Annotated in this window: 106 protein-coding genes; 64 read left to right on the forward strand and 42 right to left on the reverse strand. The window is 42.6% G+C overall.

The genetic code is table 11. The features are described 5' to 3' along the window. Positions 1–270: 270 nt before the first annotated feature. Together CH373_RS03875 and CH373_RS03880 are read right to left on the reverse strand one after the other, a co-directional pair. Entirely contained in the window at positions 271–1,782 is a 1,512-nt protein-coding gene (locus tag CH373_RS03875) for an MASE3 domain-containing protein (protein WP_243393244.1), read from the reverse strand. A 100-nt stretch (positions 1,783–1,882) separates the two neighbouring features. Then, positions 1,883–2,944, reverse strand: coding sequence for an AraC family transcriptional regulator (locus CH373_RS03880; RefSeq protein ID WP_165778774.1), 1,062 nt, complete (start codon positions 2,942–2,944; stop codon positions 1,883–1,885). Between the two features lie 120 nt (positions 2,945–3,064). On the opposite strand from CH373_RS03880, the gene CH373_RS03885 reads away from it, so the two are divergent. Continuing rightward, positions 3,065–4,261, forward strand: a complete 1,197-nt coding sequence (locus CH373_RS03885) for a DJ-1/PfpI family protein (RefSeq protein ID WP_100714558.1) — start codon at positions 3,065–3,067, stop codon at positions 4,259–4,261. Positions 4,262–4,422: 161 nt separating this feature from the next. Then, on the forward strand, positions 4,423–4,782 hold the full coding sequence (gene lfb1, locus CH373_RS03890; protein ID WP_100714557.1) for an LIC10280 family protein: 360 nt from the start codon (positions 4,423–4,425) through the stop codon (positions 4,780–4,782). Between the two features lie 122 nt (positions 4,783–4,904). Here lfb1 and CH373_RS03895 read toward each other — a convergent pair whose 3' ends face one another. After that, complete coding sequence (locus CH373_RS03895) at positions 4,905–5,123, reverse strand: hypothetical protein (RefSeq protein WP_100714556.1); 219 nt, start codon at positions 5,121–5,123, stop codon at positions 4,905–4,907. A 68-nt stretch (positions 5,124–5,191) separates the two neighbouring features. Then, positions 5,192–5,767 carry a TetR/AcrR family transcriptional regulator gene (locus CH373_RS03900; protein ID WP_100714555.1) on the reverse strand — a complete coding sequence of 192 codons (576 nt, stop codon included), beginning with the start codon at positions 5,765–5,767 and terminating at the stop codon, positions 5,192–5,194. 140 nt (positions 5,768–5,907) lie between these two features. Between CH373_RS03900 and CH373_RS03905 the strand changes: the two genes are divergently transcribed. Together CH373_RS03905 and CH373_RS03910 are read left to right on the forward strand one after the other, a co-directional pair. Beyond that, entirely contained in the window at positions 5,908–6,381 is a 474-nt protein-coding gene (locus tag CH373_RS03905) for a hypothetical protein (RefSeq protein WP_100714554.1), read from the forward strand. Between the two features lie 60 nt (positions 6,382–6,441). Continuing rightward, entirely contained in the window at positions 6,442–6,888 is a 447-nt protein-coding gene (locus tag CH373_RS03910) for a hotdog fold thioesterase (RefSeq protein ID WP_243393246.1), read from the forward strand. A gap of 49 nt (positions 6,889–6,937) precedes the next feature. On the opposite strand, the gene CH373_RS03915 is transcribed toward CH373_RS03910, so the two are convergent. The 3 genes from CH373_RS03915 to CH373_RS03925 all read right to left on the reverse strand — a co-directional run bounded on the left by CH373_RS03915 (position 6,938) and on the right by CH373_RS03925 (position 11,804). Beyond that, positions 6,938–7,453 carry a TIGR04452 family lipoprotein gene (locus CH373_RS03915; protein WP_100714553.1) on the reverse strand — a complete coding sequence of 172 codons (516 nt, stop codon included), beginning with the start codon at positions 7,451–7,453 and terminating at the stop codon, positions 6,938–6,940. 122 nt (positions 7,454–7,575) lie between these two features. Continuing rightward, the gene (locus tag CH373_RS03920) at positions 7,576–10,950 is read right to left on the reverse strand and encodes a methylmalonyl-CoA mutase family protein (protein ID WP_423789794.1); all 3,375 of its coding nucleotides are present in this window, start codon (positions 10,948–10,950) and stop codon (positions 7,576–7,578) included. 38 nt (positions 10,951–10,988) lie between these two features. Next, positions 10,989–11,804 (reverse strand): lysophospholipid acyltransferase family protein, encoded by an 816-nt coding sequence (locus tag CH373_RS03925; RefSeq protein WP_100714552.1) that lies wholly within the window; start codon positions 11,802–11,804, stop codon positions 10,989–10,991. A 300-nt stretch (positions 11,805–12,104) separates the two neighbouring features. On the opposite strand from CH373_RS03925, the gene CH373_RS03930 reads away from it, so the two are divergent. The 3 genes from CH373_RS03930 to CH373_RS03940 all read left to right on the forward strand — a co-directional run bounded on the left by CH373_RS03930 (position 12,105) and on the right by CH373_RS03940 (position 15,841). After that, positions 12,105–13,082 carry a phosphatase PAP2 family protein gene (locus CH373_RS03930; RefSeq protein WP_100714551.1) on the forward strand — a complete coding sequence of 326 codons (978 nt, stop codon included), beginning with the start codon at positions 12,105–12,107 and terminating at the stop codon, positions 13,080–13,082. 3 nt (positions 13,083–13,085) lie between these two features. Beyond that, complete coding sequence (locus CH373_RS03935; RefSeq protein WP_100714550.1) at positions 13,086–14,381, forward strand: oligosaccharide flippase family protein; 1,296 nt, start codon at positions 13,086–13,088, stop codon at positions 14,379–14,381. 98 nt (positions 14,382–14,479) lie between these two features. Continuing rightward, positions 14,480–15,841, forward strand: coding sequence for a hypothetical protein (locus CH373_RS03940; RefSeq protein ID WP_243393247.1), 1,362 nt, complete (start codon positions 14,480–14,482; stop codon positions 15,839–15,841). 28 nt (positions 15,842–15,869) lie between these two features. Here CH373_RS03940 and CH373_RS03945 read toward each other — a convergent pair whose 3' ends face one another. From CH373_RS03945 to CH373_RS03960, 4 genes are read right to left on the reverse strand one after another with little or no spacing between them, the layout of a single operon-like run. Beyond that, complete coding sequence (locus tag CH373_RS03945) at positions 15,870–16,754, reverse strand: ATP-binding response regulator (protein WP_100714549.1); 885 nt, start codon at positions 16,752–16,754, stop codon at positions 15,870–15,872. Between the two features lie 54 nt (positions 16,755–16,808). Further along, complete coding sequence (locus CH373_RS03950) at positions 16,809–18,254, reverse strand: PDZ domain-containing protein (protein WP_165778775.1); 1,446 nt, start codon at positions 18,252–18,254, stop codon at positions 16,809–16,811. Beyond that, the gene (locus CH373_RS03955; protein ID WP_100714548.1) at positions 18,251–19,741 is read right to left on the reverse strand and encodes a S1C family serine protease; all 1,491 of its coding nucleotides are present in this window, start codon (positions 19,739–19,741) and stop codon (positions 18,251–18,253) included. The genes CH373_RS03950 and CH373_RS03955 overlap by 4 nt, the downstream gene beginning before the upstream one ends. Then, positions 19,734–20,684: an LIC11113 family protein gene (locus CH373_RS03960; RefSeq protein ID WP_100714547.1), complete on the reverse strand. Its 951-nt coding sequence runs from the start codon at positions 20,682–20,684 to the stop codon at positions 19,734–19,736. Before CH373_RS03960 ends, CH373_RS03955 begins: the two co-directional genes overlap by 8 nt. Positions 20,685–20,877: 193 nt before the next feature. Between CH373_RS03960 and CH373_RS03965 the strand changes: the two genes are divergently transcribed. The 5 genes from CH373_RS03965 to rsmI all read left to right on the forward strand — a co-directional run bounded on the left by CH373_RS03965 (position 20,878) and on the right by rsmI (position 24,978). Continuing rightward, positions 20,878–21,723: a sulfurtransferase gene (locus tag CH373_RS03965; RefSeq protein ID WP_100714546.1), complete on the forward strand. Its 846-nt coding sequence runs from the start codon at positions 20,878–20,880 to the stop codon at positions 21,721–21,723. Between the two features lie 46 nt (positions 21,724–21,769). Next, positions 21,770–22,228, forward strand: coding sequence for a thiol-disulfide oxidoreductase DCC family protein (locus CH373_RS03970; RefSeq protein WP_100714545.1), 459 nt, complete (start codon positions 21,770–21,772; stop codon positions 22,226–22,228). A gap of 338 nt (positions 22,229–22,566) precedes the next feature. After that, positions 22,567–23,358 (forward strand): M23 family metallopeptidase, encoded by a 792-nt coding sequence (locus CH373_RS03975; protein WP_100714544.1) that lies wholly within the window; start codon positions 22,567–22,569, stop codon positions 23,356–23,358. Positions 23,359–23,363: 5 nt separating this feature from the next. Next, positions 23,364–24,179 carry an HAD family hydrolase gene (locus CH373_RS03980; RefSeq protein WP_100714543.1) on the forward strand — a complete coding sequence of 272 codons (816 nt, stop codon included), beginning with the start codon at positions 23,364–23,366 and terminating at the stop codon, positions 24,177–24,179. Between the two features lie 16 nt (positions 24,180–24,195). Beyond that, the gene (gene rsmI, locus CH373_RS03985; protein WP_100714542.1) at positions 24,196–24,978 is read left to right on the forward strand and encodes a 16S rRNA (cytidine(1402)-2'-O)-methyltransferase; all 783 of its coding nucleotides are present in this window, start codon (positions 24,196–24,198) and stop codon (positions 24,976–24,978) included. Here the strand turns inward: rsmI and CH373_RS03990 are convergent. Continuing rightward, entirely contained in the window at positions 24,899–25,744 is an 846-nt protein-coding gene (locus CH373_RS03990) for a hypothetical protein (protein ID WP_100714541.1), read from the reverse strand. The two genes, rsmI and CH373_RS03990, sit on opposite strands and share 80 nt — an antisense overlap. 59 nt (positions 25,745–25,803) lie before the next feature. Next, on the reverse strand, positions 25,804–26,475 hold the full coding sequence (locus tag CH373_RS03995; RefSeq protein ID WP_100714540.1) for an RluA family pseudouridine synthase: 672 nt from the start codon (positions 26,473–26,475) through the stop codon (positions 25,804–25,806). Positions 26,476–26,618: 143 nt separating this feature from the next. Between CH373_RS03995 and CH373_RS04000 the strand changes: the two genes are divergently transcribed. Both CH373_RS04000 and CH373_RS04005 read left to right on the forward strand, forming a co-directional pair. After that, on the forward strand, positions 26,619–27,233 hold the full coding sequence (locus tag CH373_RS04000; RefSeq protein ID WP_100714539.1) for a helix-turn-helix domain-containing protein: 615 nt from the start codon (positions 26,619–26,621) through the stop codon (positions 27,231–27,233). A 13-nt stretch (positions 27,234–27,246) separates the two neighbouring features. Then, complete coding sequence (locus tag CH373_RS04005; protein ID WP_243393248.1) at positions 27,247–28,305, forward strand: hypothetical protein; 1,059 nt, start codon at positions 27,247–27,249, stop codon at positions 28,303–28,305. Positions 28,306–28,331: 26 nt separating this feature from the next. Here the strand turns inward: CH373_RS04005 and CH373_RS04010 are convergent, their stop codons facing one another. Then, positions 28,332–29,834, reverse strand: a complete 1,503-nt coding sequence (locus CH373_RS04010; RefSeq protein ID WP_100714538.1) for a sodium:proton antiporter — start codon at positions 29,832–29,834, stop codon at positions 28,332–28,334. Between the two features lie 228 nt (positions 29,835–30,062). Here CH373_RS04010 and perRB point away from each other — a divergent pair, with 228 nt between their 5' ends. Then, a complete protein-coding gene (gene perRB / locus CH373_RS04015; protein WP_100714537.1) occupies positions 30,063–30,497 on the forward strand; it encodes a peroxide-responsive transcriptional repressor PerRB in 435 nt (144 codons plus the stop codon). A 29-nt stretch (positions 30,498–30,526) separates the two neighbouring features. Here the strand turns inward: perRB and lpdA are convergent, their stop codons facing one another. After that, a complete protein-coding gene (gene lpdA, locus CH373_RS04020) occupies positions 30,527–31,945 on the reverse strand; it encodes a dihydrolipoyl dehydrogenase (protein WP_100714536.1) in 1,419 nt (472 codons plus the stop codon). 23 nt (positions 31,946–31,968) lie between these two features. After that, a complete protein-coding gene (locus CH373_RS04025) occupies positions 31,969–32,712 on the reverse strand; it encodes a class I SAM-dependent DNA methyltransferase (protein WP_100714535.1) in 744 nt (247 codons plus the stop codon). Positions 32,713–32,779: 67 nt separating this feature from the next. Between CH373_RS04025 and CH373_RS04030 the strand changes: the two genes are divergently transcribed. From CH373_RS04030 to CH373_RS04045, 4 genes are all read left to right on the forward strand, one after another. Further along, positions 32,780–33,859: a hypothetical protein gene (locus tag CH373_RS04030; protein WP_125170017.1), complete on the forward strand. Its 1,080-nt coding sequence runs from the start codon at positions 32,780–32,782 to the stop codon at positions 33,857–33,859. Further along, a complete protein-coding gene (locus CH373_RS04035; protein WP_100714533.1) occupies positions 33,850–34,362 on the forward strand; it encodes a chemotaxis protein CheX in 513 nt (170 codons plus the stop codon). Before CH373_RS04030 ends, CH373_RS04035 begins: the two co-directional genes overlap by 10 nt. Before the next feature lie 63 nt (positions 34,363–34,425). Next, on the forward strand, positions 34,426–35,469 hold the full coding sequence (locus CH373_RS04040) for an alpha/beta hydrolase family protein (protein WP_100714532.1): 1,044 nt from the start codon (positions 34,426–34,428) through the stop codon (positions 35,467–35,469). 250 nt (positions 35,470–35,719) lie between these two features. Beyond that, positions 35,720–37,219, forward strand: coding sequence for a DUF342 domain-containing protein (locus CH373_RS04045; RefSeq protein ID WP_100714531.1), 1,500 nt, complete (start codon positions 35,720–35,722; stop codon positions 37,217–37,219). Between the two features lie 7 nt (positions 37,220–37,226). Here CH373_RS04045 and mtnA read toward each other — a convergent pair whose 3' ends face one another. Then, positions 37,227–38,333 carry an S-methyl-5-thioribose-1-phosphate isomerase gene (gene mtnA, locus CH373_RS04050; RefSeq protein WP_100714530.1) on the reverse strand — a complete coding sequence of 369 codons (1,107 nt, stop codon included), beginning with the start codon at positions 38,331–38,333 and terminating at the stop codon, positions 37,227–37,229. Positions 38,334–38,500: 167 nt separating this feature from the next. Between mtnA and CH373_RS04055 the strand changes: the two genes are divergently transcribed. Further along, positions 38,501–39,499, forward strand: a complete 999-nt coding sequence (locus CH373_RS04055; RefSeq protein ID WP_100714572.1) for a rhomboid family intramembrane serine protease — start codon at positions 38,501–38,503, stop codon at positions 39,497–39,499. A gap of 174 nt (positions 39,500–39,673) precedes the next feature. After that, entirely contained in the window at positions 39,674–40,129 is a 456-nt protein-coding gene (locus tag CH373_RS04060) for an LIC11177 family protein (RefSeq protein ID WP_100714529.1), read from the forward strand. Between the two features lie 101 nt (positions 40,130–40,230). On the opposite strand, the gene CH373_RS04065 is transcribed toward CH373_RS04060, so the two are convergent. Next, complete coding sequence (locus CH373_RS04065) at positions 40,231–41,223, reverse strand: HpcH/HpaI aldolase/citrate lyase family protein (RefSeq protein WP_100714528.1); 993 nt, start codon at positions 41,221–41,223, stop codon at positions 40,231–40,233. Positions 41,224–41,356: 133 nt separating this feature from the next. Next, complete coding sequence (locus tag CH373_RS04070; RefSeq protein WP_100714527.1) at positions 41,357–42,289, reverse strand: ornithine carbamoyltransferase; 933 nt, start codon at positions 42,287–42,289, stop codon at positions 41,357–41,359. A gap of 445 nt (positions 42,290–42,734) precedes the next feature. On the opposite strand from CH373_RS04070, the gene CH373_RS04075 reads away from it, so the two are divergent. From CH373_RS04075 to CH373_RS04110, 7 genes are all read left to right on the forward strand, one after another. After that, complete coding sequence (locus tag CH373_RS04075) at positions 42,735–44,363, forward strand: peptide chain release factor 3 (protein ID WP_100714526.1); 1,629 nt, start codon at positions 42,735–42,737, stop codon at positions 44,361–44,363. A gap of 631 nt (positions 44,364–44,994) precedes the next feature. Beyond that, positions 44,995–45,747, forward strand: coding sequence for a hypothetical protein (locus tag CH373_RS04085; RefSeq protein ID WP_100714524.1), 753 nt, complete (start codon positions 44,995–44,997; stop codon positions 45,745–45,747). A 175-nt stretch (positions 45,748–45,922) separates the two neighbouring features. Further along, on the forward strand, positions 45,923–46,681 hold the full coding sequence (locus CH373_RS04090) for a hypothetical protein (protein WP_100714523.1): 759 nt from the start codon (positions 45,923–45,925) through the stop codon (positions 46,679–46,681). A gap of 315 nt (positions 46,682–46,996) precedes the next feature. Beyond that, the gene (locus CH373_RS04095) at positions 46,997–47,824 is read left to right on the forward strand and encodes a hypothetical protein (protein ID WP_100734064.1); all 828 of its coding nucleotides are present in this window, start codon (positions 46,997–46,999) and stop codon (positions 47,822–47,824) included. A 316-nt stretch (positions 47,825–48,140) separates the two neighbouring features. Continuing rightward, positions 48,141–49,001, forward strand: coding sequence for a hypothetical protein (locus tag CH373_RS04100; protein WP_100734065.1), 861 nt, complete (start codon positions 48,141–48,143; stop codon positions 48,999–49,001). 129 nt (positions 49,002–49,130) lie between these two features. Next, positions 49,131–49,955 carry a hypothetical protein gene (locus tag CH373_RS04105; protein WP_100714520.1) on the forward strand — a complete coding sequence of 275 codons (825 nt, stop codon included), beginning with the start codon at positions 49,131–49,133 and terminating at the stop codon, positions 49,953–49,955. A 322-nt stretch (positions 49,956–50,277) separates the two neighbouring features. After that, a complete protein-coding gene (locus tag CH373_RS04110) occupies positions 50,278–51,105 on the forward strand; it encodes a hypothetical protein (RefSeq protein WP_100714519.1) in 828 nt (275 codons plus the stop codon). 241 nt (positions 51,106–51,346) lie between these two features. On the opposite strand, the gene CH373_RS04115 is transcribed toward CH373_RS04110, so the two are convergent. Next, entirely contained in the window at positions 51,347–53,428 is a 2,082-nt protein-coding gene (locus CH373_RS04115) for a heterodisulfide reductase-related iron-sulfur binding cluster (protein WP_100714518.1), read from the reverse strand. A 362-nt stretch (positions 53,429–53,790) separates the two neighbouring features. On the opposite strand from CH373_RS04115, the gene mqnC reads away from it, so the two are divergent. Both mqnC and CH373_RS04125 read left to right on the forward strand, forming a co-directional pair. Beyond that, positions 53,791–54,894: a cyclic dehypoxanthinyl futalosine synthase gene (gene mqnC, locus CH373_RS04120; RefSeq protein WP_100714517.1), complete on the forward strand. Its 1,104-nt coding sequence runs from the start codon at positions 53,791–53,793 to the stop codon at positions 54,892–54,894. A 195-nt stretch (positions 54,895–55,089) separates the two neighbouring features. Continuing rightward, positions 55,090–55,488, forward strand: a complete 399-nt coding sequence (locus CH373_RS04125; protein WP_243393249.1) for an LIC11299 family lipoprotein — start codon at positions 55,090–55,092, stop codon at positions 55,486–55,488. Here the strand turns inward: CH373_RS04125 and CH373_RS04130 are convergent. The 3 genes from CH373_RS04130 to CH373_RS04140 form a co-directional block, all read right to left on the reverse strand. After that, positions 55,451–56,698, reverse strand: a complete 1,248-nt coding sequence (locus CH373_RS04130; RefSeq protein ID WP_100714570.1) for a GGDEF domain-containing protein — start codon at positions 56,696–56,698, stop codon at positions 55,451–55,453. The two genes, CH373_RS04125 and CH373_RS04130, sit on opposite strands and share 38 nt — an antisense overlap. A gap of 174 nt (positions 56,699–56,872) precedes the next feature. Next, positions 56,873–57,733 (reverse strand): GerMN domain-containing protein, encoded by an 861-nt coding sequence (locus CH373_RS04135; RefSeq protein ID WP_100714516.1) that lies wholly within the window; start codon positions 57,731–57,733, stop codon positions 56,873–56,875. A gap of 72 nt (positions 57,734–57,805) precedes the next feature. Continuing rightward, entirely contained in the window at positions 57,806–58,477 is a 672-nt protein-coding gene (locus CH373_RS04140) for an HAD family hydrolase (protein ID WP_100714569.1), read from the reverse strand. Between the two features lie 304 nt (positions 58,478–58,781). On the opposite strand from CH373_RS04140, the gene CH373_RS04150 reads away from it, so the two are divergent. Genes CH373_RS04150 through CH373_RS04160 form a run of 3 tightly spaced genes read left to right on the forward strand, consistent with a single transcriptional unit; the run spans position 58,782 to position 61,875 of the window. Continuing rightward, positions 58,782–60,071, forward strand: a complete 1,290-nt coding sequence (locus CH373_RS04150; protein WP_100714514.1) for a KamA family radical SAM protein — start codon at positions 58,782–58,784, stop codon at positions 60,069–60,071. Further along, on the forward strand, positions 60,071–61,177 hold the full coding sequence (locus CH373_RS04155; protein WP_100714513.1) for a D-alanine--D-alanine ligase family protein: 1,107 nt from the start codon (positions 60,071–60,073) through the stop codon (positions 61,175–61,177). Before CH373_RS04150 ends, CH373_RS04155 begins: the two co-directional genes overlap by 1 nt. Beyond that, positions 61,174–61,875, forward strand: coding sequence for an iron-containing redox enzyme family protein (locus CH373_RS04160; protein WP_100714512.1), 702 nt, complete (start codon positions 61,174–61,176; stop codon positions 61,873–61,875). Before CH373_RS04155 ends, CH373_RS04160 begins: the two co-directional genes overlap by 4 nt. Here the strand turns inward: CH373_RS04160 and CH373_RS04165 are convergent. From CH373_RS04165 to bfr, 4 genes are read right to left on the reverse strand one after another with little or no spacing between them, the layout of a single operon-like run. After that, a complete protein-coding gene (locus CH373_RS04165; RefSeq protein WP_100714511.1) occupies positions 61,828–62,181 on the reverse strand; it encodes a DCC1-like thiol-disulfide oxidoreductase family protein in 354 nt (117 codons plus the stop codon). The two genes, CH373_RS04160 and CH373_RS04165, sit on opposite strands and share 48 nt — an antisense overlap. A gap of 9 nt (positions 62,182–62,190) precedes the next feature. Next, positions 62,191–63,396 carry an acetylglutamate kinase gene (locus CH373_RS04170; protein WP_100714510.1) on the reverse strand — a complete coding sequence of 402 codons (1,206 nt, stop codon included), beginning with the start codon at positions 63,394–63,396 and terminating at the stop codon, positions 62,191–62,193. A 19-nt stretch (positions 63,397–63,415) separates the two neighbouring features. Then, complete coding sequence (locus tag CH373_RS18775) at positions 63,416–65,401, reverse strand: THUMP domain-containing protein (protein WP_243393250.1); 1,986 nt, start codon at positions 65,399–65,401, stop codon at positions 63,416–63,418. Positions 65,402–65,404: 3 nt separating this feature from the next. Further along, positions 65,405–65,872, reverse strand: coding sequence for a bacterioferritin (bfr, locus tag CH373_RS04180; RefSeq protein WP_100714509.1), 468 nt, complete (start codon positions 65,870–65,872; stop codon positions 65,405–65,407). Between the two features lie 130 nt (positions 65,873–66,002). Between bfr and CH373_RS04185 the strand changes: the two genes are divergently transcribed. The 3 genes from CH373_RS04185 to CH373_RS04195 are packed head-to-tail and all read left to right on the forward strand — an operon-like array spanning position 66,003 to position 69,445. Continuing rightward, positions 66,003–67,124 (forward strand): thiolase family protein, encoded by a 1,122-nt coding sequence (locus CH373_RS04185; protein ID WP_100714508.1) that lies wholly within the window; start codon positions 66,003–66,005, stop codon positions 67,122–67,124. Further along, positions 67,121–68,149 (forward strand): glycosyltransferase family 9 protein, encoded by a 1,029-nt coding sequence (locus tag CH373_RS04190; RefSeq protein WP_100714507.1) that lies wholly within the window; start codon positions 67,121–67,123, stop codon positions 68,147–68,149. Before CH373_RS04185 ends, CH373_RS04190 begins: the two co-directional genes overlap by 4 nt. A 6-nt stretch (positions 68,150–68,155) precedes the next feature. Continuing rightward, positions 68,156–69,445, forward strand: coding sequence for an aminopeptidase P N-terminal domain-containing protein (locus tag CH373_RS04195; protein WP_100714506.1), 1,290 nt, complete (start codon positions 68,156–68,158; stop codon positions 69,443–69,445). A 592-nt stretch (positions 69,446–70,037) separates the two neighbouring features. Here CH373_RS04195 and CH373_RS04200 read toward each other — a convergent pair. Continuing rightward, positions 70,038–70,265 carry a hypothetical protein gene (locus CH373_RS04200; protein ID WP_100714505.1) on the reverse strand — a complete coding sequence of 76 codons (228 nt, stop codon included), beginning with the start codon at positions 70,263–70,265 and terminating at the stop codon, positions 70,038–70,040. 89 nt (positions 70,266–70,354) lie between these two features. Here CH373_RS04200 and vapB point away from each other — a divergent pair, with 89 nt between their 5' ends. Continuing rightward, positions 70,355–70,585, forward strand: a complete 231-nt coding sequence (vapB, locus tag CH373_RS04205; protein WP_100714504.1) for a type II toxin-antitoxin system antitoxin VapB — start codon at positions 70,355–70,357, stop codon at positions 70,583–70,585. Next, a complete protein-coding gene (vapC, locus tag CH373_RS04210; RefSeq protein ID WP_100714503.1) occupies positions 70,582–70,983 on the forward strand; it encodes a type II toxin-antitoxin system tRNA(fMet)-specific endonuclease VapC in 402 nt (133 codons plus the stop codon). Before vapB ends, vapC begins: the two co-directional genes overlap by 4 nt. A 68-nt stretch (positions 70,984–71,051) precedes the next feature. Here the strand turns inward: vapC and CH373_RS04215 are convergent, their stop codons facing one another. From CH373_RS04215 to CH373_RS04230, 4 genes are all read right to left on the reverse strand, one after another. Then, positions 71,052–72,110 (reverse strand): sulfate/molybdate ABC transporter ATP-binding protein, encoded by a 1,059-nt coding sequence (locus tag CH373_RS04215; RefSeq protein ID WP_100714502.1) that lies wholly within the window; start codon positions 72,108–72,110, stop codon positions 71,052–71,054. Positions 72,111–72,120: 10 nt separating this feature from the next. Then, positions 72,121–73,011, reverse strand: coding sequence for a sulfate ABC transporter permease subunit CysW (cysW, locus tag CH373_RS04220; protein ID WP_100714501.1), 891 nt, complete (start codon positions 73,009–73,011; stop codon positions 72,121–72,123). Next, positions 73,008–73,835: a sulfate ABC transporter permease subunit CysT gene (gene cysT / locus CH373_RS04225; RefSeq protein ID WP_100714567.1), complete on the reverse strand. Its 828-nt coding sequence runs from the start codon at positions 73,833–73,835 to the stop codon at positions 73,008–73,010. Before cysT ends, cysW begins: the two co-directional genes overlap by 4 nt. A gap of 121 nt (positions 73,836–73,956) precedes the next feature. Then, on the reverse strand, positions 73,957–75,015 hold the full coding sequence (locus CH373_RS04230) for a sulfate ABC transporter substrate-binding protein (protein WP_100714500.1): 1,059 nt from the start codon (positions 75,013–75,015) through the stop codon (positions 73,957–73,959). Between the two features lie 197 nt (positions 75,016–75,212). On the opposite strand from CH373_RS04230, the gene CH373_RS04235 reads away from it, so the two are divergent. The 6 genes from CH373_RS04235 (at position 75,213) to CH373_RS04260 (ending at position 81,933) form a co-directional block, all read left to right on the forward strand. Then, positions 75,213–77,345 carry a PP2C family protein-serine/threonine phosphatase gene (locus tag CH373_RS04235; protein WP_243393251.1) on the forward strand — a complete coding sequence of 711 codons (2,133 nt, stop codon included), beginning with the start codon at positions 75,213–75,215 and terminating at the stop codon, positions 77,343–77,345. 114 nt (positions 77,346–77,459) lie between these two features. Then, complete coding sequence (locus CH373_RS18865) at positions 77,460–77,594, forward strand: hypothetical protein (RefSeq protein ID WP_100714498.1); 135 nt, start codon at positions 77,460–77,462, stop codon at positions 77,592–77,594. 75 nt (positions 77,595–77,669) lie between these two features. After that, positions 77,670–80,048, forward strand: a complete 2,379-nt coding sequence (locus CH373_RS04245; RefSeq protein WP_100714497.1) for a hypothetical protein — start codon at positions 77,670–77,672, stop codon at positions 80,046–80,048. Then, positions 80,045–81,199, forward strand: a complete 1,155-nt coding sequence (locus CH373_RS04250) for a DUF445 family protein (RefSeq protein ID WP_243393252.1) — start codon at positions 80,045–80,047, stop codon at positions 81,197–81,199. The genes CH373_RS04245 and CH373_RS04250 overlap by 4 nt, the downstream gene beginning before the upstream one ends. A gap of 156 nt (positions 81,200–81,355) precedes the next feature. Next, positions 81,356–81,562 (forward strand): hypothetical protein, encoded by a 207-nt coding sequence (locus tag CH373_RS04255; RefSeq protein ID WP_243393253.1) that lies wholly within the window; start codon positions 81,356–81,358, stop codon positions 81,560–81,562. Then, positions 81,559–81,933, forward strand: coding sequence for a hypothetical protein (locus CH373_RS04260; protein ID WP_243393254.1), 375 nt, complete (start codon positions 81,559–81,561; stop codon positions 81,931–81,933). Before CH373_RS04255 ends, CH373_RS04260 begins: the two co-directional genes overlap by 4 nt. A gap of 25 nt (positions 81,934–81,958) precedes the next feature. On the opposite strand, the gene CH373_RS04265 is transcribed toward CH373_RS04260, so the two are convergent. Both CH373_RS04265 and CH373_RS04270 read right to left on the reverse strand, forming a co-directional pair. Further along, on the reverse strand, positions 81,959–82,984 hold the full coding sequence (locus CH373_RS04265) for a S1C family serine protease (protein ID WP_100714494.1): 1,026 nt from the start codon (positions 82,982–82,984) through the stop codon (positions 81,959–81,961). Between the two features lie 48 nt (positions 82,985–83,032). Beyond that, positions 83,033–83,347: a putative quinol monooxygenase gene (locus tag CH373_RS04270; RefSeq protein WP_207761483.1), complete on the reverse strand. Its 315-nt coding sequence runs from the start codon at positions 83,345–83,347 to the stop codon at positions 83,033–83,035. Positions 83,348–83,431: 84 nt separating this feature from the next. Here CH373_RS04270 and CH373_RS04275 point away from each other — a divergent pair, with 84 nt between their 5' ends. Continuing rightward, positions 83,432–84,349 carry an NAD(P)H-dependent flavin oxidoreductase gene (locus tag CH373_RS04275; RefSeq protein WP_100714493.1) on the forward strand — a complete coding sequence of 306 codons (918 nt, stop codon included), beginning with the start codon at positions 83,432–83,434 and terminating at the stop codon, positions 84,347–84,349. Between the two features lie 87 nt (positions 84,350–84,436). On the opposite strand, the gene CH373_RS04280 is transcribed toward CH373_RS04275, so the two are convergent. The 6 genes from CH373_RS04280 to CH373_RS04305 all read right to left on the reverse strand — a co-directional run bounded on the left by CH373_RS04280 (position 84,437) and on the right by CH373_RS04305 (position 90,498). Further along, a complete protein-coding gene (locus tag CH373_RS04280) occupies positions 84,437–84,706 on the reverse strand; it encodes a hypothetical protein (protein WP_100714564.1) in 270 nt (89 codons plus the stop codon). Between the two features lie 116 nt (positions 84,707–84,822). Continuing rightward, positions 84,823–85,425: an MXAN_6521/LA_1396 family lipoprotein gene (locus CH373_RS04285; protein WP_100714492.1), complete on the reverse strand. Its 603-nt coding sequence runs from the start codon at positions 85,423–85,425 to the stop codon at positions 84,823–84,825. Further along, positions 85,422–88,418, reverse strand: a complete 2,997-nt coding sequence (locus CH373_RS04290) for an efflux RND transporter permease subunit (RefSeq protein ID WP_100714491.1) — start codon at positions 88,416–88,418, stop codon at positions 85,422–85,424. Before CH373_RS04290 ends, CH373_RS04285 begins: the two co-directional genes overlap by 4 nt. Next, a complete protein-coding gene (locus CH373_RS04295) occupies positions 88,418–89,026 on the reverse strand; it encodes an ABC transporter substrate-binding protein (protein ID WP_100714490.1) in 609 nt (202 codons plus the stop codon). The genes CH373_RS04290 and CH373_RS04295 overlap by 1 nt, the downstream gene beginning before the upstream one ends. A 132-nt stretch (positions 89,027–89,158) precedes the next feature. Further along, a complete protein-coding gene (locus tag CH373_RS04300) occupies positions 89,159–89,908 on the reverse strand; it encodes a TIGR04283 family arsenosugar biosynthesis glycosyltransferase (protein ID WP_243393255.1) in 750 nt (249 codons plus the stop codon). Further along, positions 89,860–90,498 (reverse strand): TIGR04282 family arsenosugar biosynthesis glycosyltransferase, encoded by a 639-nt coding sequence (locus CH373_RS04305; RefSeq protein ID WP_100714489.1) that lies wholly within the window; start codon positions 90,496–90,498, stop codon positions 89,860–89,862. Before CH373_RS04305 ends, CH373_RS04300 begins: the two co-directional genes overlap by 49 nt. 393 nt (positions 90,499–90,891) lie before the next feature. On the opposite strand from CH373_RS04305, the gene CH373_RS04310 reads away from it, so the two are divergent. Next, entirely contained in the window at positions 90,892–91,080 is a 189-nt protein-coding gene (locus tag CH373_RS04310; protein WP_100714488.1) for an LIC12338 family lipoprotein, read from the forward strand. Between the two features lie 13 nt (positions 91,081–91,093). Beyond that, the gene (locus CH373_RS04315; protein WP_207761482.1) at positions 91,094–92,260 is read left to right on the forward strand and encodes an LIC_12337 family protein; all 1,167 of its coding nucleotides are present in this window, start codon (positions 91,094–91,096) and stop codon (positions 92,258–92,260) included. A 190-nt stretch (positions 92,261–92,450) separates the two neighbouring features. On the opposite strand, the gene CH373_RS04320 is transcribed toward CH373_RS04315, so the two are convergent. Continuing rightward, complete coding sequence (locus tag CH373_RS04320; protein WP_100714487.1) at positions 92,451–93,782, reverse strand: sterol desaturase family protein; 1,332 nt, start codon at positions 93,780–93,782, stop codon at positions 92,451–92,453. A 173-nt stretch (positions 93,783–93,955) separates the two neighbouring features. Here CH373_RS04320 and CH373_RS04325 point away from each other — a divergent pair, with 173 nt between their 5' ends. The 17 genes from CH373_RS04325 to CH373_RS04405 all read left to right on the forward strand — a co-directional run bounded on the left by CH373_RS04325 (position 93,956) and on the right by CH373_RS04405 (position 114,388). Beyond that, positions 93,956–95,011 (forward strand): saccharopine dehydrogenase family protein, encoded by a 1,056-nt coding sequence (locus CH373_RS04325; protein WP_100714486.1) that lies wholly within the window; start codon positions 93,956–93,958, stop codon positions 95,009–95,011. A gap of 63 nt (positions 95,012–95,074) precedes the next feature. Further along, positions 95,075–95,527, forward strand: coding sequence for an adhesin Lsa14 (gene lsa14, locus CH373_RS04330; RefSeq protein WP_100714485.1), 453 nt, complete (start codon positions 95,075–95,077; stop codon positions 95,525–95,527). 3 nt (positions 95,528–95,530) lie between these two features. Further along, positions 95,531–96,040 (forward strand): adhesin Lsa14, encoded by a 510-nt coding sequence (gene lsa14, locus CH373_RS04335; RefSeq protein ID WP_100714484.1) that lies wholly within the window; start codon positions 95,531–95,533, stop codon positions 96,038–96,040. Next, positions 96,021–96,371 carry a TRL-like family protein gene (locus tag CH373_RS04340; protein WP_243393256.1) on the forward strand — a complete coding sequence of 117 codons (351 nt, stop codon included), beginning with the start codon at positions 96,021–96,023 and terminating at the stop codon, positions 96,369–96,371. Before lsa14 (CH373_RS04335) ends, CH373_RS04340 begins: the two co-directional genes overlap by 20 nt. Next, positions 96,368–96,709, forward strand: coding sequence for a TRL domain-containing protein (locus CH373_RS04345; protein WP_100714483.1), 342 nt, complete (start codon positions 96,368–96,370; stop codon positions 96,707–96,709). The genes CH373_RS04340 and CH373_RS04345 overlap by 4 nt, the downstream gene beginning before the upstream one ends. Beyond that, positions 96,706–97,407, forward strand: coding sequence for a hypothetical protein (locus CH373_RS04350; protein ID WP_243393257.1), 702 nt, complete (start codon positions 96,706–96,708; stop codon positions 97,405–97,407). Before CH373_RS04345 ends, CH373_RS04350 begins: the two co-directional genes overlap by 4 nt. Next, a complete protein-coding gene (locus CH373_RS04355; protein ID WP_100714482.1) occupies positions 97,404–98,324 on the forward strand; it encodes a hypothetical protein in 921 nt (306 codons plus the stop codon). The genes CH373_RS04350 and CH373_RS04355 overlap by 4 nt, the downstream gene beginning before the upstream one ends. 116 nt (positions 98,325–98,440) lie before the next feature. Further along, positions 98,441–99,859: a circularly permuted type 2 ATP-grasp protein gene (locus tag CH373_RS04360; RefSeq protein ID WP_100714481.1), complete on the forward strand. Its 1,419-nt coding sequence runs from the start codon at positions 98,441–98,443 to the stop codon at positions 99,857–99,859. A gap of 136 nt (positions 99,860–99,995) precedes the next feature. Continuing rightward, entirely contained in the window at positions 99,996–100,940 is a 945-nt protein-coding gene (locus CH373_RS04365) for an alpha-E domain-containing protein (RefSeq protein ID WP_100714480.1), read from the forward strand. Positions 100,941–100,969: 29 nt separating this feature from the next. Next, on the forward strand, positions 100,970–104,251 hold the full coding sequence (locus tag CH373_RS04370) for a transglutaminase family protein (protein ID WP_100714479.1): 3,282 nt from the start codon (positions 100,970–100,972) through the stop codon (positions 104,249–104,251). Positions 104,252–104,912: 661 nt separating this feature from the next. Beyond that, a complete protein-coding gene (locus CH373_RS04375; RefSeq protein WP_100734066.1) occupies positions 104,913–105,995 on the forward strand; it encodes an SMP-30/gluconolactonase/LRE family protein in 1,083 nt (360 codons plus the stop codon). Positions 105,996–106,021: 26 nt separating this feature from the next. Beyond that, positions 106,022–107,167 (forward strand): imelysin family protein, encoded by a 1,146-nt coding sequence (locus CH373_RS04380; protein WP_165778776.1) that lies wholly within the window; start codon positions 106,022–106,024, stop codon positions 107,165–107,167. After that, on the forward strand, positions 107,167–109,620 hold the full coding sequence (locus CH373_RS04385; protein ID WP_100715324.1) for a TonB-dependent receptor family protein: 2,454 nt from the start codon (positions 107,167–107,169) through the stop codon (positions 109,618–109,620). Before CH373_RS04380 ends, CH373_RS04385 begins: the two co-directional genes overlap by 1 nt. Positions 109,621–109,674: 54 nt before the next feature. Continuing rightward, positions 109,675–112,176, forward strand: a complete 2,502-nt coding sequence (locus CH373_RS04390; protein ID WP_100715325.1) for a circularly permuted type 2 ATP-grasp protein — start codon at positions 109,675–109,677, stop codon at positions 112,174–112,176. Then, positions 112,169–113,047 (forward strand): transglutaminase family protein, encoded by an 879-nt coding sequence (locus CH373_RS04395; RefSeq protein ID WP_100715326.1) that lies wholly within the window; start codon positions 112,169–112,171, stop codon positions 113,045–113,047. The genes CH373_RS04390 and CH373_RS04395 overlap by 8 nt, the downstream gene beginning before the upstream one ends. Positions 113,048–113,110: 63 nt before the next feature. Further along, complete coding sequence (pyrE, locus tag CH373_RS04400) at positions 113,111–113,668, forward strand: orotate phosphoribosyltransferase (RefSeq protein ID WP_100715327.1); 558 nt, start codon at positions 113,111–113,113, stop codon at positions 113,666–113,668. 9 nt (positions 113,669–113,677) lie between these two features. Then, a complete protein-coding gene (locus CH373_RS04405) occupies positions 113,678–114,388 on the forward strand; it encodes a hypothetical protein (RefSeq protein WP_100715328.1) in 711 nt (236 codons plus the stop codon). Here CH373_RS04405 and CH373_RS04410 read toward each other — a convergent pair. Continuing rightward, complete coding sequence (locus CH373_RS04410; RefSeq protein WP_100715329.1) at positions 114,385–115,341, reverse strand: hypothetical protein; 957 nt, start codon at positions 115,339–115,341, stop codon at positions 114,385–114,387. The two genes, CH373_RS04405 and CH373_RS04410, sit on opposite strands and share 4 nt — an antisense overlap. Positions 115,342–115,343: the final 2 nt, after the last annotated feature.

A 115,343-nucleotide genomic window follows, 5' to 3' on the forward strand; every position in this document is an offset into this window, starting at 1 on the left:
TACCGAAAGGAAACACACCGGATGGTGTACCAAAATGGGTACAAAGGTCACGCTACTCTATACGTTTTCAAGAACTCTGAACAAATTGATTTAGTTGGATTCTGCTAAATCGGCTCCCTCCCGAAAATTCAATCTTCCAAATTCACCAGCAATATTACCGCTGAATTGATTTCCGCCGATTAATTTCGCTAAACGATCTAGTTTTAGATCTGCCTCTGCAATTCACAGTTCAAAGTGCGGCTTTAGGTCGACCGTACTGAGTTAATGTATCTAAACTCGCTTTCCATACATGTCCATGGGAAAATCGATTTCACAATGAAACTTTGGACCTTTTTGTAGCGAGATTTTGCCGGAGAGCTGAATCTCTGCAATGCCGTAAATTAACTGCATTCCAAGAGTGTTAGAATTTTCAAGAGCAAGGTTTTCTGGGATTCCTACTCCATCATCCGAATAAGATAAGCTGAGTCTTCCTTCTTGTCGTTCCGCAATCGAAATTGAAATAGTTCCGGAAGCTTTGTTTGGAAACGCATGTTTTACTGAATTGCTCAACAGTTCAGAAATAATCAATCCGATCGGTATGGCTAAATCTATTAGAATTTTGCGGTCTTCAATCTCGATCTTTGTTTCGATTTTGCAAGAATGTGTCCCGTTTCTTTGCAGAGCGTAATGAGTGAGATCACTAACGTATCTTTTCAAAGAAATGGAAGATAGATCCTGCTCAGAGAATAGTAGCCGATGGACCAAAGATATTGCTTGGATACGATCTTGTATTTTATACGCAAGAGTCTGAATTTCTTGGTTCTCGGGATAGATCTCTGATTGCAAAGAGATCAAGCTGCTGATCACCTGGAGCGTGTTATTCGAACGATGATAGATTTCACGGATCAAAGCTTCCTTTTCGGATAAAGATTTTGCTAAGTTTTTTCTCGCTCTTTCTCGTTCCGAAACTTCATCCTTTAATAATTCGTTTGTGTATAATAGTCGTTCATAAGGTCTGTTGATCGACGAAATAAAGACTCCTTTATAAATTAGACAAAACGCAATTACCTTGTAGATATGACCTATAACATTATAGATATCGAATACTGAAGTATAAACAGCGAAAACTACTTCACTGAATATACAAAATACAAAAGCGAAGAGGAAGTATTTTGTAGAGTCCCATCCGTACTTTTCAATTCGAAGCCAATAGGCGACAGAAGACAAAACTAAAAAGCAAATAATTACTATTTCAGCAATTCGTTTAAAGGGGGTCAAACCTGTGTCTGGAGAGAAGGTTGTTGGAACTAGATCCGGAAAAAAAATGATCAAAACAAATATCGAGATGGATACCAATAAAGGTAAAATTAAGAATTTCATTTTAGATGTGAGCAAATCACTTTCGTTTGGAAGAAAAGAGCTAGCTAGCAAGGAAATTGCGGCAAAGAAGCGAACCGCAATCCAGAACTGAGTAGATTTGTTCGGAGAGTTTTCCGTAAATAGATCGGGCATACCGGAATATGCGAGCATATGCATCATGTCCATCAACGCGATTGCCAGAAAAGTAGTACCTAAAAATAAAGCTTGTTTGTCTTTGCTCTGCGCATAAGTAAACCAGCCCACACCAAATATAGAGGCGGAAATAACAATGCTGAAAGATTCAGCTACATTATGGAAAACTAAAAAGGGAGCAATCTGGGAATCGAAATATAAAGAAGAATAAAAGAATTGAATGAGGAAAACAGGAAACGAAGCGAGAAAAACTACGAATCCTAAAGAAAGCAAATTGGATTTCGACTGCAAGATTTCATCCTCTTTGGAAAATTTGGATCGCGTTTAGAGATTTCACAATGAATCATCTTCCAAATTGAGGGATAAAATTTGGACCGCTTTTGTTAGATTGTCAAGAGATTCGTGTTGGTTTAGACTGAGATCGAAACTCAGTCGGATTACATCCGTATTTTTCCTGGAATAGTTTATGAAAAGCTGATTTAGAGTTGAATCCCGAAGAGTAGATGATTGATAAAACAGATCTTTCGGATTCTTCTTTGAGCAATCTTTCTGCTTCCCTTAACCTGAAATCTGCCACGTAATTTCGAAAATTCTTTCTCATTCGGGAGTTTAAAATTTCAGAAAGTTGGTGAGAGTTGATTTTCAGTTTTTTCGCGAGATTTCCAAGGGAAAGGTTTTCATCCAAGTAGACACGCTCCTCGGACATCAGTTCTTCCATTCTTTGCACCACTGAATCCACATCAATGCCAGAGATTCTACTCTCTGCGTAGCGCGCAGCCGATACTTGCCTTCGCAGGGAAATTCCAAGGTCTGCGTTCGCGGAATGGATTAGGAATACCGCGCAGAGTAAAGTCGTTACACCGCAAGCAGCAATCGAGAAAAGTTGCATAAAGAATATCTGGGCCACAACGAAAAGTAAAAGCAGTACTAGTGTGGTTGCATACAAGGTAAAAAAAGGAGTGAATACGATTCTCTTGTCGTGCGGTGTAAATCCCCGCCAGCGCCTCAGCTTCAGAAGCAATTGACTTGGATAAAAGAAATTCAAAACAGTTCCGCTGCCCAGCAGGGTAGGAATCATCCACATATAAATATCACCTGATTGCGGCTGTTCTAGAAATTCTACTTTAGCCGCATGACTTTTAAGATAAAAAGGAAGCATTATTAAAACGGAAAGTATTGAAGGGATAAAATGAATCCAGGGAAGAACGTCTATCTTGTTTCCGCTCAGATTCTGAAAGTATAGATAGGCCAAGGGCCCTATTAAAAATATTGCCGGAATATGCAGATCCATCAGCCAAGTTGCATTTGGTAGTTCGCCGGAAAGTTCTAGAAAGATATGAAATTGTACAATTGAGACTGCAAAAAATAAAAAGGCAGCAATTTTGTCTCGCCTCCAATTTGCCAGGCATAACAAAAATGCGAGTCCAGCTCCGAAAGCTAGGAAAGTATGCATGATCGAATTCGAGAAAAATTTCCGAAAACTGTCCAGATTATTTTCCTGGATTCTAAGGTTTTGATTCCATCCGTATCCGGACGGACGACAAAGCATTTCCAATATGTAAAAATTCGAAGCATGAATCTATATACGTCCGAAGACAAATCATTCGAAAGAACAAACTGGATAAAGAAGGGTTTTAGAAAGCATACGATATTGTGGTCGCTCGTCCTTCTCTGGATTTTCTTAAGCGATTGTACAAATCAAAGAGAAAGCTCTATCGATCTAGTCTCTGCGCAAGACAGCTCCGTTTCGAATCTACAGCAAGAAGGACTTCCTACTTACCAACCAAGGTTCGGGCGTAAAAAACCTGTAATCGCTGTGATCGCGGACAATTACACAACCGAGATTACAGATTTTGTAATTCCGTTTGCGATTCTATCGGATTCCAAAGCCGCCGAGGTTTTGGCATTAGGAATAGAAACGGGGGACGCGATCTTGTATCCGGCTTTGAAAATGAATCTACAGGAGAATATTCAGGATTTTGATAAAAGATATCCTCGGGGAGCGGATTATGTGATTGTTCCGGCGATCCATAGAAGCGAAGATCCGAAACTTTTATCCTGGATTCAATCTCAGGCAGGAAAAGGTGCCATTGTGATTGGAGTCTGCGACGGAGTTTGGGTGCTCGCAAATGCTGGTTTATTAAAAGGACATCGTGCCACAGGTCATTGGTATTCCTTTGCGGATTTGAAAAACAAATTTAAAGAAACAGAATGGGTTCAAGATCTGCGTTATGTATCCGATAGATCTGTGATTACTACGACTGGAATTACCGCATCGATTCCGATATCGTTAGCACTGGTAGAATCAATCTCGGGAAAAGCGAATGCTCTTCTATTGGCCAAAAAACTGGGAGTAGAACATTGGGGGCCGGCGCATAATAGCTCGGACTTTCAATTAAAATATGAAAATGTTTTTACAATAGCCCTAAATACGATTTCCTTTTGGTCCCACGAGGATCTGGGTTTGGAAATCAGTCCTGGTCTGGACGAAATTAAGCTCGCGTTCTTGGCAGATGCTTACTCAAGAACCTACCGATCTAAAGTTTTTTCCTTTTCTAAAAATCAGAATCCACTTTTCACCAAGAATCGCCTAAGATTGATTCCGGATCGGGTTGGAATTCCTACAGAGATTTCAGAAAAAAAACTGACGCTCGATGAAAAATTATCCGCGCTAGACACTTTGAAGCGCGCTCTATCTGAGATAGAACTTCAGTATGGGAAGAATACCGCGGATACTGTGAGGCTTATCATGGAATATCCTAGAAAATGAATTTTCAGGAAATTAGATCAACTCTTGGAGTGTATTCTTTAGCGGATAGGACCTCACGATATTCGCCTTTCCCTGGAAGAATTTCGAGTTTTCAGGCTGGAAATATCTTGTCCGGAATCGTGATTCTGATATAATCCGGCTTCGAATTTGGAGGGAATTTTATGCTTCACCCCGCACGCGCAAGGGTATTCGCGATAGTAACTGTGTTGCTCCTTGCGATTTCTTTTACCTACGTTCACGCACAAGGTCTGGATATTGGTGGTACTTACAAGGTATCTGGTACGAATCCGAACGGATCTAAGTATCGTGGAACGGTTACCATTTCCGAAAATCCGGATGGAAGTTATAGTTTTGATTGGTCAGTCGGATCTACTTTTTCCGGTACTGGAAACTTAGAAGGTAATGTGCTCACTGTAGAATGGGGTGATACTTACCCGGTAATTTATATCGTAAAAAATGGTGGAAAACTTTTAGAAGGCACTTGGGCAAACGGAGCTGCCACGGAGACTTTGACTAGGTAAGAAAGAAATTGGAAAGTGTCCCAAAAATTCACCAAACCTGACGCGGTTTATTCGCGTTAGTTCAGGCGAATGGGACACGAATTCTTTCACAGTTTGTTTTTGTAGATCTTCGAACCTTTTAATCAACCGACCGAAACATCTAAGAAACTATTATGATCTAGATGGTAAGTTCTATACTCCGATGTTGGATTTGGAGAGAGGTCGACGGAATAGGCATCTTTGTACAATTTGCGAGCTGGGTCATAAAATACATTCAATAATATTACATCTTTTGCATATATGGTGGCTGTAAAAATTCCTCCTACGAAAAGGAGTGCCCAGGGCAGTCGAATCTGTTTCATATTTTTAGAACTTCCGAATTTTCAGGTCCAATCTAAGAACCAGTGAATTCGGAAGCCTTCCGTTGCTTTTATAGAATTTTGAGTCTTTCGTTTAGAAGCTCTCGAATATGTTTCCCCATTTCCGGGTTTTTTAAGGAATGAACTGCCCAGTTATACCCCATGACCAAGGAGAGCAGCTGGTCTGCGAGTTCCTTTGCGCTCAGGTCTGATTTTCTAGAGCGGGAGTTCCTTCCTAATTCAGTTGAAACGAAATTCCGAAATGATTGAAATCTCTTTCGAATTTCCAGATTTACTGGTTCCGGAAGAGAATCTCCTTCCATGGAAACTCTGGCAAAAAAGCAACCTCCCGGAAAAACCTTTCGATCTACATAACTAATCCAAGCATTGAAAAAAGCCGAAATACGTTTTGCTCCGGATTCTAAATCCTTTGAAGGTAGAATGACTTCTTTGGTAAAAATTTCTGCGGCGAATTGGATTGTGCTAATTTGCAAGTCTGTCTTAGAACCGAAGGCTCCGTGCAATCCTGCCTTACTCATTCCGGTTGCTTGGGCGAGCTGTCCTATGGTCAGCTCATTTAATCCTCTTTCAGAGGCGTAATCTGCCGCTATACGAAGTACGGTTTTCTGTGTTTCGCTGAATTCCATTTTCGTAACCGAATATCAAATCAATCGAATCACCTGGATTCGTCAAGGTTCAAAGAATTTTCACTTTTTAGGGTCTTTTTATATTTGACGAACGAACGTTCGTAAGTTACTCTAATTACGATAATTCGGAGGAAATTTCCATGCATCCTAAATACTATCTTTTGTTTGCGTCTGTGATCGGCGCGACTACTGCAACTATCCTGATCAGGGATTTTTTGATTCCAAAGGCAAAAGGGGATTGGTTTAAGTTGCTGCAACTACTTGCGATTGTGCATTCTTTTCGTTTTGTAGGCTTGAGCATGTTTGTTCCGGGAATTTCTTCTCCGAATATGCCCGCACAGTTTTCGATTCCGGCGGCTTGGGGAGATTATTGTGCGGCGATCTTGGCTTTGACTACTTACACTTTGCTAAGAAGAAAGTCAAAGTTCGCCGTGGCATCCGCCTGGATTTTCAATATCTGGGGTTTCTTGGATTTGGTGTATGCAGCATACCAAGCCGCGATACTTGAAGTATCAAACTATATGGGGGTGATGTTTTATATATTTGCATTTTACGCGCCCGTGCTTGTAGTTTCGCATATTGTAATATTTAAGGCTTTAATTCGAAGAGGATAACTTCTACTTTTGTAGAAAATATACGAGAACAATTAATCAGGTTAGGAGAAAACTCAGTTCATGCCAACAGATTCTGAATGGGAAAAACACTATCGGTCGTTGGAGAATATGTACCACGGGGCACCGATCAATCGCTATTTTCAGCCCCGTTTGTCTATTCGAAAAGGTGAAACAACGATTCATATTCCGGTGAGAGAAGATTTTTTTCACGCTGCAAAAGCAGCTCACGGAGTTCTTTATTTTAAAGCCGCTGACGATGCGGCTTTCTTTGCGGCCAATTCTGTTGTGAAAGAAGGATTCGTTTTGACATCTAATTTAAATCTTACTTTGCTAAGACCGATCAAGTCCGGAATTCTCCGAGCAGAGGGTAGGGTGATCCAACATGCCACTCATTTGATCATTGCGGAAAGTACGCTTTACGACGAGCGCGACAGAGAGATCGGTAGAGCAATCGGTAATTTCGCAAAAAGTAATATAGTTTTGACGGAAGAAATAGGCTACAAGTAAGGAGTGAATGGGGCCCAAATCAGGGTCCCACCCAGCTTTTTGAAGAGTTTTACGGGAAGCTAGTTTGATTGAACTGGAAGAATCCTGCCTCTTCGATTTTACATGCTTCATAGGAAACGATGGTTGCTAAGTCGAGAGGTATCGGTGCGTTTTGACAAGCACCATAAATCTGCACGTCTTGCGCATATTGCACACTTAATGAGACTCCGATTGTCCGAATCGTTTCCGTACATTTATCGATCGAAGATTTTGTATAAATTTTCGTATCGGAAATCTTTGCATTTTGAACCTTCCCTGCCAAATCCTTGAGTGCGTAAGCGTCAAAGCCGGAGAGTCTAGTCGTTCTATTTCCGCCGAGTCCGGAACAATCTGGAGCGTTGATCAATAAAGGAAACAGTTGCCCCACGAATAAATTACTAGCGTCATTCTGCGCTTCTTTGATTTGTAGCTTTGCGTCCGAACCTTTAATTCCGCCGGGTCCAGCTACACCAAGGTTATTGCATTGAACAAAGATAAATGTAGTTAACAAAAGGAAACAATTCAAGATTGTTCGAAAGAAACTCATTTTTGAACTCCTAAAAATTCGCAATTAAAGCCATGTTGCCTAAAATCACTTTTTTTGAAAATAGGTGGTAAGTAGAATCGGCTTTTTGAAACGAAATGCAATCCATTTTTCTTTCCCGAATTCTACATATTTCGCCGGTACTGGCCACCTACTTCGTACAAGGATTGAGTAATTTGTCCTAAGGAAGCAACTTTTACTGTCTCCAGCAGCTGAGAAAAGATATTTTCGTTCGAGGAGCAAACACTTTGCAATTTTTTCAAGGAGTCCTTGATTCTTGATTGGTTTCTAAACTGAAATTGCTCCAGATTTGTGATTTGAATTTTCTTTTCTTGTTCGGTAGATCGGATTACTTCTGCGGGAAGTACGGTAGGAGATCCGTCTTTTCCGAGGAAGGTATTGACACCTATCACAGGAATTTCTCCGGTATGTTTTAGATGTTCATAATATAAGGATTCTTCTTGGATCTTATTTCTTTGGTACATCCTTTCCATTGCACCTAGAACTCCTCCTCTTTCTCCAAGCCTTTTGAATTCCGTCAACACCGCGCTTTCTACTAAATCGGTCAGCTCTTCGATAATAAAGGAGCCTTGTAAAGGGTTCTCATTCTTTGCAAGGCCGAGTTCTCGGTTGATAATCATTTGGATTGCGACGGCCCTTCTTACTGAATCTTCGGTAGGAGTCGTGATTGCTTCGTCGAATGCATTCGTGTGAAGACTATTGCAATTGTCGTAAATTGCGTATAATGCTTGTAAGGTGGTTCGGATATCGTTGAAGTCGATTTCCTGCGCGTGAAGAGAACGTCCGGATGTTTGTATGTGATATTTTAGAAGTTGGGAACGCTCATTTGCTCCATACTTATGTTTTAAAGTTTTGGCCCAAATTCTTCTCGCAACCCTGCCGATAACAGCATACTCCGGATCGATTCCATTGGAAAAAAAGAAAGAAAGGTTAGGGGCAAAGTCATCGATCTTCATGCCTCTGGATAAGTAGTATTCCAGGTAAGTGAATCCGTTCGCTAATGTAAAAGCAACTTGAGTGATCGGATTTGCACCCGCTTCCGCTATATGATATCCGGAGATTGATACTGAATAAAAGTTTCTTACCTTATTTTCTATAAAATACTCTTGGATATCTCCCATCATTCTCAGGGCAAACTCGGTGGAAAAAATGCATGTGTTTTGGGCTTGGTCTTCTTTGAGGATATCTGCTTGGATCGTACCTCTTACTTTGGCCAAAGTGTCTTTTTTGATTTTTTCATACACTTCTTGGTCCAAGACTTGGTCGCCGGAAATTCCGAGCAGTAGCAACCCTAAGGAATCATTGCCTTTAGGAATTTCTCCATGGTATTTCGGTGGTTGCATTCCAATTTTAGAATATAGGGAATTAATCCGAGATGTAATTTCTTCTGTCTTGCCTTGGCTCTTAATATGTTTTTCGCAAGCTTGATCAATTGCGGTAGTGAGAAAAAATGCAAGCATCATCGGAGCTGGACCGTTGATCGTCATAGAAACGGAGGTAGAAGGGTTGCATAAGTCGAATCCTGAGTAGAGCTTCTTTGCATCGTCTAAGGTAGCGACGCTTACTCCTGAATTTCCTATTTTTCCGTAAATATCTGGGCGAACACCGGGATCCTCTCCGTACAGAGTAACAGAATCAAATGCAGTGCTTAGTCTTTGTGCCGGCATTCCTAAGCTAAGGTAGTGAAATCTGGAATTTGTCCTTTCAGGTCCTCCTTCCCCTGCAAACATCCTAGTCGGATCTTCGCCCGTGCGCTTGAAAGGAAATACTCCTGCGGTATAAGGATACTCCCCGGGAAAATTTTCCTTGTACGACCATCGGACAATTTCTCCCCAGCTCATAAATTTTGGGACGGATATTTTAGGGATCTTTAATTGACTCAGTGACTCTACGTAATTTTCTACCTTGATTTCCTTGTCGCGGACCTTATAGGTAAAGTATTCCGATTGGTACTCGGAACTTTTCTTTTTCCAATTCTCTAGAATCAGTTTCGTATCTGCGTGAAGCTTGGGTTCTAGTTCTTCTATCTCAGTTTCAATATCTAAAGTGCTCTTGCCTTTGCTCTTTAGAACTTCGTAGGAACTCCTCAGATTATAAATCGATTCCGCTATGCGGGCTTGAGATTCGACGAACTGATCGTTTTTCTCACACTCTTCTACAATTTCGGATAAATACCGTGTTCTTTCCGGAGGAATGATATGATTTTTCCGACTCGGTTCCAGGTTTTCCGGAAAAGAGGAACTCCATCCTAATTGCAGTTTTTTATCCAAGGCACCAATAATCGCGAGATACAATCTGCTGGCTCCTGGATCGTTGAATTGAGATGCTATCGTCCCAAATACAGGCATAGAATCGACCGAAGCCTCGAACAATTTACGAGACCTTTGGTATTGTTTCTTTACATCTTTGAGGGCATCTGCTGCGCCACGCTTGTCGCATTTGTTGATCGCAATAATATCCGCGAAGTCTAACATATCAATTTTTTCTAATTGAGTTGCGGCTCCAAATTCCGGAGTCATTACGTATAAGGATAAGTCCGCAACCTCGGTAATCTCGGAATCACTCTGACCGATTCCGGCTGTTTCAACCAAAATCAAATCGAATTCTGCGCTTTTCAGGACCTCCAAACTCTTTTTTACGTTTCGATTGAGAGCCACATTTGCTTCTCGGGTAGCAAAGGATCTCATATAAACTCTCGGATTAAAGATGGAGTTCATTCTGATTCTGTCCCCGAGAAGGGCTCCGCCAGTCTTCCTCTTGGAGGGATCCACGGAAATTACTGCGATTGTCTTTTCGGGAAAGTCCTGCAAGAATCTTCGTACTATTTCGTCCGTAAGAGATGATTTTCCCGCTCCACCGGTTCCGGTGATCCCGAGCACCGGGACTTTTTTTCGAGGACTTGGAAAATCAAATTTTTGCTTAATATTCGGTGGAATATCTTCTCCAAAAGTATTCTCTATTAATGTAATGGATTGTGCAATTGCTATCGGATTTCTGGTAAGAAGCGAGGAATGCAAATCTCCGTTGAACCTCATCGGTGGTACGAAATCTGCTTTGCTCAGTAGATCGTTGATCATCCCTTGCAAACCCAAAGATCTTCCATCATCCGGAGAATATATTTTTGTGACTCCGTAAGCCTCTAGTTCGGAGATTTCACTCGGCAAAATGGTTCCGCCGCCACCTCCGAATACTTTGATATGCCCGGCTCCCCTTTCTCTTAGAAGGTCTATCATGTATTTGAAATATTCGATATGGCCACCTTGGTAACTCGTGACTGCAATTCCCTGGGCATCCTCTTGGATGGCGCATTCTACAATTTCCTGCACCGAGCGATTGTGTCCTAGATGTATCACTTCCGCTCCGGAAGATTGTAAAATTCTCCTCATGATATTTATAGATGCATCGTGTCCGTCGAACAAGGAAGCAGCTGTAACAAAACGGAGAGTATGTTTTGGCTTATATAACGTTTCTGTAATCATTTCAAATTCCGTAAAAGTTCTCTGAGATCGGTCTGGTTTTAAAGCGGATCATTTTGATTTCCTCCGACCAGTTCCTGGACTCTTTGTTCGAGTTCTTCGGTTAACAATTTAGCAGCCCTTTTTAAGGGGCCTTGTGGAAAGGATTCCGGAAAAATCGGTTTTCCAATTCGATAAAGGATCTTTGTGCGAAATGCCCTTCCGCTCAGAAAGGTTTCTGGCTTCATCATTTTCCACGCGCCGCGAATTCCGCTTGGAATGATCGGGACTCCTGCTCGGATTGCAATTTTTGCAGTCAAAGCTTTGAAGGAACCCATGCTGCCATCTTCTGTTCTGGTGCCTTCGGGATAGACAGATATAAGTTCGCCACTTTTTACGAGATCGACCATATAATCTTCTAACGACTCGTAGTACTTTGCTGCAGACTTGGCATCGGTAACATTATGAGATCTTAATATAGGATATCCTCCCCAATTTAGAAGAGTCTTGCCTTGATAACTTCCGATTAAATTAAGTGCTGTTACGATTGTGGTTCGAACTAGGCTTAGAGGAAAAAATTTAAAAGGGGAATTCTCTCCATCCAAGAGTTCCACAAGAGTTTCTTGGGGATGAAAAAGTTCATACTTGCCTAAATAAATTATTTTTCGTTCTACAGATGTTCCCTGTACAATTACGTCCAGATTGTCTGTATGGTTGGAGACGATTACACCGCCTCCGTCTTTCGGTACATTTTCGGTACCCTCTACTTCTACATCGTAGATCAGATGTAAAAGGTTCTTTAGAAATAGTTTGGCGTAGTCTCTTGGAATCAAGAAGAGACTATCCAGCTCTCCTATTTCAGGAGTTTGCTTGTCCATTTAGGATCCTTTCCCGCGGATTTATATATTTACTTAGATTCATGGTATCGACCGTAGACTAATGAATCAACTTAGTTTTTTGTCGGGCGAATGTCCGATATCTCTGGAAAGAAATTATTATTAATCAAATGTTCTATAATGGATACGTGAATTGCCATTCCAAGTTTATGAAAACGCCGTTCACTTAACATGCAAAATAGTAAGAGAATAGATTCTTTTCGTATTCGTTTCATCGATTCTAGTACTCTTAGTTTCGAGAAAAACCTTTGCAGGCTAGATAATCTTTTCTAAGTTAGCTGGATGAACTGGCAAAATCCGATTCTCAGAGATTTTCTTTTTAGCGAAGATGTTTTACGCTCTTTGCATGTTCCAATTCTTGAACCGGTTCTCGGTCCTTTAACTGTTCTCTTTCATTATTTAGGGACTTACTTTTTCTTTATGGCGATCGTTTCCGCTATTTATATATGCGTGGATCGTAAAGTAGGGATGAGGCTGGCGATCGGGCTTATGATCTCTGGAATCCTGAACGGCGCTTGCAAAGCATACTTCGGATATCCAAGACCATCTGATCTTCCTTACTCAGGCTTTTTAGGAGTTTCGGAAAGTTCTTTCGGATTTCCATCGGGGCACGTACAAACTTCTGTAGTTCTTTACGGAACTATGTTGATTCATTTTCGCGCGACTCTTGTGAAAGTAATTTGTGCTTTTATTTTAGCATACATGCCTTTTGCACGAATGTATGCCGGATTACACTACTTAGGCGACGTACTAGGAGGTGCAGTCCTGGGGGCGATTCTACTGTTTGGGATCGAGGTTTGGTTTCGAAAGGATCCTTCTCTTTTGGAGCCGAGTTTTTTGGGAGGGGTCGAAGTTTCCAGGAAAAGGATTCGATCCTACTCTTTACTTTGGATTGCGGCTACGATTCCTAGTATACTTTTGATCGAGGAATCCCATTCGGAGGGACCGACCCTAAAATCCTTAGAGCAGGTGGTTTCTTCGGCAGGATCCTTAGCCGGTTTCGGAATAGGTGTGCTTTTTTTAAAGAAAAATGAGTTTGATTGGCATAGGACCTCTTCTCCCTATTCGAATCTGGTTCGAATCGCGACCGTTGCTTTGGGAATTTTCCTGTTTTACTTCGTGCTAGGGCAGATCGTGAAATCTCTTTTCCCGGAAAATCAGGTTGCCAGATACCTTAGGTACGCGATCGTTTGCTTCTATATAAGTTATCTCTCTCCCTTAGTTCTTAAAAGAATGAACGGAGGAATTCACTTGCAGTAAAGAATGTCCCGAGTCGGCGAATCGCTAAAAGTATTTCCGGGGGCCTTGCACCGCCTCCGAACCTCGGGATTTCTACGCTCCTCTTTTTCTGTCAGCCTTTCAAAGGTCATTTCCTCAGGTCTCAATCTACTTTTTACAATCTATGCGGTTAATATTCTAAGTAAAAACGAGAACGGTCTTTTCCAATATTACTCTGAATTTCTTCCAGTGATGCTTGCCGTAGCTGAATTCGGGCTACCGGCGGCGCTAGTGAAGTACCTTTCTCCAGTGATTGAAAATAAGAAGAAAGTCGGAATACTCATGGCATCTTCTTTTTGGATCAAGTTAGCTGCATTTGGAGTGCTCGCCTTGGGCAGCACCGCCGCTGCACTTGCCCTGAAAGAAAGTGCTTTAGTAACTTTTTTGTTGGTCTTCGGGAGCTTTGTACTTTCGTTCAACACTTTCTTTGAAAGTGTTTTCGTTTCTTTTGGACAATATACTTCTTTGTCCCTTTGGTATCCATTGCCGAACTTGATTCGTCTTTTGATTTTGTATTCTGCAGACCAGCTTTCGAATAACGCATTAAATCATCTTGATATACTCGCAATTTTTTCGACCTCTCCTGTGTTCACTCTGGTACTGTTTTTCTTTTTGTTCCCAAGAGAAAAATTGCATTGGAATGGACCCAACGAAGAGGTGAAGGCCCAGATCAGCGAGCTGACTTCGTTTAATCGGTACGCTTTTTTGGCTTCCGTTTTTGCGATCGGCTCTGACAGACTCGAATTATTTTTTCTGAACCAGTACCAAAGTCACGATGCGGTCGCTGAATACGGCACAGCTCTCAAACTTTTCAGCGGCTTTGTGATTTTGTTTTCGGTTTTGAATTCGATGATTTATCCGAAACTTTCTAGATTGGTGGATAGTCCGGAATTTCCTAAATTTCTCCGACATACAATGCTGCTATCCGTCGGAATGGCGCTGTTGCTCGCACCTGGTGGATTTTTGGGAGACTGGATATTTTCGATTTTATTTAAGGGGAAATACCCGGAATCTGTCCCCGTTTTTCAGCTTCTGTATCCAAACTATCTTCTCCAGCTCGTATTTTCTCCTTTGGGAATGGCCTTGTTTGCGATGGGCCAGCCTAGGATGCTCGCGTTACTTGCTTTGATCCGATTAGCTTTCGGGCTCGTACTTGATAATATTCTGATTCCTGAATATGGGACAATGGGAGCAGCAAGCGCCTTTTTCCTCGGTCAAATTCCGTCTTGGTTGATTCTGAGCGGTTACTTTTTGGCTTTCTATCGGCCTTCGCTCAAGTGAGATTAGGACTTTTTTCCAATTTAGTATATTTACTATTTATAATCTATTTTTGCGTTTTGGTGGTGGGTCTACGCGCGGAATCTTATCCGGAATACAGATTGGATGATTCTTCTCTTTTGCAAGACGGACTTGTGCGCTTGGATTCGGTCGGAAGAGCCGCCAATACTGAAAAAAAGCCGCGTAGATTTTCTGCAGATTCGGGTTTTTACACGTCCCTGTATTCTTGGGGAAGAGTGTTTTCCCAAAAGGGGGGAACGAAAGAGGAAGATGCTAGGAAAACTCTCGGAAAAGCCTCGATCAGTCCGGAATTCGGATGGCTTAGACGAGACGAGAACTCTTTATTTCAGATTTTAGCTTCTCCTGTTTTTTCTTATTTAGAAAAGGTGCAATTAGAAAGAGAGGTAGTGAAGCTTTCTGACGGGGAACTTTTGATTTCTATTATATTCCAAAAAGGTGATTTTAAGACCAGAATGGAAGCCGGAAGGGGTTTTCAAAGATTGGATGCAGGTGGCTTTCTATTCGCAGGAATCTTAAACTATGGGGAGCTAGGCTGGGAGATTTCCTCTCTGCAACTAAAAGGAAGCCTTTTTGCGGGAGAGTTTCAGTCTAGTCCCGCTTATTTGCCGCGCGATAAGACTGAATCGCCTCTCGGAATTCGTGGAGGAGATTTATCTTGGAATCCGAAGTCATTTTTGGAAAAGATTCGATTCTTTTACTATCAGTATGGAGAACCAAGGCAAGAAGCAGTAAAAGGGGATTTTTTTAGAGAGTCGGAGCCTTTTCGTCCCTACGGTTTTTTTCGCTACACCGGATCCGAATGGTTTGTATCGCCATTACAAAAATTCAGATTGGAAGGATCTGCGTTTCACGTAGAGGGCAGGCGCGAAAACGGAAAGGACAGATTTGATTCTTACAAAACCAGGCAATCGACTAACGCATGGTTTGCGACTCTTTCGGCTTCGGTGGAACGGAACTCTTATGTTTTTTTTCTAAGAATGCTCTACACGAGTAAGGATGCGACATTTAGAACGGATCAAGATTCTAATGGATATTCCGGGATTCGTACCGACCCGAGAGGTTTTCTCGCTCCTGTTTCGATTTTATTGTTAAGAGACTTTCACTCGAAAGAAGAATCTCCTTTTTCGGGAGTGGAAACGGTAAGAAAGCCGATTTATGAATCGTCTAGTTTGCAGTACTATCAAATCGGCGGAAGAAAAGATTGGGGAAACGGATGGAGTTCCACGTTAGCCGCTGGATTTTCGATTTCATCGATCGGGAGGGGAGCGGAAATTTTATCTCTGAGTGGTTGGAAAGGAGAGGCCGGATTTCTTCTAGGTGGTTTAGCCTATGCTTGGGTGCAGCCGGGAGAGGACCAAAAATTTCTTATAGACGAAGTCCATAAAAAGGCACCGATAAGAGAATACTTTCGTTGGTATTTGAGCGCAGGTCTGACCTTTTAGCGAAAAGGAACCAAACTGAATCCGTATATTATGATTTACGGACCTTTTTGACAAAAGTGACTCGATTTCCTTTATCATTATATTCTAAAGAATCTACATTCATTCTGACTAGAAAAATCCCTCTTCCGGAAAGCTGACTCGCGGTCGGGTCGTGAACAGGGTCAGGAACTCTGTTTAGGTCGAAACCTTCTCCCGCATCCTCTAAAGTGACAATGACTTGGTCGTCGTCGTAGTTTACATCGATCGAAATCCAATCGTCTTTGCTTTCGCAGATTTTATCTACATAGGCAAAGTAATCCGCTTCCTTGAACATCAGATCCTGCTTTTGTTCGTAGGAAATCTTCGCACTGCCGTGTTCGATCGCGTTTCCGATTAGTTCGTAGAGAGCGAGACGCAGCGAAAGTACATCCTCGCTCTGAAGCCCAGGGAGGTGGGAGACAGATCTCAGAATCAAGTGAACATATTGATTCAAATTTCCTAATCTAGGAACCAAGGCGAACCTTTGCTTGGATTCCCGGACCTGAAAATAATGCTTATCTACCAGATCTTTTCCGGCATAAAAAAGATTCCGAAATCGAATCAGAGAATATCGGATCGCTTCCATCCGAAATGGCTTCAGGAAAAAATCAACCGCTCCAAGTCTTAATGCATTGATGGAAATTTGAATGTCTTGGTTCCCGGTGATTACGATAAACGGCGTTTCTAATCCTTTTTCTCTGAGCTTGGTAATAAATTCGATCCCGTTCATTCGCGGAAGTCTGATATCAGTAATGATCAGATCGAATATCTGGGATTCTGCAATTTCCAAGGCCTGTTCAGCAGTCCCAGCCAGAGTGAGATCGTAATCACCGCCAAAAATTTCCTGGAAGAGATCCCGAATCACTTCCTCATCATCAACGAAAAGGATTTTCATTAAAAGTTCCGAATCAAAAAAAAACTCGGAAACATGGTATAGTCAAGGATTTTGTCAGTCTATATTGTCTAACTGGTCCAAAGAATATTGAGCTTTGACCCGGTCGTTCAGGTTATTTAGCTCGCTCTTCGTAAAGACGGCGATCTTATTACCTGAGAATCTAAATACAAAGAATTCTTCTTTCGAATTGGCTAATATACTTTTTAGCCCGTCCACCGAATCTACGGTCTGTCCATTTAAAGATTCTAGAATAAGTTCCTGAAAATCCTGATAAGAACTGTTTTTTTCGTCCGGAAAAATTCTGGATAATAGTACGATTCTCCGTTTTTCCGGATGCAATTTTCGGGAAAAACTTTCCGCTATGTACACCAATTTGCGATCGCCGACGGTTTTGTACTTATCTCCGAATTCCTTCAAGTATGCCTGAGTGAGTTCGGTGAACAGCATTCCTCCGGATATTAGAAATTTAGGATTTCCTTTACTAGATCTTTCCGGAATTAGAAACGAATCTTCGGAGTACGGTTTTAAATTGTAGCTTACCTCTCTTTTGCGGCCGTCTCTGAATAGTGTAAGAGTGATTTTTTCTCCTGACGATATCGGTCTGCCGTGCTCTGTAAGAATGAGTTCGTATAAGGCTTGTCTATCTTTGGATCCTACTGGAACTCCGTTTACTTCTAAGATCGCATCTCCCGGAAAGAGGTTGTGGACCGGGCCAATTCCAGGTAAAACTTCAGAGACGACTGTCCCAAGAGATCCTCTCGGAAAGTAATAAGATTCTTCGGAGGGAGTAAGGCTTGCGTCCGAAATAAATCCAGGGTGAGGGAAGGGGGAAACCGAAGTGAATCTGCTCGAGTATAGCCTGCGAAGGACTTCCGAAGAAGCGTTCCAACTCCCGTCCGTAAATCCGCAAAGCTTTCCTCCACCGAAAAGGAACCTTCTGCCGCCTTCGAATCCTTCTTTTTTCCCATTTCTGGAAAGCGGCAAAATCGCTTTAGAAAAATCTAAACTTGCCCATTCATAAGAAGGAAAGTAATACGAACAACCTTTGGAACTTCTGGAAGAATCATCCAGAGGAATAATCGGAAATCTTTTTTTCAAGTGAGAGGATTCAGTAGGGAAAACAAGAAGCGCGAGTCCAGTTTCTATGTCCACTTTCTGAAAATAGGCCTTTCTACCGACTGCATCGTCCGGATGGATTTCCGCAAAAAGCGGAATATCTCCCGGCTTAAAAAGTGTCACGATTGTAGATTCATCTATCCGAACCGCGGGAAGTCTTTTTTGAAAAGAGGCTCCCTTTTGAAAAGGGTTTTGGTGAGAGTATTTTTTGTAATGAACCAGTAGAGAAAATTCTGGGGCGGATTCCAGACCAGTGAAGAAAAGAAGTATGAAAAAAAGGAAGGAGCTCCTAAAAAATCGGAATTTAGAAAGCTCAGCTCCTGCATGAAAAAAAGATAATTTAGGGATTCCTGAAATAGTGCTGTAAAAATGGATCCGATTCATTTTGCACCTGCCTTGAGTGCATCTGACCTGACATCAAAGCGCTTTCTGACTCTTGCATCTATGGTCCGGATTGATTCTCTGTTGAATACGACCGGAAGGCTGATCCCTCTGAATTTCAGAACAATGTTCCCTCCTGAAAAACTATTCCACAAATTCTTGAAGTCTTCTAAGTTAGAGGGAGTTTTTCCGTTGATGGACTCCAGGATTTTGAATCTGTAAGGTATGTATTTCGAATTTAAGGGATCCGGGAAAACGGTAGTGAGTAACAAGTCCCTTTCCGTAAATCTGTACAAATCGTCTTGGATAAAATAACTATAATGATATCTTAATGCAGCTTCTATCCGTTTTCCTTCTTTTCCGAATAAGGCTCTATTGACCGGCTGAAATAACAATCCGGCTCCTAGGAAATTTCTGAGCTCCTGTTCTCTATACAGCTCCAAGGATTTTGTCTTTTTCAACGGAGTCGCAATCTTGTAATGCTTTCCGCTCCGATAAAAGTACAGAGTGATGTTTTCTCCCACAAACCTTGGCTCGATCAAATCGATTACGGAACGATTACTAGATTCCAATAAACCGCCTTCGCTGTTTAAAAAACTGTCATCGATCTTATAAATGAAGTCCTCTTGCCTGAGCACTTCTGAAAAGGAAGAATCGGGATAGACTTTATTCACTAGAATCCCTTGCAGACCTTCCGGAATCGTCAGATACTTTTTGAGGGCCTCCGAGTTTCCGTTTTGGAAGGTGAATCCTGCATATGGAAATCCTTCATAAGATCCGTCTTCAATGTCCTTTAGAAAATGAAGTATGATTTCCGGCGGAATCAGATAAGCGGTGTTTCCCTGGATTTGGCTGACTTCGAAAGTAATTCCTACCACTTTACCATTTTGGATCGCTGGTCCTCCCGAATAACCCGGAAGAATATTCGCGTTCACTCGAACAACTTTGCGATAGTCAAGACCAGAAAAAGAATACCTCTGTCGTTCTAATCTACTGACGGTTCCATTTTCTAGAGTGAGATTTTCGTCTCCCTGAGGATATCCTAGAATTAAGACATTGCTTCCGAGGGAGGGCGAAGAATCCAAGATTTCCAGCGGCTCTAAACCCTGGAAAAATTCCTCGTCTTCCACTTTCAAGACTGCGAGGTCGCAATCGAACCCTACAAATTCTACAGTCGCCGGATAATACTTTCCACTATTGTAATGTTTTACTTTGAGATATTTTGATTCGGAAACTACGTGGGCATTTGTCAGGATCTTGTTTCCTTGGATGATAAAGCCAGAGCCAACATCCTTGGAAAGATTTTGCTCCCCGATTTCAAAAGGGTCCCCGGTATCTGAATAAGAATCGCTCCGAACGATTACTACGCTTGCTAGTAAATTTTGTAGATCGCTGTTTTGAGTACCTTGAGACAAAATAGGACGAACTTGCAAGATGGAGAAGGCGGTTAGCAGGGAGCAGAATAGTATTCTAGTTTTATAATTATTCATGAAACAGCTCCGCGTCGGACCAAACGATTTTATCCTTATCTATTGACTGGATTTTTAATTTCGCTAGCAATCTTTCTCCCTCTTTCAGATCCTGTGTGCTCCGATTATCCACTGTTAGGCTACCCTCGAAATCTGCGCGGATTCGAATCCACGAATAGGGAGAGCCTGTCGCACAACTTGCCTGAAAAGAAAAATACAAGGCCTTGTCCCAATAAAAATCGGCGTCCTTTCCTAGGTAGATTAGGGGACAGGTAGAATCGAAAAAGATCTGTTTATCATGAGGAGTGGGTCTGTTTTCAGGCTTCCTAGAGATGCTCAAAAAGTACTGTAGTCCGAAGTTGTCCGGAGCCTTTTCCTCATAGGATGGTCTACGAGTCCGCTTCGGTTCTCTCCGACGATTCGGCCTAGAATCTCCACTTTCAGAAGAAGGGTAGTGCTCCGAAGGTTCAAAGTCTAGTTCCCAGTACAGAATATCTTTGATTTTTACAGGGCGAATGACCCGAAAGGATTCCATTTTTTCTGGATTAGAGATCGGATTCCCCGAATAAATAAATCCTTTTAAAGAATCTTTTGGGCAGTCCAGGTAAACCGATTGGTAAGACTCGATCGGCTCTGATCGTTTGAATACGCAAGGGTAGGGTTCCAGTTCCGGATGAGTTTCGAACCAGTACTTTAGGCTACGTGCATCCTTATTTTGTGAATATTTTCTCCAAGCGGATCGAAATTCAGGGTCGTTTAATCTTCCGACCCGATCTTTCCTTCGAAAACTTCTGAAATCGTTTCGACTCCTATCTGTAAAAATAGGATTTCTATCCTCTCCCGTGCCTGAAAGTACCTGGGAATCCGAAAACAGGGATACCTGGAATCCGATCGAAATGATAAGAATCAGAATCTTTGTGGTCAGTTCCGATCCGGTTCTTCTTTTAGGAGAGTTCTGATTCACTGCTATTTTATTATCGGATTTCTAAATTGAGGTTTTTACCGACCGTTTCTAAACTTTGTCAAATCGGAGGAAATTTTATCTTTATGTCGCGAATTTCTTTCGTCGTTAAAAAAAAGTTAAACAACCAAACGGGACAATGAAATATGGTTAAATCGAAGTTTTACGATATAAACGAATCATACGGTAGGAAATTTTGACTAGTTGGAGTTTTATCAAATCTGACCTGACCGACCAGGACCTATTCATCGACTGTCGCTCTCAGACGCAATTTCAGGAATCCACTCTGAAAGGTGCGTACTATTTTCCATTTGTGAAAAAGGCATTCGCCTCTGATCCGGAATCACAAAAGAAAATGCTAGGCCCGATCGAGGAGATACTCAATCTCGCGAAGAAGGACAACAAAACTAGAATCCTAGTTTTTGATGAAGGAATGGGAATGTTCGCGGCAAGACTTGTGACGCTGTTACGCGCGGCAGGATTTGCTAATTGTTTTATCTTTGGACAACGCTGGCCGATTACCGGACCCTTGGAAAAGGGGACAAAAATTTTGGAGCCGGGTCCGGTCGCCAAAATCAGAAAGTTGGAAGGAATCGTTGATAAGGCATTCCTAGAAAAGAACCTAACTCGATTACAAATATTTGATACTCGCACCCAAGAAGAATACGAAGGAAAGATGCCTAGATTGACAGCTCCGGAGCCAGGAAGCCTTTGCGGTCGTCTGCCCGGTGCATTTCTCTGGGACTGGAGAATGTTATACGATGCTTCCGGCGAATTACTAGATAAGACCTTATTCAATAAAAAGCTGCGAACCTTTCCGTTTATGGCCGAAAGGACGACGGTCATTTATGATTACAATGGCGCCAGATCTTCTCTGCTTTCTTTAATGTTAAAAGAAGTGGGCTATAACGATGTGAATGTCTACATCGGCTCATGGTTTGAATGGAGAAAGTCAAGTTTACCTAAGCAAGCGGTCAGCGTTTACGGACAGGCAGGCCCTTCAACCGGTGCTCCAAGAGTAGGAGGGGCGGAAAGAAAGTAAGGATCATTAGACTTTTTTCCTTCGTCTAAAGTCTGTAGGAAAAATCATGGGAGCCGGTCCACCTAAGTCCAAACTAGAACAAGTCCAAGTAACTGTTGGTGCCATCGATAGGCCAGTGGTATTTTTCGATGGTGTATGCAATTTTTGTAATTCTTCGGTCAATTTACTTATAGCCTTGGATCGAAAATCCAGATTTTTATTCGCTAGCCTGCAGTCTGAAACAGCCAAAAAATTGGTTCCGGGGATCGCAGCTAGGTTGGACGGAACGGAAGCTAGTATGGTGCTGTACGATTCCGGAAAGCTGAAACTCAAATCGGACGCAATTTTAGGAATTGGGGTGCTCCTTGGATTTCCTTGGAGCCTAGCTCGGATCGGATATATTTTTCCTAGATTTCTTCGAAACTCTATCTACGGATGGATCGCGCGAAACAGATACAAATGGTTCGGCAAAAAAGAAGTCTGCATGATCCCGGACCCGAAAGTCAAAGATCGATTTTTGCCTTAGCCAGGCTTTTTCTCCTCTAAAAACTTCTACCTTGAGGAATCTTTCCAGTTCGAAGGAATGTCGAAGAGACCATACTTCAGAAAATAAGCGATTTTCTTTGAAAAAGGATTATTTTAGATAAAAAACAGCGATTTATATATATAATTGTTTAATTTTGTATAAATTCGTTTATTTTCCTCAAATTTCAGAAACTTTCCAGGGACATTCTGCTAGAAAAATTCTTGTCCATACATCCTCTGCGACAACTATGGGCTGAACTTTCAAAATACCCCTGCCGATCTTAAGAACAATTGGAGTTTCTTAGGAAATTTTTTGGCAGTGCAAAAAGGAAAGACCAAATGAAAAGGAAAACCGGTTTCACTATTGCGGGAGGATGTGCACTCGTACTGCTATTGTTTTCGATCAACTCCTTTGCAAATGCACATTTGGAAGAAGTGAAAATCGACAACCAGTTCATACAAACCTACCAGAATAGAGAAGGAATTTGGGTGATTCCGGGGCGAGTTCGGGAATCTTTGGATGAGCTCTACCAAAAATATGGTACTTCCGAATTGGAAGTTAGAGTTCTCAATGGAATACATGCAGCGGGAAAAATCCCCAGCACTGAGCCTCTCTTCTTTCCATATAACAGCAATTATACTAGAAATCTGATTTTAGAGGATAAAGGTAGAGAGATCTTCCCTTCCGATTCTAGAGAATTCATTTGGCCTCTCGGTTTTAAGCATTCTCGTGTGACTTCTAGATTGGGGAGGAGATGGAATGCTCTTCATGCAGGTGTGGACATCGCTTGTCCTACAGGTTCTATCGTAATCGCTGCCGCAGATGGTGTGGTCCTAGATTCTAAAAGAGAGGGTGGTTACGGCTTAAGAGTTCTGATCCAACATCCTCAGATCAATAGTATACAGACATTGTATGCTCATAATTCTCTCTTGTTCGTAAAACAAGGGGACAAGGTCAAGAAAGGTCAGGTACTTGCACTTTCCGGAAATACAGGACATACGACCGGCCCTCACGTTCACTTCGAAGTACGTTACCAAAACGTAGTATTGAATCCGGAGCATTATCTTCCTGCGTTTCTGGCAGAAGGTGATTCTCAGGTGGCGATCGCAAAAGAAACCGTACAGCAATAATCTTCTTGTCTGAGCTAACAGCGGAGAACTGGTCTCCTAATATTCAATCTTTCTTAAATAGCCTGATTACTTCAGGGAAGCCTCAAAAAGTAGTATTCGATTTCGATAATACGATGGTTCGTCACGATTTCGGAGAAGCGGTAATGAATGAACTGCTTTTACGAGGAGTTCCTTGGATCGAAGATCTCTCGCTCTTTTTTTCGAATTCTCAAGTAGTGGAGAAGCTGGAGAGTTTGAGAAATACGAACAAACTGGAATTCAAAAATCTAGTCTGGGCAGAATATGATCTTTTGCAAAAGGAAAAAGGACTCGAAGCTGCCTATCGCTGGTCCTCCTGGATTTTTTCTGGAAGGTCGGACTCCGAATTGAGAAAAACCGCCTCCGAGTTATGGAAAAAAAATCTGTCTAGTAGCGATCAGGAATCCATAAAGCCCTATCTTCCAATTAAAGAACTGATATCCAGCCTGCAAAAAATTGGATCTGAAATTTGGATCGTGACTGCTTCTCCGGAAGGAATCATACAGGAAGTATCTGAATATTGGGGAATCTCGGAAAGCCGTGTATTCGGGATGAATCTTTCCAAAGTTGGAGGGAGGCTTACTCACGAAATTCAGGAACCTTTCACTTACGGAATGGGAAAGGTTCGCAGGCTTAAAAATTCTGGGGTGCTTTCGTGGGATTTAGCGTTCGGAGATACTGAAAACGATTTTCCGCTTTTGGAACACGCGAACAATAAAGGCATTTTTCTAGATAGAGGCAAGGGCAAGGTGCCACCCCAAAGTTCCCTGATTCAGCCTATCCAAAAATGGCAAACTATCTAAGCAGGCCGGAAGCCAAATGAACCAAGACGGTCCCGTATCAGACTCCAATTTAGGTGCAAAATCGGGAAGTGAGCTCGTATTAGTCTCGGTCCCGATCGGAAACCAAGAAGATTTGAGCGAAAGGGCAAAGCAGACTCTTTCCGGGGCGGACTTGATCATCGGAGAAGAGGCTCGAGTAGTAGCACCATTACTCAAGAAAATCGGAGTCCAAAAAGAATTCTTATTATTAAACGAACATACCGATTCTGCAGGGCTGCAAATTTTATTAAGCGAAGTATTTCGGCATAATGTAACAGTGCTGGTTTGTGATAGCGGGACTCCCGGAATCGAAGACCCAGGACGCGATTTGGTAAAGGCAGTACTGAATCGTGGAGGAAAGGTCCGGTCCGTGCCCGGCCCGGCGGCACTGGTAGTCGCACTGAGTATTTCCGGATTCGTAACTTCTCCCTTTACTTTCGGAGGGTTTCTTTCTAGGGATTCGGCGGAAAGAAAAAGACAGATCAAGGATTACCTTCGTCTGGGGCATGCTCTTGTTTTCTATGAAACACCTTACAGATATAAGGCGGTCCTGCACGACTTGGCTGAAGTACTTCGAGAGCTCAGTGAGGAGAGAAAAATCTTTTTAGGCTTGGATTTGACCTCCGAAGACGAGATTCAGATTCGCGGCTCAGCGAAGGAAGTTCTTGCAAAAGTGGAAGAACTTCCTAAAAAAAATCCGGTCATCGTGATTTCAGAAAAGCAGGCATTTCCGGCAACTTCGATTCGGTCCAAACCCAAGCACCGACGAGAGAAACGATAGGCTCTTTTTCTCCATTTAAAATTCGTAATAGTGCATTCTTTAAATCTTCTGGTTCTGTAATTCGATATGGTTGGCTCGGAAACTTAGATCCGAAACTTTCCTGTTCTTTTTGTTTTACATAGTCCAGGAAAAATTCTGGAAATTTCTTTCCGGAATTTTTTTGCTCTTCGACCAAGTTCTTTAGATCAGTATGAGGAGTGGATTTTGCGAGTCTTTGCAAAATCAGAGTAATTCCTCGGACACTCTGGCTAAAAAAAGTTCCGGCGCGGATGATTTTTCTAGAATCAGGTTTTTCTAATGCCCATTCTTCCATTTTCTTTTTGATAAAGCCCATTGAGCCGTAGAACATCAGTAGGTGAGGCAAGTAATAATACGCTGAGTAACCGATCGTTAGTCTAGGTTGCAACTTTTGCTCGAGCTCTACCATTGGATCTAGGCAGAATTTCAACCCCGAGACGATATCCTTTTCGGGAGTTTCGGAAACAGGGTAGCCCAAGTTAGATCTTGCTGGAGTGTAGATGAGTGTGTCCACTTTTGAGGATTCGGTCTGCAGTTCCTTCAAAACTTTTTGAACTGCTTCTTTAGGATCTTCTAATGCAATTCCTTTTAGTGTTCGATCCGAACCAGACACCTCGGATTCACCAGAAGTGGTCGCTATGATTTTCCAGGCTCGACCGGATTTGGACCTGTCCTCTTGGAAAGCCTGGATTGCGCTTTGCCCAGCCATACCTGAACCACCGATAATTAATGCGATTGGATTCGACATAGGATCGACCTCTTTACTGGAATCTTAGACTAAGAATGAAAGTGGCTAGAATCCGAAAATTAAAAGGATATTCCAGGAAAAAACTGCAAGTAGGGTCGAAAATCTTTGTTTGGTGGAGAAACGATTTTGGTTAGAGTTCCTTCCTCATTTCTGAACGTAAGTCTATAGGAATGAAGTAGGCAGCGCTCTATAATTCCGCTTTTCCGAAGTGGCTTGGAATTGTAGACCTTGTCTCCTAAAATCGGAAAGCCGGCGGTAGAGATTTGGAATCGAATCTGGTGTCTTCGACCCGTAATTAATTTTGCTTCCAAAAGAGAAAGGTTCTGTTCTGAGTTTCGGGAGAGCACTTTGAACTCAGTGATCGCTTTTTTTCCCCCGGATCGAACTGATTGCACCCTGCCTTTTCCGTCTTTCAGAAAGCACTCTTCTCTGAATTCATCTTTGGAAGGAACACCCTCCACTACGCAGAGATACATCTTCTCCGACTGCCGTAAAATCTCATCGGCTTCTTTGTTTCTCTCCGGCTCGGTGCAAAATAACACAAGACCGCTGGTCTCCAGATCGAGTCGATTGACCAGTCTGAGGTAAGTTAGGTTCTCCTGTTCTTGCAAAAGGTCGGCGAAGTTTTGTCGATTTTGGTCCAGGGTAGCATGCACCGGAATTCCGGCAGGTTTTTCGGCCAATAAAAGGAAATTTCCGCGGTAATGGATTTTGATTTGGGAGGTAGGCAATGGGCTCTGTCGTAACTTCGTCACTGAATCATTCTCCCCAGCGAACCTGGATTAACTCCAAAATAGCACAGTGTTCTCTTGTGTCCCGGGTTTTTTGTGAATTTAGATTGACACTTCTTCCGTTATATTGGATGAAACAGAGTATGAGTCAGGCTGGAGCCGAGGAGCTGGAAGGGAACGAGGTTGTTTCCAGCGAGCATATCACCGAAGTCGTAAAAGAAAATCTCAAATTAATCCGACATACCAAGGGCCTCTCCCTGGACAAATTGGCTTCGAGATGTGGTGTGAGTAGGGCCATGCTTTCCCAAATCGAACAGGGCAAGAGCGTTCCGACCATAGCAGTTCTTTGGAAAATCGCGAACGGATTAAATGTGCCTTTTAGCGATTTATTAAAAGAAAAGAGCACGGACGGAATTTTAGTCTTAAAAGCAGAGAACACCAAGGTTTTATATTCCAGTTCGAAAGTATTTTCCAGTCGCGCATTGTTTCCGTTTTTGGGGAATAGAAGAGTAGAATTCTACGAATTGATCCTAAAGCCCGGAGGCATTGAAGTAGCCGAGCCACACCAGTCCGGCACCACCGAAAATATCGTAGTAGTCACCGGTAAACTAAGACTTCGTGTCGGAGAGAAAGTAGTGGAATTAGAGCCAAAAGATTCCGTCTACTTTCGTGCGGATGTTCCTCACGAATATATTAATCCCACGGATAATGAAACTCTAATGTATCTTGTGATGGATTACAGAGACGAAGTTTCGTGAGAATCCGGATCGAATGAGATCCTTCCTTTTACTGCAAGCTGTCTGTTTTTCCTTTCTTACGCTCGGATTTATTTCCGAGATAGAATCGCAATCCAAGAAATCCGAAGATAGTTCGGTTCTGCCTTCGGGTTATTTCGGAGTCGATCGAAGAGAAGAGCAAGTATCCTGCAATGACTCGGATTGCATTAAATACACATTGGCCGAGATCGAAGAAAAGGGCGGAACCTCTGAGATCAAAAGACTCATGTCCGAAAACGTGGGAAAAGTGCTCATCGAGACGAACGCAAAACCGCTTAAATTGGGCGATGATGAGTTCGAAGACATTCGAGTCTTTCTATTAGAAATTTCTAAACGAGGTGGCCGTGTCGCCGTCGAAAAACTATATATCGCGATTCGAGGTTTGGAATTCCCAGAACCACCATTGTTAAAAGATGTAGGCCTTGTCGGTTGGAACGTATTCCAACGCATATATCGAGCGATTTATTACCGGCATACTAATGAGTACAACGCAAAAGTACTCTATCATCCGGGAACCGGAAACATAGTAATGGTCTACTTTTCTCACAAAAATTACGGGGACCTATGTGAAACGGTTTTCTCTACTTGCAATGAAATCGCCTACCTGGACGAAGAGAGCTTCGATCTGCAATTATCTGGCGCTTTGAAAGAGTCTCTCGGAAAGAATATCCCGGTAAGAGTGAATTTTCTGCAGACGGATGCAAATATGCCCCAGGCAAAACTGGATTGGGATCTTTTGAAAGGAATGAACCGATCTGTAAGAATGTATAAATGGATATTGGCAGCTCAGGAAAGAGAGGTAAAGCCCGTAAGCAAGTCCAGGTTTATTCCGTTTCAAGCTGCGCTAACAGTTATCGATTATTCTTTGTCGTTATACGACTGGGTAAAACAGGCGCTGATGTACAAACCGGCAAATAGTACAAAAGCAGAAATCCTTTATGTAGAGGACGTTTCAGATCCCCAGATCGGATCCCAGGATGCCACTTCCAAACCGAGAAAGATACATTCGGTAGTATTTTCCCCGATCCCACCTGAGAAAAACGCCTCCGAGTAATCTCGAAGACGCTTTTCAGTAACCTTCTAATATTTCAAAAAGAAAATAAAAGTAATCAGGATGAAGGTCGGGATTAGTAGGCATAAGGTATAAAGAACATAGCCTCCGAAGCTAGGCATCTTTATTTTATTCTCTTCCGCTACCGATTTTACCATAAAGTTAGGTGCGTTCCCGATATAGGTCAGAGCACCCATGAACACGGCCCCAACCGAAATCGCTTTTAATAAAGTCTCGGCGATCGGATCACCAAGGATCTGATGCATATCGGTATAACCCAAGAATCCCTTCGCGAGAGAGACGAATGTGAGATAAGTCGGCGCATTATCCAGAACTCCGGAGAATAGACCGGTTACCCAGAAAAATTGCCAAGGCTCAGTGACTCCAAGCTCTTTTCCATGATGTTCCAAAAGAATCAGTGCTGGAATCATCGTTAAGAAAATTCCGATGAACAAATACGCTACTTCTTGGATTGGGTGAAGAGTGAATTTGTTTTTTTCTCGTAGCTTGATATCCGAAGTCAGTTTGGAAAGAAGGATCAGCAGTAATAGTATTCCTTCCCGAACGAAAGCAATGTAAGGATATTCTTTGATCGCGGGAATATAATTTTCATTTAAGAATGCAACGCAGAGAACAACTCCGAAAAGCCAGATCAAGTTGGACTGTCCTTCGATTCCAATCGGTTGTCTCTTTGCATGGTCGACCTTCAGTGCTTTTTGGGTCTCTTTCTTGTACATGATCGTGTCCCAAGCAAAGTAGATAGCAAGCAAGAGGACCGAGGCAAAAAGCATTTCTGGCAATAGTTTGAATGTCCAGGTAAAAGGCACTCCTTGTAGGTAGCCTAAGAATAGAGGTGGATCTCCGAGGGGAGTTAAGGAACCGCCAATATTAGAAACAAGGAATATAAAAAAGATAACCGTGTGAACAACATGTTTCCTTTCAGAATTCGTATTCAAAATCGGACGAATCAAGAGCATCGAAGCTCCGGTTGTTCCGATAAACGAAGCCAAGAAAGTTCCTATGGTTAAGAAAATCGTGTTATTGACCGGAGTTGCTTCTATATCTCCGCTTAGGACGATTCCTCCGGATATATAGAATAGAGTTCCCAACAATATTATGAATGGGATATATTCAAAAACCATTGTATGGTAAATTTTTGCATACCAGCCGTAGGATAGAAGTACTCCGAGAGATAGACACCCAAGAGCCAGGGAAAGAATCAATTTATTCGTATTACTTTCCCACCAATGAGAAGTGGTATGAGATATGAGCGGTAGCAATGCTATGCTCAATAGGATCAGTATAAATGGAATTACTGACCAATACGGTAGCTCGTCTCCCAAGGCGCCATGATGAGCACTGGGTTGTTCGGTCGGTTGGACCTCTCCATTTTCATGGCTTTCTTGGGTCGAAGAATCTTCGGTTTGCACGAGCAAGTCCTTCGCCTTTTCTTTCAGATCCGCTTCAGCCGACAGAAATGCCGGCGACAATAGTGAGAGGAATAGTATAGAGGTTAAGAGTTGTTTTCTCATTGTTCCCAGGTTTTACCAGAATTTTGGTCAGACTAACGGAAAGAATATCGCTTTCAAAGTAAAAACCCGCTCGTGCCGGGTTTTTTCTCAGGGTTTTTAGTTGCGAAATTCTATCTAATCCCCAAGCTCTACTTAGGAATAGAGCTGAATTCAGGATTTTCCTTTATTTTCTTTTTCCCCAAACCGTCTGATAAATAAGAGGGGTCGGAATGCCGACCTTGACCGGAAATGAACCTGCTTCCTAAACGTAATAAATACTGTCTCACCCCAGATGAGATCGAAAAGCGATTAAAATCCGTTTCGATCCAGCCGACCATGCAGAGAATCTCGATTTGCCAGTATGTTCTCTGTGAGGCGGATCACCCAACTGCAGAAGAGGTCAAGGAATGGGTAGACAGCCGCTCTTTTAAGATGAGTCTCGCGACTGTTTATAACACTCTGAACGTTCTGGTTTCGTCCGGATTGTTAAGAGAATTCAAATTTTCTTGTCTAGGAAAATCTGTGTACGATAGCAATATTGACGATCATTATCACTTTTTTGACGAAGCTACTGGAAAATTCCACGATATAGATCCGACTATGCTAACTCTAAATTCCAATCTACCGTCCGAGTTCATAGTGAATAAGGTAGATATTCTTTTCTCCGGAAAAATCGAATCCTAAGCTTAATCAGCGGCCCTAAGAGCGGCCTTTTAAATATTAATCGCTTCGCCTAAGCTTTGTGCAGCGGCTTCCATAATACTTTCTGAAAGAGTAGGGTGAGCATGAATTCTACCCGCGATATCGTGAAGGGTCAATTCGGCTCCGATTCCTAAATTGATTTCTCCTAATATTTCGGTCGCACTAGGCCCAATGATATGGGCTCCCAAAATTTCTCCACTTCGCTTATCAGAAATAATTTTCACCATACCTTCCGTGTCACCAATCGCTTTGGCTCGACCGTTTGCAAGAAATGGAAACTTGCCAACTGAGATTTCGCGTCCTGATTTTATTGCTTCGTCTTCTTTCCATCCTACAGATGCAACTTCAGGATGACAGTAAGTACAAGCCGGGATTTTCTGATAGTCTATAGGTTCGAATACAAGACCATGCGGATTTCCTTTTTGAATAGAGATTGCTTCTGCGGCTTTGATCCCTTCCATGGAAGCAACGTGGGCCAATAGAGGAGGCCCGATACAATCGCCGATCGCGTAGATATTCGGTACACTGCTTTTTAGTTTGGAATCCACCTTGATGAATCCCTTTTGCAGAAAGACTCCGATTTCCTCCAAGTGCATATCAGAAGAGTTTGGGACCACTCCTATCGCGACGAGTACCCTCGAAAAATTTCGTCTTTCACCTTTAAGATCGATTCCAGTACCCTTGAGCAAAAGAGAAACTTCTTTTTCGGAAAGATTCGGTTCTGATACACTGACACCAGTGAGCACTTGGATGTTTCTTTTTTGAAAGGATCGGAGTAGTATTTTAGAAATTTCTAAATCTTCTAAAGGTAGAATAGAATCGAGCATTTCGATTAATGTGACCTTGGTACCCATGCTCGCATAGAAGTCAGCGAATTCTACTCCGATAGCTCCAGCTCCTACGATTGCCATTGATTCAGGAACAGATTCCTGAATCATTGCGTGCTTACTGGATAGAACTGTTTTACCGTCAAAATGCAAGCCCGGTAACTCTCTGGGCCTGGCGCCTGTAGCTAGGATAAAAAATTCAGAGCGAATCTCCTCCTTGGAGGTGTCCGGAAGCCAAATCGTATTTTTGTCTTTAAAAGTAGCCGCTCCTTTTTTGACCGAGATCTTATTCTTTTTCATAAGAAAGTCTACCCCGTTTGCCATCGAGTCCGCGACATCCCTAGAGCGACTAATTACTTTAGAAAAATCGAATTTAATTTCACCAGCTTTGAGACCAAAGGAGTCAGCCTTTTTCAGCGTTTCTAAAAGATGCGCGGATTCCAAAAGCGCTTTTGTAGGAATGCAGCCCCAGTTGAGGCAAACGCCTCCTAGCTTTTCCTTTTCCACGATGCAAACATTCATTCCGAGTTGGGAGGCGCGAATCGCGGCAACATATCCGCCAGGTCCCCCGCCGATCACAGTCACATCGTAATTTTCTGCCATTGGATCCTCTAGTCGGGTTAGTTTTAGGTACTTTTTTTCTTCAGAACAAGTATCATCCTGCTCGCATTGCTTCTAAATTTCATCTCGTTAAAGTTGGAATAAACGTTCAAAATTTCTAATCTATGCGCAGCTAGTATTTTCTGAAATTCGGAAAGAAAGAAAGCTCTCATCAAATGTTTGTCCTTAATTTCTTTGGAATTCAAGCTATAAACGTAGTTAACTTCGACCACGGTAGATTGGTCGGCGCGTATTAAGCGAAATCCACGATTTCTCTGAATCGCCGTGGCTTTAGATTTGATTTGTGTGACCGGACCAATCGGTTTTCGTTTGATCTTTCTAAGGGGTTCCGCATTCCATATTTCTAAGACTGCGATTCCGGCCGGCTTCAAGTTCATCTCGATTTTCTTGAGCGCCATGTTCACTTCCTCGTTGGAGAGGAGATAGTTGAAGGATCCGAATAAGCTGATGATTCCATCCCACTGTTCCTCGGATCGATAGGACTGCATTGTTCCGACATCGAATTTGCAATGAGCATATCTCTTCTTTGCAACCTCGATCATTTTTGCCGAAGAATCTACTCCCTTGGGTCGGTAGCCTAACGCTTGTAAATGGGTGACGTGTTCCCCTGTTCCGCATCCAAGATCTAAAAAGCTTTTGATTCTATACTTTCTGAACAGGCGGTCTAAGAATTGCGTTTCTTGATCGAATTTTCGGGCCGGTCTCTCGATATCGAAGTAATATTCTGCGAGTTCTGAGTAGAGTTTCATGGAAAAATCAATTGAGCGAAGAGCTAATCCGCCCGTTACATATAATAACGGAACGGAGTCCGGGAAAATGCAATTTTTCGCAGATTTTTTTCAGATTCCCCCAATCCTAATTCTGGCAAAAGCGGAATATACGATTTGGTGGGACCAGCAGACCTTGGCCCTTGGTATTGTATCCTTTGGCTTACTATGTCTGTTCGGCTTTGTAGTACGGATTCATATAGAAAAAAAAGAAACAAATGATCTAAGAGTCGATTCGATTCAAGGCCACTCACAATCGGAGAATCAGAACCTACCTAGATCGAATGCAAGTAAGGAAATCATAGAAGAGAAGGATCTCCCGCTTTCTAAGGATCGCAACATCTCAGACTTAAACTCTGGCGCAAAGAGATCTCGTTTTGCGATGCCGATTCAAGGTAGATGCTATGAGGCAGTCCGAAATTTTCTTTCCGGATTAGGAGACGATTCTAGTCAGAAATGGGAAGTGTATCTTTACGATTCGAAAAATTCTCTTGTTCTGGCTGCATCCAAGCAGGGGGGACTCTTGGTGTTTTCCGATGCGAGTATCAGTCATGACAACTCGGAAGGAATGACTTGGAGCCTAGAGTATGATGGACTTATCTTTGGAGAAGTCTGGTCAAGTTGGAATTTTGGAGCAGAACTCTCTTTGCAAAAACTTAGACCGAAGCTAGAGCAGCTTACGGAAGATTTGTATTTAGCTCATTATTTGCAAGATCCGGAAACTGGATTTGGTTCGGCACTTTCATTTTATAAATCGGTAGAGAAGAGCCGAGAAATCGGGTCAAACGAAGATATAATCGCACTCGTGGAGTTTGGAGACTCAAGACATTTAGCTTCTGTGTTTTCGAATCTAAAATTTTGGTGTGCGCAAAAATATGGAATGGACTTTAAGCTCTTTCGTCTCAAAGAAACTAGACTAGCTATAATTTTGAGTACACAAGTCTGGCTGAGATTCCAAAAAGAATTACCCGATTTGATGGAGTTCCTGGACCAAAAATTTCCTGGAACTTACATAAATATTGGAGCTTCGGTCAGGAGAAATCCTGAAGATCTTAATTGGGAAGGAAGAGCAAAGGAAGCGCTTGCAAAGTCCGAGGAAGAAGGAGTCAATCGATTGGTATGTCTCTAGACCTAGATCCGCTTTTAGATGAAAAGTTTATCCTGACAATCTCTCAGATCTTTCCGGAATACATTGAGAAAACTATTTCCGTAAAGGCAGTTCGGGAAGCTTTCGGTCCTTCTAAAAACGAAGGTTTGTGCTATGAAAATTGTACTCTCGTAGAGTTCCAGGGAGAGGCAACTGGGAAAGTTTTCTTCGCGATGGATGGTTATACAAAGCTCAAACTTTTGCCGAAAATCGCGAAGTCCTTCGATATAGATCCGACAATCCGAAGTCATGCGGCTTCTATCATGCTCGAATTTGCAAACCATATCTGCGCGGAGCTGATCTCTGAAATGAAATTGGGCAGATTTCAAATCGACATTCTTCCTCCGGAGGGATTGAACAATAAGTTAGTTTCCGTTGACTTGGAACATTTTAGACAGTACATTCTGATTTATTTCTTAAAAGACAATGATGCGAAAGAATATCTAGGAAGAGTGTATTTAATTCTTTTAATGAAGAAATATTAATCTTTCCGTCTATTCTTGTAGGAGGCTCGACAATCTCTTACCTTTCTTCGAACCGATACTTTCATGAATTTATATACTCTAAAGGGAATTCCGTTTTTATTAAAATATGCTGATATTATTCAGCTCCCCAGTCCAAAGCCTGAGTTGATTGGTTTAAGTTTGGATATCGGACTCGAATTGAAGACTAAAGTATTTCATCAGGGGTCGGATGCGCCGGTGATTTATGTGCAACACGGTATGAGCGCATGGGGAATCGAAGATCTGAGAATCCTTGCTCTGTGCAAGCATTTGTACAACTCAGGATTTACGGTATACCTTCCAGAATTGCCGGAAGTAAAAGCGTTAACGATTACTTATGATACGATTTTGAGAATTCGATCCGCGTTCAAGTCGATCTGCAAAATAGAGGAATCGAGCATTTCCTATTTCTCCGCGAGTTTTTCGGCTGGAATGGGAATGGTCGCCTTATCTCAGCCGGAGGAGCAGAACTGGCTGAATGCTACATTCTTGGTCGGAACTTATTCAGATTTTGGAAAAACTTTGCCCTTCGTAATCGAAAATTTCGAAAGAGACGAATACGCAGTTTCTGTATTACTTTTCAATTATATTCAGACTATAATTCCGAGTACGCACCGATTGCGGGAATACTTTTTTGAAACGGCTCTAGATGACGGTCTTCGCAGGACGGAAGATGAGAAAAAAGGGAGTAAAATCTATTCAGATCTTGAAAGCAAGGAAAGAGAGTTTATTGAAAAAATCAGGAGTGATTCGAATTATAGGGTAGAAATCGCGCAAAAAATAATTTCCTCACTTCCCGAAGGTTTTATCTTCCGGAGCTCGCCCGCGAATTTCTTACAAAATTGGCGGACTCCAATTGCGTTCTTGCACGGCTCGGATGATTCGGTGATTTCTCCAAAAGAGTCCGAATCGCTTTATTTTGCCTTAAATACAGAAAAATTCTCTGTCCGTTCCATGTATTTACCTAGTAAATTAATTACACACGGAGATCACCTTCCGTATTATACTCAGCTCCCTGAGGTGCTTCCTTTGGCTAGAATCTGGGGTTTTTTTCTGAAAAAAGCAAATCGCAGAAAATCCTTGTGTTGATTTTTTTGAAAAATATCCGTCCTTAATGTCAGGGACACTATTCTCTAATTATTAAACGACCACGTTTTTTTGTTAGCTGACTGGAAGCGAAGTCTTAATAAGAAGGTAGGATGGGGTTGCAGTTTCGCAGAACGTGAAATTAAAAGCTTGGGTTTGGCGGGATTAGGGACTATATATCCAGGAACAAAGAGCCTTGCAATTTTTAAAAACGGTGCAAGGAAACGTAGATGCCGATTGTTAATATGGTAGAATGGTTGTGAGTACAGATAAGAGCGCAGGCACCCCCGGAGTCCCGGAACAAGAAGTTAGTTGGGATAGCGTCTTTTCCCTCAAAATCGATGGGGACAATCTTGAAGCCGATTTAAGCATTCGTCCAGGAATGATCAAGGGCAGAGCACTAACTACTAGTGTAATTTTGGAATACCTACACGATCGAGACATATCTTTGGAGAGAATTCTTTCCGATGATATTTATCAAGCCCTCAAGAAATTACAGGCAAATACTACGAGAATGGATTTCTCTCCCTTGTCCTTTACGGTCGCCAAGGGATTTCCTCCCACAAAAGGAGAGGACGGTTGGTTGAAATTTTATCATCCTCAAGCCCAAAGGGTAAAGATTAAGGAAGATGGAAGCGCCGACTTTAGAAACATAGATCGCTATATCTACGTCAAGGTGGGCGAAAAGTTAGCTACCTTATTTGAAGGAATTCCTGGAAAAGCCGGGATGGATGTTTTCGGGAAACCGATTGCGCCGCCTTCGATAAAAAGACCTAAGCTCACCATTGGAAAAAACGTTGTTGAGAAGGTAGTGATTCAAGAGGACAAACCCCTCAAGGAATATTATGCCAACACAAATGGTGCAGTATTTTCCACTGAATCCTCTTTGACTGTATCGCAAGAACTTCAAATCGATTCGAACGTAGGTTTGGGAACAGGGAACGTCAGCTATGACGGAAACGTAATCGTAAAAGGCGATATAGAACCGGGATCTTCAGTCCACACTCAAGGCAGCTTGATTGTTAAAGGAAATGCCGAATCCACTGATCTCGCCGTTGGTGCAGATTTGGAAGTAAGCGGCGGAATCAAAGGGGATGGAAAGCAAGTAATCAAGGTCCACGGGAACCTGACTGCGAAGTTCATTGAGAACTGTGAGATAGAAGTGGAAGGAGATGTGATTGTAGAAGGATCCATTTTGAATTCGAAAATCCACTGTCTGGGAACAGTACTTCTAAATGGATCGAGCGGAAACTTGGTAACTTCCACTGTCACCGCCTTTAACGGTTTGACCTGTGCCAGTCTGGGTTCCCAAGCAGAGCTGGATACGACTGTTGAATTAGGATTTCATTATCAGAATGATAGAATTCTCCAAGATCTCGTAAAGAGATTACAAGCCGCCGAAAAGGAAATGGAGAAAATCATTCCGAAGATACAGCAAATCAAACAACTAGTGCAGAGATCAAGAGCCGCCCTTCCGGAAGAAAAGAAAGAGGCTTACAGAAAAGTATTCGAAGATTATAATCAAAAGAATAAATTTCTGGAAGCACTAAGACAAAAAATTGAAACTCTTAAGGCAGCCAGGTTTCATCCGGGCGAAGTTCACCTAGTAGTGAGAAAGGGAGCATACCCTGGAAGCATTATCAAATATAGAAGGCAGTTAGAAAAAGTAGAAAAGTTCCAATCTGCTTTTATGATGAAGTTTCATCCAGGCCAAGACAAGGCCGCGATGGTTGCTGTCAAGGTCGCTAAATAGCTTTAGGTTAACGCCTTGCCTGCTCTAAGGCAAGATCTCCAAACACCAGTCCGATTTCCGAAGGCTTAACGATTCCTCTTTCCGTAATGAATGCAGTGATCAGATCCGAGGGAGTCACATCAAAGGAAGGGTTCAATGCCTTAACTTCTTTTGGTGCGATTACTCCTGAGTCCAAAATAGGAGATCCATCGGATTTTTTCAGAAAAGAAAGCCTGGTAACTTCTTCCTCGCTTCTCATTTCAATCGGGATATCTTTGCCGGATCGAATCTTAAAGTCGAAGCTCTTCTCAGTAGCCGCAATATAAAATGGTACTCCGTGGTGCTTGGCAACGATCGCTAGAGGAAAAGTTCCCACTTTGTTCGCGGCATCTCCGTTGGCCGCTACGCGATCCACACCTACGATTACTGCATCTATTTTTCGATCTGACATGAGCCAGCCGGAAGTGCTATCAGTAATTAGGAAGGAAGGAATTCCTTCTTCTAAGAGCTCCCATGTGGTAAGTCTTGCGCCCTGCAGATACGGCCTGGTTTCGTCTGCGTACACAGTCAAATCATGTCCGGCGTCTCTTAAGGACCGAATGACTCCTAAAGCTGTACCGTGTCCACCGGTAGCTAAAGCTCCAGTATTACAATGAGTTAATATACTAATTTTGGAAGGCGAACTTGGAAAGAGAGACAATCCGTTTTTTGCCAGAGAGATATTATTTCTGATATCTTCTTCCAAAACGTTGACTGCGAACTCTTCTGCTTTTTGAACGAACAAGCCGAATTCATTGGATTCGAAGAATTCTTTTGTTAAAAGACTATGGAATTCCTGGAGCGCTGTCCGCAGATTTACCGCGGTCGGTCGGGAATTCAGGATTCTAGTAGTGATCGATTCTAATTCGGAATAATCCGGCTTGGATTTTATGTTCTTTAACTCTAGAACAACTCCGAATAACCCGGTAATGGCGATTGCAGGAGCTCCCCGAACTACCATTTCGCGGATTGCAAAAATCGTTTCATCTGCCGTTTTTGCAATAAACCATTCTTTTTTTCCTGGGATCTGTCTCTGATCCAAAAGACGAAGCTGACTGCCTTCCCAAAAAATAGGGCGCAAATTTTCTCTATCCATACTACATTTTTAAGTCCGGGAGACTAAAGCGGACCACCTTTTTCTACGATTATTACTATGTGATTGAAATCATCCACCCTCTCCCGGGGGATGAGGACGAACCGGGGCTCTCCCAGCCCCGGCTTTGCCTACTTGACTCTTCTGCCAGTTCCGCTAATCATACCATTATGGCAAAGAGAATTTACGGAAAGACCCCTAAACTATTCGGGCTTTCCGTGCTGCATCCCCTAAACCTAGTTCTAATCGTGAATGTTAGCGTTTGGATTTTGCTCCTTTTGGAAGGTGGCAGGGGAGTTATTAATTATTATTTTGGACTGAACCCAAGTCTTGTGATCGAAAGAAAAATGTTCTGGCAGGTTTTTACTTACGGCTTCCTCCACAATGTGTCAGGCGACTTTCTGATGAAGTTTTTTCACATCGGGATGAATATGCTCGGACTTTATACTCTAGGTTTCTGGATTTGCAGGTACATGAATGAATGGAAATTTCTTGCTTTGTACCTGATTGCTCAACTAGGAGGAGGGATCTGTGTAGTGCTTTTCGCTTATTCGGGGCACTTCCTAGGAATCGTCGCGCCTGATTCAGTCTGGGATAGTTATCGAACGATTACGATCGGAGCGAGTGGAGGAGTGTTCGGAGTACTTGCTGTCTTCGGGCTAATGTTTCCGGAAGCTAAATTTGCATTCCCTCCTGTAAAAGCAAAGAATGCTGCTTGGGTACTGATCGGTTTTGGCTACTTGTTCGATATGATTAGCTACTTAAGCATAGTAGGCCATTGGTCCATTCAATTCGCGCCTTTCCCAGTAAGCAATTCAGGACATCTAGGAGGTGCTGTTTTCGGAATTAGTGCCTTCTACGTTTTATTTGATCGAAAGGCTTCGTTACCAAAACCACATTTTATTCGTCAAGAAGAAGATAGGCCCAAAGAAGTCAGAAAGAAATTGGAGGATCCCTTTGAAGAGCAGATCCGAAAAAATCGCGACTTGCTTGGAATATTGAGAGAGACCAAAGATAAGAGTGAGCAGGAAAAGATACTTTCCAAATTACAAGCAAAGGATACAAATCTTTGTCCTCCTCCAACTTTTAATACAGAGGATCCTTTTTGTCTTAGGTGTGACTGGTTGCCTAATTGTGCTTTAAGAAAGTTGAAGGAAGAGTCGCGTTAATTTTTATAGGGAACTAAGACTTGGAAAGTGAAGTCCAAAACTGTGGTAGAAGTATGTTAATTCCTTTTTTAAGAATCGAAGGAAGTTTAGAAATTTCTGGACATGAACGATCCGGCATCTAAGATTGCTTCGTATGTCTCAAAGGCAAACTGAAAGAAAAGGGTTCGAATTCAAGTGACCGAAAAGAAGAAAAGCCTTTTGCCTGATATCTTGAAGAGAGAGAAGCTACAGGCATTCCTGAAAAGGGAAGATAATAAACATGCGAGTCATGTGGTCCGTGTCCAACCACCCTTGATTCAACCTGTGACAGAACCGGAGCCGCCGACTGTAGGACCGGGATCTAAGATTTTTAGAGCAATTGAAGAGTCAATGGACGATATTCGATTCTATTTTTTAGAAGGCGAGTATCGTGGCAAAATTGCAGCCCTATTCAATGAAAATGAAACACAGTTTGACCGTCTCGGTATCACTCCTAGAAGATTTTTGGATTATGCTAGAGAATCTTTTGATCGATTCAAGCAGCTTCAAAAGAAGATGCCTCTTGAGCCGATGAGCAAAAAAGCCTGGGATTATATGGATCGCAGCCTCAGGGAACTGATCGGCAAATTAAACGAGAGATTCAGTAAGTAAGATTTTTTTGAAAGGACAGATTTGAAGGAACAAAAGTTAGAGTTTGTTCTTTCATCGAAGAGAAAGGGTGATCGGTGGATCACCCTTTTTTATAAACTGGATTAAGAGAAGAAACGCTTGTTTGCTTCTTCTGGAATAGCAATCCCGGAAAGTTTCGCTTTTTGTAATACTTCCCAGAAATAACGGTAAGTCGCACGGTCGTGGAGATCTCCCGCGTGCTGGATTGGACCCCAATCAACATCTTGCGCTTTGATTAGGATTTCCGCAGAGTCTTGGACCTCGCTAAAGTCTGGTGACATCGCATCTAAGATCGCTTGGATTTGAGTTGGATAGATTGACCACATTCTCAAAAAGCCGAAATCGTCGTGTGCGCGCTTTGCGTCCTTGTAAGTTTGGTATTGGTTTTTCAGGTCAAGAGTTACGTTGTGTGCAGGGATTACTCCGTGGGCCAATGCAGTCGCGACCATTGTAGATTTTGCTCTACGAAGCAACTCGTGATCGAACTGTCCTGGGCTCTTCATACAAGAAGCTGGAATTGCGCCATGGTGCCCCGAAATAAAGTCCATCAATCCAAAATCTAAGACTTGCATCCAAGGGAGCGCCGCAATTTTTTCTACTTCTGCAAGTGCGCCATGAGTTTCTACTAATACGTGAATCGGAATTTCACGCTTAATTCCTGCTTTTTGAGCAGCCTTTTGGATGTAAGTGATCATTTCTTCCACTTGAGCCGCTTTGGTTGGCTTTGGAATTGTGATGTAAGCGATAATTTCTCCAGCACCAGGAACGATGATATCGACATCTTGCTTCCAGAATGCATTGCTATGATCATGGATGCGAACACCGCTCATCTTATGCTTGTTCAATTCGGATTTTTGGATCCGAACGATCATCTCTGCGTGTTCTTTTTCTTTACCTGTTTGAGCTCCATCCTCGCAATCCATAGTGATGTCGAAGAGGCCGCCTAGTTTGTTTTGTAGCTCTAGAGCTTTGGTGATTAGCTTTTCTGAACCTGCAAAATGTTCGCAAGACGGGATGATGGGGAAGGGTTTCTCTCCTTGGAAGAGCGCTTCCTGGGGATGGGTCAATTTGGACATAGAAATACCTTTTTGCCGAATTTAGAAGCCGAACTGGCTGATTAAATACAGGGTTTTTTGAGTTTTCCCTCCCGGCAACGGATTTTTAGACCGGAGGAAAACATTGACTTAAATGCATCCGCTCGAAAGCGTCTTAAACTTCCAACAATTGCAAAATCACTGCTTTTTGCGCATCGAGCCGATTCTCGGCTTGTTGGAAAATAATGGACCGCGGATTACGGACTGCTTCGCGAGTGATTTCGTATCCTGAATGAATCGGCATATCGTGCATAACTTTTGCCTTAGTCTTAGAAAGTAGAGACTCATTGATTTGGTAAGGCATCATGAGCTCCATTCTTTCTTTTTTCTTTTCTGCAAAATTCGGATCGTTGAAGAATTCCATGTCTACCCAAGTATCAGTGTAGATATAGTCAGCGTCGCCAATTGCCTGGTGCAAATTTGTTTCCCAAGATAGAGTTCCCTTTTTTTGCGCACGGGTAACTGTTTCTTCGTCGATGTTTACCTTTTCTGCAATCGGAGTAACAAGCGTTAGGTGCATTCCGATTGCTGCTGTAATTCCGATTAGGGAGTTCACAACATTATTATGAACTCCTATATAAGTTAATTTTAACTGTGACAGAGGTTTTGGATTGTCCAGCGCAATGGTCAGTATATCAGCAAGCGATTGGCAAGGGTGGAACATATTACAGCACCCGTTGATGACTGGCACCTGAGAACCACTTCGTAACTGCAGTAGGTCCTCGTGCTTCCTCATTCTAGCCATGATAATGGAAACGTTTCTAGAAAGGTATTCGGCCTCTAAGTCTATATCTGAAAGCTGAAAGTTCGAAGACATCCAATCCAGGTAGATCGCGTTTCCACCCATTTCTGTCATCGCTACTTCGAAGGAAACCCTAGTTCTTGTGGAAGTCTTTTGGAAGAGCATTGCCAAAGTTCTACCGGTCATATGTCCTAGGTAATTGGCTCGATGGTTCTTTACATGGATCGCAAAATTCAGGAGATCCAGAATCTCCTCGTCGCTCCAGTCTTTCCAAGAGATAAGATGTTTTATTTTTAGAGAACTCATATCCTTCTCGTCCAGTAAACAAACGAATAGAGCTTTAGACAACCGTAAAACCCCGAGGAAGCTTTTGTAATCGCAAATGCAGATATCTTCGATCGGCGGATTTTGTATCTACTCGATTGGATTTAAGAATAAGGACGGAAGGGTTTTTAAAAGTGAGATAGAATCTTGTAGCAAAAAGGAAAGGGGGTAACCCCCCTCAAAGTGTTTTTCCGGGGAAAAAAGCAGTCTATATTCATCGAATCTTCTGCCGGTTAAGCGGAGGTGACGATTCGTTTGATAAATTGCAAAACGACGACGAGTTTGCCTGAAATAGGTTACGATCGTTTTACTGAACTAATACGAATGGATAATAAATCCTATGCGTTTTAACGAAAATCTGGCCCGGGTTTTCCGGCTGACAAGGTTAGGCACCGCGAAAACGTATTCAAAGAGGAGATTTTGAACTGTGTCGGAAACAGCTTTAGGACAAGCACAGAAAACCGTGGAGGCGGAGACCAAGCGTAGGAGGACCTTCGCAATTATAGCGCACCCGGACGCAGGGAAAACGACACTTACCGAAAAACTACTCTTGTACGGAGGTGCGATACAACTCGCTGGAGCAGTAAAGGCACGTAAAAACAGAAAAGCAGCGACCTCCGATTGGATGGAAATGGAAAAAGAAAAAGGGATCTCCATTACATCAGCCGCGCTACAATTCGAATACAAGGGACATGTTTTAAACCTACTTGATACTCCTGGCCACGAGGACTTTTCCGAAGATACATATCGTACCTTGATTGCAGCTGATACTGCTGTGATGGTTCTAGACGCAGGAAAGGGAGTCGAACCGCAAACCATCAAATTGTTCAAAGTATGCCGCGATAGAGGAATTCCTATCGTTACGTTTGTGAACAAGATGGATCGTCCGACCAAAACTCTATTTTCTCTTTTAGACGAAATTGAAAACGTACTTGGGATCACCGCGATTCCGATGGTTTGGCCGATCGGAACAGGAGTGGATTTTAGCGGAGTTTATAACCGCTTAGACAAAAAAATTTATACTTATGACAAGACTCCAGGCGGATCTTCCAAATCTGCATTTCAAAGCTCCGGTGTGGACGACCCGAGTTTGGATTCCATGTTCGAAGATTGGGTCTTGAAATCTTTTCGCGAAGAGATAGAACTAGTCGAAGGCGGAATTGGTGACTTTTCGCTGGAAGCATTTTTAGAATCTAAGATCACTCCGGTATTCTTCGGATCCGCGGTAAATAATTTCGGAATTCAGCTTTTCTTGGATCATTTCCTACAGATTGCGCCTCCACCTTTGTACTTTCCTTTGGATCACGGCGGAAAATTAGATCCGGTTCGGACCGGGTTCAGCGGTTTTGTATTTAAGGTACAAGCTAACATGAATAAGGCGCACAGAGATCGAATTGCATTCCTCAGAGTATGCTCTGGAAAGTTCGAAAGGGGGCTAACCGTGAATCACGGAAGACTCGGGAAACAGGTGAAGCTTTCTTCCTCTTTTGCGTTCTTTGGACAAGACAGGAATACAGTAGATGAGGCATTTCCGGGAGATATCATAGGTTTGGTCAATCCAGGAACGTTTGCAATCGGAGATATCTTATCTTCTGGCAAAGTGCCTGATTTAAAACCACTGCCAGTCTTTGCTCCCGAAATTTTCGGAACTCTTTCCTGCACAGAAACTGGCTCACTTAAAAGTTTTAGAAAAGGAATCGAGCAACTAGCAGAAGAAGGAATCTTACACTTATTCAGCTCCCAGGTGATCGGCGGAGGTCTTCCAGTGATCGGTGCAATGGGGCAGTTGCAGTTCGAAGTATTTCGTAGAAGACTATTAGATGAATATGGAGCTCCTACGAATATTAATATCCTACCGTACCAAGTTTCTTGCTGGCTGCCCGAAGAAGATGTACCTAAGGTGCCGACCGGATCCAATCTGGTTCAAGATAGCTTAAAGAGATCTGCGCTTTTGTTCGAGTCCGAATGGGAAAAAGGCTACTTCCAGAAAAAAAATCCGGAAATTCGACTATTGGATTATCCTACTCAGGAAATACAATCAGACGAGATCGAATGACTCTCCAAGCCCCAAAAGGTGGCCGGAACTGCTTTTCCGTAGGAGCTCCTACAGTCTCTTAAGGAATAAATTCCTATAGACAGGAATGTCTTTTCGTGGCAAGGGGAGTACCACCGCTTCGCTCCGGCCCCCGCCCACGAGGGTGGGGCATTTTCGAACGAATGCTTTCTTTAGGTTTGGAAATAAATTATTTTTAAAAAATCTTGGTATTCCCTGAATTTTTTCTGTAAGATAAAAAAAGGTTCCGAAGTCGTATATAATGTATTTGCACCAGATTATTCCAGAGCGGGACATCATGTTTCCGCTCTTTTTTTATCTACAGGATTCTTCACAGTTTTTGGGAGCAGCGCAAATCCGGTATGATAAAATCGTAATGTACTCAAATAACTGATGCTGCGATTCCTTTGCCTTTTATTCAATTGATTCAATCTTAACCTCTAAGCACCCATGAGAATATTCATCCAGCTCCCCTGAATTCAAACGGCTCAGTATTGTATGCAAAGGACTGATCAGGGACAAAGTAAAAATTCGAAACGAAATATTCCTTACCAAGTGGTCCTATGTTGTCCGGATGGACGACGAATCCGAAATCTTAGACCAGAATCATCGTATCGCTTCCTAGGAGATATTGATGAGCCAGTATAAACATTGGATTGTCGTTCCAATTACTTTTATCTGTTTAATGTCATGCGTAAAGAATACTAAGCCGGATAATTCGGAGTTACTAACGTTATTTATCGACCAAGCCTTAGGGAACTGTGCGATAGTCTTAAAGACGTCAAATTCGAACGAATACCAAGCAAGTCTTTTGCCGATTTCTAAAGGAGACTGTAAAAAAGAATCTGTAGTCGGATTAACAACCGAAGAGAATCTGGATATCGCGGCTCGAAAATACCAAAGGGCCCTGACGGTAGCTCAAGAAATTGGTCCTTCGTGTTTAAATACTGCTGATTTTATCCGGGCAAGGTTGAAAAATCCCTCGGTTACTACTTTATTTAATGAGTCGTCGAGCTTGGCGCGTATCAAGGTTTATCCGGTGCCGGATTTACTAATCGAATCTAAAAAGTACATTTTAAATTTTCTGAAATTTAATGAGCATGATTTCAGCTCGTCGTCAGCAGGAAGTTTGGAGCAATCTAAACGCCTTGGAGATATTGTATTGTTGTTAAACTTAGCGAGTGATTCGTCTGCGAACGAACCCAGCTGCTATTCTTCTACAACTGCAAAACTCTCGGCAGAATTTCCTACCGATAAATTTTCCTATGGCAACGATAGTAGATCCGGTACAAAAACATTTTTGGAAAGCACTTGTTATTATGGTTCGGGATTATCCGCTCAAGAGATGGAACACTTCGGTTGCGCAACTTTGTCGGAAGAATTTTAAAACTGATTATTTAGAGCTTGGCTTTGAGCATAAAGATTGGCAGGGATAAAGTTATAATACGAAACGAAAGTTTCATTACAAAGTAGTCCTGTGTTGTCCGGCAGGACGACTTAGCTTCACAATCATGTTAGCCTATACCTATTAACAAACAATTCGCTTAATAGGAGGCGCGAAAATGAAAACGATTCAGGGAATGTTAGCGATTTGCTTTATGACATTGACTGTCTTTGGTTGCGAAGAAGGAAAGAAGGATGATAATTCTAACTATTTGAAGGCATTTATCGACCGAATCACTCAGACCGAACAGATAACAGGTCATTGCGCACAAGCAATGAAAATGGGAGGGGGTAAGTACGCGGCCATAGTTATGCCGATATCCGAAAGCGAGTGTAACAAATCTATCCAAACCGGAAATACTCCGGAGGAAAACCGTCAAACTATGATTCCTAGGATACAGAGGGCCTTAGCAGTGTCAGAAGAGATTGGGGTAGAATGCGTCAATACGACGTCTTACCTTCAGGCTAGGGTGGACGACCCATCACTCATTCCACTGCCCCCTCAAAGTCAATTAGACTCTTTTCGATTTTATAAAATACCAAGTTTGATTTATGAAGCAAAAAAGTCCTTCCTATCGATAGGATTCACAGAGGATCAGATCAATGCATTTACAGTAATGACTGCAGAACAGTCTCGTAGGTATCAAGACTTTGTACTGACCGAAAAAATTGCAAATCAACAGGTAAATGAGCTAAACTGTGGAAATGCAGTAAAAGCAAAGGCGATTTCTGAATTCCCGACAGACATATACTTTACTCAGTATTCGCAATCTACATCCACCACGATCATGTCAGATATGATGTGCTACTATGGGAGCGGCTTGACTACACAGCAAAAAGCGGACAATGGATGTGCCACCCTTTCTGAAGAATATTAGTTCGAAGGAATATCTCTTATCTTGAAAATAAAAAGCCTGCAACTCTGCAGGCTTTTTTGCTCTAACGCAAATTGAAAGAATTCTCACCACTTTACTAAGTAAAAAGTCGGAGTCGAAAAACGAAAAGCTTCGTTCCAATAATCACACAGTCAGGGACGAAGTTATAATACGAAACGAAAGTTTTGTTACCAAGTAGTCCTGTGTAGTCCGGATGGACGACTAAGTTTCCGAATCATGATAAGTTCAAATCACGATATTGAAGTAGATCTTGCATCTTGAGTTGATTTACCAGGTGCAGGATACAAAGGACTTAGAATGAAACAGAGAAATCTTCGCTTACTATTTTTTGCGATTTTAATCATGTTTGGTGCATGTGAAGACCAAAAAGAAAACAAGACTTTAAAAGACGTCTACAATCATTTTGTGGAAAACATCATTCAGAATCCTGCTCCAAGCGGGACTCCAGGCAGCGATCCAGGGACGGGAACAGGAAGTTCGAATTTTAATGCTTGTGCTAAAGTGTTAAAAATATCTGCGGATGATTACTTTGTCCAAGTTAGTTTAATTCCCTATGCAAGTTGTAAGAAAGAGCTTTTATTGGGAAGGACGCCTGAGGAATATCGAGCAGTTCGATTGGCAGAATTTAAGAAATCAATGCCGATTGTAAGTGCCTTCCCAACCGAATGCGAAGCCACGATTAAGCATCTTCAAGAAAGAATCGATGATCCAAGTAAAATTGAAACAATTACTCAACAGCAGATCGACATGACAAGATATTATCCTATCGATAATTTGCTAAAGGAGACTAAGGGTTATTTATTGAATTATAGTGATTATAATTATACGCCGATTTCTGAAGAGACTTTTGCAGGAAGTCAAGTTGGTACATTTAGTGAAAACGAAAGATATTCGGAACTTATGACAGCAGGGCAGTTGCAATATTCTGAACGATTAAACGAAACTACTTGTTCTACGGCGGTTGTTAATCAGCGTTCACTGGAGTTTCCTCAAGAAACTTATTTTTCGGGAAGGCACATTGATTCTCCAAGGACGTTTTTGCTCTCCTTTTGTTACTACGGAAATTACTTTGATGTCCCAGAACGAAAGAACCAGAAGTGTGCCACCCTTTCTGAAGAATATTAGTTCGAAGGAATATCTCTTATCTTGAAAATAAAAAGCCTGCAACTCTGCAGGCTTTTTTGCTCTAACGCAAATTGAAAGAATTCTCACCACTTTACTAAGTAAAAAGTCGGAGTCCAAAAAAAGAAAATCTTCGTTCCAATAAGGGCAGATTGAAGGACGAAGTTATAATACGAAACGAAAGTTTCATTACGGAGTAGTCCAAAGTTGCCCGGCAGGACGACTGAGCTCCTGAATCGTGATAAGTTTAAATCACAATATCGAAGTAGATCCTGCATCTTGAGGTGATTTGCCCAGTGTGGGATACAAAGGACTTAGAATGAAACATAGAAATCTTCGCTTAATATTTTTTGCGAGTTTAGTAGTGTTTGGTGCTTGTGAGGATCAAACTGAAAATAAGACTCTAAAAGACGTCTATAACCGCTTTGTGCAAAATCTCATTCAAAATTCTGCGCCAGGTGGAACACCGGGGAGTGAACCAGGCACCGGAACCCCAGGCGGTGGACCAGGGACAGGAACAGGCAGTGGATCAGGAAGCTCGTATTCTACGAGTTGCGCTATTGTAAGGAAAGCGACACCGGATGCGTACCAGGTCTTCTTAGTTCAAATTCCGTATGAAAATTGCAAGAAGGAGATCCTTTGGGGGACAACCCCCGAAGAAAATCGATCCATCAAAGTAAAAAGCTATAAGAGATACCTGGAAATTGTGAGCTCCTTTCCATCGGAATGTGCGGCAACGATTACCTACCTGCAAGACAGGATTAATGATCCGAGCAAAATTACCGTTGAATCTCAAGCTCAAATTGACAGCGCTCGTTATTATCCTGTTGATAGTTTGTTAAAAGAAATGAGAAATTCACTGCTAAATGCTCCTTCTGCGCCGATTTCCGAGGAAACTTATGCTGCTAGTAAAGTCGGAACGTACAGCGAATACCAAAGATTCGAGGATTTACGAGCTATAATATTTATGGGGCCTATGGAAGGGATAAACGAGACTACATGCGTTGATGTAGTCGGAAATATATTTACCACGGAGTTTCCTCCAGAAACTTATTTTTGGGAAGGTAAGCCTATTGATTCTCCTAAGACGTTTTTGAACGGTCTATGTTACTATGGAAAAGATTACGACGCTCCTGATAAGCAGTATCAAAAATGTACCACACTTTCTGAAGAGTTCTAGTTCAAAAGAATACCCTCATCTGGAAAATAAAAAAGCCTGTGGTTTTTACTGCAGGTTTTTTTGTTCTTAGATTGAAAGTAGATCAGATACTTTCGAATGAATTGCAAAGTAAGGAATAAAGAACTTGGGATGAAACAGAGATATCTTCTCCTACTATTTCTCGGGGTCTTACTAGTGTTTGGTGTATCTTATTATCAAACAGAAAATAAAATCCTAAGAGATGCCTATCATCGGTTCTTAGGAAATCTTACTCAGGATTTCGATCAAGGAGGAACTTCGGGTGGAGAACTAGATACGGGGAATTCAAATTCTACGAGTTGCGCTATGGTGTATAAAATGCAACCGGATAGCTACTACGTCGAGTTACATCTAATTTCGCGGGAACGCTGTAAAAAGGAGATTTTATTTGGAACAACACTGGAGGAATATCGAGCAATTCGATTAGAAAAATTTAAGAAATACTTGGAGATTGTAAGACTCTTCCCGACCGAATGCAAAGAGACGATTCATTATCTGCAGGAGAAAATCGATCATCCGAATAAGATTACCGCGACATTTATTCAAGACTATATCAACAGGATAAGATATTATCCTGTTGATCATTTGCTAAAAGAAACCAGGAGCTATTTACTAAATTTCAACTCGGATCGTTATAAACCGATTTCTCAAGAGACTTTGGCAGGTAGTCAAATCGGTACCTTCAGCGAGTCCAGAAGGTTTTCTGAACTTCATGAAGCATTTAAATTGCAACACGATGAGCAAATACTCGAAACTACGTGCTCTAATGCAGTTGATAGGAACCTGTCTACGGAGTTTCCCGAAGAATCTTATTTTTGGGGATTCCCCATTGATTCGCCTCGGAAGTTTTTATACTCGAATTGTTACTACGGAAAATATTATGACACTCCAGAACGGCAAAAGTTAAAATGTGCAACCCTTTCGGAAGAGTTCTGAGGCTTAAAAAGGAAATCCGTAAAGTAAAAACAGAATGCCTGCGGTGGAAACGCAGGCTACCTTTACTTAGCCCGTTTTAAAAAATTCTCACCGTTATATATTAAGCAAAAAGTTGGAACCGAAACTCCCAAACGCTCTCTTTCTACTAAGCGCAGAATCAGGGACGAAGTTATAATATGAAACGAAGTATTCAGTACAGAGCAGTGCAATGTTGCCCGGAAGGTCGACTGAGTTTCTTATTCGTGATAAGTTCAAACTACAATATCAAAGTAGATCCTGCATCTTGAGCTGATTGCCAAGTGTGGGATAAAAAGGACTTAGAATGAAACAGAGAAATCTTCGCTTAGTATTTTTTGCGATTTTAATATTGTTTGGTGCATGTGAGGATCAAAAAGAAAACAAGACTTTAAAAGATATCCACGACCGTTTCTTACAAAATTTCTTTCAGAATTCTCATCCTGGAAACGATGGACCGCCAAGTAGTGGACCTGGTACGGGGAGTTTGAATTTTACGGCTTGTGCTAAAGTATTAAGATCCTCCTCGGATGTGTACTTAGCCGAGGTTGATTTAATTCCATATGAAAGATGCAAGAAAGAGATCTTATACGGAACAAATCCAGAGGAATATCGAGCAATTCGATTAGAAGAATTTAAGAAATCGTTAGAGATTGTTAGCCCCCTCCCAACCGAATGCGCAGTAACAATCAGCTATCTGCAAGAGAGAATCGATGATCCAAGTAAGATACAAACACCTACTCAAGCCATTATCGATATGACAAGGTATTATCCTGTTGAAAATTTGCTAAAAGAAATTAGGAATTATTTACTGAATTACACTGATTACAATTATACACCGATTTCTGAGGAAACTTTTGCAGGTAGTCAAATCGGTAAGTATAGCGAATTCCAGAGACTTTCTGAGCTTAAGGTAGCTGCACAATTGCAGTATTACGAGCAAATAAGTGAAACTGCCTGTTCCCAGTCAGTAATGGGTATAGCCCAAACAGAGTTTCCAGAAGAAACTTATTTTTGGGGAAGTCATGTTGATTCGTCGAGGACGTTTTTGTTCGCTTATTGTTACTATGGAAATTACTTTGATGTTCCAGAAAGAGAGAATGTTAAATGTGCGACCCTTTCGGAAGAGTTCTAATCCAAAAGAATACATCTCATCTTGAAAATAAAAAAGCCTGCAATTTACAGGCTTTTTTATTCTAAGAAAGAATCTTAAGATAAATCAAAATCAAAACTATAAACCGATTAGCAGGTAGCAGGTCGGTTGATTCAAGACTTCGATTGCGCAACTTTATTAGAAGAATTCGAAGACAAATAAAAAGGCCTCCCGGAAAAGGAGGCCTTTCGTTTATGGACAGAATTTAGAAATCTAAATTAATTTAGAGATTCTCCGCTACGATTTCTGCGATGTCTTTTACTTTGACATCTTCTACCTTACCTTCATTTTTTACGCCGTCGGTAATCATCGTAATACAGAATGGGCAAGCAGTTGCGATTGTAGTCGCTCCGGTATCCAAAAGCTGTTTTGTGCGCTTGAAGTTTACTCGATCGTTGTTTTGCTCTTCCATCCACATCTGAGCTCCACCGGCACCGCAGCATAGTCCCTTAGAATGGTGATCAGAAGCCTCTGCGAGTTTTCCTCCGGAAACCTTTTTCACAAGGTCTCTTGGATTTTCGTAGTTGTCGTTGTATCTTCCGATATAGCAAGAGTCGTGGTAGGTGTATTTCCCGGAATTCGCGTCTTCCGCAGTTTTTACATCTATCTTTCCGTCTTTCACTAGTTGGTTGATGAACTCTGAGTGGTGTGTGACTTCGAAGTTTCCGCCGAATTGCGGGTACTCGTTTTTGATCGTGTTGTAGCAGTGAGGACAAGCAGTTACAACTTTCTTCACGTTGTATCGATTCATTGTATCTACGTTACTCTGTGCAAGAGTCTGATAGAGATATTCGTTTCCACCTCTTCTTGCTGAATCACCAGAACATCCTTCTTCGGTGCCCAAAATTCCAAAGTTTACATTTGCTTTTTTGAGAATCTGGACGAAAGACTGAGCAATCCGTTTGTTGCGATCGTCAAACGCACCAGCGCATCCTACCCAATATAGAACATCTACATTAGAATCTTCTGCTAGAGTTTTTACATCTAATCCGTTCGCCCAGTCTGCTCTTGTATGAGCTCCTACGCCCCAAGGATTGGAATTGTTTTCCATATTTACGAATGCATTCATCAATTCGTTCGGAAACTTGGATTCCGCCAGAACTAAATGTCTTCGCATCTCAATGATTGCATCCACTTGGTTATTGCCAACAGGGCAGGCTTCGACGCAAGCGTAACAAGTAGTGCAGCCCCAAAGAGCTTCTTCGGAAAGTCCTTCGTATGTATTAATGACTCCAGTTTCAAGGGCCGCAACTTTATCGGCAGCACCTTCTCCCTCCGTTTCACGAATCTTTACTACCTCAGGCATCTTATCCATGAGTGCGTGTTTTAAGTCCGCAATGATTGCCTTCGGATTCAGAACTTTGCCGGTTCTGTTTGCAGGGCACTGCACTTGGCAACGACCGCATTCGATGCACGAAAGTCCGTCCAAAAGATTCGGCCAAGGGAAATCTTCAGTGCGATTGACTCCCCAAATTGCGGTTTCATCTTCTAAGTTCAGCTTAGAAAGAGCGCCTTTCGGAGTATCAGATTGTAGGAAGTAATTGAATGGAGCAAAAATTAAGTGTGCGTGCTTTGAAGTAGGAACGTACAGCATGAAAGCAAACACGGAGAGTATGTGAACCCACCACATGATTTGCACCCAAATATCCGCAGTGGAGTATTCCACGCCGATCATTCTCCATGCACCACCGATTCCGGCAGCGAGGATAGAAGGTTCGTGGCTTGGGTCGTCGTAAGCCGCTCCTACTGACTTTGCACCTTCTCCTAAAAGAGTGGAGACCATTAACAGCGCGATCATTCCGATTACGATTGCGGAAGCAGGTGAGTGCACGTCCAAACCTTTTGCTTTTTGGATCCAACGTCTCCACGCAAAAAATCCCAAGCCCACTAAAACCAAGATGGACATTACTTGCACAAAAGCTTCATAATAAAATCCTGCAGTATCTCCTACAAGAAAGCTTACTAAAGAGAATTTGTAAGGATCATCCATACCATAGCCAATCACCCCGGCGATCATTTGGCTTCCGGTATGCAAAAGATAGGCGATGAACCCGTAGAAAATAAATGCGTGCATGATTCCACGTAAAGGTTCTTTAAAATTCTTTTTTTGTAGAATCACGTTCATGACGAAACTATTGATTCGGAACGCCCAGTTTGGATGTTCTCTAAAATCTTCCGTTCCGTGGGCTTTTCTCGCGTTGAATACAAGCTTCAAACGATAAAGAATGGCCTGCACAAATACAAAGTTCGCAACTGCAAACAGTGCCGTAAAAATGACATGGAAGGCGATCTGGGAAATTGCCATATGTATATGGTACCTTTTCTCTTTGAATGGTCTTAAGATGCACCGTATTCATCGCGAATCCGACTGTCCAGGAAAAATTGCAGAACAGTCGTTCGTGCTGTTTTTATTGCTGGCGGCCAAAGAAGAAAGTGGGTTTAGGACAAATGTTCTCTTAGAGAGAAGTGTTCGTTAGTGCGAATGATCCGAATTCTAATCAATGCTAAGAAGTTTTTGTTGCACTTCTTATATTTTCTTTTCTAAAAGAGAATCAGTCGCAATTAAGGCTTGCAGGTTTCTTTGTACGTCTTGTTCTAAAAAGAAGTCGCAATTTTCAAAACGATCGAAACCTTGAAGGAAGAAGCGATCAGCAGAGCTATTATTGTATGAAAGGCATTTTTAATTCGGAACCCACAGACTCCATTTTGGAGAAAGCATTAGAGGGAGAAAGAATCTCCCCTGAAGAAGCGCTCGAACTCTACGAGAATGGAGACCACTTGAAGATCATGGCGGTAGCGAGAGCTCTAAGAGAGAAGGTCCTCCCGCATACTCAAGCTAGTTACACCATGTTTCGGGTGGTGAACTACACAAACTATTGCAATGTGGAATGCAGTTTTTGCTCCTTTATGGATGAAATCGGATCCGGAAAAGGATACGTACTTACAAAGGAAGAAATATTAGAAAAAATGGATTTCGCCGTTTCAGAAGGAGCAGACCAAATGTTCCTCCAAGGCGGAGTTTATCCAGAATTACCTTTCGATTATTACTTAAATGTAATTTCCTTTGTAAAAGCAAAATACCCGGACATGCATATCCGTGCATTTTCGCCAGTGGAGATTATCAATTTAGAGTCCATTACTGGCCTTTCATTAAGAGAAGTGCTTCTCACATTAAAGAATGCTGGACTAGATTCGGTTCCGGGGGCCGGCGCAGAAATTTTGACTGATAGAATGCGAAACATCATTTCGCCCAAAAAGGCGAGCACTGCAGAATGGGTGCGTGCAATGGAAACCTGTCATGAGGTTGGCTTATTAGGAAGTGCGAATATAGTATTCGGTTCAGAAGAAACAAAAGAAGAAGTGATCGAACATTTAGGAGTGATTCGGAATCTCCAGGATCGCACTGGAGGATTTTTATCCTTTATTCCTTGGACATTTCAACCGCAAACAAAGAGATTCAAAGTAAGATCCGTTCCAACGGTGGAATATTTGAAAGTCTTGGGAATTTGCAGAATCTTTTTGGATAATATTCGACACATAGAAACTTCCGTCATGGTGCTCGGAAAAGGAGTCGGTCAGCTTGCTTTGTTTAGCGGCGCAGATGATATTTCTTCAGTGGTGATTGAGGAAAATGTACTCCGCTCTTTCGGACTGAAAACCGAAAAAGAAGCCGTGAAATTCTTAAAAGAAGCAGGTTTTAGTCCATTGCGCAGAGATCTTTTGTACAATTACGATAAGTACAAAGGATTGGAGCTCGCGATTCCGAATTAAAGTCTTGGCCGAATTCTAAATTGCGAAAATCTATTGTCTTTCTTTGCTAGAGTGATAGATAGAATTCTTTGGAATTGAATCGCTTAATCTAAAAAATATGATTTTGATTCAGAGTGTGATTTTCATAATACGCTCTATTGGATTTTAGAGATCTAAATTTTAGGAAAGTTATTCTTAATTCTTAAGGAAGTTAGAATGGATCGAAACCAGCAGTATTCCCCAGTCCAAAAATATTTGCTTTTGTTCGGCGCTCTTTTGGCCCTTGTGTTCAGTTTAGTTCGGTGCCCCGTACCTACCAAAGATAAAATCCATATGGATACTGGAGTTCATGTAAAGGAATTAGGCCCTCATAAATATGAATTTCATTCGATTGGAAAAGCTTCCGTTGTTTCTATCGAAGAGTCGGACGTATTTAAGATGAGAAAGACCTCTTGCGAGTCTGCGAAACTATTGGTAACTCAAAAATTGGATGAGCTCGAGCCTGCTCAAAAAAATAAGCTATTTTTCCTAGAGGTCAAAGAGCAGAAGTATTTCGGTGACGGAGAATACTGCGAACTTACTTATATATACGAACTTCCTCAGCCCAAGAAGTAAGGATTCTACGAGCCGGATCGTGCTTGGTCGCCTCGATAATGGTGACCTTGTTGCGACCTTCCCCCTTGGAACGATACAAAGCAGAATCTATAGACTGATACAGGTCGTCGAAACCAAAGTCTTCATTCGGAGCTAGAATCGTAGCTCCGATCGACGCGGTGATTTTGACCGGCCGATTTGGTTTTGAAACAGAAAGAGGCTGATTCTCTATTCCTTTACGCAAGGATTCACAAAGCGACCGGAAGCTCTTTGGTTCTACCGAATCAAGCAAGATACAGAATTCATCTCCTCCGATTCTCGCACAAATGTCTGTAGCTCTCACCCTCGATTTCATTACTGCGCCTAATGTGTGTAAGGCTTCGTCGCCTACGATATGCCCGTGCTGATCATTGATTTCTTTTAAGTGATCCAAATCTAAAATGATCAGAGCCATATTGAATTTGTAACGCTGGGCTCTTTTTTTAAAAACATCGTATTGTTCGATCAAATATCTACGATTGTATAATCCAGTTAGATCATCCACGCTCGAAACTTTCTGGATCTGTATATTCTTCCATCTTAGGTGTGAGACTACTCTGGAGAGTTTTTTCTTATCTCTATAGTCCATCATTCTCCAGTAGTTCATGATGATGTTTCCAAAGGATCCTACAAAGATATAGGTGAACAGAATCGGAAATTCTTTCAACGCATCTCGATCGCTATTCGGTAGAAAGCATACTGCAAAAAAAGTAAGACTAAATACAAAATTGGTCACCAGAGAAGTAGTTGGTGTCAGCCAAAGGATCAAGTTCATGCTTAAAAGGATCGCAGTCGCTTGATGAAGATAGATTTCGTAGTGACTGAAATCGAAATACAGATAAGGGATAAATGAAATCAAAAGTACGGAAGAAGTCCAAACTTTGAACCATTCCATTTTCTCAGGAATCCAATTCTTTTTCCTGGAAGTGAGTTTGAGGAAGAGCAGCGAAAGCAGAACTAAGGTGAACCTGCTTGCGTGTAGGAAGAGTTGAGTATCGCCCGATTGAGCTTTAGTATTCGGGATAAGGAAGCTTGCAAGACTGATTAATATGCAAAAGCTGTAATGTAAAAAAAGGGAGCCTCTGATTTCCTTGAAGTTTCTTTTCAGAAAATCTTGAGGGTATCTATAGAATAAGATCTGCTTAGAAAGATACCGGAGGGCAGTATCTCTTCCGAATAACCATTGAATCATACATTTTCTTTCCGCTTGGAGAATTCCGATATCGAAACACTCCCAAGCTCCACGCATGGAACGTTATGTCCTAGTTGGCAAGTAAGAAATTCGGCTTCTTAAAAATTTGCTATTGAGAAGGAAAGAAATAATAAAATTACGGATGCTAAGTATGGTAAAAACATGGCAGATCCGTTATAGGATCGCAATCTTTCGCGGGCTTTTTGTGAGCACGGCTGGGATGGGATAACCGTCCCCACCTAAGGATCTTACGATTTTACCATTGATAAATAAACGAATCCCTTTGACCGGGATATTGTCTAGGATCGTATAGCAAAGTTGGTCTACTCTATCCTTGAGTATTTCCGGACCTGCGCCGGTTTCGAACTCACTTCCTAAGGAAATTTTTAGTATACCGTTCTCCATCGAGTAGTCCGTAGAATAGGAAAATCTTTGGGGGAGAGCGTTTAGAACTCCTTGCTTTCTCTCTTCTGGAAGAGGTCCCTTCCCGAGTTCTTTTAATAAATTGAGGACTTTGTCTCCACCTCCGATTTTGCGATTTACCAGCACCAGCCTGGAGTGGCTTTTCGTACCTTTTCCGTAAAATTTCAAAAAGTATAGTTTAGCTTCTTCCGGCCCTGTCTTCAGATGTTCTGCTTTGTTTGGATTTACGAAGGAAGAATCTTTTTCGGTCACCAATACATTCGATTTGGGATTCTCTACGACCGGAATAAATACATCCTCCGGATCTGAATCTTCGCTCAGGCTGTTCGATTCCATTTCGTTTTCAGAATAATCTGAGTTCCCCATTAACTCAGATAGAATTTCATCTTCTGCTCTATCCATTCGTTGTGTGTGAGAGGAACCTTGAGTGGAAGAAGGGGATACAGGCTCGGATTTTCCAATCGTATTAAATCTGGAAAAAAAGCCGGTCTTTTCCCCCGGGTTTGCAGGGGAATCGGTTGTGCCCCCCAGGGATTTATCTAAAAGTACTAGAACAAATAGGATTCCGGTGAGAGCATAAAGCAAGGACTTGAGCTTTTCTGGTTCCGGCACATATTAATTTTCGGAAGGAAAGAAGGAGCTCCTCTCTTTTTTTCAGCCAGTTTCGAAGGTTTAGAGAAGGGTTTAAAGAACCTTATCTAGATCTTCCAACTGATTTAGGGAGACTTCCCAATCTTGGATCTCTCCCTCTGGGGCATGTCCATAAACGCAAAATGCAAATGGGCAATTATTTTTTCTGGCCGCTTCGTAATCAGAACTTCGATCCCCGATCATCAATAATTGATCTGGACTGAGTTTATACCTAGATAAATATTCGGAGACGATATCTGCCTTCGTGGCAATTTTTTCGTTATCCAAGACCAGAATCGGATCAAAGAAGCGGAGGGTGTCCGAGACCCGCAGTATCGTTTCTACATAGGGCATCCTGCCGTTCGAGGCAGCCAGAATCAGATATCCTTTCTTTTTGAGCGAATCGATCGTCTCCAAAACTTTTGGATAAAAGTGACCTTTTCCGTTCTGGATCATTTCGACCAATAAAGAAAGCACCGAATCGGAAATCTGATCCCTTTGGCCTTCTTCTAGCTGGGGGACCAGGTTTCGAAAGATCGTTTTTACCGGTTTGCCTATCTCTACCATAATCCGCTCCCTACTCGGAGTTTCGAGCGGGATACCGGAAGATTCGGAAAATCTGCGAATTGCTTCTACATAAGTCTCCAGAATGATCTCTTCGGAAGAAAAAAGTGTACCATCTACGTCAAAAGCAAGGGCTGTAATTTTGGAAGGGTTCCAATTCATGGACAGATCCATGCTTTCGCTTGAGGAAATCTGGGCATTCCTTTTTTCCTTCGCTTGATTTTCCGAGCTACGGTTCGGATATTGTAGCTGTTGCACTTATATCTTTTCCGAAAAAGGCTCTTATCGGATTCGAATGCGATGGATTGGAAGTTTAGTAGGAGCTCCTACTAATTCTATGGCACGGAAAAAAGCTTGTGAAACGGAAAAATTTGTGACAGTAGACGGAGGGTACCACCGCTTCGCTCCGGCCCCCACCCAGAAGGGCGGGGCCCTTTGCACGGGAAAGTACACTTTCGTATAAGCCATGGAAGATTTTCCTCAAGCCATCGCTTCCCAGACAGAAGCAAACTATTTTTCCCCCGATCGAATCCTTCGTGAGAGAGAGACGTTGTTCTCCCGGGTAGATTGGTCAGATTACAAATCCCATCTCCGAAATCGCGTAAAGTCCCAGGACTTAAACCGGTATTTTGCCCTTACGGATTCCGAGAAATACGGGCTCGAAAATTCGGTTCGTTTGAATGTAGGAACTACTCCTTATTACTTGTCCTTGTCCGATCCAAAAGATCCCAATTGTCCAATCCGAAAGATGATCGTACCGCAAGCCGAAGAGTCTGTTTTTTCCGCAGAAGAGTCTTTGGATCCATTGCACGAGGAGGACCTGTCTCCAGTTAGAGGATTGACTCACATGTACCCGGATCGAGTACTTTTGTTTTCCAATCATGAATGTTCCGTTTATTGCAGGCATTGTATGAGGGGCAGAAAAGTATCCAGTTCAGACGAAAGAATGGATGTTGGCGACCTGGAAGCCTGCTTTGAGTATATCCAAAGTCATTCGGAAATTTCGGACGTCGTGATTTCTGGAGGAGATCCTCTGAATCTTTCGGATTCTAAGATAGACTGGATTCTGGAAAATTTGGAGAGAATTCCGCACGTAAAAATCTGTCGGATCGGTACTCGAAATCTTGTTACTTTACCTATGAGAATCACTCCGCAACTTTGCGAAATACTGGAAGCCAGAAATCAGGAAAGATTATCAATTTTTTGTAATACACAATTTAATCATGAAAAGGAATGTACTGATGAAGCCAAACTGGCCATTCTCAGATTATTGAAATCTGGGGTGAGCGTAGGAAACCAATGTGTCATTCTAAAGGGGATCAATGACGACGGAGAATCTATGCTTCGGCTGCATCGGAGACTTTTAGAGATGAGAATTCGCGCGTATTATATGTACGATCCTGAGGTTATTCCAGGCTCTAGGGGATTCCGAACTCCTTTAGCCAAAGGATTAGAAATTATAGAATATATGAGGGGAAAAATTGGAGGCATGGGGATTCCACAATTTGTGAACGATCTCCCGGGTGGCGGAGGAAAAGTTACCCTTGGACCGAATTGGTATCTCGGTTTTCACAGAGAAACAAGAACCCATGTGTTTAAATCGGCCGTCCACGGTACTTTTCATCTGAGTCCTGAGCCGATAGGGAGCGAATACGATTCTAAATATCCTGAACTAAACTCCGAACTTTGGGAATCGATCCATAAAAAAGCATACTCGGTATCCCGAGGAATTTCTTTGGTTTCGGAGGAAGACTAATGTCGGAATCTTCGCCCACAGTTCTTTTAATCGCAGATATTTTAGAATCTCATAATGATCTTCCAGGAGCTCTTACTCAGGAGTGGGAGGGGGCAGCTTCAGTGAATTCGATCAAAGAGCAACTGGAAACGGAAGGAGAGATTGTAGAATTAGTGGAGTCCCCCTCAGAGTTGATAGGCTTGCTTCACAAATTCAGAAATCTTCCCTTGAACGAAAAGCCTGTGCTATTTCATCTTGTGGAAGGCTTTTTATCCAGGAACAGGGAGGCTTGGCTGCCTGCGTTAGGAGAATACTCCGGGTTTCCTCACACTGGCTCTGACGCGTATGCTCAATCACTCAGTTTGGACAAGCACGCGTCTAAATTGATCGCACTATCTTTAGGATTACCTACAGCAGATTGGGGAATCTGGGATTCGAGTGGCGACGATAATTCTAAAGAAGTCCATGTATCTTCCATTCCTGGATTCAAAGGTCTGAGACTTCCGGCCGAAGCGGATTTTCCCGTATTCTACAAACCGAATGGAGAAGGATCCAGTCTAGGTATTAGTGATGAAAATCATATTCAAAATTTGGAAAGTTTGTATAGATTCCTGGAAAAGAAATCCTATTTATACGGTTCTTGGGTTTGGGAATCGTTTCTTCCTGGAGAAGAATGGACTGTCGCGATCATAGGCTCTCCCGAACTCGGTTATCGAGCCAGCAACGTAGGTAGGGTTGAATTGGATAACGGATTGGAATCCGTTTACGGGGAACGAACGAAGACTAAATCTTCGATGCCGGAGAGATTGATCTTCGATCTAGATCAAACTAGAGAGGCGAATATTCAGGAGTTATCCATTCGATTATGCGAATTTATCGGAACGGCCGGTGCGGCTCGTCTGGATTGGAAAGCGAACCATCGCGGAGAGCCGCAGTTTTTGGAATGGAATCTTACGCCTGGTTTATCCCCTTATTATAGTACATTCCCTATTTGTTATACACATTCGTTTGGAACTTATTCTGAAATGTTAAAAGAATTGATCGATATCGCCCGAGAAGAGTTTCGTACAGAACGCTTTTCCTATTCCAAAATCAAATCTCCCAAAGTGAGTTTTGATTTTTTATGAAGGGAATAATTCCTTTTAGGGAGGAGCTAACCCTTCAGGTTCAGAACCATTCGGTTTTGGAACAGAACCCTTGGCTTAGAGAAAAAGCAAGGAGGATGGAAAGAGAAGATTTAATTCTTTGGTTAAAGCAAGAATACTTTGTCTCAGTTTCCTTCGTAAACTGGTTTTTGCAGACCGCGGCGATCGCTGATTCGGTGGCTTCCAAAATCGTTTTAGTGCAGAACATTTGGGAAGAGTTGGGAGAAGGATCCGAGGAGAATTCTCATGTTTTCATTCTTAAAAAGTTTCTAATGCAAATGGGAGAAGTCGTGTCGGAAGATGATTTACTCCCGGAAACTGCGTCTTATCTCAAACTCATGAATGAAACCACTACGACCGATTTTTACGCGGCACTTGGAGCCTTGGGTCCAGCTAACGAATATTTGCTGAAATTGGAGTACGGTCGGATGTATCGTTCTTTCAAAGAACTGAAATCTAGAGTTGTACTTCCCGAAGGTAAATTTTTTGAAGTCAACTTGGAAGCTGACGAATCTCATTCCGAGAAAATGTTCCGATTGATCGAAGTCGCCGCGACTACCGAGGAGCAAAGGGAAAGTGTTAGAAGGGGGAATTTGGCCGCTTTAGATGCAAGGCTTGTTTTTTACCAGGGCCTACTCAGGCTTTCCGGATCTAACTGCTTTCAGGAGATTCATAGCTAGTATCCCGAAAAAGGGTACCAGAGGTAAATAGAGGAGAGGAGAGATCCATCTCCAGCCCCTTAGACTGTGGGAAAGTTTTCTGACTGCAAAAAAGCCGGGATAGCGTCTTCCTTCCCATAAGAGTTGTACATTTCCTTGTGCTACCCTCCGATCTAGGGAAGGATTCATTTTTCGTAATTCTTCGTTTGAATACTTTTGAAATGATTCGAACTGAATTGCCGGGTCTAGGCAAACTGATTTCAGTTTTTGAGATAGGGAAGTGCAAAACTCGCAGTTCCCATCAAAGTAAAATATTTTTTCGGGCATGGTTTTCGATCAGGCAGATAAGAATGATTTCGACTCTGCGCTTTCATTAGATTCCAAATCTACCGGGAAGTTCCTCAGGAATTTACACACTTCGGGAATTTCAGAATCGTGCAGCCCGATCCAAAAATAGATCCAGACTTCTTCTTTTAACATTCCATCGCATTCTTTCGTGTACCACTTTGAAATGGAATTCTCGGATCTGGCTCTCCAGAATACCTTTGGATACCTTTCTAGCATGGCGTCCCAAATATCTCTTCCGACGCCTTCTCCTCTGGCTATTTCGTCGACTGCGAATTTAGAAAGAAATGTGCCCCAATCGGTCTTTTGAAAAATCGCACAACCTTTATATTCGGATTCTAATAATATTCCAGAAAACTGATTTTCCCAGAAGCCTTCCTTAAGCTTTCTGCGAAACGCATTTTCGATCAATTGATTGAGTTTTGTTCGATCTAACTTGGTGATATCATCGTGGAATTCGATTTTATTTTTCTTTCTAAATAGAGTTCCACTACCTTTGATTGTGAATAGTTCTTTTAGTAAACCTGGCGCACTCGTTACCGCGATTTGAAAGTTCGGATCCCTTACTATTTCGTAAATCTTTCTGCAGTCTTGCGCCAGATTTCTGTCTTCTGCAGAAATTTCCTCAGTAGATTCAAAGTCCAAAATGGAAATTTTTTTGTTTTTCGGAGTGTGTACTCCACCTCTTACGGTGAGCAAAACAAGCTTCCTTGTGCTCAACTGAGAACAAAGCTTTGCTAAATATGTGTAGACCTCTTGTCCGTTTACATCCGTCACGAAGACTGGAATTTTACGTTCTTTTAATGAAAGTTTTACTGATTCAAGAGGTTGGCTAGGAGTCCGGAACCATTTCGCCGGAAGGCTCTGGGCTCCAGGCATCGGTTCGCTGAAATCTTCTTGGTTGCGATCCTTGACTTCCTTCAGGGTTACTTTTGTGGGAGAAGGTGCCCGAAAGAACAGATTTGCGTATGAAACCGCATCCTTTTCCAAGACTACGATCGGAAACAGCTCCAGTTTTTGGAGAAGTTTCAGATTGTATAAAAGCGCCTCGGCTGATTCTACCAAAGTCTCGGAGTTTGCATGAATAATCGCAAACTTTTCGGGCTCCAAAGAGCGAAAGAGTTTTAAAAACTGAAAGCTATCCTTGGAATTTTCGGTAACTTCGAGCAGCTTAAGGAGGATCTCCTGATGGTTCATCTCTCCCCGAGATCCTTAATCAGTTAATCTGATAGGCAACTAATTTTCCTTTCAGTTGAGCAATCGTAACGGATTGTTCTTTGGAGGATTTTAGTTTTAAATATCCCAATAAGGAAGGATCTCCACTCACAAGAGCCACATCGATATTGTGAAATCTTTCCTTTAAGGTTTTGCCCCAGGAGCTGTAGAGTTCAGCCACGGATTCTTTATCTCCCATACGGACTCCGTACGGTGGATTTGTCACAATCTTTCCATTCGGAAATGCAAAATCTTCTGGAGGAGATTCCGCCGGAAAGACTTTCCACAAAATCAAGTCTGCTACTCCAGCTTCGCGAGCATTTCGTTTCGCGAGTTCAATTGCTTCCTCCGAAACATCAGAGCCCACAAGAACTGGTTTGTCTGCATCGGACGCTTTAGAATCTTTTATTCGGAAGGATCCGAATAACCTGGAGAATATCGAAGACACTGATAGACTACGGTAGTTGACCCAGCCATTGTTCCTAACTCTAAGCGCTGCTTCGATTAACAAAGTTCCCGAGCCGCAAAACGGATCATACAGAGATTCTCCCACTTTCCAACCAGAAAAACGTAATAAAGCTTGTGCTAATGTTTCCTTGATCGGTGCTTCTCCGCCTTCTCTCTCGTGTCCTCTTCTTTGTAAAGGTTGCGAGTGCAAAGCTAGGAAGAGTTTTACCTGATCCATTCTGGATCTTAGATAAAAAAGGACCTCCGGTTCTTCTCGGTCAGCTTCAGGGAGTTCCAGTCCTTTTGCTCTGAATCGATCAAAGATTGCGTCTTTTAATCGGTAAGTTGCGTATCTAGAATCCGGCAAGGAATCCTTTGTGCTAGCATCGATTCTGAATTTAGTACCTGGAGAAAGCAGCTTTTCGAAAGGATACATCGCTGCGACTTCGTAAAGATCATCCGGACCTTGTATATCGTTCCAAGACGAAAGCTCAAAGCTGATGCCGGAAGCGATTCCGGAGCTCAGACAAAAGTCCCTGACTTTCTTGGCAGGTCCTCTAAAGAAAATTCCGCCTCGATTTTCTGAAAGTACATCCAGTCCGAATTCTTCCACTTCTTCTCTTAACAAAAATGACAACCCGTCTCCGCAAGACGCGTGAAAGGTCAGGGATTCAGGGCGATCAAACTCACTTAAGGATAATTTGGAGGAACTCCATCCGGAGCGTATATCATCATAACTTTCTTCGGATCGAAAACCGCGGTGTGAATGTCTGTCACCGTGTGGCCTTTGTCCTTGTTCTTTTCTGAATCTCTGCTGGAATCCAGAGCCTTCTCTTTGAGAGCCACCTCGATTGGAGTGCCGACGGTTTTCTTGACCGCCTTCTGCTCTTGAGTGTCTAGGTCTGGACTCGTTTCGCTGTCCGCCTTGTCGATTTCTATCCGTAGGACGATAAGGGCCACCCTCTTGGGAATTGCCACGAGAGTTTCCATGTTTTGATTGAAACGGTTTTCCATGGGAGCGTCCCCTTGGAAAACTTTGCTCTTCTTTTGATCTGTAAGGACTAGGGTCGTAATGTTCCGAGCCACCTTCTACAATCGGGCGGTAAGGTCGTTCTCCAGTTTTGGATCCGGAACGATCTTTGGAACGGAAAGGTTTTTTGTTGCCCATGCCTTGGTTCGGGCCGTGAGATCTGTTTCCAGAACGTTGAGGTCTCTTTTCCTGAGAGTGATCCATCTGTGAACGATGGGGTCTCTTTCTGTCCGAGTTGTCTACTTGCGAACGATGAGATTTCCTGTTGCCTCTGGAATCGTCCTCTTCTATCTTTTTGGGCCGAAAAGGTTTTTTCTCTTTTCCGGAAACTTCTGAGCGACCTTCCTCTCTTTCCTTGTGGCGGAAAGGTTTAGGCTCACCTGATTGGTGTTTGCCTTTTGGTCTGGAATGTTTGTGTTCTGTATTCTTTGAGCTTTTTGAAGAATCTTTCCCCTGTCCTCCCTGACGAGAGGAAGGGGATTTTTTGAAAGTGGTTTTTTTTGAAAACAATGTTTAGGGGATCTGCTGGGCCAAATAATTCTGGACACCGATGGTTTTGATGATCTCGAGCTGGGCCTCGAGCCAGTCGATATGCTCCTCCTCGGATACGAGGATCTTCTCGAGCAATTCACGGGTGCCGTTGTCTGCATTGCGGGTCGAGATTTCAATCCCACGATTCAAACGTTCCACGGCCGAAAGTTCTACGTCCAGGTCGTTTTTGATAATCGACTCTATATCTTTTCCTACATTGATCTTCATGTATCTTTGAAGATCAGGAATTCCATCCAGAAAAAGAATTCGCTCGATCACTTGATCTGCGTGATTCATCTCTTCGATGGATTCTTTTTTCATGTAGTCAGCTAACTTGTGATAACCCCAGTTTTTGTTCATTTTCGAATGGATAAAATACTGGTTTATCGCGGTGAGTTCGGCGGACAGCACTTCCGCTAGAATGTCGAGGACTTCTTGCTTGCCTTTCACGTCGTTTCTCCTCCGCAGATCAGTATAATCAAATGGCGCTTTTTTGAAAAGCCTGATTCTAATATTGGAATATTTCTATCTTTGTTTTTGACTTTGCAAGCATTCCAAGCGCCAGATCCTATGTTAGAATATGGTGAAAACCTATCTTCGGGACGTTCAGCTTAGTAAATTTGGTAAGACAGATTCCGATTATCATTCTCTCTCATGTGAGACTGCGTATCATTTACTAAAAAGGAATCCGGATTTCGTGCCTGAATTCCTAATTTTTGCTGCGATGGCACCAGAAAAATATACTGGAGAAGTTTTCCTTCCTGCAAAAATCAAAGAAACATTAGGTCTTTCTCATATATTTACAATTCGAACTGAAACAGCGTCTTCTAGCGGTGCTTCTGCGCTTCATCTGGCAAAATTTTTTTTGGAGTCCGGGAAATTCCAGAGAGGAATCGTAATTGCGACCGAAGTAATGAGCCGACTTCCCAGAGAAGAAAATAATCTTTTACTCGGTTCAGTTCTTTCCGGAACTCAGAGAAAACTCGCAATGTCCATGGCCCAAGGCGGAGCAATGAGTGCGACCAGATACATGCAAGAATTTGGATATTCCAGAAAAGAACTTTTTGCGCTCTCAAAAAAACTGCATGACAACGGATTAGAAAATCCGATCGCACATATTCAAAAAAAGTTAAGTGAAGATGAATACTTTTCCGCACCGATGTTTTCGAGTCCCCTTTGTCTTTTTGATATTTCTCCTTTGTCGGATGGCTCATGCGCGATTTTGGTGGAGAGCGATTGGAACCGGATTCCTAAAAATCAAATTCCTGTCCGAATATTAGGAGCAGGGCATGGTGTAGGCCATGTAGGAGGTCCACCCGGGGCCTTGAGCTTTCCTGCCTCTAAGCAGGCCTTCGCAAAAGCGTATAAGGAAGCCGATTTAAAACCTGAGCATATTCAGATCGCGGAGTTGCACGATGCGTTTACGCCCTTCGAGGTGATCAGCGCCGAAGACGCGGGAATTTTCCCTACAGGAAAGGCCTTAAAGTTCATAGCGGAAGGGCATACTCATAAAACAGGAAAATTGCCGATCAATCCTTCCGGGGGATTGAAAACAAGAGGGCATCCGGTTGGAGTCTCGGGATTGGCACAAATCGCAGAACTTTTTCGCGAAATATCCAAGGGCGCATACCGAAGAGGCTTGGCCTTGTCGATCGGAGGATTGGGGATTAATAACTTTGCGACGATTATAGGAAGCGAATGAAAAAGAACATACTTCTGATCCAAACCGCTTTTCTGGGAGATCTGATATTAACCACTCCTTTGATTCGGGAAGTAAAAAGACTCTATCCAGATTCTAACCTGACCGTACTTGTTAACAAAGGAACCGAAAGCGTTCTAGAGGCAAATCCTTGGATAGACCAGCTTGTACCTCTAGATAAGAAAACCATTAAGTCTTCCGTAGGCGCATTTTGGAAGTTTACCGGTGAACTAAAATTAAAGAAATTTGATATAGTTTTTTCACCTCATTTCTCTTTTCGTTCTAGTTTGATAGCTTGGAGAACCGGTGCCCCGATTCGAATCGGCTATTCTTCCGCAGGATTTTCATTTCTATTAACAAAAAAGATTTCACGACCTCTGCGGGGTCCGCACGAGGTGGATAAACTTTTGTCACTATTGTATTCGCAGGAACAGATTTCCGCGATTTCTAAAGTACCAGAGCTTTTTTGGAAGGAGGAAAGTGTCCGTCAGATTCAGCTTCTGATGAAACAACACGGTCTCGAGGAAAAGAAATTTATCCTTCTTTCTCCGTCCTCTGTTTGGGAAACCAAAAGAATGCCAGCAGATAAGTTTAGAAAGATAGGAAAAGAACTCTCGGAAAGAACTGACTATCGGATCGTTCTGACCGGAGGAAAATCAGACTTTCCATTATGTGAGGAAGTAGGCGAAGGGTATGCAACGAACCTCGCGGGGAAGACTAGTTTGCCTGAATTGTCTTATCTGATGAGTAAGGCAGCCTTACTGATTTCGAATGACTCTTCTCCGATTCATTTCGCCTCTGCATTTGACATTCCTACGTTAGCCGTTTTCGGCGCGACAATTCCGGAATTCGGATATACTCCTCTGGCATCAAAGCAATATATATCTCAAATCGAAAACCTGTACTGTCGCCCATGCGGAATTCACGGAGGAAGGGTCTGCCCTGAAAAGCATTTTAGGTGCATGTTAGAGCAAGATACCGAAAGAATCGTTCGGGAAGCATTGGGTCTTTTAGGGTCTAATAGGTAAGTAATTATGAATCAAAGTGTATTTAGAAATAGGATTCGTTCCGTGCAGAATTCACTTCGCGATGCAGAAGTATTGTTAGTATTTGCTGCTCCATTAAGAATTCGGAATAGAGATGTAGAATACAAATTTCGTCAAGATTCCGATTATTACTATCTTACGGGAATCGAAGAGAACGACGGAGTATTAGTCCTGAGAAGGAACTATTCGGCTCATTTTAGCCTTCCAAAAGATAAGGAAAAGGAAATTTGGACAGGAATCCGTTTGGGCAAAACTGAAATCAAGAATCGCCTGGAATTGGATGAGTCCTTTGATCTGGGGGAATGGGAATCCAGGATCGTTGGAATTCTGACAAACCAATTTACTCTATATCACTTTTTTGGAAAGGATAAGGAAAGAGATTCTAAACTTTTAGAATTAGTTTATGTACTGAACGAAAGGCTCAGAGAAGGCAAGTTTGGACCTCAAAGATTAGAAATTCCTAATTTTCTACACGAAATGAGAATGTACAAATCTCAGGAAGAGATAGATAAGCTCAGGGAAGCAGCCAGAATCACTGCGATCGGTCACGAAAGATTGATGCGAGAGACCAAGCCTGGGATGTACGAATTCGAGTTAGAGGCGATCTTGGAATCAGAATATTTGAAGCATGGTGCCTGGGGTGGAGGCTATGGCCATATCGTCGCTGCAGGAAAGAATGCTACTATACTTCATTATACTTCCAATAAATCTAAAATACAAAATAATGATGCGATTTTAGTGGATAGTGGAGCGGAAAAAGACTGTTACACCGCAGATGTCACCAGGGTTTTTCCAGCCTCAAAGAAATTTACCGCAGAACAAAAAGTTATCTATGAGCTAGTGCTTCAAGCTCAGAAGAATGCGATCGCAGAAACCAAAGCAAATGTTGAATTCAACACAGTTCATGAAAAGACGATCCGCTTTTTAACGGAAGGTCTGAAAGATTTGAAGTTTCTGCAGGGAGATGTTTCTTCTCTGATCGAAACCGGAGAATATAAGAGATTTTACATGCACAGAACTGGCCACTACTTAGGGATGGATGTGCACGATGTAGGACGTTATTTTGATAACGGAAGAAGCAAGGCCATGACGAATGGATTGGTAGTTACTGTGGAGCCCGGATTATATTTTGATCCCAACGATGAAAGGATCCCGGAAAATTTTAGAGGGATCGGCGTTAGAATAGAAGATGATATTCTCATAAATGGAGAAACCCCCGAGATTTTGACTTCTATGATTCCGAAAGAGATTTCTGAAATCGAAGCCCTGAAAGAATAAAACAAATTCCACAAAAGAAATTCCGGAATTTCTGTTCCGCTTGTAGGAGGTCCTACAACTCTCGCTTACGTGAAAAACACTTGTCGAAAAAGAAAATTTGTGAGATGAAGCGAACTGTACTTCCACCGCACCGGCCCCCGCCCAGGAAGGGCGGGGCCTTCCTAAAAAATTACCAAGCTCGCGCAGTGCTATCAGGGGCCCCGGAGCTAAAATTTCGGGAAAGAAGCTCCGGAATTTCTGGATAGCTTGTAGGAGCTCCTACAGCTCTCGTTTAAACGAAAAACACTTGTCGAAAAAGAAAATTTGTGAAATGAAGCGAACGGTACTTCCACCGCACCGGCCCCCGCCCAGGAAGGGCGGGGCCTTCCTAAAAATTACCAAACTCACACACTGCTATCCAGAGACCCCGGAGCTAAAATTCCGGGAAAGAAGTTGTAGGAGGTCCTACAGTCTGTAGTCGCCGAAGAAAACTAGAGCTGGGTTATTTGCGATTACGCGCTTCAGCGGCTAAGCGAACGTTCATGTAATTGACGTTAGGCGGAATTTTGGCTTTGAATATTACTTTAATTAGAAATGCAAAAAATCTCAATTATCAAATATGATGCAGGCCCAAATTTAACTTTTTGAAAGATTTAATGAATTCATTGTCAAAAGTTACGATTTTGGCTTCTAATATTTTGCCGGCAGCAGTTAAAACTGCATCATCATAGTCTTTGATATATTTGGGCCACAAAGATAATATAGCTTCTGGGTAATAAGCTGGCTCGAAGGAAACTCCTGGATTTGCAATAAGGTCCTGAATAATTTGATGAATGGACAAGATTCATCAAACTTCGCATAAATTGAAATTTAGTGACTTTATGCTTCCGAAAGCCTTGACATTTATAAAATATATATTCAGATATATATATGAATCGCGCCAAAATATTTAAAAATGGAGACAGCCAAGCAATTCGGCTCCCTAAGGAATATAGATTTAAGGGGAAGGAAGTGTATATTCGTAAAGATGGAAATAATGTAATTCTAACTCCAATTGACGACGCGGTAGATAGATTTTGGAATAATCTAAACGAATTTTCTGAGGATTTCAGAATTGAAAGAAATCAGCCAAGAGATTACGATCGACGTGATTCATTATGAATCAGTATCTATTGAATACAAATATCTGTATTTATATAATTAATCAAAAACCTGAATCAGTTTATAAGAAATTTAAAAAGGCTTCATTAGAAAACATCTATATCTCTACTATTACTGAATTTGAATTATATTACGGTGTTCAGAAGAGTGTTCACAAAGATAAGAATAGAAAAGCTTTAGATGATTTTATAAGTTATTTAAATGTGGTTTCATTTGAAAGTCGCGATACGGAAATCGCAGCTAAAATTCGATTTGATTTAGAAAAATCTGGAAAACCAATAGGTCCATTTGATCTGTTGATAGCCTCCCAAGCACTTTCAAACGATTATACTCTCGTTACTAATAATGAGAAAGAATTCCGAAGAATTAAAGCACTTAAACTTGAGAATTGGCGATAAGCATAGCCAGAACAAGGCATAGCTATCAGCTCCGACATCCTACTTTGGAATACTTGCTGCACTATAGCTCAGATAATAAAATCTTCCGTGTACACCTTTGCTTTTCGGATTCTAAGATAGACTGTCTCTCCGGGAAGGAGATTCATTTCCTTGAAGGTAGCCTGGTCCATCAAGGACTCGATCAAAGAGCCAGAATCTAATCTCTTCAGTTCGATCCGAACATTCCTTCCGGTTGAGTGGATGTACTGGATCTCTGCCGGAATTCCAGACTCCTCAGATCTATGAATTTGCACGTCGTATGGTCTGACGTAGGCGACCGCCTCTGCGTCTTTGATGGTGGAATGTTCCGGCGTTTCTACGACAAGTTCTCCGATCTTTGTATTTCCATCCTGGATTCGACCGTGAAAAAGATTCACATCCCCTAAGAAATGAAACACGAATGCATTTTTCGGATGATTGTACACATCATCAGGAGTTCCGATTTGTTCTATTTTACCAGATCTTAATATTACGATAGAATCACTTACTTCGAGAGCTTCTTCCTGATCGTGGGTCACAAATACACTGGTGATATGAATTTCGTCGTGTAATCTTCTCAGCCAAGTTCTCAGTTCTTTTCTGACCTTTGCATCCAAGGCACCGAAGGGCTCGTCCAGCAGCAGAAATTTCGGTTCGATCGCTAAGGCTCTTGCCAAAGCTACCCTCTGTCTTTGTCCTCCAGACAACTCGTAAGGATAGCGATCATGAAAGCTTTCTAATTGAACTAATTTTAATAAACGAAATACAGTATCTCTAATTTCGGATTTGGAAGGCCTGGTTTTTCTAGGGCGGACTGTCAGACCGAAAGCAATATTATCGAAAATATTCATATGTCTGAAAAGAGCGTAATGTTGGAAAACGAAGCCTACTCCTCTTTCTTCTTTCTTTCTTGCTTCCTTTCCGTTGAATACTACTTCGCCTTCATCCGGCTCTTCGAGACCCGCGATAATTCTGAGCAGTGTGGTTTTTCCACTTCCCGAAGGACCCAAAAGGGCTACAAGATCTCCTTCTGGGATCGTAAGATTTACGTCCTTTAAAGCTTGGAACTCTCCAAATCGTTTGCTTACATTACGAATTTCTATCGACATAAGAGTATCCTCAAATACTGAAATCTGCCTGTGCTTCTGGTTCGGATTGAGAACTTGAACTCGCTTCTATCTTCTCCGGCGGTTCCACAGGCTTTGCGTAGATGTTTCTTTCTAAGATCGTCTTTACTAGTAAAGTAAGTAAGGAAAGGAATACAAGAAGTGACGCCGCAGAAAATGCTCCCACAGAATTGTACTCGTTGTACAACATTTCGATCTGCAAGGGGAGGGTATTTGTCTTTCCTCTAATATGTCCGGAAAGAACAGAGACTGCTCCGAATTCTCCCATGGCCCTTGCATTACAAAGAATCACTCCGTACAAAAGTCCCCATTTGATATTCGGGACAATGATCCGCAGAAATGTCTTCGTAAGAGAAGCTCCGAGTAAAATTCCGGCTTCCTCTTCTTCCTTGCCCTGTGATTGCATCAACGGGATCAGTTCCCTTGCCACAAACGGAAGAGTGATAAAGATGGTAGCGATGACTAGTCCGGGGGTATTGAACACGATCTTGATTCCTAGTTCGTCCAAGGTTTCTCCTAGCCAACCTTGTCGACCGAAGAGTAATAGGAAGATCAGTCCTGAAATTACCGGAGAAACAGCAAACGGAGAATCGATCACTGTAAGAATTAGATTCTTTCCAGGGAATTCGAATCTTGTTAAAAGAAATGCCGCTATAATTCCAAATATTGTGTTCAAAGGGACTGCGATGGCTGCTACCTTCAAAGTCATCAAAAGGGCTGAAAGTGTATCAGAATCTTGTAATGCAGTCCAATAACCGTTCCAACCGTTCGCGAAGGCTTCCATAAACACAGTCACTAAAGGTAAAAGCAAAATCAATGCGGCAAGAAGATATACGGATCCTATGAGAAGAATCCGAATCCATAGAGGGGAAGAAATTCTCATCCTAACCTCCTAGAGATCCTATTTTGCAATAAATTCACCGCAAACATGATCGCGAAGGATAAGACTAACATCAATATTGCGATCCCGGTCGCCTTCGCGTATTCGTACTGTTCTAGTTTGGTGACGATTAATAGAGGTAGTATTTCTGTTTTACCTGGAAGGTTTCCGGAGATGAAAACGACAGAACCGTATTCTCCGATTCCCCTCGCGAATGCCATACTGGTTCCAGCGAGCAGAGACGGCCAAAGTTCCGGAAGTAATACTTTCCAGAAAGTTTGAAATCTGTTTGCTCCTAAGCAAAAAGCACTTTCTTCCAATTCTTTCGGAAGTTCTTCCAAGACCGGCTGAACAGTTCTGACTACGAATGGAAATCCGATAAATACCAATGCGATTACGATTCCAGCCGGAGTGTACGCGATCTTAATTCCGTAAGGATCTAGTATTCTTCCGATCCATCCGTTCGTAGAATAAATCGTAGTGAGTGCAATTCCAGCTACCGCAGTAGGCAGTGTGAATGGAAGGTCCACCAAAGAATCCAAGAGTTTTTTACCTGGAAAATCATAACGCACGAGTACCCAGGCAAATAAGAAACCGATGAAAAGATTCAGGATCGCCGCGATTCCGCCGGCACCAAAGCTGAGAAGCAAAGCACTTTGGATTCGATCCTCGGAAAAGATTTCCAAAAGACCACTATATCCTAATTCAGCGGAACGGAAAAATAAAGCAGAGAGAGGAACAACTACGAGTATGCTTAAATAGAATACTGTGATTCCAAGTGCAAGTCCGAAGCTGGATTTAGAGTACGGTCGAAATACGATATTCATAGAAATTCCGAAGCTTTCTCTTGTGCGAGGCAGAATCAAAACCCCTTTCCTACAATTTTTGGATGGTGGGGTATTCCGTCAAACGAAGAGCCAAGCTTCGGATGGCTCGAGTTCTAAAAGTTTATTTTTTAGCTTCCCCGTAAATGGAATCGAAAAGTCCTCCGTCGGCGAAATGCTTTTGGTGAGCATCCTTCCAAGTGCCTGCTATGTCCCGAATCGTTGAAAGTTTGATTTTCGGAAATTTCGCAGAGTTTGCCTTTAATACGGCAGCATCAAAAGGTCGGAAGAAATGTTTCGCGACAGTTTCTTGTCCAGCTTTCGAATATAAAAATTCCAAATAAGCTTTTGCTAGTTCCGCAGTTTTTTTCTTTTCTACTACCTTGTCCACGATCGCGACCGGTGTTTCCGCCAAGATGCTTGAGCTCGGATAAACGACTTCGAATTTCACTTCTCCGTTGTTTATTTTTTTGGATTCATTGATCGCAAGTTCGGCCTCGTTTTCCCAAGCGAGTAGGACGTCCCCGATTCCTCTCTGTACGAAAGTAGTTGTGGATCCTCTTGCGCCTGTATCCAAAACAGAAGTGTTCTTGTATAAAGCTTTTATGAATTCCTTTGCCTTTTCTTCTGATCCGAATTTTTTGAGGGCGTATCCCCATGCTGCTAGGTAGTTCCAGCGAGCTCCTCCGGAAGTTTTCGGATTCGGCGTGATTACACCGATTCCAGGTTTTACTACGTCTTCCCAATCTTTAATCTTCTTTGGATTTCCTTTTCTTACCAAGAAAACGATAGTGGAGTAGTACGGTGTGGAGTGGTTCGGAAATCTTTTTTCCCAGTCCTTAGAAATCAGCCCGGAGTTTTGGGCGATACTATCTATATCGTACGAAAGAGCCAATGTAACTACGTCTGCTTCCAATCCGTCAATGACAGCCCGAGCTTGTTTTCCGGAACCGCCGTGTGATTGTTGGAACTGCACAGATTTGCCGGCTTTCTTTTTCCAGACTTCGGAGAATTGGCGGTTTATATCTTCGTAAAGTTCCCTGGTGGGATCGAATGATGCATTGAGTAGAACCTCTTGTGCAATCAGGGAAACATTCGTCAGGCAAAGGATGCCGAGAAATACTAGAGAAAGAAAAACGGAGATTCCTTTTTTTGGCTTCGTTGGCTCGTACGATTGTTTCATTTTACTGTCCTTCAGACAAATAAGGTGAACTTATTGTCTGTTTTATTGGAATTTATCTGCTATGCTTTAAAGTATTGCTTCTTTTGTCAAGGTTTCTTCTACCCGTAATTTTCCCGGAAATGCCATTTTTTTTCGGTCGAAACATTCCAGCTTAGAACTTAGGATTTTCCGGCGAAACGAGATCGTACAGGATCAAATTGGCCAACCTACCCATGAATCAGCTCCAGAAACTCACAGACAAAATCAGATACTCCCTTAGAAATACAGAAAAATGCCTGATTCTATTCTCCATCTTTTTCATCACGCTTTCCCTTGGTTGTACTCAAAATTTTACGGCTAACTCTCCCAAGATCGTTCGGGGCATTTTAGATATTACGGAATATGATTTAGATTCGAACCAGTCTCTTGTCTTGATTGGCGATTGGAAATTTCAGTGGATGAATTGGAAATTCGGAAGGGAACCAGAAGCCAGCCAACAGAATTCAGATCGAGATGATTTAGAAACTATCTTTGTTCCATCTTCTTGGAATGAGCCTGGTGGAGAAAGGCTCGGGGATGGATATGCAACCTATGAAGTCACAGTCTACCTAGGTAAGAAATACCAAGAACTGGCTCTTGGTTTGCCGGACCAAAGTTCTTCTTATCAAGTTTATATCGATGGAAGAAAGGTTGCGGAATGCGGGAAAGTCTATTTTGAAAATTCCTCAGACCAAACGCAGTTTCGTGTAACACCAGCTTGGTGCAATCAGTTCGTTCGATTTGTTCCGGAGAAGCAGGACTTCAAGATAGATGTCCAGATTGCAAACATGGATCATCGCCTCGGAGGATTTTGGGCTCCGATTCGACTCGGAGAATCCAAACGATTAGAATCGTTCTGGGAAAAGGATCGTTATCTAGATGTCTTCTTAACTGGGGGCTTATTCTGCATCGGATTTTTGCATCTCGCGTTTGCATTTGCCAGAAGGCGAGAAAGCTCGTCACTCTATTTTGGATTGTTTTGTTTTTTGATGACGATCCGCGGAATCTTTGCAGGGAATCGAATCGGCGCGGACTTTTTCCCTTTTATTGAATATGCTTATTTAGTTCGAATCGAGTACATCTCGTTTTATTTAGTAGTTCCTGTTTTTCTAAATTACATACTTTCGGTTTATCCCCGAGAATTGAAGCGGATCCTGGTGGATCTGGTCTGGTGGATTGCGATTGCAGCCACTGTTGTAGTTTTCATTTTTCCTGTTCGAATTTTTACTTATACGGTTACTGTTTATTACTTGGTCGCTTTCTTGGCGGGAACCCTCGGTTTGTTCGCGCTCACTAGGGCCGCTATTCGGAAAAGGGAAGGCGCCTTAATCATATTGGGTGGATTCGTCTTCGTTTATGGTTCTATGATACACGATTTGTTTTATGTTACGTTTTTCTTAGACACCGGATATCTGACTAATATAGGCTCTTTTGCATTCATCTTGGCTCAGTCCGTTTTTCTTTCTTTTCGTAATTCAACGAATTTGGATCGAGTATTAGATCTTTCCAGGAATCTGGAGAGAAAGGTAGAGGATAGAACAAAGCAGCTAAAGAATGCCCTGCGTCTCATTCGAAACGATCTGACAGTAGCGAGGGAAATACAAAAGGGACTTTTGAACCTGGAAGACAACGCCACTATTATCGCTTCTGGACTGCGATTTAATGTGGTTCACAAACCATTGTCCGAAGTCGGCGGAGACCTTTATGATATCGCGGAATTCCCGGATGGTAGAATTCGGATTTTCATTGCGGATGCGACCGGACACGGAGTCCAAGCTGCGCTGATTACGATTTTGATCCGGAGTGTTTACGAAGATCTCAGGGAATCTGCAACTCTTTCTCCAGGAGAGTTAATGTCTGAATTAGGATCAGAGTTTTATCGAAAATACGGGAATATAGGCACATATTTTTCCGCTTCGGTTCTAGAAATTGATCGCAAAGATAGAAACCTTAAGTACGCTTTGGCGGGCTCTCCGCCCATCTTGATCCAAGGGACAGAAGGCGAAGTGGTATTGGAATGCGAAAATCCGCTGGTCGGGTTATTAGAGGATTTTAATTATCCTGATAGCGAGATTACGCTTTCTTCCCAATTTAGAATTCTATGTTTTACGGATGGACTTACGGATCTGGCGAGAGAAGCGGGAGATACTTTCGGAGCCGAAAGGGTTTTGTCTCTATTACATTCAGGTCGTAATACAGAATTAGGTGAACTAACCAAAAAGATTTACGACGAACTGTTTCGCTTTTTGGGAACAGCGGGACAAAAGGATGACGTTTTACTCTTAGGTATAGAAGTGGCGGAGGACACATGAAAAATCGAGTTTTGTGGTTTAACGGATTTCGTGTTAGATTTACATGGTTAGTTGAGAACCTAAGGGAAATGAATTTGTTCACTTTCCGAAATCCGAACCAATGTGAGGACCCTTATGGCATTTAAACTAGACGGGGCTAAATTCCCCACCTTGGAAGATTTAATTGCAGCTTTGTATCCGCTCTACGCGGACAAAATGAGCGAAGCGGAATTTCGCAAGTACGTAAAAGAAAACGCAAAAGAAGAGTAGTTTCGCAAGAAAGTTGAATATTTTCCAGTTACTCTTTTGCTTGTCAACAAGAGGCGTTGTCATATTTTCTCCGCCATGTCGTCCAAGAAGTGGAAAGTTTCACTGGCCTGGCGAAGGCCCCTTCTTTTACTAGTTTCCTTTGTTGTAATAATAGTAAAATTCCGATTTCTATTAACATCCGAGTATCTATCCGGTTGGAGCCTGCAAGCCCAGACCCACCTCGCAGAAACCTACAATTCTCTTCTCTCCAATGGACATTCCTTAGGTTACGACACCAGCTGGTTTTCCGGTTTGCCGGTGTTCTTCTTTGAACCACCATTCTTTTATTTTGTAGTAGCATTTCTTAATAAAGCACTGCTATTTTGGGCGCCTTTTGCGCTTTCTTTCAATGTAGGAATTCTGGTATCAATCTTACTTTTTACGTACGCTTTTGTTAAACTAAGTCTTCTGTTGTTAAGCGAAACAAGCCACAAAGCGAGCACAGTGATTTTGGCGATGTCGGGTTTGCTCTTCTTTTTTCTTTGTGCAGGAGAAGAGCCTTTCGGGCTGTCTTTGGTCGGGCTGTTTAGCGGATCGGTCACCGGATTTTTCGGATTGAGCTGGAGTTTGCTGGGATTCTATTACCTCGAAAAATACAGGACCACCGGAAAGCTCGCCGCGCTTGCGAAATATTTTGTGGTGAGCGCATGCGTATTTTATTCGGATTTTCCGAGTTCACTGTTTTACATCGTTTCTCTGGTGATCTATTTTCTATTCCTCGGCGATGAATTGGGCAAAAGGGCTTTTGCACTGGTATTTTTCGTGCCTCTGTTGTTAGCCAGCCCGGTTTGGTGGAATTTTCTAAAATACTCTTCCTATAGAGCGGAGACTTTTCCGATGGACGCGGCACCTGGACTGATCTCGATACTTGGACCTGCCGCACTAAAACCATTGTGGGAAGGAAAGGGTTTGTTATCCTTTCTTTGGAACATGATCATTGGGTTACACTGGATCCAGGTCGTATTTCCTGTTCTATTTATTTTAGGAATTCGTTATATTCTAAAAAGAAGGATATTTCCTCCGGCTTCGAGATTTGTTTTTTTCTCCTGTCTGATCTTTTATTGGATGGGAGTAGATTCTTCCTTATCTAAATTTTTCCCAGGAATCGGTTTCCCTTGGTATCGAGCCTTGGACCTTTCCCTGGTATTTTTGACATTGTCTGCTTTAGAAACTGCTCTCTATATTTGGAAAAATTCCGAATTGAAGAGCCTGGCAATGTATTCGGCGAGTGGTCTACTGGTGCTTGCCTTGTTTCGATTCTTTCTATGGCATCCGGAGTTAGAGTGGAAAGAAAAGTCTGCTTTTTTGAAGGACACCTTGTCTATGGAGGAATTGCAGGAAGTAGAATCTGCCCTGGCTGGACTTCCTAGTCGTTCTAAAATTTTTCCGGAAGTTGATTCCAAGAAAAAATGGGGAGATAGTCCATTTACTCTCGGACTTTTGATACAGAGGGCTGGGCAGAGAAATGCATTGGGAATGGAAGCAGATGCTACTTTGAGTTCCCTCGTAATACAACCTTATCTGAACAGATATTTGCCTTGGACCGCTTGGGGAAGGCAAAAGATATTCGAGGAGGATTTGTCCGATTCTGAAATCGGTTTGAGCGTGCATCGATTTATGCAGGCAAATGGAATCGATTACATAATTGGCACTTCGAGTAAATTAAGAAAAATCTTACATTCAAACCCGAGCGGTTTTCGCGAAGTAAACTCATGGGATTCTCTCTATTTATACCAGGTTTCGGATACAGGACCCCAGATTTCTTCACTCGCAGAAAAACCTTGGGCGGTAGCAGATTATAAAGAACTAATGGAGCTGGGCAAGTTTCGCCCTAAAAGATTTCTTGCGACCGTCAACGACTTCATCCTGGAAAGATCTCTGGATCCTAGACTTGTATTCGTAAGACTCGGAAGAAACGAGTTAGATATGTCTAAGCAATACTTGGGGGACTGGTTCGAGGGTATTATCGTATTACAAACTCCGAATGAGAAGAACAATTGGAGAAGGGAGCTTGCCACCAAGTTCGGAAATCTTCGATTTGTGACTTCTGCGGAATTTTTGGAAAAAATTGACATGTCTTCGGTTCGCAAATCTGACACAGCAAAAGTATCGGTGCAGGCATCGGTAATCACAGAGGAAGAAATTCTATCGAAGGGTGAAATTTCCGGATCAGAAGGAGCTCTTGCGAAAGATTGCATTTTAGTGCGGAGAAGTTTTTTCCCGAAATGGGAAGAGGAAAACGGTGGCTCCTTATTTCAAACCCAGAGAAATGAAATTTTGACTTGTTCAAAGAATACCGGATTCCATCTCAAATTTGCTAAGGGTAACTCCATACTTCTCACATTGACAATGTTCCTACTTCCGATTTTCTTTTTGCTCTCCTCTTTTGTAAGAGGTAGATGGTTTTTCCGGTGAAAATTTTTTTCAGATCCGGAAAACTCGCAAGGCCGTATTCTCGGATCCAATTTTTTTCCAACTTTCTTCTGGTTCTATTCGGAGTACTTTTGCTCTGGGGCAAAATGTCCGATTGGGCGAACTGGGCTTGGGGAAGAGTCGTGCTTCATGGTCTAGAAGGAGGTTTGGTCGGAGCGATTTGCGATTGGTTTGCGGTTTGGAAAACGTATCGCGCGGTTGAAACCGAAAGCGGTACAATTGCGGAGCAGATCGGAAATTGGGTTTCTACAGATTTACTAAATCATAAATATCTAAAAGAGTACATGGATCGGATCCTGGACCACCCGGAAAACTTAGAGACAATCTTTCAGTTTCTGGAAGAGAATCTAGGAAATGAGCAAAAGGTTCGAGAAGTCTTAGATAAAGTCTGGGACTTGGTGGAAGATGATATAGTTTCGTATCTCAGTAATTTTCAGTTTTCCGGAACTGACCAGAGGATACTCCACGATTTGAACCGAAGGTCGGAAATTCTAGAAACGGTCCGCTTTTTGCTGGGAGAGACACTTGTAAAGGTGGTCCAAGAGGATGAATTTCACACTCGTTTGGAAAAGGTTATCCATTCGTTTTCGTTTATCGCGCAGATATTCGTAAGATTTATTGGTCCTGAACGCAGACTAAAGGAATTCGGAGAAGGGCTAAAGCAGGGGAAGTCCTTCGAAACCGAAGAAGAAACTGTTCTCTCCGAGTTAGTTTCACTTTTTGCAGAATGCGCAGATCTCTACATCGGAGCTTGGAACGAACTCCCGATTTCTAGAAAAGAGAGCGCGGTGCGTTCTTTAACGGGATTCGGGAAGGAACAGATGAATCGACTTTTGAGTGACGTGATTATTTCGCATAAAAATGAATTTCGAAATTTTAATAATCTTAGAGATTATGCTCCTGTAAGAACTGTGGTTGAATTCCTCAGATCCAAGACTGACGAAGGAGTCTCCGAATATATAGGAGAACAGGTCTCTAAAAGTTTGAAACATTTGGAACCCAAAAGATTTAGAAGGAATCTAGAGGATAAAACGAGAAAGGTTCTTGAAAAAATCAGGATCAATGGAAGTCTACTCGGACTTTTGGTAGGAGGAATCATCGGACTTTTGGAAATTCTACTCGTAAACTTTTAGTTCTTTCTAGAATTCACTTGCGTTTGAATTTATTTTTCGTATATAACAAGTCCTTATTGCCCTCGGTCGACCATGAAACGTTTCTATTTGCTACTATTTCTATTATTCCTTTCTAACTGTTTTTCTTCGACGGTTTATTATTTCGATTCTTTGAGAATGAACGAAGTACCGGAAAGCGTACGAAGAGGACTGTACAAACAAGACGAAATTGGATGTGGGGTACCGCTGAGGGAGCTCATGGTTCAGATTTCTGAAAAGAATCCGAATGCAACCTATATTAGAGATTTAGAAGTTTATAAAAAAGACGACGGCTTGTTCGGAAGTTGCTATCGACTGCGTTACGGCCTGGAGATTTCTCAATGAAAAGAAAATCTCGTTGGTCGGGGCTATTTGCCTTTTTGTTCATGGGGGCTATCATTTTAGGATTCGGAGTTTCTTGCTCCGGGGACGAAAAGAGAATCCTCCAAATAGATAGATTGAAGCCCGCAAAAGACAGAGCTCCTTTTTCTACGGAGAGAGTGGAGGGGGAAGATTGCGTCGGAGTATTCTTTCCATTTTATATTCCTAAAAAATGGGATCCGGATTTGCAAAGAGCCTATGACCATGCGATCGAAGCTTCACCTCCGGGAACTTCTTCGATCGTAAAAGGGGAAGTGTTCCGTAGAGAGTTTTATCTTCCCCCTTTGATTTTTGTTAGGTGTATCGCGATCATCGGACTTCCGAGTGGTGAATAGAAAACAAAGGAATCTGGCCTGAGAGTTACTTCAATTCTCTAGGCTCTACAAAAAAAGTACGAAGAGAGTTTTCTCTTAACAATCGGATTGTGATTTTTTTGCCTATGGACGTCTCGTCTAAAATTTTGTGAAGATCATCCACACCTAAAATTTCCGAGCTGTTCAAGGAAAGAATCAAATCTCCATTCCTGATTCCAGATCTTTCCGCTGGAGAATCTGCTTCGACACCTAACACCAAAACTCCGGACTCTTGCTTGATTTGATTCATGAGTTTCATCTTAGCTGGGATGGATTGGTTTTGTCCTCCGAGTCCGAGATAGCCCCTCTTTACAGAACCATTTGTCATTAATCGCGTGATCACATACTCTGCAGTACTGGATCCGACTGCAAAACAGATTCCTTGAGCAGAAGGGATGATCGCTGTGTTAATTCCGATTACTTTCCCGAAAGAATTTACGAGAGGACCTCCAGAATTTCCTGGATTCAATGCCGCATCTGTTTGGATCACATTGTCGATGAGCCTTCCTGATTGGGAACGCAAAGTTCTGCCTAGTGCGCTTACCACACCTGCAGTGACTGTAGATTCGAATCCGTATGGATTTCCAATCGCTACAACCAACTGTCCTACTTTCAAATTTTTTGAATCTGAAAATTCTGCGTGAGGATATGCAGATCCTTGGATTCGGACGACAGCAATATCCGTAAAAGGATCGTCTCCCACTAGTTCGGCTTCCTTGCTTGTGCCGTCTTGAAGCTTCACTTTAATTTTTCGAGATCCGTGTACCACGTGACTGTTTGTTGCCAGGTAGCCATCCGGAGTGAACAAGAATCCAGAGCCGCTTCCTCCACCGTTGGATCTAGAAGATTCCACTTGCAAGTGTGCAACTGTAGGACCAATTGAGTCTGCGGCAAAGATTACGGAGCGTGAATAAGCGTCTAGAATTTCTCGCTCTTCGACTTGTGCAGGATCTTTTTTTGCCGGAACATATCTAGAAATATCTCCGCCTGTAATAAAGGTAGTCTTCGGAAAAGAATTCGCAGATCGAGCCATTGTAATTCTTGGACCATACGGCGTTCAGAAATGTCCTAGAAAAAATGACTAAGAAGCCCAAACTTCGGGTTCAGGGTGAACCGGTGAGTAGAATACGGTCGTGGTTCCTTGCTCGAAAAATTCAGGAACCTCTCTCCTCCAAGAAACATAGTGCGGAGTGTCTAGGTGAGCTTTTCGAAACGATTCGCTTTGGTACGCCTCTAACACTAAAAATCTGCCTTCGTCCCCGTCGTTTTGCAGGACGTCAAAGCGAAGCACTCCTTTGTCTTTTAACGATTGGCTTGCCAAATCATAGGTCGCCGACTTAAAGGATTCGATTTTATCTCGAAGTATTTTGTAGGAAGAAACAGTGACTACTATCATTGATCTCAAGATTAAGGATAGGATTTCTCTCCGACCAGAAAAAAACGATGGATCGGTAGGTGTAAAAGAAAAAGCTACACTTGTATGAAGTTGCGCACTCCAGTTTCTGAAATGCTCGGAATCGATTTACCGATTATCGGAGCTCCTATGTTTCTCGTTTCTTATCCCGATCTAGTAGTAGCCGTATCTGAAGCAGGCGGTTTGGGAACTTTTCCCGCACAAAACTATCGCACGATCGAAGAATTGAAACGCGGCTTGGATGAAATTCGGTCTCGTACAAAAAAGCCGATCGGTGTGAACCTGATTCTTCATAAAGCGCACAATCCGAATTGGGTAAAGCAGTTCGAAGTTTTACTAGAATACAAAGTGGAATTAATTATCACTAGCTTGGGTAGTCCAAGGAGCATTGTCGGAGAGGCAAAATCCGTGGGAACAAAAGTCTTTTGCGATGTGACCACTCTCAAACACGCAAGGATTGTCGCAAAATCAGGTGCAGACGCACTAGTAGCGGTCGCGCAGGGAGCGGGAGGACACGCAGGTAATATTACACCGTTTAGTTTGTTCCCGTATCTCAAAAAAGAAGTAGGACTTCCTGTGATCGCTGCGGGCGCAATCAGTGATGGAGCACAAATGGCCGCCGCGCTTTCGTTAGGTGCAGACGCGGTTTATATCGGAACCAGATTAATTGCCTCAAAAGAAGCCTCGGCTCCACAAGAATACAAACAGATGCTGATCGATTCTCCTCCCGAGGAAATCGTCTACACCGAAAAGATTTCCGGAATTCCGGCGAACTGGCTCAAAAGATCCGTGGAAAAAGCGGGAGACAATTTTGCCGAACACAAGAGCCAAAGTATCGATCAGGAATTCAAAAGGTGGAAGGACATTTGGTCTGCGGGACACGGTGTCGCGCAAATAGAATCCGTTATACCTGCAGGAGATATCATCCGAAATATGGCTGCGGATTATATGAAGGTCGTCGACGGTCTGCCAAGGCTAACGTAAAAGGTTCAAGATCTTTTATATTCAATTCACCTAAAGCTTTTGGTTAGTATCTATCGAGCTCGGTTGGAATACTACCTTAAAAAATGATCACTTTTCCTGAAAGCTAACAGGAATTAGGTGAAATACTCCGAATACAAAAACCTGTATTGCGTCCGAGATTTTTGCTCCGCCTCTTTTGGGGGCTCGATAAAAATAAATTCCGGTTTCTATAATATGTGCAAAAAAAATGACCCAGCCGAAAAGTATGATCCAGGAATCGTACTCCGGAAACAAAGAATATACTCCGGTGATTAGGCCAGCCCAGAGCACCCAAAAAGAAGCGGTTATCGCTTTACTTATGATAATCAGTGAATTCATCCTTTTTCCTCTTTCGATGGACATAAGTTCCACGGATTTAGTGTTATTCGTCAAGAATAACTTATCTCTCTCCTAGAAGATCTGCTGAGAGAGAGTGGGGCAACTCCAGCGAGTCTTTAGCCCGAGGATTCGACTTCTATCTTTTCGTCTTGCTCTTCTTCGGTCAAGGTCGGACCGGATAGCTCGTCAACCAAGGCTCCTAGGACGTAGTAATACGGAATAGCCTTAGGACCAACTGATTCCCCGAATTTTTGTACATAAGTTTTTCGTAATGATTGGTTCGCATCATCTTCTTGGGTCAATGAATAATCAGAAGCAGCCAGTCCTTCCCATAACAATTTTCCGGATTTGCAATCTTTGAGTTCGCCTTTTACTTTGATATGCAACTCTTGCTCGCGAATTGTCTGGTGGATTAAAAGAGAAAAGATTCCCTGAGCTTTGCCTGGCAAATTTCCGCATTGGAATTTGGATTGAGAGCTGGGATAAACGATAAACTCTTTGTGATGGGCGAGATACTGTTGCGCCATTGCCTTTGCCATTTCGGAATCCGCCTGGTTTAAGGCAGAAGCGGGATCTACCACAATGACGATCCTCTTAAACTTTAAGAGGATATTCGATAAGTCAGGATCTTTTTTTACGTATTTTACCGTACATTGGTTTAGCAAAAATAAAAGCGCCAAAAGTGAGAGCCAATGTGTTGTTCTGAAATCTGATTTCATTTTTTCTTGGCACCTTTTTTTGAAGCTACTTTCTTTTTTGCACTCGCTTTCTTGGGAGAAGCTTTCTTAGAAGCAGCTTTTTTCTTTGGAGATTTTCGATTCGAGTTCTCTTCTAGTTCGGAATCGAAATCAAAAGAGGAATCCTTCCACGAAGTTTCAGCAACTCTAGAAGTGGACATTTGCAAATGGTTCTCTTCGTCTTCGGGACCTAAGCCGAGCGGTACTGTCTCTGATTCCTCTTCCTTTCGAGTCTTGTACGCGAGTTCTAAGATTGCAGGAAGCAACGTGAGCGCGATCAAAAGACAAGCGCCGATTCCTATCGTAGCCACTTTTCCGATGGAATGCAGTCCTCTTTGGTCGGCGATCAATAGCGCGCTCCAACCGACTAAGGTAGTCAAGGTGGAGGCGATCACTGCAGGACCTACCATCGCCATTGCTCGAACGATGTCGTGGTCTTCCCGGAATCTATAATAGATATAGATTCCGTTTTGGATTCCGTATCCTACAATTACAGGAAACACTAATACATTCATAAAATTTAATTTTAAATCTATGAGCGCCATAGTTCCGACAGTGACTACAATTCCTAAGAGTAAAGGAATGAGAGATAGAATCGCCGGTAAAAAAGCTCTGTAAAATAACACGAGCACGAGCACTACTAAAAACAAGGTCAATCCGAAGGCCAGTAAGCCTTCTCTTTGCACGATCAGGATTAGATTCGCAAATAGCATCAAGCTGCCTGCGGTAGTGGCCTTGAACGTAAGTGATCGAACTTGTTTTAGATTGGCGAAAGGCCGATTTTGAAGAATCTCGTTCGCTGTACCAGGCAGAATCGATAAGGAAAGTAACTTTTCTTTAGAATAAGAATTGAGTGCTCTTAACAGTGCTCTTTCTTGCTCTGGAGAGTATTTGTCCTCACTAGGAAGGATGGAACCTTTTTTGACTGCTCCACTTGAATCCAAGATTGCGTTTAAGTTCCTTCTGGAGATTTTTGGAATCTGCATCTCACCGACTGCGGAAAAGAATTCGAGTAATTTTCCACCGTGCCAAAGTGCTACTTTCGGGTAGATGAATACTAGATGACCTTTTGCTTTGGAATTCGGTACTTCTTTGAACTGAGAAGAAAAGATATCCGGAACTTTTTTATAGTCGTAAGGTTGAACCGCTAAAAAGGCCCTAGCCTTCGGAAGATATTTTCTCTGTTCCGGCTTCAAGAAGGAGGGTTTGACCGGCTTCATGTCCTTTTTGATTTGATCCAAGATTTTTCGATTCGCCAATTGTTGACTATAGGCGGGAACAAAATTCCAAAGAGAAACTACCTGGTCCACAGAACCTTCGATTGATTTCGGGACCGGATTAAAATAATCGAATACTGCCTCTGACTCCTCGAGTGTATCCACTACGATCGCTTGCGGATCTGAGGAAATATCGAATCGATCAGAGATTTCATCATATAAGTTTAATGATTCCAAGTTTTCGACTAGAAGGTTTCGACCATTCACGTCGAACTCAACCTTTGGCGCAAAAACTCCGGTTGCCACAACGAAGATCACAACCAAAACGGAAAGTAATCCCGGGCGAGAATAAAATTTTCGTAATATTCCAGACGGTGTCTGCTGGCCTTCGGTTAGTAGGAAAAAGGAAGAAGCCTTTGGAAACCACCTCAGTAAAAGTGTAATCTGTACCGCGGTCACGCCGTACATTGCTATCGCAATGATTAAAATCCCGTAAGTAGCAATGATTCCGAATTCGCTGAAGCCTCTGAATTCTGAAAATGATAAAACTACAAAGGCGGAGGTGGTGGTCAGAGCCGAACTCAGCGAGGCGATTCCTGTATGATAAATCGTATCCTTAATGGATCGGACCAAATCCTGTTTTTTTGTAAATTCTTCCCGAAACCTGTACAAGAATTGGATGCCGTAATCTATACCCAACCCCATTAAAATCGAACCGATAATGCTGGTCACACTATTCAATTGTCCGATAAAGAGACCCGTAAGTCCGAATGTCGCAATCAGTCCGGATCCGAGGGAAATTAATAATATTATTATAAATAAGGGATTTCTAAAGAATAACAGGAGCAGGATTGCGATTCCGGCTACGGATGCGATTCCGATCGGTTTTAGAGCACCGATTAAAGTTTCGTAATCATCCAAATGCAGCTTATAGGTTCCCGTAAATCCTGCGAAAACTCCCGAATTTTCCAGTTTCAGTTTTTCTATATGCGCCGCAATTGCACGATCTAACTTTTTATCGAATTCGATATCTACAAAGGATCCGGTTGGTTTCACCAGAACGATCAGCATTCCCTTGTCAGGAGAAATATTATATTCGTCGAATATATCTCTTTTGGCAAGTTTTTGGTACTTGGAAAGAATATCTGAAAAGTCCGGATTGTATTCCTTGTTCGTAAGCTTGATGTAGAATGGATTCGCTTTTTCCACTTCATCGTCGATCTTGCGTTTGATTCGTTTCCTGATTTCAAGTAAGTCCTGGGTTTGTAAAAAGAGTGGAAGTCTCTCTTGCAAAAAGGTAACGTTATAACGGAAAGAAACATATCTTACAAATTCCTTATCCGCTAATAAAGATTCTGCGAGTCGATCCGATGCCCTTTTGAGAGCAAGCTCCTTTGATTTATAATAAGATAAATTCTTCCGTTTGGCCTCGTCTGCTGATTCGAGTTCTTTTTTTTGCGTTTCGAAGTCTCCGTCACGCTTCGCTGCAAATGCCTTGTTTAAGTGGTCGGTCATCCCCCTCTCATCGTGAAATTTAAGCGCAACCGTGTAGAAACCATTTCCGCCGATCATTTGAATGACCTGCCTTGTCTTTATCACCGAAGGGTTGTCAGGCGGGAGCAAGTCTAAGTTATTACTATTAATGGAAAGCCTGGACGCTAAATACAAAGAGCAGGCGAGTAAAAATAGAATGGTAAGAGTAGAAATTACGGGATTAGTTAGAACCGCATCCGTCGCTCTGGAAAGATATTTCCGCATCAGCTTTTGGCCATTTTTCGGATAAGCGCGATCGTTCCTTTTACCCCGTGTGCCTTGATGGCAGGTTCGATACTCTTGACCCGATTGGTCTCAGTGGAAAGCTTTCCTTCTGTTTCAAAATCGGTAACGACCCAGTTCCCGTCTACTTCGTTTAATATCCACGCAAAGACTACTTTGTCGGATCCTTTATAAAGGATCGAGGATCCGATTCTAATTTCATTATTTTTGATTACGGGATTTTCGTAGGTGATATCTATTTTATCAAAATATTTTGCGGCGACTGGAAAGCCCTTGTGTACGATGTATTCTTTGACAGCTTCCTCAAAGTCCTTTTTTTCCTGCTCGGAAAATGTGGTTTTTCCCACTAGCTTGCTCGCGTAGATTCCGGTATGAATGAGAGCTAAAGCCTTTTCATTCTTTTTGTAACGGATAAATCCGATCAACTTCTTGACTGTCGCCAAGGCCTTGTCCTCGGGAGAGGAGGCCTGATTTTGCGATTCTTCATTTGTGGTTTGAGGTGTTTGTTCCGAAGGGCTTTGTTCTTGGGAATATAACCCTGCTCCCAGGAAAAGAGCTGCTACCATTAAGGACGAAATTATTTTTTTCACGAGTCGTACCTGATTCGAGGAATTTCACTAGTTGTTTACAGAGAGATTACGGACTTCCTCATTTGTATTCATGAGTCGGTAATCGTTTATAACATTAAATTGATTCGATTGTCATAGTCAACGAAATAAGGGTTATCTACCTAGCAAGAATTGATAAGCTCTCTCAATTCTTGTGGGACCGAATCCGAAAGCGAACAGTAACGTGCAAATGAAATACACGAATTGCAATTTTAGAAGTCCATGCTTTTGGAATTTCCTAGAGGAGACGATTAGGAAATCGGGAAGTACCGAAAACGAATATTTTTTTCTGAGCCTTCGGACATACTCTGCGTCTTCCATGACCTTCCATTCATCGGAATAACCTCCCGTTCTGAAATAGATTTGTTTTTTTAGAAACAGTCCTTGGTCTCCGAATCGCAGAAACCCCCAATTTAGAGCTTTATAATAGGCATTGATTTTGAGCCACCAATGTTGTGGTTCGTCGTACTTAATTCTGAAGCAACCTGTCAGTGAGCCGTTTTGCACAGCATTCATAATGTTGGAAATAAATTCTTTCCGAGGAAGGCAATCTGCATGAAGAAAAAAGAATATAGATCCGTTTGCAAAAGATGCTCCTAAATTGCACTGAATCGATCTAGAAGGTACAGGGGAGCGCACTAAAATTGCCCCCAAGTCGGAAGCGATTTCAACGGATCTGTCCGAGCTGCCTCCATCCACTACGATTACTTCAAAGTTCGGACTTGCTTGTTGGATTGAAATTAAGGAAAGCAGTAGTCTCTCTAAAATGGACTCCTCGTTTAGAACCGGAATGATAACCGAAACCGAAGGGTTTTCTATTCTGGAGAATTTTTGCTCCAACTGAATCCTCCCTTGGATTCCCATTCTCTTAGGTCTTCTATCGTGTCTAAGTCGCTCAACTTAGGAAGTATTCCGACATGCTTTCTTGCCCATTGGAGTCTTTCCAGACTTTCCGCAAAAACTCGATTTGTGCTCCATTCCATATTCTGAAATAAAGAAGGTACATCTTGATTCAATCCGATCAAGTAATATCCTCCGTCATTGGCCGGTCCAAGAACAGCGTCATTTTGTTCCAATATTCTAAAAGCTTCCATTATGTGAATGGAATGTAGTCCTGGGCAATCGCTGCCGATGATAATCGCGGATCTGGCTCCATTTCGAAAGCAATGTAGGAAGGCGTTGTGCATTTTTTCGCCCAGGTCGGATCCTTGCTGGATGAGCTTTGTCGGAGAATTCTTACCCCAATCTTCGAAGGAGGTCGGGTCGGGGATATAATCGTCGAACCAAAGGTTCTTGCTTTGCTCCAAATCTTTGATCGCGAGTCTGGTCTTTTCTAAAAGCGCTAAATACACTTTTAGTGCGGTTTCGTCACCGACAGCTTGGGCTAGGCGGGTCTTTACTTTTCCAGGGACAGGATTTCTGAGAAAAACATTAATGACGGAAGATGAGTTCATTCTGAATGGATCGATAGAAATTGTAGAACTTACCGAATCTTAACTTAGTGTCAAATCGAAACTTACCTGGATGCCGAGCCGCAGCCTTGGCAGATTTTTCGGTTTGAGTAAACAATTTTACTGGGCTCGAATTTTGTAGGAGGTCTACGTTACTGATTCCAAAATAGTGTTTTTTATTCCATTTCGCTTATCATAGGATGTTAAAAATAACTGGACTATGTTTTGGTATAGAGTTATCTCTTGAATGGTAGTTATATTTGGGAACTTTTGTATTTTGCAGCTTTTGATTTTGGCAATGAATTTCCTCTATATTTTAAGCGGTTCCTAGTAATCACATTTTAATTTGAAAAATATTTCCTAAGCGGATGTTGAATTTTTTACGGAGAGATTCTAATGAAGAAATTTTTCAAAAAGGGAGTCTTGCTTTTGAGCCTGTGCTTCCTTCTGATCGGTGCGATCGGTTTTGCCTGTAAGAAAAACGATTCGAAAGATAACAATCTACTGCTCTTACTTCTTGCTCCGCATGTAGAGCAAAGCAAGACTGGATTCTTTATCATTGTTCCTCGCGGGATCGCGGAGTAGTGAGAGGTCTCATATGAGAAAGAAACTGCAACGAATTTTGATTTTGCTACTTGTCTTTTTTGGAGTGAGCATAGGAGTTCGCTACGATATTGGTAAGGACCATAAAAGAGTAGAGCTCCCTTTTTCTGTCGATGTCTCTTTATTAACTCCTTTGAAAGCGAATGCGGATAGCTGGGGATTTGTACGAGGATCGGCAAGTTGGGCGAGAGGAAACTCTTTGTTCATGGATGATTTAATCTTCAATATCCAAAGAGTGTTTCCTGTCGGAACTTCCTTGGACCTGACTACTTCGATTCCGATCAATGGAATGATGTTCACAGTCAGAGTGATACTAAACGATCCGAGTTCTAAGATCCAGCCGATCACTCCTACTACCTTGACCACGACTGTTCTCTATCCGAACTACTTCGGGCTGACAGATCCAAATGGGCAACCTGCGCTCCAATTTTATTTTTCGGACAATCCTAGGACTGATTCTCTAAAGCGAGGAGCAGTCATGTACTATCGCTTGGATCGATTGAATCCGTTCTTCGAGACTGGAAAAACTGCATTAATAGAAAGTTATGTAGTAGATCCTACCTCAACTCCTAAGGATCCACTTTTGATCCAAACTTACTCCTGGGCCGGTGCCTTGGGGACAGACGCTGTTGGACAGAAGATAAAAGGCGGTCGGGTTATTCTAGAAGAGATGGATAACGGAGCCTTGTTTTGCTTTAAAGCAGTGGTTCGGCTCGGAGGAGACGCGAATATCCTGCCAGTGTTTCCGAATGAAGCTCTTTGCCCGCCCGGAACCGCGGACGAATATTACAAATTGGCGTACAGCCAGCAGTTGACCGGAGACTTAAATGTCACTGCAAAGTCAGGCTGGGAAGAGGGCGCGATTACTCCGAACGATGCCGTAATTTGTCCTGCTTCAGTGATTGCACAAAATCTAAATTACGGATTGTTTAACTTCTTTGGATTTGTAAACGATCACGTGGCTTCTACGGCGATTCCTGCTGATTTCCCTGCGGCTTCGAGAGTGGATGGATTGTACGCAAGGATCGGGACTTTAGGGAAGACGGGTGGGGACGGTACTACCACCGCACCTGCAAGCTCTGTTTGGGATGATACTCAGAAAGGCACCATTGACGGTCTGAGTGCAGCTTTGGCAGCGTTTCCGACACCTCCGAATCCTTGATTATAAGGAAGATCGAATTTTCGATTTTTCCAAGATCTTAAAAGAGTAAAAAGAAAAAGCCCTCGGTTTTTACGCACTGAGGGCTTTTTATTCTACTGAACGGATTTTGAAAAGAATTCGCTAAATAAAGAAAGCAGCTTTCAAAAAATGCGATCGCTCCTTGGACTGCAATTTACTTCCGCAGTCTCAACTAGGCGGTCCTTCTCAGGATCTCTTTTCCTGGATCGATTTCTTTCCATTCCATGAATCGATCCCTATAAGCCAAAAACCATCCTAAGGAAAGTAAACAGATTCCCGAGATGCCAAACCAGTAGACTGGCCCGGAAAGTAAAAAGAATCCCATAGCCGAAAAGGCAGCCAAACGCAGAGGTTCCACATATAGAGACCAACGTTTCCTGTCTAAAATTCCACCGATCGTAAGCAGAGAAAGCAAGCTAGATGCTATGATTACGTACTTGATCAGATCGGGAATTTTTGCGATCGTAACCAGCATCGCAAACGTTCCGATGACTGTGAGCACAAACCAAGAGAGTGCATACGCAGTGAGTCCTTTGGGTATCTCTACATCATATTTATGGAATGTATTAGGATGAACTTCCGGAATCGGAAATTGGCCTCCGAGTTCCTCGGGTCTCCAGCCAGGGACTGCAAAGAATACTTTCAGTTTGTCCTTCCACTTCGGGGTTTTCCAGGCGAGCTCAATCATTTCCCACCAATAGTGGAAATTTGCCCAGATCGGATTAAAACTTCTCAAAGGCTTTACGGTCCCGTAGACTACTTCCTCTTCTTCCGGTTGGAAGGTCCCGAACCATTTATCAAAAATAATGAATGTTCCGCCATGGTTTCTATCTATGTATTTAGGATTGATTCCGTGGTGGACTCTGTGGTGAGAAGGAGTATTGAAAACACTTTCGAACCATCCAGGTAGTTTATCCACTGCTTTTGTATGAATCCAAAACTGGTAGATTAGATTCAACTGCCCGTTCAAAACCATGACGATAGGCGGGAATCCCAGAATCGCCAAAGGCAGATAGAATACCCAGCTGAATAATTGGTGGAAGCTGGCTTGTCGCAAAGCAACTGTTAGGTTGTATTCTTCACTTTGATGGTGAACCACGTGTCCGGCCCAGAGAAAGTTCACTTCGTGACTCAATCTATGGTTCCAATAGTAAGCCAAATCGTACAGAAAAAAGCATGCGAGCCATGTACTAAGAACCACAGTCCATGTAATGACTGTAGGTGAAATTCCAAGTACCGCGGTTTGCGGTATCCAGGAAACCGGTTCGCTCGGCCAAGCGGGCAGATCGAAAATCCTCCAGTTCTGGTAGAGCCAGATATAACTGGCCAACAAGAACAACTTGAACAATATTCCAAAAACTTGATTTGAAACACCAGCGCTTAAATCGTTGATAGAGTCGTTCAAGCGATATAACTTTTTATTGTGATATTTTGAAAATGCTATCTCTAACGCGATCAGTAGAAAGAAGAAAGGGATAGCAATCGTTATTAAATTTATTTCCATAGATTCTCTAGCACCACTTACACTAGGATCCTCTGAATTTTCAAAAGGGTCAATCTCAAATCTAAGAAGGCTTGTTTCTTGATCTGAATGTCTAACGTCTGTGATAAAAAATATTCCTAACGCCGTTTGATCCTTGACTGCTCTCTTTCTTTTTCATCGAATCGTTTTCACTTATGGCAGCAAAGAAATGGATTCTATATGGCGCAAACGGTTACACCGGAGAGTTGATCGCGAGAGAAGCGGTTGCAAAAGGACTTAAGCCAATTCTTGCGGGCAGGTCTTCCCACAAAATACAAGCTCTTGCAAAGGAGCTTTCCTTGGAACATACAGTGTTCGATTTGAAAAACCACGAAGAGATACGTAAAAAGATCAGAGGTACACACTTGGTGCTGCACTGTGCTGGTCCTTTTGTACAGACTTCCTTGCCAATGGCTAAGGCGTGTATCTCGGAAAAGGTTCACTACTTGGATATCACCGGAGAAATTCCGGTCTACGAATCTCTTTATTCTTTGGATTCTCAGGCCAAAAAATCCGGAGTCTTACTTTTGCCCGGAGTAGGCTTCGATATAGTACCTACGGATTGTTTGGCGGCTTCTCTCAAAAAGAAAATGAAAAAAGGAAGTTCTTTAGATCTCGCATTCGTTGGGTTAAGCGAAGTATCCGCAGGAACCATGAAGAGTGCCCTGGAACAATTGCCTTATGGTTCTAGGATTCGAAAGAATGGCGAGTTGGTTGTCACACCTTTCTTTTCTAGATCCAAGAGGATCCAGATTACAGGGAAACCTTACAAAGTTTACGGAATCCCTTGGGGAGATGTATTTACGGCTTACATATCTACCGGAATTCCGAATATCGAAGTCTTCAAGGATATTTCCGCGTCCCAAGTGAATGCATTCCAATTTATAAAGCCAGGTATAGGGATTCTTAAGAACAAAACTATATTACATTTTTTGCAATCTATCGTAGGAAAGCTCGTAAAAGGACCGGGGGAATCGATCAGAAAAAATACGATCACGAAGGTCTGGGGAGAAATCCGCTCTCAGGACGGGAAGTCGGTGCATTTGGTATTGGAATGCAAAGAGGGATACGAATTTACGATAGAATCCTCTTTGCTCGCGGTTTCACGGGTCCTTTCTAAGGAAGTCGGAAAAGGTTTTATGACCCCGAGTCTGGCATTTGGATGCGATTTCGTATTCGAAGTAAAAGGCTCTCGTTGGTTGAAGGGTTGAATCATTCTATCAGATAAAAAAATTTCTTTACAAAGTCGTTAAATCTAAGAGGTTTCCTTCCCAATGCAAAAGCCGAGGAAATTACAGCCGCAACATTTTATTCTTTTTTTCTTTGCATTGATCCTCTGGATGAGTCTCTCTTTTTGCGCAGGATCGAATTTAGTGACATTGATTCACCCGGAGGCGTCGACGCATCCGATCCCCGGAGATTCTAATCCGCTGCAGCAGCTATCCAGACCCGGTTGGATCTATTCTCACTTTAGGGAGGTTGGCGGAGAGTGGGGGAATGCAAAATTTACGCATTCGGGTCTTTCGTGTAGCAAAAGCTGGATAGGTTTGATTGCGTTAGGCGATTCTTCCATCCGTGCCGCAATGCAAGACGCGGGTTTGCAGAAAATTTCTTTTGTAGAATTCGACCAATTTTCCCTTCTCGGAGGAGTCCTCTACCATTCTTTTTGCACTAGGGTATGGGGAGAAAAATCCGAAGCAGAGCTTAAAGTGGATCCAAAGAACTAAGTCATGAATTTATTTAAATATTTTAATTTTCTAAAATACGTTACGGATTATCGGAAGGAAGTCCTTCGTTTTACCGCAAGAGCTCTTTTTTTTGCTTTAGTTTTCTGCGCTCTTTCCTATTGCACAGGTTGGAGTTTGCCCGCGAGTGTGGCGCCAAGAGTAAATACGCATCCGATCGCCGGAGCTTCGAATCCGGGTCAGGCGCTTGTGCGAGGGGGAATTTTGTACCAGCAAACTACGTATTGGTCAGGAGACCAGAGCGTCATTTCTGCAAATTCTAAATCGGGAGAATCCTGTTCTAAGAGTATTCTTTCGGTGATTGCGATCGGAAATTCTGGAATTGAGAGCGCGATGAAAGAAGGAAGCATTGAGGAAGTTTCTCTGGTCGAATATTCCCAATCTGCTGTGTTAGGTGGAATTCTTTATCATTCCTTTTGTACAATCGTCTGGGGGAATAAAACTAAAAGTCGGGAAGGCAAAAAGGTAGGTATTCATGGTTCCGATAGTTTCTAGATTGAGTCCTTTTCTAAAGTTTTTCCTCATTCTTTTTAGCATGGTCGTGTTTCAGCTGAATTGCGCTACAGGGCCGGTGTCTGGGATTCTATTTACGAATACTGTGTTCCCCGGAACCACCAACACAGATGCAAGTATAGGAAGAGAAAAAAAGGCAAGTGGGTGTATTCGAAATATCTTGGGTCTTTTTTCCTACGGGCAATCCGGAGCCGGAGCAATCGCTTTTAAGGAAGGGATTACTAGGATCTCCTACATTGATCACTCAGCGACGCAGGTACTGCTTTTTGTATACAGGGACTATTGCACGATAGTAACGGGTGATTCCAAATGAATAGATTGTTCCGGTTTTTATTCATTACTTTTTCCGCATATATATTGGCTCAATGTGTGTCCACTCCGGAGCCCGGAATTATCTATACGAACCATTCTTTCCACATCTCCACGGATCCTGCGGGCAAATATTTGAGCTCTGCGAGAATTTTGAAAAGGGGAGAGGCTTGTTCTTTTGGAACCGCGCTTTTATATCTGGGCTACTACGGACAAGAGGTAACTCTAAAAGAAGCGATGGTGAACGGTAAGATCTCCAAAGTGGCACTCGTAGACCGGAGTGCGACAAGTTATCTACTCGGGATCGCATATTTTGACTGCATCGAGGTTTGGGGAGAATGAAGAAAACGTTCTCTCTTTCGACTTCTCGCGTTTGCGGCGTGCTTTCGATTGCATTTAGTGCTCTAGTTTTTTCTTGCACGAATATAAAAATACATGTTCCGAGATCGTTTAAAGATTTCAGTCAAGTGCAGCAAAGATGGGAAGAGCTTAGAAATTTGCCTAAAGCTTCTCCCTCAGAGTTACCTTCGGAAATCGAATTAGAGTTTCCGGAAGAAAACCCCAGCTATATCGCGAAATTCTCCGCACCATTCAACTTTAAGACACTGTATCCTAACTTTTACGGTCCGGTTTCTTTATTAATGCGAAAGGAGTTCTCGGATAATCGTGAGGAATATCCGGGAAAGTATAAAGTAATTGTAAACAAGTTTCGCCTGGAATCTAAGGATGGGTGCACTTCGAATTTAGCCGAAGTGGAAATGTCTGCAGATGTATTCGCTCAAAATTCAAACCAAGCGATTTGGAATTTCCGATTTTCGAGTCAAATCGATTCTTCCGTAACCGATTGCTATATTTTTCTGGCAACAATTCCCATTGGCCTCGGCTGGATAGGATTTGGTCCTTACATCGGATTTAGAGGGAATCGGGAAGATCAGCTGAATCAACTCGGTAGAGTTGCTTTATTAGAATTCTTTGATGAATGGAAAAAGCATCCGATCTTGGGCGGCAAAAAGAAATCAAGCGACGCGGGAAAAATATGAAAAGGGGCACATATTTTCATTCAGCGCTTTTTCCTTTTCTCGGAGCATGGATCGTTTCCCTCGGAGTTTCCTGTCATTATTCTACTGAAAAGAGATATACGTTTGCCCAACCGATTGATCCGGATCTTGAATATTCTTTTAATCCCGACGATCCTCAGTTTGAAGAAGGGGAGCCGTATACCGTCGTCGACGCTTTTGGAAACGCATTCGGGGTTTTTGCAAAAGCGATCATCGGCGACAAGAGAATGGAAAACCACAGAATTTCAGATGAGACCAAGCAGTTCTTAAAGGATTATATTCGTGAAAACAATCTGAAAGATGTCAAGGTTCGTTTCAACCAGTACGCGCCCTGGGGTGATTTAAAAAGACTCTGGAGGATGAAGAATATCAATTTTCTTGCGAAATGGACGATCGGATTGATCAGCACTTTGATAAACGAAGTGATCTTGCCCGGAAGAATTTTTGGCGGAGATCATTATAATCCTTACACAAATACGATTCATGTCTATACGGATATCCCTGCTGTTGTCGTTCATGAAGGAGGTCATGCAAAGGATTTCGCCCAAAGGGAATACAAAACCGGATACTCTCTTTTGTATCAGATTCCGTTTATTGGAACTTTGTATCCGGAAGCAAGAGCCTCCGATGACGCGGTTCGTTATTTTAGATATAGGTGCGACCGGGCGGCAGAGTTGAAGTCCTACAGAACTTTATTTCCGGCATATGGGACCTATGTGGGTGGGAGTGTTCCGGGAGCCGAAGTAGTAGGTGCGTTTTTCGCGATTCCCGGCCATATCATAGGATCTACTAGAGCGAATGAATTCCTCAGGGAAGAAACTCCAAAAGAATGTGAAATTGCGGAAGAATTAGAAAAAGAGAAAGCTAAAAGTGAAACAAAGAGAACTAAAAATAGATAATATGCCTAAATAATGGGCATATATAAAATTATCGGCTAAAAAATAAGCGCCAATTTTAAATTCTGCTTTAATTTATACGAGTTTAAAGGCTATCTGGAAATTCGGGAGGTGAATCTATGCTCCTCAGCAATTACCAGACGGACTCCTTTTATGACGAGATGTTCTCCGAAGAGGGAGGAATTCGTCAAAGTTACGACATCTTAAAATCTAGAATCGAAGGAATGGGGGACCAGGAGCTCCTTCTTCGAAAAACCTCGGCCGAAAGAGCCCTGCTTTCTCTTGGGATTACGTTTAACGTGTATGGTGAAGACGAAGAAAGGATCATGCCTTTCGACATTATCCCGAGGATCATCACTTCTCACGAATGGAAGAAAATAGAGCAGGGACTGAAGCAGAGAATTCTGGCTCTGAATCTATTTATTCAGGACATCTACGGAGAAGAAAAAATCATCAAAGACGGGGTGGTTCCGCGAGAGATATTGTACAGCAGTAGCGGGTATTTGAAAGAATGCAAGGGACTGATTCCTCCAAAAGGAATTTGGATCCATATTACTGGTACAGACCTTGTTCGAAACGGAGATGGACGGATGCACGTATTGGAAGACAATCTTCGCTGTCCATCCGGCGTCTCTTATGTATTAGAAAATCGTGAAGTAATGAAAAAGACTTTTCCGGAGTTGTTCGCGAGTCTTTCTGTCAAACCGATTTATGACTATCCGATCCGATTGAGGGGAATGCTCGAGTATCTCTCCAAAAAACCGAATCCGAAAATCGCAGTTTTGACTCCGGGGATTTACAACTCAGCTTATTACGAACATTCTTTTCTGGCTTCCAAAATGGGCGTCCCGCTGGTCGAAGGCAGCGATCTGCTGGTCAAAGACGATAAGCTCTACATGAGGACGACTCGCGGCCTGAAGCAGGTAGACGTACTCTACCGTAGGATAGACGATCTGTTTCTGGATCCGAATGTTTTTAGAAAAGATTCCATGTTGGGGATTCCAGGGATCTTCGAAGCATTCAAAAAAGGGAATGTTGCTTTGGCGAACGCTCCAGGGACCGGAGTTGCGGACGATAAGGTGATTTATTCGTTTGTTCCGAATATTATAAAATACTACTTATCTGAGGAAGCAATTCTCCCGAATGTTCCCACCTATTTGTGTTCTCGTGAATCTGATTTGTCGTTTGTTCGGGAAAACATCGAGAACCTTGTGGTCAAGGCCGCAAATGGCGCCGGCGGTTACGGAATGATCATAGGGCCTGTAGCTACCAAGCAGGAATGCAAGGATTTTTTAAAGAAGGTAGAAGCTGATCCTAGAAATTACATCGCCCAGCCAGTTTTGAGTTTATCTAGAGTTCCTACATTAGTAGAAGATAAATTAGAAGGACGTCATGTGGACTTAAGACCATTCATTCTTTTCGGAGAGGAAATCTATGTAATGCCGGGAGGTCTGACCAGGGTTGCTCTTAGAAAAGGTTCTTTGGTAGTGAATTCTTCCCAAGGAGGCGGATCTAAAGATACTTGGGTGATGGGTTGAAAATCGCAGTTCGTGCGCGCATGTCTCAACGATAATTGAAATAAAAAAAGAGAATCAGCAAAGACTTTGCTCTGTCATTGGACGAAGTAGTTTCTGAATTGAGTTAAGGTAATAGAACGATTAAAGAGGGATTGATATGTTAAGCCGAGTCGCTGAATCGGTGTACTGGATGAATCGGTACATAGAAAGAGCCGAGAACTATTCCCGCTTTCTGGACGTAAACTTTCAGTTGTCCTTGGACTTAAACGAAAATGCAGCCAGGCAATGGATGCCTTTAGTCTACACTACCGGAGATAACGAGCTGTTTTCCAGGAAATACGCGGATGCTTCCAAAGAAAACGTGATCCATTTCATGAGCCTGGATTCGGAAAATCCAAATTCGATTATCAATTGTTTGATACACGCGCGTGAGAATGCAAGGACCGTCAGGGAAAATATCTCTACCCCGATGTGGGAAGTGATCAACGAATTTTATCTGAATTTCAAATCGAAGAAGAAATTTGATCGAGTCGATACTCCTAGTTTATCAGAATTTTTTAAATCGATTCGAAACCAGTGCCTTCTGTTTTATGGATGCCAAGATGCTACGATTTCTCAGGACGAGGTTTGGCATTTTGCACTCTTGGGCAGACATTTAGAAAGAGCCGACAAAACTACTAGAATCCTGGATATGAAGTATTTCATCTTGCTTCCACTCGGTGAGCAAGCCGGATCCACTCTGGATTTGATACAATGGCTATCTTTGTTGAAATCGACTAGTTCTCATGAAATGTTTAACCGAATTTATACTAGGATCACTCCTAAGAATATAGCCCAATTCTTACTCTTGGATAAACTCTTTCCAAGGGCAATTCGATATTGCCTTTCTAAAACCTTTGATAGTTTAAAATTATTGAATGGAACTGATCAGAGCACTTATGTCAATGAGCCGGAAAAGAAAGTAGGTTTGTTGTTATCCGAAATGAATTACACTTCTATAGACGAGATATTCAGTTCCGGTATGCACGAATATCTGGATCGACTTCAGGCTAGGCTGAATTCGATCGGGAACGAATTCGATGATACGTACTTTAGGAATTAATAACATTCGATACCTATCAAGATAAGAATATGGCATTACTAGTATCTCTTACGCACGAAACTTCTTACGACTATGACAGGCCTGTCTCTCTATCTCCTCACGTGATTCGGCTCAAGCCAGCTCCGCATAGCAAGACCAGAATAATTTCTTACTCGCTCGTAGTAGAGCCCAAGAATCAGTTCCTAAATTGGCAACAGGATCCTTTTGGTAATTACCAAGCTCGAGTTGTGTTTCCGGAAAAGACTCAAAGGCTGAAGATTTTAGTGGATCTGATTGCAGAAATTCAAACTCACAATCCGTTTGACTTTTTCCTGGAGCCTAGTGCTGAGGAAGCGCCGTTTTTATATTCTGATTCAATGCGGACGGAATTGCTGCCGTACCTACGTGCTTCCGAAGGAAGTCCGGAGTTGGGAGAATATCTTTCCAAATTGCGAAAGGAAGGAGTTCTTCAAAAGACAAGAACCGTCGACTTTTTAGTGAATTTGAATCGTAGGATATACCAAGATATTCATTACGTAATTCGAATGGAGCCTGGAGTGCAGTCGTGCTCAGAAACTTTGAAGCTCAGAACCGGTTCTTGCAGAGATTCCGCATATTTGTTGGTTCAGATACTTAGGCATATCGGTCTGGCATCTAGATTTGTCTCCGGCTACCTGATTCAATTGAAACCGGATGAACTTCCTTTAGAGGGTCCTGCGGGCCCTAACACTGATTTTACAGATTTACACGCATGGGTAGAAGTCTTTTTGCCCGGTGCGGGATGGATCGGACTAGATCCGACTTCAGGACTTTTGACAGGGGAGGGCCATATTCCGCTGTCCGCAGTTCCTGAGCCATCCAGTGCATCACCTGTTTTCGGTTATTCGGATCCTGCAGAGAGCACTTTTGGATTTAGAATGGAAATCCGAAGAATGAAGGAGTCGCCTAGAGTCACCAAGCCTTATTCCGATACAGATTGGTCCAGAATCATGAATTTGGGACAGTCCATTGATCATAGAATCTTAAAGAACGATATTCGTCTTTCTATTGGTGGAGAACCTACTTTTATCAGCGACCTAGATCGGCAAGCTGTTGAATGGAATTTTGAAGCACTCGGAGACAACAAGCGGGAGTTAGGCGAAGAGTTATTGGATCGATTGAGATCCAAAATCTGTCCCGGTTCGATTGTGCAAGAGACTCAGGGAAAATGGTACCCGGGTGAACCCTTGCCCCGATGGTCTTTGGGAGTGTACTGGAGAAAAGACGGAGAGTCGATTTCAGACCCCGATCACTTGGAATCAGAATCGAGAGATCTATATAATCCTGAAGATTTTCATAGCGTGGAAGCTTTGGGAGAATCGATCTGCGGAGTTCTAGGAATTTCTACCCGGTATTTGGTTCCTCTTTACGAGGACGGTTTTTACTATCTCTGGCAAGAAGGAAAGTTACCCGAACAAAAGAATCTCGAGAAAGTTTCCGAGAAAGACAATTCGTTCGATGCTTTAGAAAGAAAAAAGCTCTTATCTATGATCGATTCAGACTTTCAGATAAAGAAAGCAATCGCACTTCCCATTCAATATAACTATATTAAGAAAATATGGGAGAGTTCCCATTGGAATTATCGAAGAGAAAGGCTTTATCTGATTCCAGGCGACAGCCCTGCCGGTTTGCGGCTTCCGTTTTCTTCCATCAGCGATCGCTTTAGAGAGTCCGCAATCTTTACCGATTTATCTAGAGAGGATCTTCCATCTTACAATTCCTACCGAAAAGCTGTTGTAAAACGAAGAAAGGAGAACGGTAGAACATTTTCCGAAGAAGATTTACCGATACGGACCACGTTAGTTCTGGAACCAAGGGCGGGGAAGCTATTCGCATTTCTGCCTCCTGTAGAAAGATTGGATGTTTGGCTGGATCTGGTAATCAGTCTACAAGAGGCAGCGAGCGAAAGTAAGTTGAATTTGGTTTTAGAAGGATACGAACCTCCTTCTGATACGCGGCTTTCCCATTTTAGAATCACGCCGGATCCTGGAGTATTGGAAGTAAATCTACATCCATCGTCTAACTTTGATGAGTTGGTTGAAAAGACCCAAATCCTTTATGAGGAAGCGAAAAAGACAAAGCTCAGCACGGAGAAGTTTATGATCGATGGCCGGCAGTCCGGAACCGGTGGCGGAAATCATATTACTTTGGGTGCGATGACACCAGCCGACAGTCCTTTTCTTCGAAGACCTGATTTGTTACGCAGTTTAATTACTTACTGGCAAAACCATCCTTCTCTTTCCTATCTATTTTCCGGATTATTCGTCGGGCCCACTTCGCAAGCTCCTCGCATGGACGAAGGAAGAGACGAAATTTTATATGAGTTTGAATTGGCTGCAAGGCAAATAGACTCGCTTCGAAAATTTCGACCTTGGGAAATCGATAGAATTTTTAGAAATTTTCTTTTGGATCTTACCGGTAATACTCATAGAGCTGAGATTTCAATTGATAAATTATTTCCTCCTAATGGACCACGACTCGGATTGGTCGAGTTAAGAGGATTCGAGATGCCACCTCATTATAAGATGAGTGTGGTCCAGCAATTGTTAGTAATGGCCTTAGTGGCTAAATTTTGGGAAAAACCGTACAAGCAAGGACCGGTTCGGTGGGGAAAGGAGTTGCACGATCGATTCTTATTACCTCACTTCGTTTGGTCCGATTTTAAAGAAGTGTTGCGAGATCTTCGCGAGAGCTCCTTCGATTTTAGAGAATCTGATTTTCTTCCATTCTTCGAATTCAGGTTTCCGCAATACGGAGCATGCCAGAAAGAAGGGATTTATTTAGAGCTAAGATTAGCATTAGAAACTTGGAATGTTCTTGGAGAAGAGACTTCTTCCTTTGGTACTTCCCGTTCCGTTGATTCTGCTCAAGAAAGGTTGCAGGTAAAAGTGGAGGGCTGGACTGAAGGAAGATTCCAGCTTTCTTGCAACGGATTTCTTCTTCCGATTGGGCCTACAGGAAAGAAAGGAGAGTATGTTTGCGGGGTTCGCTTCAAGGCTTGGCCTTTGGCATTTACATTGCACCCGAGTCTTTCTATACAAAATCCTTTGGTCTTTGATATCTGGGATTTATGGAACTCACGTTCGTTAGGTGGTTGTCGTTATTATATTTCTCATCCAGGTGGAAGAGCCTACGATACTTTTCCAGTGAATTCTTTAGAGGCGGAAAGTAGGAGGATATCCCGATTCTTTTCAGATGGACATACTCCAGGTAGAGACAAGCCTCCGATTCCATTAGAGCATCCTGATTCACCATTTACTCTGGATCTCCGTTGGTCTTTTTTACACAGTTAGCAGGTTAGCATTCTATGCAATTAGGGAACAGAAACGGATTCGTTTCCTAATGTAAGATGGAAAAATCAAATACTGTTTCCTTCATTTTAGGTATCAGGAAGTTCAGCTCTTTCTACTAAGGGGAACTGACCTTTTCCTAATAAGAATGCAATCTGGAAGAGACACTGAAGCTGACACTTTTTGATACCTATTGGGATCCTCGCATTTCGATCCAAGCCGCGCATGAAAGAGCATTACTCTGTGTTCTAAACCTGCAAAACGCGATGTTGTCGCCCTATTTTGGAGGGCTTGTGCCAGGAATGGTAGATCCGGCACACTAAGGCTTGGAAGGAGCAGATTGGAGTACTCCAGCCGTTACCTGACCAAAGCAATTATGACCCTATTCTAGATCCAGATTTCCATTGAATGTAGGAGCTCCTACAAAGAGGCAGATTTTCTTAAAAAACTTGCAAAATTGGCAGCTTTGTGGTATATCGGCCCCTTCGGGTTGCCCACCACCAGCCCCCCACCCACGGAAGGGCGGGGCCCTTCCCGAGACTCTTCACTGAACAGGATTGATCTTTGTCAATTTCTGAGAATCTTTCTCAAAATTGATTGCCGCCAAAAGACCCGAAATAATCCTGATTCTCAAGAACAAAAATTCAAAGTATCGAATCGACTCATGAAACAGAAAATTACGACTTTTTTACACTTCTCCCTACCGATCCTTGCGGCCTTTTTCTCAGGAAATTGCTTTCTATTCCCGGATCCAAAAAAGACGGATAACACGATCCTGCTAGCGCTAATCGCTAGTCAACCTCAAGTCTCAACACTTACTCTCACCGGACTTTCGGTTCCAATCACCAAGCCTGAGGCGATAGGCGTGTTATCGAACGGTTCCTTAATACTGGGTGATACCGGAAATAATCGAATTTTAAGAATTTCGAATGAAAGCACAGCGAGCGTATTACTCGACAGTAGTTCTCCGGTCGGTGGCGTAACCCTTACTAGCCCAGAAGGGATTTCTACAAAATCGGATGGTACGATTTTCGTGGGAAATACTGGGGCGGCTTCTGTATTTAAAATCGACTCCGCAGGAACTCCTACACTTTTCGCAGGAAATGGAACTACCGGAAATACTAGTACGATTACCACGAATTGTTTCGAAGAGGCTGAAGGTTTGGTTTTTGAATCGAGCACAGGCTTTCTCTACGTAGCTGATCCACCAAATAATCAGGTCGTAAAGATAGATACGAATGGAGCTCCTTCGATTTCGAATCGCCTCGGAAGCGGTGCCCCAGGAATTGTCGACGGTGCAGAAAACTCAGCGAACTTTACGGATCCTAAGGGAGCGGCAGTAGATTCGCAAGGAAATCTTTTTGTTTCCGATACGGGCAATCATGCGATCCGAAAAATTACTCCGAGTGGCACAGTCTCTACCTTTGCTGGTTCTAAATTCCAGATTTCTGGATCTTCGGATGGAGTAGGTAACTCTGCGCGATTTAATTCTCCTTATGCAATCACGATAGATCCAAATAATAATTTGTATCTTGTGGATTCTGGAAACCAAACCGTACGTAAAATTACTCCGGATGGAGTGGTTACTACGATTGCGGGAATTCCAGGAGTGATTGGAAATCAAGATGGTATGGCAAGTTCGGCGAGCTTTGATAGTCCTCGCGGGATCGTTTATCATGCCGGGGCTCTGTATGTTACGACCGCAAATCCGTCTTCGAGTAAGATTCGGAAAATTCAACTTCCGTAATTTATAAAAATAGAATGAAGTATCTAGTGAATCGTAGAATTTTTGGATCGAAAAAGCTTGTTCTGCTCGCGGCGCTTACTCTTTTCGCCGTGGGCTCTTGTTCTCCGAAGAATGCCGAAGCAACCAATGAATCCTCTATGAACGGATTCTTATATAGGATGTTCAATTCTTTTGATCCGACCAAGTTCTTGGAAAATATGGGCTCGAATGTAATTCCTGCTCTGTTTCAGAATGTGGCCACTCAAGCCGGGGAATTGACTGTCGCGGCAGCAAATCTTTGTGGCTCGACCTCTCTTGCTCAGTTCCAAACCGAGTGGAAGGAGAATGTGAGCGCGCTAAAAAAGGTGGAGCTAATTCAGTTCGGACCTGGTAGCATTTCGGGATATTCTCCATTGATGGATTTTTGGCCTTTAAACTATGAAACTAGTCCACCCACTTCAGCGGATCGTACTGCATTGGACGCGATCACAGGTGCCTCTCCAAATGTATCTGGGCTGCCTGCGGGACAAAGAGGACTTCCTGCAATCGAGTATTTGATTTTTACTGCTCCTTCTCCTTGCTCGAGTAGCGATCGACTGGAATTAGTGAAATCTTTAGCAGCAGATTACAATTCCAACTCCCAAGCTTTGTTCAATGCATGGAAAGCAGGTGGCGGAAATTTTGGAGGACAGTTGGCGAGCGCAGGCCAAGGGAGCGAAGTTTTCCTTACGAAGGCGAGCGCATTCGACCTGATACTTTCCAATACTATCGATTTAATTCATTCGATGAAGGATGCAAAGTTAGAATTTCCCTCCGACTTGATGGCTGGAGGCACTGGGCTTTCTCCTGATCCGAACAAGGCCGAGTCTAGATTTGCGGGACCCACTCAATCGTTTCAGAATGTAAAGGATAATGTGGAGTCCTTCAAATCAGTATATTTTGGAAACGGTGGAGCCGGACTCTCGGATTACGTTGCATTCGTAAATCCTAATATTGATCAAGAAGTAAGAGCCGAACTTCTAGAATTAGAAGCTACATTAAATTTACTGACCAACTTTGACTCAGGTAATATGACAAATCTAAAAAAAGCGGTCCTAGAATTGGACGAAATCGAAAAGTTACTCACAACGGAACTAGCTGCCGCATTGGGAACATCTCCTGTCACAGGAGGTAAGGGAGGGGACGGGGATTGATGAAATTATCAAACCGTTTTCTATTCCTTCTTCTATTTCTAATCCTTCCAATCGCAATTTTTCCGCAAGAACCTAACGAAGGAAATCCAACTCAGGATTCCCCCAAAAATGGAAAGACTGAGACCAATGGAAATGAGGAGACTCCAAACGGAAAAACCACGGGCAACGGTAACGGTCAGAACGGCTCCGGTAAAAAAGAAGAATCTTTAGAAGAAAAGCACAGGCGCTTTCTGGAGGCGGGTCAGATCAACGTGATCGGCTCTAAGGACGACGACCTTAAGAAAATCCCTGGATCCGCGAATGTGATAGGCCCCAAAGTATTAAAAGAATCGAATCCGGTAGATTCCATGGAAGCTTTGCGTCGGGTTCCGGGCGCGACTCTTAGATACCAGGACGCCGCAGGCTTGACTCCAAATATCGCATTCAGAGGAGTGAGCAACGAAGAATCCAGAAAAACTTTGATCTTAGAAGATGGTGTCCTTACTTCCCTTAGCCCGTACGGGCAACCTGAAAGTTATTATTCTCCCCAATTGGATAGAATGGAGAGGGTGGAGATCATCAAAGGTTCTGGAGCAATTCTGTTTGGTCCTTCCACGTTAGGCGGTATCGTGAATTTCGTAACTCGAAAACCTCCGGTAAAACCGACTTTCGATATGAAAGTGATTGGTGGAAATAACGGCTTCTTCTCCACATTCATGCAGTACGGAGGCACTCAAGGAAATACTGGATACGATGTATCTTATTTACATAAAGAAGGAAAAGGGTACAGAGACTTTCAGGGATTTCGTGTGGATGATTTTTACGGCAAGCTCGTTCACAAGCTCGGAGAGAAAGATACCATTAGTTTGAAAGTTGGGCACAACGATCAAGATGCCCAGTCTACTTATCTCGGATTGACCCAAGGTTTGTTTTGGGCAAATCCAAGGATCAATCCTGCCAAGTATGATAGAAAAATTTTGACAAGGGATTCCATCGTGATCTCCGAAGAGCATAGTTTTTCGAAGGACTGGAAACTTGTATCCAGGTTGTACGGAACGAATGCGACTAGGAATTGGCAAAGACAGGATTGGTCTTATAATAACTTGGATGAATTCGGTCGTCCTGCACTTCCCCCAGGAGATACGTTTGCGATTTTTGCGCCAAGGCCGATTGGAAATCGTCCCGGTGACGTGATCTATATGAGGAATTCCTCTCCGCAAAGGAATCAGTTCTTTAGAACCGGAGGAGTGGAACTTAGATTGGAAGGAACCTTCAGAACCTTTGAAATCAAACACGAATTGATTTTCGGTTCCAGAGCTCATTATGAGGATTCGGAGGTTCGCTTTGTTCAAGTAGCTTATCCGTTTCTGGACAAAGGTTTTACCACGACTTCCCAGATGAGAATGTCAAGGGCATATTCTGCATATATTCAGGATACAATTTCTCTAACAGAAAAATTTAAAGTGATTCCCGGAGTAAGATACGAACATATCACTCAAGGAGTTTATAATACCCGAAGACCTGCAACCGCCAAGGACGTGTTAGACGGTAGAGCAGGGACGGAAGGAGACATCATTTTGGTACAGTTAGGCGGAGAGACCTATACTAAGATTTTGTTGCCAGGAATGGGACTCACTTACGATTTAACGAGAGACTTTGTTTGGTTTGCAGGAGCGCATACCGGTTTTTCTCCGCCTACATTCAGTACGGCGATTAGCCCGAGCGGCGCCGATTACCGCCTAAAAGCAGAGCAATCGAATAACTACGAAACCGGAGTTCGCGGAAATATCACGAGATACTTTTATATGCAGACTGCTGTTTTCGCGATGTATTTCCAGAATCAAATTATCAATACTTCAGAGGTGGGGGCCGAAGCCGGTTCTAGACCTGTCAATTCAGGCAAGTCCATACACAGGGGTGTGGAAAACAGTTTCGCTTTTGATTTTGGGAAATTCTCCGGAAGCAGATGGGAAGTTCCATTAGAAATAAATTATACTTATTTGGATGCCAGATCGGTAACTTACGTGGGAATTCCTACGGTAACAAATGCCGACGGTAGTGTCACGATTCAGAACCGACCTTCGATGGAACTGGATGCGAACGGGAATATTCTGAAGGTAGACACAAATCGGAACATACTTCCGTATGCACCCCGAAATACGTTCCTTGTCTCCTTAGGATGTAAGTCTCCTATCGGAGTCTTTGCAAGAGCCGAATACCAGTATTTTGACAAACAATTCTCTGATCTGCAGAATCGGAAAAATGAAAGTGCAGATGGAAATTCAGGCGTGATTCCAGCGTACGGAATCGTAAATGCAAATATGGGATATGAGGCACCGGGTGGAAAATGGTCTGTTTTTATAAACGCAAAAAATTTGCAAGACCGGCACTATATTTCAGGCAGATTGCCGATCGGAATTCAGCAAGGCCCGTATCGCCAGATCAATATTGGGGTTTCCTTCAAATTCGATTAAACCCGGGAAAGGATGGAAAAATAACAGACCCGGGCTGAAAATGACGACCGGAAGATGGGCCAACAGACTTCCCAGAACAAAGGATTTCTTTCCGGATATTCTCCTCTGCCTGGAGTATTCGATGAGGTATGTCTTCCCAATGGGGTTCCCCGAGAAAAGTACGAATTCTTAATCCGTTCTTTAGAAAATCTAGGTCCCGAAGAACTAAGACGGCGAAAGATAGACAGTCTTCGGATTCTCAAAGAGAACGGGGTCACTTATAACGTTTACGGCGACGAGCAAGAGAGAGTCTGGTCCCTGGACTTGTTTCCTATCCTCATGGATAGCAGGGAATGGGAAACCGTAGAAAGAGGTCTGATCCAAAGAGCAGAACTCCTGGACGAAGTTCTCAAGGACGCATACGGTGCTCGCAAACTTCTCTACGAGGGGAAGATTCCTCCAGAGGTATTGTTCCAGTCTGGAGGTTTTTTAAGAGCCTGTTCCCCGATCTATGACCCGTTCACATTTCGCTTAGCATTTATCGCAACCGATATCAGTCGCTCCAACGATGGAACCTTTTACGTAATCGGGGATCGAGTGCAGGCGCCTTCAGGGTCTGGGTATTCATTAGAAAATCGTATCGTACTTTCGAGGGTTTTCCCGTCGATTTATAGGGATTCCCAGGTTCACAGAGTAGCGCTGTATTTCAGATCCTTAAGAAAAACATTATATACTTTATCCGGTGCCAAGGACAGGGAACCGGTAGCGGTTTTGCTTACACCCGGTCCAGGCAACGAAACCTACTTCGAGCACGCTTATTTAGCCGGATATCTCGGATTCGTTTTGGCCCAAGCCGAAGACTTTACCGTTCGAGAAAACAAGGTATTTATCAAGACCGTGGAAGGTTTGCAGCCTGTAGATATCATTTTCCGAAGAGTCGACGATTGGTTCATGGATCCTTTGGAGTTAAAAGGAGATTCCCTCCTCGGAATTCCCGGAATTTTGAATGCAGTTCGAGCAGGGAATGTTCTTATCGCAAATCCGATCGGATCCGGGTTTTTGGAAAATCGTGCTCTGCACGCTTACTTGCCTGCTCTTTCAAAGTACTATCTAGGAGAAGAGCTGATCCTTCCGAATGTTCCTACAGTCTGGATGGGAGATCCTTCCGAATTCGAAAAAGTTTTTTCTAATCCGAATCAATTCGTATTAAAGCCGGCGATTCGTACTAATATTGAAACTTCGATCTTCTTGTCGCAACTTTCTAGACAAGAGCTTCAGGATTGGAAGCAGAAGGTGAGCCTTCAGCCGGAAAGATATGTGGCTCAGGAGATTCTTTCCGGTTCTACCTGTCCTTTCTTTACCGGCGACTCTGAAGAGTTAGTGGTTGGAAAATCCGTCCTCAGGACTTTTGTTTGTCTCTCAGAAAATGGCTATACTTGTATGCCGGGCGGACTCGTCAGAGTGTCCACAAAACCGGAAGCACTTGTCATCACCAACCAAAAAGGAGCAATATCCAAAGACCTTTGGATACTATCCTCCGAAGAGAAAAAAGATATCTCTCTGCTGCCTGGACAACTCGAAAGAATCCCACTTCGAAGAAAGGGTGCGGGCGTACCAAGTCGAGTCGCTGACAATATGTTTTGGATGGGAAGATATTCCGAGCGCGCGGAAAATCTTGCACGCTTCTTAAGAGAAACAGTTCAGAAACTATTGGAATCAGAGGAGTCCTACGAAAAGGAACAGATTTCTATTCTATTACAAATCTTGAATAAAGTTTCCGGCTTCGTTTCTGGATTTTCGGAAGGGGTCCTCGACTTTGAAACTAATCGCGAAAAGATTTTTGACCTTGTGGTTTCTCCCTTCACCTCGGGCAGTATTAGGCATGATCTGAACTTCTACATAAAAGCGAGCAAATCAGTGAGAGACAGGATCTCGGACGATACGAGATACCTGATTTCCAAGATAGAAACCGAAACTCCGGAAGATAATTCTTATGTTCAGATTTTGGAGTACCTTCAGAAGCTAGTCACTCTCTTTGCTTCCCTTTCAGGACTGAGTTCTGAAAGTATGAGCCGAGAGACAGGATACTTCTTTTTGGACTTCGGAAAAAGGATCGAGAGATCTCTATTTATTGTGAGAGTACTGACGTTCGCATTAGAACGGACTACATTATATAATAAAAGTCTATTTGAGAGTCTATTGAATATTAATGATATACGGATTACGTATCGCAGAAGATATAAGCACCGTATCGAAGCGGAATCCGTGATCGATATATTACTGTTTGATGAAACGAATCCAAGGTCTCTCGCATTCCAGATTTCTAGAATCAAGGAAAACGCACTTGTCGCGGGAGGCAATTCCGATTCCGAAGAGGTGAGAATTCTGTCTGATTTGATCAACAGGTTTAGGGATGAGGACGCAAAACGGCTATTCGAATACGCAGATCCGGCCGGTGCACTGAGTCGCTGGCTTGCGGACATCTCCTTTTTGCTCAGAGCAGAATCCGATTCCATCGCTAAAAAATACTTCCGTTATATAGAAAGTCAGGTTCGATTTGGGGAATCCTATGGCTGAATACTCGGTTCGTCACCTCACACTTTACACGTACGAAAAGCCGGTAAGTCATTGCTTGAATGTGGCCCATCTTTGTCCGGATTCCAACGATTTTCAAAATTGCACGGACTTAAAGATACTCGTGGAACCAAAACCAAAAAGTGCAGAATTTCGAAGAGATTATTTCGGAAACATGGTTTACTCCTTTTCCGTAGAAGAATCGCATAAAGTGCTCAGCGTATGTGCCACTTCTAAAGTGACCACAACCTCGGATGAAAAATCGAATTTTTCTGATTCTCCTACGACAAACGAAGTAATAGAACTTTTAAAAAATCCGAGCTCCAACGAGCATCTCGAAGCTCTGGATTTTGTGGGCGATTCTCCTTTTGTAGTTAGATCGAGCATATATAAAGAATTCATAAAGCAGATGCTTCCAATGGAAAGGCCATATTTTTCTTCTGTGCTGGAGTATGTGCAGCGATTTAAGGAGAAATTTAAGTTTAAAGTAGGAAGCACTCATATCTATACTTCCCTCGACGAAGTGCTGGAAAAGAAAGAAGGAGTCTGTCAGGATTTTGCACATCTTACGATCGCAGCCTTTCGATCTTTGGGACTTCCTTGTAGATATGTTTCTGGCTACATAGAAACGTATCCGCCTCCGGGAAAACCGAAATTGCGAGGAAGCGACGCAACTCACGCTTGGATCGGAGTCTATTGTCCAGGAATTGGCTGGAAAGATTTTGACCCAACGAATGGAAAGGCATTAACAGAGGAATATATCTTTACTTCGATAGGAAGGGACTTCTCGGATGTTTCTCCTTTGAAAGGGATTTTGTTCGGTGGCGGAAAGCACAAACTGAAAGTGGAAGTTGATGTAAGTAGGATCACTTAGAATTTAGAATTAGGTACGACTTGAAACGCTATTTGCGTCGAGATAATTTTAGAAGGAAAACATATGAGACAGGAACTATTTAAGTTAATTAAAGAACATGCATATAAATATAGGGAAGAGCCCTTCAGTCTTGCGAGCGGAAGAAAATCTAGACATTATTTTAACTGCAAAGAAATCACAATGCACCCGGAGCGTCTGGAATTGCTCTGCAGATATATCGTAGAGGACTTTCTTCCTAAAACTGGGCTTCCCGATCCGGAATCTTTCGGAGGGCTTACTCTCGGAGCAGATCCGATTTGCTACGGCCTCGGATTTGAGTATAGGCGGCAAGGGAAAAACGTCTTTCCGATGATTGTCCGAAAGCAGGTGAAAGAACACGGAACTAAGAATTTAGTAGAAGGCGCGATTCATATGGTTCGCTCTTGCTTTGTAGTAGACGACGTCGTCACCACCGGAGGTTCTACTTCGCAAGCGATCAAGAGTTTAAGAGATGCCGGATTGATCGTAAATTATGGAATTTGCATATTGGACCGCGAAGAAGGCGGAAGAGAAGCGATCGAATCCGAAGGAGTGAAAATGCACTCTCTATTTAAGAAATCGGAATTCGGAAATCTGGAGTAGGCAAATTTAATGAGCCAATATTCTTATGATTTAGAATCTTTCCGAAAAAAGCTGCAATTAAGGACCGCTATGGTCGTACTCATCTTTTTACTGTTTATGGGTTGGAATTTTTTCCAAGTCCCGGCAGAAAATAAAAGTTCGTTCTTGGGAATCTTTTTACCGATTTCCGGGGTTCTAGTAATTCTATTAATCAAAAATTATACGAAACAGCTTAAAATATTAAAAGGTGCAAAAATAGAAATCGACTCCAAGAGTATAAAGCAGTGGACCCAACAAGGCCAATGCATGGAAACAGATTTTAAAGAGGTCCAGCAAATCGAAAAGGATACTTTTCGAGGATATCCTCGGATCCTGCTCGTCACGAAGCAAGGAACATACATCCCTTTACTGAATCTGGAAAATTCTGACCAATTTCTTTCCGAATTAGAAAGCAAAACCCGTCTCAAGGCAAAAATATTCTCAGAGGAAACTAAGGTCGCAGTTTGGAAGACAGCGATTGCATTTCTTCCTTCTATTGGAATTGCGGTTGCTGTGTTTTCCGGACTCACTGGACTCAAGTCAGACGCAATATTTTTAGTGCTAACTTTAAACGCACTTCTTTACATTTTGTCATTGCCGAAAGATAGGCTTGAAACCGGGACAAAAGCGAGAAGGAGATGGATCTTTATATTGCTGATTCTTTTCCTCGCACAGATCATCAATTACTTCGGGCTACTTTAGTCCGAAGCGTTGGATCCAGAATGAGTAATCCCTTTTAGAATATTCATTTTCTTTTGTGCAAGTCTTCTCAAATCGGTGATTTCGTTTTGGAAGTTCTTAAGTAAAGGATCTAACTCTATATTCCCTTCCATTTTATTCAAGGAATCCCGAATAAACTTGAAGTCGTTAAACTGAGTGATCTTGCCCGTGAGAATTAATTTTTTTACGGTATCAAACTCGTATTTTCTGAGATGGATCCTCACTAAAAACTCCACAGAAAACTTACCCGATAACTTTGCCCAGGGACTAGCAGTATCGATCGGTAACTCTTGTGCATGTGGATGATCCACAGCCCTTTGTCTGGAAACAGTTTGTTTGGAAAAACTACTAGGACTGATCTCATATTCATCCGGGATGTCCTTTCCTAAGGAAGGCCCGATCGGAGCAGAGTCAGCCATCAGCTGGTCTAGTTTATTTCTTCTTTTCTGGTCTTCATAATCTTTTTCGTGAGTGACCATCAATCTCTGAAATTCCTCTAACATTACGGAAATGTTAATGAATCTACCCAGAGGAGTGTTGTTGTATTGTTTGATTTTCGGAAATAGTTCTCGTGTGATTTGAAAGGGAGATTTCTTTTTATAAAAAGTAGACTCGTACGCCTTTTCTAATTTCTTATCAGAAAAACTCTTTAGGTCTCCGACGATTTTTGCATCAGCGTAAATATAGGCGTCCACTCCGAAATCTACGTTTTTGTTATCCCTTTGGTGCTCAGGAGTGACCACCTTGATGACAAAAATATACTTGGCTTCCTTCAGCTTGTCTAGAATGTTCCTTAGTTCCCCGGTTTCCTTTAAGAGAACGGATGCCATTTCCCTCAAAAAGGAATCGGACATGGGAATCTTGTCTTCTTCCTGCTGGTTTATTTTGCGAATTTCATCGACTAATTCAAGGGCAGTTTCCAGTGGAGACGCCATAG

It is taken from the genome of Leptospira perolatii (genome assembly GCF_002811875.1).
GTDB classification, from domain to species: domain Bacteria; phylum Spirochaetota; class Leptospiria; order Leptospirales; family Leptospiraceae; genus Leptospira_B; species Leptospira_B perolatii.

Bases quoted from the DNA above. Each gene is read 5' to 3' on its own strand.
- CH373_RS03880 (WP_165778774.1), bottom strand. From the start codon at position 2,944: ATGCATACTTTCCTAGCTTTCGGAGCTGGACTCGCATTTTTGTTATGC.
- CH373_RS03885 (WP_100714558.1), top strand. From the start codon at position 3,065: ATGAATCTATATACGTCCGAAGACAAATCATTCGAAAGAACAAACTGG.
- lfb1 (WP_100714557.1), top strand. From the start codon at position 4,423: ATGCTTCACCCCGCACGCGCAAGGGTATTCGCGATAGTAACTGTGTTG.
- CH373_RS03895 (WP_100714556.1), bottom strand. From the start codon at position 5,123: ATGAAACAGATTCGACTGCCCTGGGCACTCCTTTTCGTAGGAGGAATT.
- CH373_RS03900 (WP_100714555.1), bottom strand. From the start codon at position 5,767: ATGGAATTCAGCGAAACACAGAAAACCGTACTTCGTATAGCGGCAGAT.
- CH373_RS03905 (WP_100714554.1), top strand. From the start codon at position 5,908: ATGCATCCTAAATACTATCTTTTGTTTGCGTCTGTGATCGGCGCGACT.
- CH373_RS03910 (WP_243393246.1), top strand. From the start codon at position 6,442: ATGCCAACAGATTCTGAATGGGAAAAACACTATCGGTCGTTGGAGAAT.
- CH373_RS03915 (WP_100714553.1), bottom strand. From the start codon at position 7,453: ATGAGTTTCTTTCGAACAATCTTGAATTGTTTCCTTTTGTTAACTACA.
- CH373_RS03920 (WP_423789794.1), bottom strand. From the start codon at position 10,950: ATGATTACAGAAACGTTATATAAGCCAAAACATACTCTCCGTTTTGTT.
- CH373_RS03925 (WP_100714552.1), bottom strand. From the start codon at position 11,804: ATGGACAAGCAAACTCCTGAAATAGGAGAGCTGGATAGTCTCTTCTTG.
- CH373_RS03930 (WP_100714551.1), top strand. From the start codon at position 12,105: ATGAACTGGCAAAATCCGATTCTCAGAGATTTTCTTTTTAGCGAAGAT.
- CH373_RS03935 (WP_100714550.1), top strand. From the start codon at position 13,086: ATGTCCCGAGTCGGCGAATCGCTAAAAGTATTTCCGGGGGCCTTGCAC.
- CH373_RS03945 (WP_100714549.1), bottom strand. From the start codon at position 16,754: ATGAAAATCCTTTTCGTTGATGATGAGGAAGTGATTCGGGATCTCTTC.
- CH373_RS03950 (WP_165778775.1), bottom strand. From the start codon at position 18,254: ATGAATCGGATCCATTTTTACAGCACTATTTCAGGAATCCCTAAATTA.
- CH373_RS03955 (WP_100714548.1), bottom strand. From the start codon at position 19,741: ATGAATAATTATAAAACTAGAATACTATTCTGCTCCCTGCTAACCGCC.
- CH373_RS03970 (WP_100714545.1), top strand. From the start codon at position 21,770: ATGGGAGCCGGTCCACCTAAGTCCAAACTAGAACAAGTCCAAGTAACT.
- CH373_RS03975 (WP_100714544.1), top strand. From the start codon at position 22,567: ATGAAAAGGAAAACCGGTTTCACTATTGCGGGAGGATGTGCACTCGTA.
- rsmI (WP_100714542.1), top strand. From the start codon at position 24,196: ATGAACCAAGACGGTCCCGTATCAGACTCCAATTTAGGTGCAAAATCG.
- CH373_RS03990 (WP_100714541.1), bottom strand. From the start codon at position 25,744: ATGTCGAATCCAATCGCATTAATTATCGGTGGTTCAGGTATGGCTGGG.
- CH373_RS04000 (WP_100714539.1), top strand. From the start codon at position 26,619: ATGAGTCAGGCTGGAGCCGAGGAGCTGGAAGGGAACGAGGTTGTTTCC.
- CH373_RS04005 (WP_243393248.1), top strand. From the start codon at position 27,247: ATGAGATCCTTCCTTTTACTGCAAGCTGTCTGTTTTTCCTTTCTTACG.
- CH373_RS04010 (WP_100714538.1), bottom strand. From the start codon at position 29,834: ATGAGAAAACAACTCTTAACCTCTATACTATTCCTCTCACTATTGTCG.
- perRB (WP_100714537.1), top strand. From the start codon at position 30,063: ATGAACCTGCTTCCTAAACGTAATAAATACTGTCTCACCCCAGATGAG.
- lpdA (WP_100714536.1), bottom strand. From the start codon at position 31,945: ATGGCAGAAAATTACGATGTGACTGTGATCGGCGGGGGACCTGGCGGA.
- CH373_RS04025 (WP_100714535.1), bottom strand. From the start codon at position 32,712: ATGAAACTCTACTCAGAACTCGCAGAATATTACTTCGATATCGAGAGA.
- CH373_RS04030 (WP_125170017.1), top strand. From the start codon at position 32,780: ATGCAATTTTTCGCAGATTTTTTTCAGATTCCCCCAATCCTAATTCTG.
- CH373_RS04035 (WP_100714533.1), top strand. From the start codon at position 33,850: ATGTCTCTAGACCTAGATCCGCTTTTAGATGAAAAGTTTATCCTGACA.
- CH373_RS04040 (WP_100714532.1), top strand. From the start codon at position 34,426: ATGAATTTATATACTCTAAAGGGAATTCCGTTTTTATTAAAATATGCT.
- CH373_RS04045 (WP_100714531.1), top strand. From the start codon at position 35,720: ATGGTTGTGAGTACAGATAAGAGCGCAGGCACCCCCGGAGTCCCGGAA.
- mtnA (WP_100714530.1), bottom strand. From the start codon at position 38,333: ATGGATAGAGAAAATTTGCGCCCTATTTTTTGGGAAGGCAGTCAGCTT.
- CH373_RS04055 (WP_100714572.1), top strand. From the start codon at position 38,501: ATGGCAAAGAGAATTTACGGAAAGACCCCTAAACTATTCGGGCTTTCC.
- CH373_RS04065 (WP_100714528.1), bottom strand. From the start codon at position 41,223: ATGTCCAAATTGACCCATCCCCAGGAAGCGCTCTTCCAAGGAGAGAAA.
- CH373_RS04070 (WP_100714527.1), bottom strand. From the start codon at position 42,289: ATGAGTTCTCTAAAAATAAAACATCTTATCTCTTGGAAAGACTGGAGC.
- CH373_RS04085 (WP_100714524.1), top strand. From the start codon at position 44,995: ATGAGCCAGTATAAACATTGGATTGTCGTTCCAATTACTTTTATCTGT.
- CH373_RS04090 (WP_100714523.1), top strand. From the start codon at position 45,923: ATGAAAACGATTCAGGGAATGTTAGCGATTTGCTTTATGACATTGACT.
- CH373_RS04095 (WP_100734064.1), top strand. From the start codon at position 46,997: ATGAAACAGAGAAATCTTCGCTTACTATTTTTTGCGATTTTAATCATG.
- CH373_RS04100 (WP_100734065.1), top strand. From the start codon at position 48,141: ATGAAACATAGAAATCTTCGCTTAATATTTTTTGCGAGTTTAGTAGTG.
- CH373_RS04105 (WP_100714520.1), top strand. From the start codon at position 49,131: ATGAAACAGAGATATCTTCTCCTACTATTTCTCGGGGTCTTACTAGTG.
- CH373_RS04110 (WP_100714519.1), top strand. From the start codon at position 50,278: ATGAAACAGAGAAATCTTCGCTTAGTATTTTTTGCGATTTTAATATTG.
- CH373_RS04115 (WP_100714518.1), bottom strand. From the start codon at position 53,428: ATGGCAATTTCCCAGATCGCCTTCCATGTCATTTTTACGGCACTGTTT.
- mqnC (WP_100714517.1), top strand. From the start codon at position 53,791: ATGAAAGGCATTTTTAATTCGGAACCCACAGACTCCATTTTGGAGAAA.
- CH373_RS04125 (WP_243393249.1), top strand. From the start codon at position 55,090: ATGGATCGAAACCAGCAGTATTCCCCAGTCCAAAAATATTTGCTTTTG.
- CH373_RS04130 (WP_100714570.1), bottom strand. From the start codon at position 56,698: ATGATTCAATGGTTATTCGGAAGAGATACTGCCCTCCGGTATCTTTCT.
- CH373_RS04140 (WP_100714569.1), bottom strand. From the start codon at position 58,477: ATGAATTGGAACCCTTCCAAAATTACAGCCCTTGCTTTTGACGTAGAT.
- CH373_RS04150 (WP_100714514.1), top strand. From the start codon at position 58,782: ATGGAAGATTTTCCTCAAGCCATCGCTTCCCAGACAGAAGCAAACTAT.
- CH373_RS04155 (WP_100714513.1), top strand. From the start codon at position 60,071: ATGTCGGAATCTTCGCCCACAGTTCTTTTAATCGCAGATATTTTAGAA.
- CH373_RS04160 (WP_100714512.1), top strand. From the start codon at position 61,174: ATGAAGGGAATAATTCCTTTTAGGGAGGAGCTAACCCTTCAGGTTCAG.
- CH373_RS04165 (WP_100714511.1), bottom strand. From the start codon at position 62,181: ATGCCCGAAAAAATATTTTACTTTGATGGGAACTGCGAGTTTTGCACT.
- CH373_RS04170 (WP_100714510.1), bottom strand. From the start codon at position 63,396: ATGAACCATCAGGAGATCCTCCTTAAGCTGCTCGAAGTTACCGAAAAT.
- CH373_RS04185 (WP_100714508.1), top strand. From the start codon at position 66,003: ATGGTGAAAACCTATCTTCGGGACGTTCAGCTTAGTAAATTTGGTAAG.
- CH373_RS04190 (WP_100714507.1), top strand. From the start codon at position 67,121: ATGAAAAAGAACATACTTCTGATCCAAACCGCTTTTCTGGGAGATCTG.
- CH373_RS04195 (WP_100714506.1), top strand. From the start codon at position 68,156: ATGAATCAAAGTGTATTTAGAAATAGGATTCGTTCCGTGCAGAATTCA.
- vapB (WP_100714504.1), top strand. From the start codon at position 70,355: ATGAATCGCGCCAAAATATTTAAAAATGGAGACAGCCAAGCAATTCGG.
- vapC (WP_100714503.1), top strand. From the start codon at position 70,582: ATGAATCAGTATCTATTGAATACAAATATCTGTATTTATATAATTAAT.
- CH373_RS04215 (WP_100714502.1), bottom strand. From the start codon at position 72,110: ATGTCGATAGAAATTCGTAATGTAAGCAAACGATTTGGAGAGTTCCAA.
- cysW (WP_100714501.1), bottom strand. From the start codon at position 73,011: ATGAGAATTTCTTCCCCTCTATGGATTCGGATTCTTCTCATAGGATCC.
- cysT (WP_100714567.1), bottom strand. From the start codon at position 73,835: ATGAATATCGTATTTCGACCGTACTCTAAATCCAGCTTCGGACTTGCA.
- CH373_RS04230 (WP_100714500.1), bottom strand. From the start codon at position 75,015: ATGAAACAATCGTACGAGCCAACGAAGCCAAAAAAAGGAATCTCCGTT.
- CH373_RS18865 (WP_100714498.1), top strand. From the start codon at position 77,460: ATGGCATTTAAACTAGACGGGGCTAAATTCCCCACCTTGGAAGATTTA.
- CH373_RS04245 (WP_100714497.1), top strand. From the start codon at position 77,670: ATGTCGTCCAAGAAGTGGAAAGTTTCACTGGCCTGGCGAAGGCCCCTT.
- CH373_RS04255 (WP_243393253.1), top strand. From the start codon at position 81,356: ATGAACGAAGTACCGGAAAGCGTACGAAGAGGACTGTACAAACAAGAC.
- CH373_RS04260 (WP_243393254.1), top strand. From the start codon at position 81,559: ATGAAAAGAAAATCTCGTTGGTCGGGGCTATTTGCCTTTTTGTTCATG.
- CH373_RS04265 (WP_100714494.1), bottom strand. From the start codon at position 82,984: ATGGCTCGATCTGCGAATTCTTTTCCGAAGACTACCTTTATTACAGGC.
- CH373_RS04270 (WP_207761483.1), bottom strand. From the start codon at position 83,347: ATGATAGTAGTCACTGTTTCTTCCTACAAAATACTTCGAGATAAAATC.
- CH373_RS04275 (WP_100714493.1), top strand. From the start codon at position 83,432: ATGAAGTTGCGCACTCCAGTTTCTGAAATGCTCGGAATCGATTTACCG.
- CH373_RS04280 (WP_100714564.1), bottom strand. From the start codon at position 84,706: ATGAATTCACTGATTATCATAAGTAAAGCGATAACCGCTTCTTTTTGG.
- CH373_RS04285 (WP_100714492.1), bottom strand. From the start codon at position 85,425: ATGAAATCAGATTTCAGAACAACACATTGGCTCTCACTTTTGGCGCTT.
- CH373_RS04290 (WP_100714491.1), bottom strand. From the start codon at position 88,418: ATGCGGAAATATCTTTCCAGAGCGACGGATGCGGTTCTAACTAATCCC.
- CH373_RS04300 (WP_243393255.1), bottom strand. From the start codon at position 89,908: ATGGGAATCCAAGGGAGGATTCAGTTGGAGCAAAAATTCTCCAGAATA.
- CH373_RS04305 (WP_100714489.1), bottom strand. From the start codon at position 90,498: ATGAACTCATCTTCCGTCATTAATGTTTTTCTCAGAAATCCTGTCCCT.
- CH373_RS04310 (WP_100714488.1), top strand. From the start codon at position 90,892: ATGAAGAAATTTTTCAAAAAGGGAGTCTTGCTTTTGAGCCTGTGCTTC.
- CH373_RS04315 (WP_207761482.1), top strand. From the start codon at position 91,094: ATGAGAAAGAAACTGCAACGAATTTTGATTTTGCTACTTGTCTTTTTT.
- CH373_RS04320 (WP_100714487.1), bottom strand. From the start codon at position 93,782: ATGGAAATAAATTTAATAACGATTGCTATCCCTTTCTTCTTTCTACTG.
- CH373_RS04325 (WP_100714486.1), top strand. From the start codon at position 93,956: ATGGCAGCAAAGAAATGGATTCTATATGGCGCAAACGGTTACACCGGA.
- lsa14 (WP_100714485.1), top strand. From the start codon at position 95,075: ATGCAAAAGCCGAGGAAATTACAGCCGCAACATTTTATTCTTTTTTTC.
- lsa14 (WP_100714484.1), top strand. From the start codon at position 95,531: ATGAATTTATTTAAATATTTTAATTTTCTAAAATACGTTACGGATTAT.
- CH373_RS04340 (WP_243393256.1), top strand. From the start codon at position 96,021: ATGGTTCCGATAGTTTCTAGATTGAGTCCTTTTCTAAAGTTTTTCCTC.
- CH373_RS04345 (WP_100714483.1), top strand. From the start codon at position 96,368: ATGAATAGATTGTTCCGGTTTTTATTCATTACTTTTTCCGCATATATA.
- CH373_RS04350 (WP_243393257.1), top strand. From the start codon at position 96,706: ATGAAGAAAACGTTCTCTCTTTCGACTTCTCGCGTTTGCGGCGTGCTT.
- CH373_RS04355 (WP_100714482.1), top strand. From the start codon at position 97,404: ATGAAAAGGGGCACATATTTTCATTCAGCGCTTTTTCCTTTTCTCGGA.
- CH373_RS04360 (WP_100714481.1), top strand. From the start codon at position 98,441: ATGCTCCTCAGCAATTACCAGACGGACTCCTTTTATGACGAGATGTTC.
- CH373_RS04365 (WP_100714480.1), top strand. From the start codon at position 99,996: ATGTTAAGCCGAGTCGCTGAATCGGTGTACTGGATGAATCGGTACATA.
- CH373_RS04370 (WP_100714479.1), top strand. From the start codon at position 100,970: ATGGCATTACTAGTATCTCTTACGCACGAAACTTCTTACGACTATGAC.
- CH373_RS04375 (WP_100734066.1), top strand. From the start codon at position 104,913: ATGAAACAGAAAATTACGACTTTTTTACACTTCTCCCTACCGATCCTT.
- CH373_RS04385 (WP_100715324.1), top strand. From the start codon at position 107,167: ATGAAATTATCAAACCGTTTTCTATTCCTTCTTCTATTTCTAATCCTT.
- CH373_RS04390 (WP_100715325.1), top strand. From the start codon at position 109,675: ATGGGCCAACAGACTTCCCAGAACAAAGGATTTCTTTCCGGATATTCT.
- CH373_RS04395 (WP_100715326.1), top strand. From the start codon at position 112,169: ATGGCTGAATACTCGGTTCGTCACCTCACACTTTACACGTACGAAAAG.
- pyrE (WP_100715327.1), top strand. From the start codon at position 113,111: ATGAGACAGGAACTATTTAAGTTAATTAAAGAACATGCATATAAATAT.
- CH373_RS04405 (WP_100715328.1), top strand. From the start codon at position 113,678: ATGAGCCAATATTCTTATGATTTAGAATCTTTCCGAAAAAAGCTGCAA.
- CH373_RS04410 (WP_100715329.1), bottom strand. From the start codon at position 115,341: ATGGCGTCTCCACTGGAAACTGCCCTTGAATTAGTCGATGAAATTCGC.